Below are 115,343 nucleotides of genomic sequence, written 5' to 3'. Positions count from 1 at the left end.
GAGAGCTCGCTGCCCGAGGTCACGGACGCCACGAGGCGCTGACGACGGGCGGCCGCGAGGTCGGCCACGTGACCGAGCGTCGCGACGAAGCGGCGACCCCGGGGGGCCTGTGCCGCGCGCCGCGCCACCGCGAGGGTGGCGTCGGCGACCTTGCCCTCGAGGAAGCCGGACGCGAGGTCCGCGCGCTTGTCGCCCGGGACCCGGGGGTCGAAGAGCGCCTGGCGCACCTCGCGCTGGCCGACGAGCGACCGCGTGATGCGGAACAGCTCGTCCTCGACCCGCTCGAGCTCGCCCTTGGCCTGCGCCGACACGAGCAGGGCGTCGAAGCCCAGCTGCTCGATGGCATCGACCAGGTCCTCCGCCGACGACCAGTGCGCCTGCGCGAGGAAGGTCACCACGTCGACGACCCGCTTGTCGCACCGCGCGAGCACGCCCGCCACGAGACCGGCCTTGGCGCCCGGCTCGATGGACTGGTCCGACAGGGTCCGCCGCAGCGAGCCCGAGGAGTCCAGCGCGTCCACGACGGCGAACAGCTGCTCGCCGAGCGTGATCGCCTCCGCGCCCGCCGCGGCCAGGACCGGCTCGAACCGGACCTGTGCCGCGGACAGGGACGCCAGACTCGTGCCGCGCATCAGTTCTCCTTGCTCGCGCTCGTGGCGGCGGTGGACGCCTCGAGCTCGGCCAGGAAGCGGTCGACCACGCGCGACTGCCGCGCGGCGTCCTCGAGCGACTCGCCGACGATCTTGGAGGCGAGGTCGGTGGCGAGAGCGCCCACGTCGGCACGCAGCGAGACCGCCGCCTGCTGACGCTCGGCCTCGATCTGGCGCTGGGCCGTCTCGAGGGTGCGGGCGGCCTCGGACGCAGCCTTGGCCTTGAGCTCGGTGACGATGGCACCGCCCTCGGCGCGGGCGGCCTCCTTGATGCGGGCGGCCTCCGTGCGCGCGTCGGCGAGCTGCTGCTCGTACTCCGCGCGCAGGGCGGCGGCCTCGGCCTGAGCGGCCTCGGCGTGCTGGATCCCGCCCTCGATCTTCTCCGCGCGCTCGTCGAGGATCGCCTGGAACTTGGGCAAGGCGTACTTGATGAACACGAGGCCGATGATCACCACGATGACCAGGGACCAGACGATGTCGTAGGTCTCTGGCAGGAGGGGGTTGATGTCCTCCGTGTCGGTGGCCGCCACCACGCTCTGCGCGGCAGCGGCGAGCTGCGCGGCGATCACTTCAAGAAGAACGGCGTGGCGATGGCGAGCAGCGCGAGGATCTCGATGAACGCCAGACCGATGAACATGGTGGAGCGGAGCTGGCCGGACATCTCAGGCTGACGCGCCATGCCCTCGATCGTCTTGCCGAACAGGATGCCGAGGCCGATGCCGGGGCCGATGGCCGCGAGACCGTAGCCGACGAGGGCGAGACCGGTGATTTCCACTGGATCTGGTTCCTTTCATCTGCGCGCCGCTCGGCGCGTCCGTTGCGGGCGACGGACCCGGGATCAGGCCGTCGCGGGTCGATCAGTGCTCTTCGACGGTCGCCATCTGGAGGTAGACGGCCGTGAGGATGGCGAAGACGTACGCCTGCAGCGCCGCGACGAAGACCTCGAGCAGGAAGAACCCGAAGCCGGCGACGAAGGTCACGGCGCCGAACAGCTTGAGCCCGGCCGACGCCTCGAAGAGCAGGAAGGACGTCGCCGCGAAGCAGAGCGCCAGCAGCAGGTGGCCGGCGAGCATGTTGGCCAGGAGTCGGATGACCAGCGTGGCGGGCCGCAGGATGAAGACCTGCAGGGCCTCGACCGGGGTCAGCAGGATGTAGATCGGCCACGGGACGCCCGGCGGGAACAGGCTGTGCTTCAGGTAGCCGCCGACGCCGAACTTCTTGACGCCCTGGTACTGGTACATCACGTAGACCCACAGCGCGAAGATGATCGGCAGCCCGATCACCGAGGTGCCCGCGATGTTGAGGAACGGGATGACGCCGGTGATGTTGAAGGCGAAGACGGCGAAGAAGATCGTCGTGATCATCGGGACGTACTTCTTGCCCTCCTTCTCACCCAGGATCTCGTACGCGATCGAGTTCCGGCAGAAGTCGAGGCCCATCTCGAGGACGCTCTGGAACCGGCTGGGGATCAGCTTCGCGCGCTTGGCGCCGATGACGAAGAGCAGCAGGAGCGCGATGACGGCGATGAACCGGACCAGGATGATCCGGTTGATCTCGAACGGTGTGCCCTCGAACCAGATGGCCGGCGGGAAGAAGTCGATGAGCGAGGGGGCGTGGAAGCCCCCGCTGCCGTCTTCTTCCGCGGCGAGCGGCAGGATCGTCGCAAGGCTGAACAGGGCGGTCTCCTGTGGTCGTGGGCGCCGAGTGCCGCCTCAGTGCGGGCACGAGCACGGCGTCGGGCCGTCTTGGATGGGAGGAAGCCTAACCTATGAACGGGCTTGGTCCGGACCTGGTACAGCGCCCCCGGAGGGCCCCTGAGGGGGTGTCGGACCGGCCGCCGGCTCGAAGTAGCCGACCCGTCCGCGGGACACCGCGCGGGCGTCCAGGACGGCCGACCCGATGACGCCCGCGAGCATGACGACGGCCAGCACCTGCGGGTTGTAGAAGTCGAGCGGCTTGAGGGCCACGAGCAGCGCGATCACGACGACGATCTTGACCAGCCAGGCGCCCAGGATGACCGCCATCATCGTCGCCGGGGCGGAGCGCGTCGTGCGCTGCACGGAGATCACCGTGGTGCCCGAGAAGAGCAACGCGACGCCGACCCCGATGAGTGCTCCCCAGACCCCGGAGAGCCCGTCGACCAGGTAGCCGACGAGCACGCCGACGACCGTGAGGACGCCGAGCAGGACGAGCATGTCGCGCAGCGCCTGGCGGAAGACGAGGTCGGTGCTGGACGGTGTGGCGGTCATCGGGTTGCAGCCTCCAGAGGCGGTGTGGCGGCCCGGCCGCGCAGCGGCCCGAGCGTCAGCAGGGTGGCGGCGAGCACGGCCGCGCCGAAGGAGATGAGGACCACCGTGGTCGACCAGCGGACCAGCGCGGCGACCCCGAAGGCGAAGACCGCGGTCCACACGTACATGATCGCGACCGCGCGCCGGTGGGAGTGGCCCAGCTGCAGCATGCGGTGGTGCAGGTGCATGCGGTCCGGGTGGAACGGCGACCTGCCGGCGCCGACGCGCCGGACGATCGCGAGGCCCATGTCGAGCAGCGGGAGCAGCAGCACCGCGAACGGCAGGAGCATCGGCAGGAACGCGGGGAAGCGCTGGCGGACCAGCGCCTGCTCGGGGTCGATCTGGCCCGTGACGACGATCGCCGCGGCGCTGAAGACGAACCCCAGGACCATCGCGCCCGAGTCGCCCATGAAGATGCGGGCGGGATAGACGTTGTGCGGCAGGAAGCCGACGCACGCGCCGACCAGCACCGCGAGCACCAGGGCCGCGAGGTTGGCGTTGGCGTACGCGCCGGGGTTGGCGCCGGCCGTCAGCAGGTACGCGTACAGGAAGAACGCAGTGCCGCCGATGGCGAGGACCCCCGCCGCGAGGCCGTCGAGCCCGTCGACGAAGTTGACGGCGTTCATGGCGATCACCACGGTGAGCACGGTGAGGAACGCCCACATCCGGGTGGACCCGAGCAGCTGCCCGTTCCCCGTGGGCAGCTGGTAGAGCAGCACGCCCTGCCACGCCAGGAACACGCCGGCCAGCACCTGGCCGATCAGCTTGGTGAGCCAGTCGAGGTCCCAGATGTCGTCGGCGACCCCCAGCGCGCACACGATCGCCGCGCCCCCGACGATGCCGATGAGCGGTCGCGGGTTGGCGTACACGTTCTCGAGGAACGGCAGCCGGCTCGTCATGAGGATCGCCACGAGGATGCCCGCGAACATCGCCATGCCCCCCAGCCGGGGCGTCGGGATCGCGTGCACGTCCCGGTCCCGCACGGCCGTGATGGCCCCCCAGCGCAGCGCGCACCAGCGCGCCAGCGGCGTCATCAGGTACGCCACGGTGGCGGAGATGAGCAGGGCGAGCAGGTAGACCCTCACGCGGTGGGCCCCTCGACCGGGGTGACCTCGTTCAGCTGCTCGAGGGTCAGCGCTCCGGCGCGGACCAGCCGCAGCGTCTCCCCGGTGGCGTCGACGATGCTCGACGAGACCTTCCCCGGGGCGTCGCCGCCGTCGAGGTAGACGGCCACGGAGGCGCCGAGCTGGTCGTAGGCCTCCTGCGCCGTGACGGCGGCCGGCGAGCCGGTCGTGTTCGCGCTCGAGACCGCGAGCGGCCCCGTGCGACGCAGCAGGGCGAGGGCGGTCTCGTGGTCCGGCACGCGCAGCGCGACCGTGCCGCGGGTCTCCCCGAGGTCCCAGGCCAGCGACGGCTGCGCGCGGACGATGAGCGTGAGGCCGCCCGGCCAGAACGCCTCGGCCAGTGCGCGGGCACCGGCGGGCACGTCGGTGGCCAGGCCGTCGAGCGTGCGCACGTCCGGGATCAGCACGGGCGGCGGCATCTGCCGGCCTCGGCCCTTGGCGTCCAGGAGCGCCTGGACGGCCGGCGGCGTGAAGGCGTCGGCCGCGATCCCGTAGACGGTGTCCGTCGGCAGCACGACGAGCCCGCCGCGGGACAGGACGTTGACTGCCTCGTCGAGCGCCGGGCCCCAGGTCGTGGGGTCGCTCGCGGGGGTGATCCGGTCGTTCACGGCGCCGAGTCTGTCACGTGGAGGTGTGCGCCACGGCGCGCGACCAGCATCCGCGGCCGGCCCGTCAGGTCCGGGCGCGACTCGACGTCGACGAAGGCGCCGGTGGCGAGGGCGTCGGCGCGTGCGGCGGCGTCCTGCACCTCGGCGTGCTCCATGACGAGCAGCCCGCCCGGCACCAGCAGGCGCGCGGCCGCCCGCAGCACCGCGCGCGGCACGTCGAGGCCGTCGATCCCGCCGCCGTAGAGGGCCAGGTCGGGGTCGTGGTCGCGCACCTCGGGGTCCACCGGCTCCGCGTCCGGCGGGATGTACGGCGGGTTGGCCACGAGCACGTCGACCGTGCCGTCGAGCTCGCTCAGCAGCGTCGGGTCGGCGACGTCCCCGTGCTCGACGCGCAGGGTCGCCCCGTTGTGCGCGGCGTTCCGCCGCGTCAGGTCCACGGCCTCCGGCGACAGGTCCACCGCGACCACCCGGGCCGCGGGGACCTCGGTGGCGACCGCGACGGCGATGCCCCCGGCACCGCAGCAGAGGTCGACGACGAGCGGGTGGTCGAGCCGGGCCGCCTCGTCGATGGCGACCTGCGCGACCACCTCGGTCTCCGGCCGCGGGACGAAGACGCCGGGCTCGACCAGCAGCGTCAGGTACCGGAACCCGGTGGTGCCGACGATGTGCTGCAGCGGCTCGCGGTTCCGTCGCCGCTCGACGAGACCCGCGAACTGCTCCGCGAAGCCCTCGGGCACCGGAGGCGCGAGCACGAGCTCCAGGCGCTCCTGCCCGAGGACGTGCGCGGCGAGTGCGGTCGCGTCGTGCCGCGGCGAGGTCACGCCCGCCTCGGCGAGCAGGCGCGTCGCGCCCTCGACCAGCGCGCGCAGGTCGGGGGCGGTCACGCGTCCCCCGCCGCCGCCAGCCGCGCGGCCTCGTCGGCGTCGATCGCGGACTGCACGACGGGACCCAGCTCGCCGCCCAGGACGGTGTCGAGGTTGTACGCCTTGTAGCCCGTGCGGTGGTCGGCGATGCGGTTCTCCGGGAAGTTGTACGTCCGGATGCGCTCCGAGCGGTCGACCGTGCGGACCTGCGACCGGCGCGCCTCGCTCGCGGCGGCGGCGGCCTCCTCCTGGCGGGCGGCCAGGATCCGGGCACGCAGCACGCGCATGCCGGCCTCACGGTTCTGCAGCTGCGACTTCTCGTTCTGCATCGACACGACGATGCCCGTCGGCAGGTGCGTGATGCGAACGGCGGAGTCGGTGGTGTTCACCGACTGGCCGCCGGGACCGGACGACCGGTACACGTCGATGCGCAGGTCGTTGGCGTCGATGGCCACCTCGGCCTCGTCCTCGGCCTCCGGGAAGACGAGGACGCCGGCCGCGGACGTGTGGATCCGGCCCTGCGACTCGGTCACCGGCACGCGCTGGACGCGGTGCACGCCGCCCTCGTACTTCAGGTGCGCCCAGACGCCGTCCTCCGGCGCGACCGTGCCGCGTGCCTTGATGGCCAGCTGGGCGTCCTTGTAGCCCCCGAGGTCCGACTCGGTCGCACCGAGCAGCTGCGTGGCCCAGCCCATCTTCTCCGCGTACCGCGTGTACATCCGCAGCAGGTCGGCGGCGAACAGGGCGGACTCCTCGCCGCCCTCCCCCGCCTTGACCTCGAGGATCACGTCGCGTGCGTCGTCGGGGTCGCGCGGGATGAGCACCTCGCGCAGCCGGGCGGACGCGGCGTCGGCGGCCGCCTGCAGGCTGGGCAGCTCGGCGGCGAAGCTCTCGTCGGCCTCGGCCAGCTCGGCCGCGGCGTCGGCGTCGTCGGACGCGGCCTTCCAGGCGGTGTACGCCTGCGCGACGCGGCCGAGCTCGGCGTACCGCCGGCCCAGCTTCCGCGCGTTCGCGGCATCGGCGTGCACGGCGGGGTCGGCGAGCTGCGCCTCGATCTGCGCGTGCTCGGCGAGCAGCGGCTCGGCGGCGGCGAATGCCTCGCTCATGCGGGTGTCCTCAGGCTCGTGCTGCTGGGTCCGACAACGACACAGCGCCGGTGCCCTCGCGGACACCGCCATGGAGGGCGGTCGTCCGCGCCGGGCACCGGCGCTGCGGGAATGCTAGGCGTCGGCCTTCTTGCCGTAACGCGCCTCGAACCGGGCCACGCGGCCACCGGTGTCGAGGATCTTCTGCTTGCCCGTGTAGAACGGGTGGCAGGCGCTGCAGACGTCGGCGTGGATCTTGCCGGAGGTCACGGTCGAGCGCGTGACGAAGGTGCTGCCACAGGTGCAGGTGACCTCGGTMAGGACGTACTCGGGGTGGATGTCAGCCTTCACGAAACTTCTCCTTGGGTGGATGTCTCCGGGTCCGGACGCGCGAGACGGCGCCGGTGAACCGCAGACCAGCGAACCATTGTGCCAGAACAGCGCGGGCCGCCGAAATCATCCCCGTCCCGCGACTCAGAACGGCTGGGCGTCGAGGCGCGCGAGCTCCTCCTCCACGTCGAAGTCGGCCGGGGGCCAGCCGAGGTGCAGGCCCTCGAGCGCGTCGCGCAGCAGGCGTCCGACGGCCAGCCGCGCGTACCACTTGTTGTCGGCCGGCACGGCGTACCACGGCGCGTGGTCGGTGTTCGTGCGGTCGAGGACGGCCTGGTAGGCCTCCCGGTACGCCGGCCACTTCGCGCGCTCGTCGATGTCGCCCGGGTTGAACTTCCAGTACTTGTCCGGGCGCTCGAGGCGCTCCCGCAGCCGTGCCTTCTGCTCCTTGGGCGAGACGAGCAGGGCCACCTTGACGATGACCGTGCCCGAGTCGACGATCTCCTGCTCGAACGCGTTGATCTCGTCGTACCGCGGCTCCCACACCTCGCGCGGCGCCAGCTCGTTCACCCGCACCACCAGGACGTCCTCGTAGTGCGACCGGTCGAACACCCCGATGTGCCCCGGCGTCGGCAGCGCCTCCCGGATGCGCTGCAGGTAGTGCTGCGAGCGCTCCTTCTCCGTCGGGACGCCGAACGAGTGCAGCTGGACGCCCTGCGGGTCGACCAGGCCGAGCACGTGGCGCACGATCCCGCCCTTGCCGGCGGTGTCCATGCCCTGCAGCACCAGCAGCACGGAGCGGTTCCCGCCCGAGCGGCCCTGGGCGAACAGCCGCTCCTGCGCGTCGCTGAGGTGCTCGCCGTCCGCGACCAGCCGCTTGTCGGCCGCCTCCTCGCTGTGGTCCCAGCCGGGCGTCGCGGACAGGTCCGCGGCGGCCAGGTCGTACCCGGGCTCGACCCGCAGGACCTCCCGCGGGGGTGTGCTCCACGACTTCGCCATCGAATCGCCTCCAGGGTGCGCTGCGGACGAGTGCACGGTAGCGGGACGACGACGGCMCCGCTCCCCTGAGCGGGGAACGGGGCCGTGCGCGCGGGTCGGTCAGTCGCTGCCGGGGGTCGTCTTCTGCACCTGGAGCAGGAACTCGACGTTCGACTTGGTCTCGCGGAGCTTGCCGATGAGCAGCTCGATGGCCTGGGTCTGGTCGAGCGCACCCATGACGCGGCGCAGCTTGTAGATGATCTTCAGCTCGTCGTGCGGCATGAGGATCTCCTCGCGGCGCGTGCCCGACGCGTTGACGTCGACCGCCGGGAAGATCCGCTTGTCCGCCAGGCCGCGGGAGAGCCGGAGCTCCATGTTCCCCGTGCCCTTGAACTCCTCGAAGATGACCTCGTCCATCTTGGAGCCCGTCTCCACCAGCGCCGACGCGAGGATGGTGAGCGAGCCGCCGTGTTCGATGTTGCGGGCCGCGCCGAAGAACCGCTTGGGCGGGTACAGCGCCGAGGCGTCGACACCACCCGACAGGATGCGCCCGGACGCCGGGGCGGCCAGGTTGTAGGCCCGCGAGAGGCGGGTCAGCGAGTCGAGCAGCACGACGACGTCCTGGCCCAGCTCGACCAGGCGCTTGGCGCGCTCGATGGCGAGCTCGGCGACGATCGTGTGGTCCGAGGCGGGGCGGTCGAACGTCGAGGCGATGACCTCGCCCTTGACCGTCCGCTCCATGTCCGTGACCTCTTCGGGGCGCTCGTCGACGAGCACGACCATGAGGTGGACCTCGGGGTTGTTGGTCGTGATGGCGTTCGCGATCTGCTGCATGATGATCGTCTTGCCCGCCTTGGGGGGCGCGACGATGAGGCCGCGCTGGCCCTTGCCGATGGGCGCGACGATGTCGATCACGCGCGGCGACAGCTTGCCCGAGTCGCTCTCGAGGCGGAGGCGCTCCTGCGGGTACAGCGGCGTGAGCTTGTTGAACTCGGGGCGCACGCGGGCGCCGTCCGGCTCCAGGCCGTTGACCGAGTCCAGGCGGACCAGCGCGTTGAACTTGCTGGGCCGGTTGCCCTGCGGCGGCTGCTCGCCCTCGCGCGGCTGGCGGACGGCGCCGGTGACGGCGTCGCCGCGGCGCAGGCCGTAGCGCTTGACCTGGTTGAGCGAGACGTACACGTCGTTGGCGCTGGGCAGGTAGCCCGTGGTGCGGACGAACGCGTAGCTGTCCATGAGGTCGAGGATCCCGGCGACGGGGAGCAGGACGTCGTCGTCGTTGACCTCGATGTCGTCGAGCCCGGCGAGCTCGCCGGCCCCCGGGCGGCCGCGCGTGCCACGGCCCTTGCGGTCGCGGTCACGGTCGCGGTAGCGGTCACGCGAGCGACGGCGGCGACCGCCGCGCTCGTCGAGACCGTCCTCGTCCTGGTCCCGGCGCGGCTGGGTGCCCTGCTGCTGGGTCCCCTGCGGGGCGTTGCCGCCCTGCTGACGGGTGCCCTGCTGGCCGTCGCGCTGCGGGCGCTCCTGCTGCTGGGTGTCGCGCTGCTGGCCGTTGGTCTGCTGACGGTCCTGCTGACCGTTCGTCTGCTGGCCGTTGGACGGGGCGCGGTCGCCCTCGTCGGCCTGCGGGGCTCCGGCGCCGCGGCCGGCCCGGCGCGAGCGCCGCTCCCCGGTCACGCCACCGACGGCGTCCGCCGCACGTGCGGCGCGGTCGTCACGGTGCTCGACGGGCGCGAGCTTCGCGTCCAGCGCAGCTTCCAGGCCCGCCAGCGCGTCGCCGCGCGGAGCGCGCACCGGGCGCTCCTGCTGCGGCGCGGTCTCGCCGCCGAGATCGAGCTGCGGCGCCTCGGTGCGCGGCGCACGGGTGCGCCGCACGGGGGCGTCGGTGACCGCCACGGCCTCGGCGCGACGCGGCTCGAGCGCCTGCGGCCGGGAGCCGCCACGAGCGTCCGAGATGGCCTGGACGAGGTCGCCCTTGCGCATCTTGGACGTGCCCTTGACGCCCAGCTCGGACGCCATCGCCTGCAGCTCGGGCAGGCGGAGCGCTGAGATCCCGGCGCTGCGGGCGGACCCGCCGGAGCTGCTCACGGCGGGTTCGATGATGTCTGTCACGAAGGACCCTTCCCCTCGTCGGTGGCCGGGACCCGGGGCACGGGGATCGGCCGACGTCCGGTCGCGGTGACCGAGACGGTGCTGGAGCCACACACGCGCTGCGTACGACGACGTCTGCGCACGGTGGGCTGGATCGTTCTCGGGTCGTCTACTCACTCTGAGGCGGCCGGTCACTCACGACGCGGGCCACCGGAGGACGAGGTCCGGGGAACGCATCGATGTTATCACTGTCGGCTCCTGCACCCGGTCGGGTGAACGACCGGCGCGTTCTTCACCCGGTCAGATCACCTGGTGGACGGTCGCGCCTTCGCGGGCCACCGGGAGGGGCAGGATCTGCCAGCCGCCCATGGCGCCGCCGAACGCCGCGCGCACCGCCTCGTCCGCGTCGGTGGCCAGCACGCCGTCGGCACCTCCGACCCGCCGCGCGAGCACCAGCACGGTGGGGCCGGCACCCGACACCACGGCCGCGACCCCCTGGGCACGCAGGACGTCGACGAGCGCCAGCGAGCCCGGCATCACCGCCCGCCGGTACTCCTGGTGGAGCCGGTCCTGCGTGGCGGCGAGCAGCAGCTCGGGTCGTCGGCCGAGGGCCTCGACCAGCAGCGCCGACCGGCCCGCCTGGAACGCGGCGTCGGCGTGGGGGACCGTCGCGGGCAGGACGCCGCGGGCGGCCTCCGTCGAGAGGTGGTGCGGCGGGACGATCGCGAGCAGCGCCACGTCGTCGTGGACCTGGAGATCGACGGCTCGGAACCGGTCGTCGTGCCAGGCCAGCGTCGCGCCGCCGAGCACCGCGGGTGCGGCGTTGTCGGGGTGGCCCTCGATCCGTGCCGCGAGGTCGAGCGCGACGTCGTCGGAGAGCGCCTCCGGGTCGGCGATCAGCCCGCGCGCGGCGACGATGCCCGCCACGACGGCCCCGGCCGACGAGCCGAGCCCGCGCCCGTGGGGGATGCGGTTGCGGCACACGAGGTGCAGGCCCGTCTGCGACGCGCCCACCAGGTCGAGCGCCGCGCGCAACGAGCTGACGACCAGGTGCTGCTCGTCGTCGGGGACCTGCCCGGCCCCCTCCCCCGTGACCTCCACCTGGACGCCCGGCGAGGCGAGCGCGCGAACCTCGAGCTCGTCGTACAGCCCGAGGGCGATGCCGAACGCGTCGAACCCGGGGCCGAGGTTGGCGCTGGTGGCGGGGACGCGGACGCGGACGTGGTCCGCACCCAGGCGCATCGCGGGCCTCAGTCCAGGCCGAGGGCGGTGGCGATGGACACCACGTCCGACGAGATCCGCACCGGGACGACGTCGCCGCCGTCCGAGGTGCGCAGCGCCCACTGCGGGTCCTTGAGTCCGTGCCCGGTGACCGTCACGACGATGCGCGCGCCGGCCGGCACGCGGCCCTCGTCGCTCAGCCGCAGCAGGCCCGCGACGCCCGACGCGGACGCCGGCTCCACGAAGATGCCGACCTCGGCCGAGAGCACCCGGTGCGCGACGAGGATCTCCTCGTCGGTCACCGCCTCGATCAGGCCGCCCGACGAGTCGCGCGCCTCCTCGGCCTGCAGCCACGACGCGGGGTTGCCGATGCGGATCGCCGTGGCGATGGTCTCCGGCTGGTCGATCGGGTGGCCCTTCACGATGGGGGCGGCGCCGGCGGCCTGGAAGCCCCACATGATCGGCGTCCGCGTCGCGACGGCCTCGTGGGCCGCGCCGGCGTCGAGCCCGGCGTACTCGCGGAAGCCCTTCCAGTACGCGGTGATGTTGCCGGCGTTGCCGACGGGAAGCACGTGGATGTCCGGGGCGTCGCCGAGGGCGTCGACGATCTCGAACGCCGCCGTCTTCTGGCCCTCGATGCGGTCGGGGTTCACCGAGTTCACCAGCTCGACCGGGTACGCCTCGGCCAGCTTGCGGGCCGCGACCAGGCAGTCGTCGAAGTTGCCGTCGACCTGCAGCAGCGTGGCGCCGTGCGCGACGGCCTGGCTCAGCTTGCCCATCGCGATCTTGCCGTCCGGCACCAGCACCGCGCAGACCATCCCGGCGCGCGTCGCGTAGGCCGCGGCCGACGCGGACGTGTTGCCGGTCGACGCGCACACGACCGCCTGGGCGCCGCGCCCGGCCGCCGCCGACATCGCGGTCGTCATGCCGCGGTCCTTGAACGAGCCGGTCGGGTTCATGCCCTCGACCTTGACGAACACCTCGGCGCCGGTGCGCTGCGAGAGCGTCGGCGACGGGACGAGCGGCGTCCCGCCCTCGCCGAGCGTCACGATGCGCTCCTGCACGTGGGCGGGCAGGCGGTCGGCGTACTCGGCGATGACGCCGCGCCACTGGTGGGCCATCAGGCTCCCTCGACTCGCAGGACGGACACGACACGACGGACGACGTCGAGGCCGGCGATGGCGTCGACGGTGCTGCGCAGGGCCCGCTCCGGGGCGGCGTGCGTGGTGATCACCAGCCGCGCGAAGTCGGCGGACGGCGTCTCGGACGCGGGCGACTGGCGCACCGCCTCGATCGACACGTCGTGCGACGCCAGGACCGTGGCCACCTGGGCGAGGACGCCCGGGAGGTCGGCGACCTCGAGCCGGACCTGGTACCGGGTGCGCGCCGCGGCGGCGGGCAGCACGGGCAGCTCCGCGTACCGCGACTCGACGGGTCCCTTGCCGCCGAGCACGCGGTGCCGGGCCACGGAGACGACGTCGCCGAGCACGGCGGACGCCGTCGGCTCCCCGCCCGCGCCGCGGCCGTAGAACATGAGCTCGCCGGCGGCCTCGGCCTCGACGAACACCGCGTTGTAGGCGCCGCGGACCCCGGCCAGCGGGTGTCCGGCCGGCACGAGCGCGGGGTGCACGCGGACCTGCACGCCCTCGACGCCGTCGGCCTCGCCACGCTCCGCGATCGCGAGCAGCTTGAGCACGTGGCCCGTGCGCTGCGCCCACAGGACGTCGTCGGCGGTGAGCGACGTGATCCCCTCGCGGGAGACGTCGTCGAGGGACACGCGCGTGTGGAACGCGAGCGAGGCGAGGATGGCCGCCTTGGCGGCGGCGTCGTAGCCCTCGACGTCGGCCGTCGGGTCCGCCTCCGCGTACCCGAGCGCCTGGGCCTCCTTGACCGCCTGATCCAGGTCGAGGCCCTCCGACGCCATCTTGTCCAGCACGTAGTTGGTGGTGCCGTTGACGATGCCGAGCACGCGGGTCACGCGATCGCCCGCGAGCGACTCGCGCACCGGGCGCACGATCGGGATCGCGCCGGCGACGGCGGCCTCGAAGTACAGGTCCACGCCGGCCTCGTCGGCAGCCGCGTAGAGCGTGGGTCCGTCCTGCGCGAGCAACGCCTTGTTGGCGGTGACCACCGACGCACCGCCGGCGATCGCGCGCAGCAGCAGACTCCGCGCGGGCTCGATCCCGCCCATGACCTCCACGACGACGTCGGCGCGCTCGACCAGCGCCTCGGCGTCGGCGGTCAGCAGCGACCGGTGGACGACAGCGTCCCGGGGGGCGTCGACGTCGCGGACCGCGACCCCGACCAGCTCGAGCTTCGTCCCGACCCGGGAGGCGAGGTCCGACGCCTGCGTCGTCAGCAGCCGCACCACTTCCGTGCCGACGACGCCGCAGCCGAGGACGGCGACGCGCAGAGGCGGATGGGCGGGCACGGGCGAGGGCACGGACGGCCTCCTGGTCGGTCGGGCGGGAGCGCCCTCAGGATAGGGGGCGTCCCGCCTGGCGGGACGCGTGGTCCGACAGGTGGAGGGGGCCGCGGCGGTCAGCCCTGGTCGAGCGCCAGCAGGTCGTCCTCGGTCTCGCGGCGGACCAGGACCCGGGAGGCCCTGTCCACGACGGCGACCACGGGCGGGCGCGGGACGTGGTTGTAGTTGGACGCCATCGACCGCCCGTAGGCGCCCGTCGCGGCGACCGCCAGCAGGTCGCCCGCGCGGACGTCGGCCGGCAGCTGCACCTCGTGCACGACGATGTCGCCGCTCTCGCAGTGCTTGCCGACGACGCGCGCGAGCACGGTGTCGCCGCTCGCGAGCCGGCCGACGACCTCCGCGTGGTACTGCGCGCCGTACAGGGCGGGCCGGATGTTGTCGCTCATCCCGCCGTCGATCGACACGTAGGTGCGGGTGCGCCCGTCCTCGATCCGGACGGGCTTGACCGTGCCCACGGTGTACAGGGTCAGGCCGGCGGGACCGACGATCGCGCGGCCCGGCTCGATGGAGAAGCGCGGGAGGGGGGTGCCCAGCTCGGCGGCGGTCGCCGCGACGGAGGCCGCGACGTCCTTGGCGATCCGGTCCGGGTCGAGCGCGACCTCGCCCGGCAGGTACGCGATGCCGTAGCCGCCGCCCAGGTCGACCTCGTCGACCAGCACGCCGGTCCGCTCGGCGAGCTGCGCCCGCAGGGTGAGCACCGCGCGGGCGGCGACCTCGAAGCCCGACGGGTCGAGGATCTGCGAGCCGATGTGCGAGTGGATGCCGAGCAGCCGCAGCTCGGGCCGCGCGAGCGCGGCGAGCAGCGCGCGCATGGCCGGGCTGTCGCCGTCGGCCGACGCGATCGAGAGGCCGAACTTCTGGTCCTCGTGCGCGGTGGAGATGTACTCGTGGCCGCCCGCGTGCACGCCGGTGGTCACGCGGACCATCACGGGTGCGGGCCGGTCCACCGAGGCGGCGTCGGCGACCCGGTCGATCTCGACCAGCGAGTCGACGATGATCCGACCGACGTCGGCGTCGAGCGCGCGGGCGATCTCCGCGTCGGACTTGTTGTTGCCGTGCAGGCCGATGTGCGCGCCGGGCACGCCCGCGCGCAGCGCGACCGCGAGCTCGCCGCCCGTGGCGGTGTCGACGCGCAGGCCCTCCTCGTGCACCCAGCGGGCCACGGCGACCGACAGGAACGCCTTGCCCGCGTAGTACACGTCGACGCCCGCGCCGATCTCGGCGAACGCGGTCTCGAACGCACGTCGGTAGCCGCGGGCGCGGGCGCGCAGGTCGGCCTCGTCCAGCACGTAGGCGGGCGTGCCGTGCGTCGTCGCCAGGGTGCGGACGTCGACGCCCGCCACGCTCACGACGCCGTCAGCGGCGCGCGCGACACCCGTGGACCAGGGCTCCCCGGGGATCGAGGTGGTCACATGCGGTCCGGTGCGGTGACGCCGAGCAGGCCGAGGCCGTTGGCGAGGACCTGGCGGGTGGCGTCGTTGAGCCAGAGCCGGGTGCGGTGCGCGTCGGTCACGGGCTCGTCGCCCTCGGGGACCACGCGGCGCTTCTGGTCGTACCACTTGTGGTACGACCCGGCGAGCTCCTCGAGGTACCGCGCAACGCGGTGCGGCTCGCGCAGCTCGGCGGCCTGCGCCACGACCCGCGGGAGCTCGGCGAGCTGGCCGAGGAGCACCGACTCGCTCGGGTGGTCGAGCAGCGACGCGTCGAACCCGTCCTCGCGGCGCACCCCCGCGTCGGCGGCGTTGCGGGCCACGCTGGACGTGCGCGCGTGCGCGTACTGGACGTAGAACACCGGGTTCTCGTTGGTCGCCCGCGTCAGCAGGTCCAGGTCGAGGTCGATGCTCGAGTCCGCCGACGAGCGCGCGAGCGCGTACCGGGCGGCGTCCACGCCGACGGCGTCGACGAGGTCGTCGATGGTCACCACCGTGCCGGCGCGCTTGCTCATGCGGACCGGCGCGCCGTCCTTCACCAGGTTGACCAGCTGCCCGATGAGGATCTCGAGGTTGACGCCGGGGGTGTCGCCGAACGCCGCGCAGATCGCCATCATGCGGCCGATGTACCCGTGGTGGTCGGCGCCGAGCATGATCACGACGCGGTCGAACCCGCGCTCGCGCTTGTCGAGGTAGTAGGCGATGTCGCCCGCGATGTAGGCGGCCTCGCCGTTGGACCGGATGATCACGCGGTCGCGGTCGTCGCCGAACGTCGTCGTGCGCAGCCACACCGCGCCGTCCGCCTCGAAGATGTGGCCGAGCTCGCGCAGCCGGGCGATCGCCCGGTCCACGGCGCCGGACTCGTGCAGCGAGTCCTCGTGGAAGTAGACGTCGAAGTGGACGCCGAAGTCGTCCAGGGACTTGCGGATCTCCGCGAACATCAGCTCGACGCCCCGGGCGCGGAACGCCTCGTTCGCCTCGTCCTCCGGCAGGGTCCGCGGGTCCGGCTCGCCGGCGGCGAGGGCGTCGGCCACCACCTGCTCCGCGATCTCGCTGATGTACTGGCCGCCGTAGCCGTCCTCGGGCGCGTCCCGGCCCAGCGCGCGGGCGAGCAGCGACCGCGAGAAGCGGTCGATCTGCGCGCCGTGGTCGTTGAAGTAGTACTCGCGGGTGACCGACGCGCCGGACGCCTGCAGCACGCGCGCCAGGCTGTCGCCGACGGCCGCCCACCGCACGCCACCGATGTGCAGCGGGCCGGTCGGGTTGGCCGAGACGAACTCCAGGTTGAGCGAGACGCCGGCGAGCGTCTCGTTCCGGCCGTACTCGGCGCCCTGCTCCACGACGGAACGGGCGAGCTCGCCGGCCGCGGCGGCCTCGAGCCGGATGTTGAGGAAGCCGGGTCCCGCCACCTCGACCTCGGCGACGCCGGGGGTGTCGCCCAGGCGACGCGCGAGCTCCTCGGCGAAGACGCGCGGGTTGGTGCCGGCCTTTTTGGCCAGCTGCATGGCCACGTTGGTGGCCCAGTCGCCGTGCTCGCGCTGCCGGGGTCGCTCGAGGTGCACGGTCGCGGGGATCGCGGCGGGGTCGAGGGCGAACGTGCCGTCGTCGACGGCGTGCACGAGGGCGGCCTTGAGGGCCTCGGAGAGCTGGGCGGGAGTCACCGGAGAAGGGTACCGAGCGGATCAGGCCTCTCTTGCGGTCGGTTCAGGGCCGAGCATCGTCGGCCGGCAGGCGAACCAGCCGGCCACGAGCAGGAGCCCGACGAGGCCGAGCAGCACGAGGAACGGCTCGCGCCAGGAGCCCGTCGCCACGTGCAGGACACCGATGCCCACCGGTCCGACCACCGCGAGCCCGTACCCGAGGCCCTGCACCATGCCGGACAGGGCGACGGCGACCGCGGGCGTGCGCGACCGCAGGCCGATGAGCGCGAGCATGATCGGGAACGATCCCGGACCGATGCCGACGAGCACCATCCACACCGCGGTCCCGTGCGCCGGCGTCAGCATCAGCCCGAGGAGCCCGACCACCCAGCACGCGACGAAGCCGACCACCAACGGGTACGGGTTGCGCATCCGCGCGGTGAGCACCGGCGACGCGATGGAGGCCGGCAGGCCCAGGATCGCGAAGACGGCCAACCACCGCCCGCCCACGTCGGCACCGAGACCGGCGTCGGCCAGGATCTCGGGCAGCCACGCGAACAGCACGTAGGTACAGGTGGTATTCGCGAAGAACGTCAGCACGAGCGCCCAGGCCAGCCGCGAGCGCCACACGATCCGGCTCTCCGCCGCCCCCGCGCGTTCGAGTGCCGCCGGCCGATCCGTGCGGGGCGCCCGGCGGAGCAGGGTGCGCAGGTGCGAGCGCGCCGCGACGGACTGCGCGATCACGACCACCCACGGCACCACGGCCGCGAACCCGAGGATCGCCCACATGCCGACCGAGAAGCGCCAGCCCGCGGCCTGGGCCACCGGCAGCGCCACCAGGGGCGGCACCGCCGCGCTCACGGACATCGACACGGAGTACGCCGCGGTGACGGTCCCGATGCGGTCGGGGAAGTAGCGCTTGACCAGCGGCGGGAGCAGCACGTTGCCCATGCCCAGGCCGCCGAGCGCGATCACCGACCAGGCCAGGAAGGCCGGTGCGCCGTCGGCGAGCGCACGCAGGAGCTCGCCGGACATGGAGAGCAGCAGCGCGAGGATCATCGTCGGCTCGAGACCCAGCCGCCGGGCGACGGGGGTGGCCAACGAGCCGAAGACCGCGAACGACGCCACGGGGATGGTGCCGAGCAGACCCACCTGCGTCGCGCTGAGCGCGAAGTCCTCCCGGACCACGTCGACGATCGGCGAGACGGCCGCGACCGCGATGCGCAGGTTCAACCCGACCAGGACGATGCCCGCGAGGACGACGAGCCGGCCGCGCCAGGGCGCGGGCGTGGGCATCGACGGGGGCAACGTGGGACTCTCCGGTGGGCGACGGCGCGGTCCGCAGATCATCCGTACGGAGGTCTGGCGTCCGCCGACCCGCCGGTGTTGACTGCACCGCATGCCTGGACACGGAGCGTAACCGGATGGCGCGACGGACCGGACTGATCGACACCGCGGTGGACGAGCTCCGCGGACGGATCGAGTCGGAGCAGTGGCCGGTAGGGTCCCGGATCCCGCCCGAGCCTGCCCTGGTGGACCTGCTCGGCGTCGGCCGCAACACGGTGCGCGAGGCCGTGCAGTCGCTGGTCCACGCGGGCCTGCTCGAGCGCCGCCAGGGCTCGGGCACCTACGTGCTGTCCCGGTCCGAGCTGGCCGTCACCATGGGCCGGCAGATCGCCGACGCCCGCCAGCGCGACGTCGTCGAGGTCCGTCGGGCCCTCGAGGTCGAGGCCGGCCGCCTGGCCGCCCGCCGGCGCACCGCGGCCGACGCGGCGGGCCTGCTCACGCGTCGCGACGAGCGCGCCGCCGCCTATCGGGCGGGCGACCTCGACGCGATGGTGGCCACCGACCTCGACCTGCACCGCGCGATCGTCCGCGCGACCGCCAACCCCGTGCTGGTGACCCTCTACGAGAACCTCCTCGACGCGATCGGCGAGAACATCCGGTTCAACTTCGTCACCGACACCCACGGCCACGACGCGCACGACGTGCTGGTCGAGGCGATCGTCGCGGGCGACGACGGCCGCGCCGCCAGCGAGACCACGCGCTACCTGTCCGCGCTGCTGGGCGAGTGAGCGACGGCTGGTAGTGTCGTGCACCGCATCGACCCCCGGGTCGGTGAGCACGCCCGCGTAGCTCAGTGGATAGAGCGTCTGCCTCCGGAGCAGAAGGTCGAAGGTTCGAGTCCTTTCGCGGGCACAGAGAACGGCAGCTCGTCAGGCCTCGTCGAGCCGGGTGCGCAGCTCGCCATCGAGGACCAGATCGAGCGCACCCAACGACTCGTCGAGCTGCGCGACCGAGTGCGCGCCGACGATCGGGATGACGGGCGTCGGGCCGCCGAGGAGCCACGCGAGCGCGACCTGGTTCGCCGTGGCGCCCACCTCGCGTCCGACCTCGCGCAGCACCTCGACCCGACGCCGGCTGCTCGGGTGGTCGGCGCCGCCGAACAGCGGCTTGTCGGCGCGCGTGTACGCCCCCTGGTGCAGCGGCGAGTACACGGTCACGGCGAGCGGCGGGCGACCGTCGGCACCCGTGGACGCGGCGTAGTCGAGCAGGTCGCCCGACACCCAGCTCGACCGGAACGGCGTCGGGCTCGGGTACACGTAGCTGCCCTGCTGCTGGACGACGCCGTACGGCTCGACGCCCAGGCGTGCGGCGGTCTCGCGTGCCTCCACGACGCGCCACGTCGTGACGTTGGAGATGCCCGGCACGCCGACCACCCCGTCGGCCACGAGCTTGCCGAAGGCTCCGACGGTCTCCTCCAAGGCGGTGTCGCGGTCGTCCACGTGCCCGTACAGGACGTCGAGCCGGTCGACGCCCAGGTGGAGCAGGCTCGTGGCGGCCTCGCGGTGGATGGTGTCGGCGCCCAGGCCCTGGAAGTTCGTCGGCGGTGTGTTCGCCAGGGGCAGCGCCGGGTCCCTCTTGGCCGCGCCGCACTTGGTCGCGATGCGGACGCGGTCCCGCAGCCCGCGCGACGCCAGCCAGGCGCCGATCACGTCCTCGCTCTCGTGCCCGTGGCCGCCCGCGTCCCAGGCGTTGTAGTTGTTCGCCGTGTCGAGGAACGTGCCGCCGGCCTCCACGAAGCGGTCGAGGACCTCGAAGGCCGCCTCGCGCGGAGTGTGCGTGCCGAAGTGCATGGTGCCGAGGCACAGGACGCTGACGTCGGTGGAGGTGCGTCCGGAGCCGATGGTGCGCTGCTGCATGGTGTTCTCCTCGTGGTTCTGGTGACGGATCCGACGCTAGGCGGACAGCGGACCGGGAGTACGGTCCATTTCTGTGGCAGACGACCAGACCAAACACTGGGTCGGCGACGCGCTCGTCACCCTCGAGGGCGGCCAGCCGGTGCACGTCGCGCTCGAGCGGGCACTGCGTTCTGCGGTCCGCGAGGGACGCCTCCGCCCGGGCGATCCGGTGCCGCCGAGCAGAGCGCTGGCCCGCGACCTCGGCGTCTCGCGGTGGGTGGTGACGCAGGCGTACGGAGGCCTCGTCGCCGAGGGCGTGCTGGACGCGCGCACGGGTGCGGGCACCCGCGTCGCGTCCACGTCGTGGCCCACCCTTACGCCGACCCGGGCTCCCGACCGCACGGCCCGTCCCCGGCCTGCGTTCGACCTCGGCCCGGGCGTGCCGGACCTGCGCCACCTACCCCGTGCGGCCTGGGTCTCGGCGGTTCGCGCGGCCGTCACGTCCGCGACGCCTGACGACCTCGTCGCGCCGGACCCCCGCGGCGTGCCCTCGCTGCGCCAGGCGCTCGCCGACCGGTTGACGGTGACGCGCGCGGCGTTCGTCGATGCGGACGCCGTCGTCGTGACGCACGGCGCTGCGGACGGCATGACGCGCCTGGCGCGATCCCTGCGCGCCGCGGGCCATGACTCCGTGCTCGTCGAGGACCCGAGCTGGCCGCGGCTGCGCGATGTCGCCGCGGCCGCCGGACTGCATCCCGTGCCGGTGCCGGTCGACGAGGACGGGGTGGACACCGACGCGCTGGTGGAGGCGGCCGAGCGCACGGGCGCTCGCGCCGCGCTGGTGACGCCCTCGCACCAGTTCCCTGTCGGCGCCGCGCTCGTCCCGGCGCGGCGAGAGGCGCTCGTCCGATGGGCGCGCTCCGTCGACGGGGTGATCGTCGAGGACGACTATGACGCCGAGTTCCGCTACGACCGCCGCCCGGTGGCGGCCCTGCGTGCGCTCGCGCCCGACCGGGTCGCGCTGGTGGGGTCGTGGAGCAAGACGCTGGCCCCGGGGATCGGCATCGGGTGGCTGGTCCCTCCCGACGACGTCCCCGCCGCGCGCGCGGGGCTCGACGTCGACGCGAGCGCTCCCCCGTCGCTGCACCAGCTCGCCTGCGCCGCGCTGCTCACCGACGGGGCGTACGACCGGCACCTCCGTGCGGCCCGCGCTCGGTACCGGCGCCGACGGGCGGCTCTGCTCGCCGCGCTCGAGCGTGGGCTGCCGGGCCTGCCCGTGACGGGTCTCGCCGCAGGCTTGCACGTCGTGCTGGGGCTGCCGCCGGGGGTCGACGAGGACCGCGTGACCCGGCTGGCTGCGCGGCGCGACGTGCGCGTGGTGCCCTCAGGTCGCTATCGCGTCGGGACCACGGCCCGACCGCCTGCGCTCGTCGTCGGGTACGGCAACCTGGTCGACGCCAGGCTGGACGAGGCGGTGGCCCGCCTGGCCGCGGCCGTCGGCGAGGCGGCGTCGTCCGGTGCACGCGCGCGTGGCGGTTGAGGAGCTCCGACCGTCAGCCGCTCTCGCGTGCGCCGAACGAGCGGCGGCCGTACTCGAGCCAGGCGCCGAGATAGAGCAGCGCCGCGAGCGACCCGACGATCGCCGTCCCGGCGGCACCGGCCCCGGCCGCGCTCGCGACGAGCGCTCCGAGCGTCCCGGCGACGATCGCGTTGACGACGTTGACGAACATCGCGGTGCTGCCCAGGACGTGGCTGAGCGTCGAGCGCTGCAGGCCCATCGTGTAGGTCTGCATGAGGCCGGCGCGGCCGTCCTCCCACGAGCTGACGAGGTAGTCGGCGATGCCCGGGTCGAGGGCGATGTAGGCCGACCGGATCCGGTTCATCGCCAGGATGAGCGCGCTGTCGTCGTGGCTCGCGTTCATCACCCGCACGCCGGTCAGCGTGCCCAGGATCAGCACGACCGAGGCCAGCCCGATCGAGAGCACCCGGAACGGCGCACCGAACCGGGAGGCCTGCGCGACGAGCGCCAGGACGACCAGCGCGGCCGACGCGACGGTCAGGTGGATCGTGATCCGACTCATCACCTCGGCCCACAGGGTGCTGCGTGTCCCCAGCAGGCTCCAGTGCTCCGTCGCCAGGATCTGGGCGCGCACGGCCGGCGACGGCCCCTCGGCGGCGGGTTCGGACGAGGACATCGGCGGCTCCCTCCGGCGTCAGTGCTCACGCTAGGGCCCGCGTGCCTCGCGACGCGCCCCTACACCGGGGTCAGCTCGTCGGCGGGCGCCGCGCCCTCCAGCACGGCGGCCGCGTGCTCGGTCCGCTGGAGGTAGTCGCACAGCGTCCGCCGGCTCTTGGTCAGGCAGGCGATCCGCTCGTCGAGCCCGGTCAGCTCCTCGGCCAGCATCTCGGCCACCTGCCGGGTGCACGAGGGGGCGAGCGCCTCCGCCCGAGTGTCCTCGAGATCGAGCAGCACCCKGGCCAACCGGGTCGGCACGCCGGCGCGGACGAGGCCGACCACCTGCTCGACCCGGGCGACGTCCTGCTCGTCGTAGGTGCGGTACGTGTTCGTGGTGCGGGCCGGGGCGATGAGCCCCTGCTCCTCGTAGTACCGCAGCAGCCGGGTGGAGACACCGGTGCGGCGGGACAGCTCACCGATCTTCACGACGAACCTCCGAGGGAGCGCTTGACCTTCACACTGATGTCAAAGTTTAGCGTCGCTCGTATGGACCTCGCACAGACGTCGACCACCGCCTCCCCCAGCGACCGGCTGCCGTGGCCGAGCCTCGTCGTCCTCGGCAGCGCAACGTTCGTCATGGTCACCGGCGAGATGCTGCCCACGGCCGTCCTGCCGCAGATGAGCGCCGACCTCGGCGTCACGCAGGCGCGCACCGGCCTGCTCGTCTCGCTGTGGGCACTGACCGTCGTCGTCGCGACATTCCCCCTGGTCCGGCTCACCCGACGGTGGGACCGCCGCTCGGTGGCCGCCGGAGCGCTCGTCGTCTTCGCGGCCGCGTCCGCGCTCACCGCCGCCGCGCCCACCTACGAGGTGGCCGTCGCCAGCCGCGTGCTCGGCGCCGCCGTCTGCGGGCTGCTGTGGGCGACCGTCAACGCGCACCTCGCCGACATCGTGCCGGCGCGTCGCCTCGCCAACGGCGTCGCCGTGGTGCTCGGCGGGGCCACTCTCGGCACCGTCGTGGGCGTGCCGCTCGCGAGCCTCGTCGCCGTCGGCTGGAGCTGGCGGGCGGCCTTCGGGGTGCTCGCGGTGCTCGGTGTCGCTGCGGCGGCGCTCGTCCGAGCGGTGGTGGCGGGTGCGCTGCCTGCGGGGTCGTCCGGCGGTCCGGCTGCCGGGCCGGGGGCCGCTCGTGCCGGGCAGCTGCGCCCTGTGCTGGTCGTCGCGGCGCTCGTCGGGCTCGTGCTCGTCGGGCACTTCGCGGCGTACACGTTCATCACCCGGCTCGTGGCCGACTCCGCGGCGCGGCTGCCCGGCGGTGTCAGCGGGGCGCTCCTCGTGTTCGGGGCGTCGTCGGCCGTCGGCCTCGTGCTCGTGGGTCGGGTCCGGGACCGGTGGACCGCGACCGTGCTCGTCGTCGCCACGATGCTGCTGGCGGTGTCGATGCTCGCCCTGGTCGTCGTCGACGGCCGTCCGGTGACGGGTCTCGCGGTGCTCGTCGCCTGGGGACTGACGTCGGGCACGCTCCCGCCCCTCGCGCAGACGCTCATCATGCGGGTCGCCGGTCCCGAGCACCGGGGCACCGCCGGCGGTGTCATCCCGGTGGTGTTCAACCTCGGGATCGCCGTGGGCGCCGCGCTCGGCAGCGTCATCGTCGAGCGGTCGGCACCCCACGCCGTGCCGGTGCCGGCCGCTCTCGTCGTCGCCGTGGCGGCCGTCGGGCTCGTCGTCGCCACGCGTGCGCGGGCCGCGGCCCCGGCCGACGTCCCGCCTGCTCCCGCAGCCCGTGCCGAGGCGGCCCTCCTCGTCGAGCCCTCCGTGCGGGACTGCCCGGTCACGTGAAGCACGACACGTGCGCACGGCCGCGCGGCGCTGGGGGCGCGTGGTCGCCGCGGGCCATCGTGGTTACAGTCGCAAGCGGCACGCCACGGCAGGAGAAGACGATGGACTCCACGCTCGATCTCGACGGATACCGGCCCGACGCCGAGGACAACCTGCGCGAGTACATCGACCGTCTCGTCGCCGAGGGGTACAGCGTGGCGGGCGGCGAGGGGGCGGACCCCGTGCTCATCGACCCCGGCGGCAAGGCCGTCGAGACCTGGCGCGAGGACTACCCCTACGACGAGCTGATGGATCGCGACGAGTACGAGCACGCCAAGTACCTGCTGCAGATCGAGCTCCTCAAGCTGCAGTACTGGGCGGAGGACAACGGTGAGCGGCACATCATCGTCTTCGAGGGCCGGGACGCCGCCGGCAAGGGCGGCACGATCAAGCGGTTCATGGAGCACCTGAACCCGCGCGCGGCCCGCATCGTCGCACTGGGCAAGCCCACCACCACGGAGCAGGGCCAGTGGTACTTCCAGCGGTACGTCCAGCACTTCCCGACCGCCGGGGAGGTCGTGCTGTTCGACCGGTCCTGGTACAACCGGGCAGGCGTCGAGCGTGTGATGGGCTTCTGCTCCGACGACGAGTACACGGCGTTCATGCGCCAGGCGCCGGAGTTCGAGCGGTTGATCGTCGACGACGGCACGCACCTGACCAAGTTCTGGTTCTCCGTCACCCGGCGCGAGCAGCGCACCCGCTTCGCGATCCGTCAGATCGACCCCGTCCGGCGCTGGAAGCTCTCCCCGATGGACCTTGAGTCGCTCGACCGCTGGGAGCAGTACTCCGCGGCGAAGGAGGCGATGTTCGCCGGCACGGACTCGGACCACGCGCCGTGGATCTCGCTGCGCAGCAACGACAAGAAGCGGGCCCGACTCAACGCGATGCGCTACTTCCTGTGCCAGTTCTCCTACGAGGGCAAGGACGAGGACGTCATCGGCGAGGTCGACCCGCTGATCGTGCAGCGAGGACGCGACACGGTCGGCGACTGACCTGGCTGCGTGACGGCGCCGGTCCCCGTGCGGTAGAGGTTGGACCCACGAACGTCCCTCCTCTGAGCAGGTGAGCTGCATGGCTGCACCTCAGGGCCCCGCGAGGCGGCACTGGACCGACCGCGTGCCCCTCGTCGGCGCACTGCGCGGGTACCAGCGCCCGTGGTTGCGGACCGACATCGCGGCCGGGATCGCCGTCGCCGCCCTCATCGTGCCCAAGAACCTCGGGTACGCGGGGATCGCCGGCATCCCGCTGCAGAACGGCCTCTACGCCGCGGCGGCGGGCGCGATCCTCTACGCCATCTTCGGCACGAGCCGGCAGATCTCGACCGGGCCGAGCTCCGGCCTGGCCGCCGTCGCCGCGAGCGCCGTGCTCACGGCGGGCGTCGTCGGCGACCAGGTCGCGCCGTTCGTCGCGGGCATCACCCTGGTCTCCGGCCTGCTCTTCCTGCTGCTGTCCGTGCTGAAGATGGGGTGGATCGCGCAGTTCCTCTCCCGCGCCGTCGTGACGGGCTTCCTCTTCGGCGCCGCCATCGACGTCGTCATCGGCGAGCTGCCCAAGCTCACCGGGACGAGCGCCGACGGGGCGTCGGCGCCGCAGGAGCTGGTGTCGTGGCTCGGGACGCTCGGCGACACGAACCGTGCGACCGCGCTCGTCGGAGCGATCGCGCTGGTCACCGTGTTCGGCCTGCGCCGCGTCGCGCCGCGGGTGCCGGGCGCGCTCGTCCTCGTGGTCGGCGGCCTGCTCGCGACGTGGCTGCTGAACCTCGGMGACCGAGGGGTCGCGCTCGTCGGCGACGTCCCCCGGGGTCTGCCGTCGGTGGTCGTACCGTCCCCCACCCTGCTGCTCGACAACGCCGCGACCGTGGCGCTCGCCTCCGTCGCCCTCGTGATGATCGGGTTCTCCCAGACCGCGGGCGACGCGCGGATGTTCGCGGCGCGGCACCGGTACCGCGTGGACATCGACCAGGAGTCCCTCGCGCAGGGCGCGGCGAACGTCGGCGCCGGGCTGCTGCAGGGCATGCCCGTCTCCACGAGCCTCTCGGCCAGCTCCCTCAACGACCGCAGCGGCGCGAGGTCGCCGGTGGCGTCGCTCACGTCGGGGGTGATGGTGTTGCTCACCCTCATCCTGCTCGCGCCGCTCTTCTCGGGGCTGCCGACGGCCGTGCTCGCGGCGATCATCATCGAGGCCGTCGTCATGGGGATGATGGACGTCGCCGGGCTGCGCCGCCTCTTCCGGGTGCAGCGCTTCGACTTCTGGATCGCGATCGCCGCGCTGGTCAGCACGCTCGTCGTCGGGGTGCTGGCGGGCGTCCTCGTCGGCATCGGCCTGTCGCTCCTGTGGCTGGTCTCGGTCACCACGCGGCCGTCGCTGCCGCTCAYGGCCCGCGAAGAGGGCACCCAGGTGTTCCGGGAGCTCGACGAGTACCCGCAGGACCGGCCCGAGCCGGGCATCGCGGTCATCCGCATCGACGGCGGGCTCTTCTTCGCGACGGCCGACGCCGTCCAGGACCGGGTGCGCGAGGTGGCCGACGCCCAGCCCGACGCGCGCGTGATCGTCATCGACTGCGGGGCCGTCGCCGTGGTCGACGCCCAGGGTGCCGCGGCGCTGCACGAGATCCTCGACCTGGCCCGGGACACGGACGTCGTCGTCCGGCTGGCGCGCGTGAAGCCCGCGGTCCGGGCCACGCTGCAGCGCGACGGCGTGGTCGAGCGGCTCGGTGCGGAGCGGATCCACGGCAGCGTGCACCGCGCGGTCGAGGCGCACCGGTCCCAGACGCCGCCGGCCTGATATCCGGGTGAGGCTCGGCGCGCCCGTCCGCGACACTGGCCCGATGACGCAGGACCTTCGCGCCGTGCCCTGGCCCGTGCGGACCGCCCGCCTCGCGCTGCGCCCGGCGATCGCGGACGACCTCGACACCCTCTGGCGGATCCGTCGGCGCCCCGGCGTGGACGAGTGGCTCGCCCACGACGTCGGCGACCGCGACGCCTACGTCGCCCGCCTCAGCGACCCCGACCGGATGGCCACGCTGCTGGTGATCGAGCTCGGCGGCGAGGTGATCGGCGACCTGACGTTGCACCTCGAGGACGCCTGGGCGCAGAGCGACGTCGACGCGGACCGGGTGCGGCACCAGCAGGCGGTGCTCGGGTGGGTGCTCGACCCCGAGCACGGTGGGCAGGGGTACGCGACCGAGGCGGTCGAGGGCCTGCTGCGCGTCTGCTTCGAGGACCTCGGGCTGCGGCGGGTGCGGGCGTACTGCTTCGCCGACAACGAGCCGTCGTGGCGCCTGATGGAGCGGCTCGGCATGCGCCGCGAGGAGCACAGCCTGCGCGACTCGCTGCACCGCACGCGGGGCTGGCTCGACGGCATGGCGTACGCGATGCTCGCCGACGAGTGGCGCGACCGGCGAGCCGGTACGCCACTCGTGTGACGGCGGTCCGTCCCACCCAGGTCGCGTCCCTACACTTCGCCGGTGTCCCGCTCCCGTGCCTGGCCGTCCCTGGTCGCCGTGCTCGTCCTGCTCGCCCTCGGCGCTGCCGTCGCCGTCGGCGTCGGGCAGGCGCTCGGCCTGAGCTACGAGCCCGCGGACACGCCGTCGGTCGACGTGTCGGCGCAGCAGCCGACGCCCGTGGTCCCCGCGCCCGCCATCGCCAGGATCGACGTGCCCGCGGGCGAGCGGGTCGCGCTGGCGGCCTCCGCGGTGGGGGACGCGCTGACGGACCGCGGCCTTGCCGCGCCCACGGTCGGCGCGGGCGACGCTGACCTGACGGTGACCCTCGGGGCCGCGGTCGGTGACTCGCCCGAGGCGTTCCGGCTGAGCCAGGCCGGGGACGGTCGGTACACGCTGGAGGCGTCGGGACCTGACGGCGCGGCCGCCGGGCTGTACTCCGTGGCCGACCGGATCCGGTCGGGCGCCGCGCTCGTGGCGGACGGCTCGACGCAGGAGCCGCGGCTCGGCCTGCGCCTCACCGACTCCGGCTCGGTCGGTCGCGAGGCCGATCCCGCCGCGTTCGCCGCCGGGACCGACTACTCGCTGAACACCGACGTCGTCGCGGGAGCCGTGCTGCCCGAGGCGCCGTGGGTGGACCAGGACGTGGTCGACGACATCGACGGGCAGTTCCGCCAGCTGGTCCAGCACGCGCTGCGCGAGGGGTACAACGGCGTGGTCGTGCCCGGCTTCCTCGAGTACGTGACGTTCAGCGGCGTGGGCGACGGTCACCAGGTCTACCCCGAGGGCGACGCGCACGTGGACCGCGCGAAGGCGATGGTCGCGGCGTTCGGGCCGGTGTTCCAGTACGCCGCCGACATGGGCATGCACGTCTACCTGCTCACCGACATGCTCGCCGTCTCGCCCCCGCTCGAGGCCTACCTCGAGCGGACCGTGGGCGGCCTGGCCGTCGACGACCCCGCGCTGTGGTCGGTCTACCAGGCGGGGCTGTCCGAGCTGTTCGACAGCATGCCGTTCGTCGACGGGCTCATGGTGCGCATCGGCGAGGGCGGCTCCGTCTACCAGGCCGGCTGGGACTACTCCTCGAAGCTCGCGGTCACCTCGGAGACCTCCGTGCAGGCCATGCTGCACGCCCTGCTCGAGACGGCGGCCGACCACGACCGCGAGATCATCTTCCGCACCTGGACCGTCGGGGTGGGCGCGGTGGGCGACCTGCACACCAACCCGGAGTCGTACGACTCGGTGCTCGGCGGCATCGACGACCCGCACCTGATCGTGTCCACCAAGTACACGATGGGCGACTTCTACAGCCACCTGCCGTTCAACCCGACCCTCGAGACCGGCACGCAACGCCGCATCGTCGAGCTTCAGGCCCGTCGCGAGTTCGAGGGCTTCGGCGCGCTGCCCAACGACCTCGTCGCCGAGCAGGGCCAGGCGCTGCAGCAGTTCCTCGCCGCGAACCCGCACGTCGAGGGCATCTGGAACTGGACGCAGGACGGCGGACCGCTGCGGGCGGGTCCGATGACGCTGTACCTGCGGACCGGCTTCTGGCAGATGTACGACCTCAACACCTACGGGGCCGCGCGGCTGGCCTGGGACCCCACGGCGGCGCCGGCGCAGGTGACTGCCGACTGGGTGCGGCAGACGCTGTCGGCCGACCCGGCCACCGCGGCCGCCGTGACCGACGCCCTCTCGCGCTCCCGGGAGGCGATCACGCGCGGCCTGTACATCCGGCCGTTCGCCGAGCAGAGCGTCAAGGCGCTGGGCCTCGAGCCGCCGCCCATGATGTGGATCTTCGAGTGGGACATCGTCACGGGCGACTCCGCCGCGCTGGGCAGCATCTACGCCGTGAGCCGCGACGACCTCGAGTCCGCGATCGCCGACGGGCCCGCCGCGACCGACGTCGCCGCGGGCATGCGCGACCAGGTGGCGGCGACCGACCCCGGCGCGTGGCGCTCGCCCGAGCTCTACGAGTCCTTCGTCGGCGCCCTCGACTACGAGACCGACCTGCTGGGCACGCTGGCCGCCTACCGCGCGACGGTCCTGCGGCACACGCAGTGGCTCGACACGGGCAGCGCGACAGCGTACGACCAGTGGCGGCAGGCGGAGCGGGAGTACCGGTCGGCGCGCGAGGAGCACGTAGCGCGCTATGCCGGGGACGTGGCCCTGCCCGCCTACAGCTTCACGGCGGCCGACCTTGGGAGCGCCCGGGCCGACCGGGACCCGGCGATGGCCTGGCTCGCGCGCGGCCTGCTCGTCGGCGTCCTGGCCGTCCTCGTGCTCGGCTCCGGGTGGGGGCAGCGCGTGCTGCGCGTGCCGGGTGGGGCGGCCCTGCGGGCGCTCTTCGTGGCCGCGACGCGCCCGTGGCGCCTGGCCGAGGTGCCGGCGCCGGCCGCCCGCGCGGATCGCGTCGTGGTGTGGGCGCTGCCGGCGCTGGTTCTCGTTGCAAGCCGCTGCGTCTACACGTGGTTCGCCGCACCCGCTCACCTCGCCGTGGCCCTCGGCGCCTGGCTGGTGCTCGCCGCCCTGCTGCGCGCCGTCGTCGGCCGCCGCGACCCGTTCCACCTCTGGGCGGCCCTGGGCGGCGTGGTGCTGCTGCGCACGGTCGTCCTGCTGGTCGCGCTCGGGATCCGCGGACCCGGCCGCTACTGGTTCGGGTTCTGGACCGACCCCGGGTCGCGGACCGAGTACATCACCGTGGCGTTCGCGGCGTTCGCGTGGCTGTTCGTCGTGGTCGCCGTCGTGCTCCGCCGGGTCTACGGCTTGCGGTCCGGCCGAGCCGTCGGCGCGACCGCCGTGGCCGGCGGCCTCACGCTGGCCGTCGTCGCGGGGGTCGTCGCGGCCATCGGGCTCGAGCGCGCGCTGACCGTGTGGAACGACCAGATGGTCCTGCTGCCGTGGGGGCTCAGCCGGATCCTGGGCATCACGGTCTACCTCGGCATCCCGACCTGGCTGCCGGCGGCGCTCGCCGTCGTCGGGCTCGTGGTGGCGGCGGTCGGCGCCGTGCCCGCGCTGCTCGCACGGCGCCGCACGGCCTAGGCGGTCGTCGCACCCAGCTCGCGGTCCCGCTTGGCCACCTCGTCCTTGACGATCGGGATGACGTACCGCCCGAAGTCGATGGCGTCGTCGAGCAGGTCGTAGCCGCGCGCGGAGACGATCCGCACGCCGAGGTCGTAGTAGGCGAGCAGCGCCTGCGCCACGGTCTCGGGCGTGCCCACGAGGGCGTTGGAGTTGCCCGCGCCGCCGGTCGCCTTGGCCGTCGCGGTCCACAGCGCGGTGTCGAACCGCTCCCCCTGCTCGGCGATCTCGAGCAGTCGCTGCGAGCCGGCGTTCTCCGGAGCACCCTTCGGGCGCCAGCGAGCCAGGGCCTCGCCGGACGCCGCCTTGCGGGCCTCGATCCGGTCGAGGATGCGGTGCGCCTTCTCCCAGGCGAGCTCCTCGGTGGGCGCGATGATCGGGCGGAAGGCCGCGTGGATGCGCGGCGGCGTGGTCCGACCGGCGGCAGCGGCCTCGGCGTGGATCCGCGCGATCTGCTCGGCGGTGCTGGCCAGGGGCTCGCCCCAGACCGCGAAGATGTCCGCCTCGGCCGCGCCCACGCGGTAGGCCGCCTCGGACGACCCCCCGAAGGAGATGGTCGGGACGTGCCCCTCGAACGGCTTGGCGTCCAGCACGAAGTCGTCGAAGTCGTAGAACTCGCCGTGGTGGTCGAACGGCTCGGCGCTGGTCCAGGCCCGCTTGACGATCTGGATGTACTCCTGGGTGCGCGCGTAGCGCTGGTCCTTGGTCAGCCGGTCGCCCTCGCGGGCCTGCTCGTGGTCGCTGCCGCCGGTGATGAAGTGGACCGACAGGCGGCCCTGGGAGACCTGGTCGAGCGTTGCGAACGTCTTGGCGGCGAACGTCGGGTAGGAGACGTTGGGCCGGTGCGCGAGCAGCAGCTCGATGGTGTCGAGCCGGCCCGCGAGATAGCCGGCCAGCGCCGAGGGCTCGAGGCCGCCCGAGCCGTAGGCGAACAGCACGCGGGTCCAGCCGTTGTCCTGGTGCGCACGGACCAGGCGCTCCAGGTACCCGACGTCGACGGGTCGGGTGGTGGGGGCGGTGGTCTCGGAGGCGTCGCTCGTGGTCGCGATGCCGAGGAACTCGACGGGCATGGTGGGCCTTCCGGTCGGTGGTGACGGGAAGGTAGGAAGCGAGCCGACCAGGGTCAACGGTTCTCGGGGACTGCTCAGCATCCGGACCGGTGGGCCTCGGCGGGACTGGGTACGGTGGCCCCGACCGTCGCCGCCGGGATCTGAAGGGCCGCTCCGTGCACAACGTCGAGCTCTTCGTGCTGGTCACCGGGGCTGTCGCCGTCACCGCCGTGTGCCGGCGCCGCGGGTGGCCCGCGCCCCTCGTCCTGGTCGCGGTGGCGATCGTCGTCTCGTTCCTGCCGGGCGTGCCGCGGTACGAGATCGAGCCCGAGATCCTGCTCGAGTTCGTCCTGCCGCCGCTGCTCTACTCGGCCGCGCTGTCCAGCTCGTACCGCGACTTCCGGTCCTCGCTGAACTCGATCACGCGGCTCGGCGTGGGCCTCGTGCTGGTCAGCGCGACGGCCGTGGCGCTCGTGTTCTGGTGGTTCGAGCCGTCGGTCCCGCTGACGGCCGCCCTGGTGCTCGGCGCCGTGGTCGCGCCGCCCGACGCCGTGGCCGCCGCCGCCGTCGGCAAGCGCCTGGGCCTGCCGCGCCGCGTGATGACGTTGCTGTCCGGCGAGAGCCTCATCAACGACGCGACGTCGCTGACGCTCTACAAGGTGGCGCTCGCCGGCGTCGCCACGGGCGCCTGGGCCTTCGCCGAGGGATTCGGGATCTTCGCGCTCGCGGTCAGCGTGGGCGTGCTTGTCGGCCTCGTCATCGCCTGGGTGGTGCACACCGTCCGGCTGCGCCTCGACGACCCGGTGGTCGCGTCCGCGATCGGGCTGCTCACGCCGTTCGCGGCGTACTGGCTGGCCGAGGAGCTGCACGGCTCCGGGGTGCTCGCCGTCGTCGCCGCCGGGCTGTACCTGGGGCACACGTCGCCGCGCGCGGGGTACGCCACGCGGCTCTACGAGGAGCCGATCTGGTCCACGGTCGACCTGGTGCTCGAGTCGTTCACGTTCGCCCTCATCGGCATGCAGCTGCCGTGGGTGGTGCGCGACGTGATCGCGTCGGACCAGGGCCTGCGGCACGGCGTCGCGGTGTCGCTCGTGGTGCTGCTGGCGGCCATCCTGGTCCGGCCGGCGTACATCTTCCTCACCGCCCGCTTCGACCACCTGCGCCTGCGTGGCAGCCACCGGCCGGCGAGGGACTCGCTGTCGCCTCGGGAGTCAGCGGTGGTGTCCTGGGCCGGCATGCGGGGCGTCGTCACGCTGGCGGCGGCCGCGGCGATCCCGATCACCAGCAACGGCGCGCCGTTCCCCGAGCGGGCGACCATCCAGCTCGCGGCCTACACGGTCGCCATCGGGACGCTGCTGATCCAGGGCCTGACGCTGCCCTGGGTGATCATGCGGCTCGGGGTGGGCTCCGCCGACGAGAGCGCGCAGGACGCCGCCCAGGAGGCCGCGGTCCGGGTGGCGACCGCCGACGCCGTGCACGACGTGCTCGAGCGGCAGCGCGAGGACTGGAGCAAGAACCTCGGACCCGAGCGCGCGGGCGAGCTCATCGACCGGCTGTCCGGGGTGTGGCGCGCACGAGCGACGGCGGCCGCCGTGATGCTCGACCCGTCGTCGGCCGACGAGCTGGTGCCCGACGGCGAGGTCGAGGAGCCGCTGCCGGGCGTCGCGGGTGCGATCCGCGAGGTCAGCCCGGCCAAGATCCCCACCCCCGAGGAGGGCCTGCGGACCCAGCGGCTCCGCCGCGAGATCGTCGCCGCCCAGCGCGACGTCCTCATGGACCTGCGCGACTCGGGCGAGCTGGACGAGGCCGTGATGCGCCGCATGATGCGCGAGCTCGACCTGGAGGACGAGAGCCTGTCGTCGTCGTGGGTGACCCGGGTCCAGCAACGCTGAGACGCACGTGAGGGGACGTTCGACCCACCCGGGGCCGCTCCCGTGTCCGTAGCGTCGAGAGCGTCGGACCGCAGGGTCCGGCACAGCCTCGACAGGGAGAAGAACGGTGACCTCCACGGATCACGCCACATCCCGCACGACCACGAAGGGGCGCAGCGCCGCCCAGGAGACCGACCCCGCACCCGCGATCGACCAGCTGGTGGCGCAGGGCGCCAAGGCCCTGGCCGAGTACGCGCGCTTCACGCAGGAGGACGTCGACCACCTGGTGAAGAAGGCCTCGGTGGCCGCGCTCGACAAGCACGGCGAGCTCGCGCTCCTGGCGGTCAGGGAGACCGGCCGCGGAGTCTTCGAGGACAAGGCCGTGAAGAACATCTTCGCGTGCGAGCACGTGACCAACTCGATGGCGAACCTCAAGTCCGTCGGTGTCATCTCCCGTGACGATCTGACCGGCATCACCGAGATCGCCGAGCCCGTCGGCGTCATCTGCGGCGTCACCCCGGTGACCAACCCGACGTCGACCACGATCTTCAAGTCGCTCATCGCGCTCAAGACTCGCAACCCGATCGTGTTCGCGTTCCACCCGAGCGCGCAGGCGTCGTCGGTCGCCGCCGCGCGCGTGGTGCGCGACGCGGCGGTCGCCGCGGGCGCCCCCGAGCACTGCATCCAGTGGGTCGAGCAGCCGTCGATCGCCGCGACCACCGCGCTCATGAACCACCCGGGCATCGCACTCATCCTGGCCACGGGCGGCAACGCCATGGTCCGGGCCGCGTACTCCTGTGGGAAGCCGGCCCTCGGCGTCGGCGCGGGCAACGTGCCCGCCTACATCGAGAAGAGCGCCAAGCTGCAGCGCGCGGTCAACGACGTGGTGCTGTCCAAGGCGTTCGACAACGGCATGGTCTGCGCGTCCGAGCAGGCCGTGATCCTCGACGACGCGATCTACGACGCCGCCCTCGCCGAGTTCGCCGTGCTGCACGCCTACCGCGCGAACGCGGCCGAGAAGGCCTTGCTGGAGAGCTTCATCTTCGGCGTCGAGGCCGACGGCACGAACTGCGGCGAGGCGAAGCTCAACGCGGCTGTCGTCGGGCAGACCCCGCAGTGGATCGCCGCCCACGCGGGCTTCACGGTCCCCGACGACACGTCGATCATCCTGGTCGAGGTCAGCGGCGTCGGCCCGCACGAGCCGCTGACGCGCGAGAAGCTCGCGCCGGTGCTGGCCGTGCTGCGCGCCGAGTCCACCGAGCACGGCATCCGCCTGGCCGAGCAGATGGTCGAGTTCGACGGCCTGGGCCACTCCGCCGCCATCCACACCCAGGACGACGCGCTGACCGACGAGTTCGGCAGCCGGGTCAAGGCCGTCCGCATCATCGCGAACGCGCCCTCGTCGCTGGGCGGCATCGGCGACATCTACAACGCGTTCATCCCGTCGCTCACGCTCGGGTGCGGCTCGTACGGCCACAACTCCGTGTCCAACAACGTCTCGGCGGTGAACCTGGTGAACGTCAAGCGGATCGGCCGTCGCAACAACAACCTGCAGTGGTTCAAGGTGCCGGCCAAGACGTACTTCGAGCCGAACGCCATCCGCTACCTGGCGGATATGCCCGACGTCGAGCGCGTCACCATCGTCACGGACGCGACCATGACCACGCTGGGCTTCGTCGACAAGATCATCGACGTCCTGAACCGCCGGTCCTCCAAGGTCGCGCTGCAGATCATCGACCAGGTCGAGCCCGAGCCGTCGGTCAAGACCGTGCAGGCCGGGGCCGCGCAGATGCGCCACTTCCGGCCCGACACGATCATCGCGCTCGGCGGCGGCTCGCCCATGGACGCCGCGAAGGTCATGTGGCTGCTCTACGAGCACCCGGAGATCAACTTCTCCGACCTCAAGCAGAAGTTCTTCGACGTCCGCAAGCGCGCCTTCAAGTTCCCCGTGCTGGGCGAGCTCGCGCAGCTGGTGTGCATCCCGACCACGTCGGGGACCGGCGCCGAGGTGACGCCGTTCGCGGTGATCAGCGACCCCGACGCCGGCAAGAAGTACCCGCTGGCCGACTACGCGCTGACCCCGTCCGTCGCGATCATCGACCCCGTCCTGACCGCGAAGATGCCGGCCTCGCTGGCTGCCGACTCGGGCTTCGACGCCCTCACGCACGCCACCGAGGCGTACGTCAGCGTCTACGCCAACGACTTCACGGACGGCATGGCCCTGCACGCGGTGCGGCTCATCTTCGACAACCTCGCGCTGTCGGTGAACGGCGACCCGACGGACCCGGCCACGCAGGACGCGCGGGCGACCATGCACAACGCGGGGACCATCGCCGGCATGGCGTTCGGCAACTCGTTCCTCGGCATCGTGCACGCCATGGCGCACGTCGTCGGCTCCACGTACCACCTGGTGCACGGGCGGACGAACGCGACGCTGCTGCCCCACGTGATCCGCTACAACGGCACGGTGCCGACGAAGCTGACCAGCTGGCCCAAGTACGAGCACTACGTGGCCCCCGAGCGGTTCCAGCAGCTCGCCGCCGCGCTCGGGCTGCCGGCGTCGACCCCCGCGGAGGGCGTCGAGTCGTACGCGCTGGCGGTCGAGTCCCTGCGGGCCCGCGTCGGCATCCCGTCCTCGTTCCGGGCGCAGGGCGTCGACGAGCAGGAGTTCCTGGCCCGGCTCGACGAGGTCGCGATGGGCGCCTACGAGGACCAGTGCGCCCCCGCGAACCCGCGGATGCCGATGATCGACGACATGAAGGACCTCATGACCGCGGCGTACTACGGGACGTCCCTGGGAGACGTCCGTGCGCGTCGCAGCGAGCAGCTCGCGACCGACGGGGTCCCCTCCCCCGTGTCGTAGCCGCTCGCCCCGACGCCCCGCCCGCGCACGCGTGGGCGGGGCGTCGGCCTGCGTCGGTGGGCGTGTCGGCGCACGGACGGGCAGACTGTGGCACCGGCCGTGACCACCATCGGAAGCCCGGAGGACCGCATGCCCAGCCCGACCCGCCCCCGCCTCGCCCGCGCCGGAGCCCCCGTCGTCGCCGCTCTGCTCGCGCTCGGGCTCGCCGGCTGCTCCGACGCCGACATCGACGACGCCGCACAGAAGGCCAAGGACGCCGCCAGCCAGGCGCAGACCGCGGTCGACGACCTCAAGGCCCAGGTCGCGGACGCCAAGGCCGAGGCCGACGCGGCCGCGCAGAAGATCACGGACCTCAAGGAGAAGCTGGGCGACCTCGACGCCCAGGGCGACAAGGCCGTCACCGACGCGCAGTCGTCCGTCGCCGATGCTCAGGCGGCGCTCGACAAGGCCAAGGCCGACGGCTCCGCGGCGTCGCAGCAGGCGCTCGCTGACGCCCAGGCCCAGGTGGCCGACGCGCAGAGCGAGCTCGACGCCGCCAAGGCGAACGCCACCGGCGCCGCGGCCGACAGCCTCGACGCCATCTCGCAGCAGCTCGCCACCCTCAGCGACAAGCTGAAGGCCGCCGGCAGCTGAGCGGGGAACGGTCGCGAGCGACGCGAACGTGTCCCCGGACGGCGATCCGTTGCGTGCCGAAAGGGTGAATTCCGCACCCATCGGCGCGGGATGTTGTACCTGGCGCGCTCCGTGCCGATCTTCTACGTATGGCTGAACGACAGGCGCAGCGGGTTCTGCGGCGACACCACGTGGAGTGGTGGATCGTCGCGGCCTGGGCGTCCCTCGCACTGGTCGTGGTCGCGGGCCTCACCGCCGCGACCGGACTGGTGAGCTGAGCGGCGACGCTCCCGGACCCGTCACCCCGACGGGTCCCGCTCGAACCACGGCCTAGCCTGCACCCATGAGCACACCCCGCTGGCAGGACGTCGCCCGCGCGACCGGGCTGCTGGGCGACGACGGTGTCCCCCGCGCCACCGTGTTCGCCGAGATGTCCGCGCTCGCCACCCGGACGGGCGCCGTGAACCTGGGCCAGGGCTTCCCGGACGTGGACGGCCCGGCCTCCGTCGCCGGGGCGGCGGCCGACGCGATCGCGGCCGGCGCCAACCAGTACCCGCCTGGCCCGGGCATCCCCGCGCTGCGCGAGGCGGTCGCCGAGCACCAGGCGGCGCGGTACGGCCTGCGCTGGGACCCGGACAGCCAGGTGCTGGTGACGGCGGGGGCGACCGAGGCCATCGCCGCGACGGTGCTGGCGCTCGCCGGGCCGGGCGACGAGGTGCTCACCCTCGAGCCCTTCTACGACTCGTACGCCGCGGTGATCGCCATGGCCGGCGCCACCCACACGACGGCCCCGCTGCGCGCGACGCCCGGAGGCTTCCGGCTCGACCTCGACGCCCTCGCCGCCGCGTTCAGCCCACGGACGCGGCTCGTGCTCGTCAACACGCCGCACAACCCGACGGGCACGGTGCTGACGCGCGACGAGCTCGCGGCGATCGCCCGGCTGGCCGTCGACCACGACGCCGTCGTGGTCACCGACGAGGTCTACGAGCACCTGGTGCTGGACGACTCATCCGTGCACGTGCCGATCGCGACGCTGCCCGGCATGGCCGAGCGGACGCTGACCATCTCGTCGGCGGGCAAGACGTTCTCGTTCACCGGCTGGAAGATCGGCTGGGTCACCGGCCCGGAACCGCTGGTCACGGCGGTGCGCACCGTCAAGCAGTTCCTCACCTACGTGAACGGCGCGCCGTTCCAACCGGCCGTGGCGTTCGCGCTGCGCGACCCGGGCGTCGCCGCCTGGGTGGTCGAGCTCGCCGCGTCCCTCGCCCGCCGGCGCGACCTGCTGTGCGGGGGACTCGAGGACGCCGGCTTCACGGTGGTGCGGCCGCAGGGCACCTACTTCGTGCTCGCCGACGCGACACCCCTCGGCTACGACGACGGTGCGGCGCTGTGCCGCGACCTGCCGGCGCTGGCCGGCGTCGTGGGCGTGCCCGTCACCGCGTTCACGCACGCGGGCTCCGACGTCGACACGGCGTTGCGCTCCTGGGTCCGGTTCACCTTCGTCAAGCGCGAGGAGGTGCTGGCGCAGGCCGTCACCGGCCTGCACCGGCTGCACCGGGCCTGAGCCGACTCAGCGTCGCGCCAGGATCCGGCGTCGGGCGACCGTCAGCGCCAGACCCCCACCCACCAGGGAGAACGCCACCAGGAGCCCGACCACCGGGTCGGCGCCCGTCGTCGCGAGCGACTCCGTGGGCATGTGCACCGTCACGGTCAGGGCGGTCGCCTTCGTGACCGTCGGCGTCGTGGGCGGCGTCGTGACGGTCACCGTGAGCACGGGCGCGGCGAGCGTGGAGACCGGCGGCGCCGGGTAGGTGACCGTCACGGTCGCCGTCACGGTCTGCCCGCGCGTGTTGGTCACCTGGTAGTCCAGGTCCGCGTCGCCGTGGAAGGCCGGCACGGGCGTGAAGACGACGTGCCCGGCGTCGATGGTCCACGTGCCCTCGCCGGGCACCGTCACGGTGGTCACGGGCAGGGCGGTGGTCGGGTCGACGAGCCGGACGGTCGGGACGACCCACGCGAGGTTGTCGCCCGGCGAGTCGTTGGTCAGCTCCACGACGGTCGTCGGCTGGCCGGGGAGCCCGGTGACGGCGTCGTCGAACGCGTGCGCGAGCTGCACCGGCGTGGAGACGCGGACCGTGACCGTGGCGGTCGTGCTCTGGTGCGCCGTGTCGGTCGCCGTGTACGTGAACGTGTCCGTGCCGCCCCAGCCGACCGGCGGCGTGTACGTGTAGCTGCCGTCGGGCGCGACGGTGACCGTGCCGTGCGCCGGGGTGCCGACGCCGGTCACGGTGAGGCCGGAGCCCGCGTCGTTGCCCAGGAGCCCGGTGCCCGTGACGACCGCGTTGGCCGGGATCGTGCCCAGGTCGTCGTCGACGGCCTGCGGGGTCACGGTGATGGTCACGGTGGCGCCGGCCGACGGTCCACCGGCCGAGGCGGCGTAGGTGAACGTGTCGGTGCCCGAGAAGCCGGGGGCCGGCCGGTAGACCAGGGCGCCCGTCGGGTCGAGCACGACCGTGCCGTGCGACGGCAGCGACGCCGAGCCTGCCGTGAGCCCGAGCCCGGTGTCGTTGGCGAGGACACCCGCGGCCGGGACGGTGAGCGGCGTGTTCACCGCGGTGGTCCAGGCGTCGTCGGCGGCCACGGGCGTCACGGTGAGGGTGACGACGGCGGAGACGGTCCGGTCGTACCGGTCGATCGCCGTGTAGCGGAAGGTGTCCGTCCCCACGTAGCCGGCGTCCGGGACGTACGTGAAGGACCCGTCCGTCTGGGCGGTCACCGACCCGTGCGCCGGCGACGTCGTCGACGAGGGGACCACCGTGAGCCGGGCTCCCGTGTCGTTCTTCAGCATGCCGTCGGGTGCGGGGACCGTCAGGGTGGTGTTGACCCGCGTCGTGCCCGTGTCGGGCAGGGCGGACGGAGCGGTGGGCGCCACCTGCGCGAGCACGTCGAGCGAGGTCGCCGTGCTGGTCGAGGGGAAGAAGGTCCACAGGTCGAGCCCCTTGGCGTCCCCCAGCGTGCCGCCGGTCGCAGGGCAGTACTGGTTGGCGTTCAGCCCGGTGTCGTCACCGAAGGCCCGCAGGCCGCCGGTGCTGTCGATCCCGGTCTCGGGCGCGGCGAACAGCGGCGGAAGGCCGGGCGAGAACGTCGTGCACAGCGTGCCCGAGTCGACGTCGCCCACCCGGGCGCCGGTGCTCGAGAGATAGGTGCGGTCGTCGAAGAACACCGTCGTGCAGCTTCCGGTGAACGGGCACACGCCCTGCGGCGGGTTGAGCAGCCTGATCGACGGACCGCCCTGCGTCGAGCTCTCCACATCGAGCATCGGCGCGTGGTACTCGCCCGCCCGGATGACCGCACGCACGCTGTACGCGTCGTCCCTGGCCGGCAGCGGCTGGCGGCTGTTGTCGTTCCCGTCCCACACCACGGTGGTGTTCCCCGGCGGGACGACGCCGCGCAACGCCCGGTTGCCGGGCCAGCCCGGGTCGAAGTTGACACCGTCGCGGGAGATCACGATCTCGTAGGTGCCACCGGAGGCCGCCTGGAGCCGGAACGTCCCGCCCTGGCCCTCGTAGCTTCCGTGGCTCGTGGCCCGGCCGGCGAAGTCGACGGCGCCGAGCGTGGGCGGCACCGGTGCCGTGGGGATGCCGAGCGCGGCGAGCGTCTCTGCGGCCAGCGGTTCGAACGACAGCGGGTACTCCGGCGCGGCAAGGTGCACGCCGCCGACGAGTCCGGGGAGCGTCTGCGGGTTGGCGCCCGTGCCGATGACGTCGTGGTTCAGCGGCGTCGTGCCGTCGGCGTCGAGGAACCCCTGGCGGTTGCCGTAGAACACGAAGCCGTTGGGGTCGAAGCCGTGGCTGTCCACCGCGTAGCGGTAGCCGTCCAGCGTGTTGAGGAACAGCTTCATGGTCACCGGCCGCGGGTTGCCGCCGGTGAAGCCCGCGAGCACGTAGGTGAAGGCCCGCCCGGGGATGTCGGCGACGGAGGCGTTGTCCGTCCCCGCGCGGACGGTGAGGTCCCAGGCGTTGATGGAGGAGCCTGCGGCGGCCCGGAACCCAGCGCTCGGGTCGAGGTCCGGGTCGGGTGTGCCGTCGGCGGCGTTGTTGGTGCCGGCCGCGCCGAAGAAGGCCACGTGGTAAAGACCGGTCGTCGGCGCGGTGTAGACGCAGGGCACGTAGCCGGCGGTGTTCTGCGTCCCGTCGACGGACCGTGCGCGGGCCAGCTCCTGCGCGCGCGTGGTCAGCTTGCCGACAAGGCTCGCCGCGTCCGGCCGATGGGCCGCGCAGCTGAACCCGTTGGTGCCGTCGACGAGCGTCGGCAGCGCCGCCTCGGTGTCGGTGACCACGCCCGGGTTCCAGATCGCGATGTCCGCGCTGCCCGTCCCCATCGACGACGATCCCGTGAGGATCTGCTCGTCCTTCTTCGCGAAGACCGTGAACAGCGTCCGGCGCTGGATCTGCGTGTCGCCGGCCGGACCGTAGGCGTTGGTCCGCCACTCGAGCGCGGCACGGCAGGGGTGGGTCGCGTCGCACCCCGGGTCGGAGGTACCCGCCACCCGGGGGAAGAGGTCGGCGCTCCCCGAGGCGACCGCCGGCACCGCGGCACCGCCCAGCGCGAGCACGGCGACGAGGAGGCTGAGCGCGAGACGACGCAGCATGTGGTTCGGTCCTTCCGGCGGCCTCACGCGTCCCGAGGTCTTCAGGACGTGCGGTCGTCGAGGCGGGGGTCGACGGGCACGCTAGAGAGATCGGCACAGCTGCGGCAGGGCCGGACGTGTCACGGCACCCGAGAGGCGCAGTTCACCCGACCGACTTGTCCGGCGACGGGCGAAACGCCTGGTCAGCGGGCCATCGGCCGGTCACCCGAACGGGTGTGGGTCGGACCGGGCTCAGACCGCCCAGGCGCCGTCGCGGTGGTACGCGGGGGTCGCGAGGCTCAGCACGAGAAGGGCGGCGAACGAGGCACCGACCATGACCGCGGCCATGGCCACGGCGTCGCCGCCGAGCAGCCCCGACAGCGGGCTCACGATGCCGGAGACGCCCGCCTGGGTCGCCCCGATGACGGCGGCGGCGGTCCCGGCCACCTCGCCGTGCCGGCTCAGCGCGAGCGCGGAGGCGTTGGGCGGGACGAAGTTGACCATCGCGAGGATGAGCCAGAGCACCACGAGCAGCGCGGTCAGTCCGCCCCAGCCCGTGATCGCGATCGCGAGCAGGACGAGCGTGAGCGCGAGCGAGATCGGCAGGACGACCCGCACGATCCGGATCGGCGCCACGCGCCGCACCAGCGCGGCGTTGACCTGCGCGCCGGCGACGAGGCCCAGCCCGTTGACGGCGAACAGCAACGAGAACTGGTGCGCGGACAGCCCGTACCCCTCGCGCAGCACGAACGGCGACGCGACCACGTAGCTCATCAGCACGGCGACGCCGAGTCCCGGCAGGATGGCCAGCGCGACGAAGTGCCGGTCGCGCAGCAGCTTCCGGTAGCCCGACAGCGCGGGCCGCAGCCCGCCCTCTCGGCGCCGCTCGGGAGGCAGGGTCTCGGGCAGCCGCCGCCAGACCACGAGCCACAGCACGACGCCGAAGATCGCGAGGGCCAGGAACACCGCCCGCCAGCCCCACTCGCCGGCGATCAGCCCGCCGACCGACGGCGCGAACAGCGGCGCGACGCCGATGACCAGCATGAGCCGGGACATCAGGCGCGAGGCGTCCGCACCGACGAACCGGTCGCGGATCACCGCCATGGCGACCACGCTCGCGGAGGCGTTGAAGAAGCCCTGCATGGTCCGCAGCGCGATGAGCGGCACGATCGCCGGGGCGACCGCGCAGAGCAGCGACGTGACCACGTGCAGCGAGACGCCCACGAGCACGGGCTTGCGGCGCCCGAACCGGTCCGACAGCGGACCGATCACCAGCTGGCCCACAGCACCGCCGATGAGCATCGCCGTCATGGTCAGCTGCGCCGCCGTGGCGGACGTATGCAGGTCGCGCGCGACGTCGGGCAGCGAGGGGAGGTAGATGTCCGTCGAGATCGCGGGCAGCGCGCACATCAGGCCCAGCAGCAGCACGTACTTCGCGTTGGGGCGGTACTGCGGTGCGGGCGCGGCTCCCGTCGCGGGCACGGCTCCTGGGGATACGACGCCGGCGGCCGGCGCGCGGTCGGTCGGTGCGGGAGGGGTGGTGCGAGAACTCATCGGGACCCATCCTCCCACAAGAAACGAATCGATTCGATACGAACGTGGGTGACGCCTGGCACGCTGGACCCATGTGTGGTCGCTATGCCTCCTTCCGCGAGGACCAGGCCCTGGCCGACGAGTTCGCCATCGCCACGGTCGCCGACGACGTCCGGCTGCTCGGCCCGTCGTGGAACGTCGCCCCCACCGACGGCGTCCGCATGGTCGTCGAGCGCGCGGACAAGGAGACGGGCGAGATCACGCGGCAGCTCCGCGTGGCGCGGTGGGGCCTGGTGCCGTCGTGGGCCAAGGACATCTCGGTGGGCAACCGGATGATCAACGCCCGCGCGGAGTCGCTCGAGGAGAAGTCGGCGTTCGCCCGGCCCTTCGCGGTCCGCCGCGCCCTGCTCCCCGCGGACGGGTACTACGAGTGGAAGAAGCCGGAGCCCGGGTCGCCCACCAAGCGCAAGCAACCGTTCTACCTGCACCCCGCCGACGGCGACGTCGTGGCGCTCGCCGGTCTCTACGAGTTCTGGAAGGACCCGAGCAGGGCCGACGACGACCCGGAGAGGTGGGTGGTCAGCGCGACCGTCATCACGCGGCCGGCCTCCGAGGAGCTCGCGCACATCCACGACCGCCAGCCGCTCATGCTGCGCCCGGAGGCGTGGTCGGCGTGGCTGGACCCGGCGGTCGGCGCCGAGGGCGCGCGCGAGCTCCTCGAGGCGCCCGCGCCGGACATCGTCGCCACGCCCGTCTCGACGGCGGTCAACACCGTCGCCAACAACGGGCCGTCCCTGGTGGACGAGGTCGAGCCGGACGAGGCTGCCGGCTAGGGCCGAGCCCTCACGCCCCGGCGGCCCGGAGCCGCACGGGGTGCACCGTCCCGATCCCCGCCAGCCGGCGGGCGGGCCGCGGCTCGAGCACGAACCGCGCATCGGTGGCCAGGACCTCGGCGGTCGAGGCGTCGACCAGCACCGTGCTGGGCTCGGCGATGTCGGTCAGGCGTGCGGCCAGGTTCACGTCGGGCCCGAAGACATCACCGAACCGCGACAGCACACGTCCCCAGACGAGGCCGACGCGCACCGGGGTCACGCCGCGGGCACCCTCGAACAGCCCGCCGGTGGTGGTCTCGCGGTCGACGTCGAGCTCCTTGCCGAGGGCCTCGGCCAGGCCGAGCGCGATGACGGCGCCGRTGCCGGGGGTGTCGGCGACGAAGAGGATCGCGTCGCCGATGGTCTTGACCACGCGCCCGCCGGCCGCGGAGACGACGTCGCGCGCGGCGGCCTCGAAGCGCTGCACGAACTGCGACAGGTCGGTGGACCCGAGCCCGGCGGTGCGGCGCGTGAACGACACCATGTCCGCGAACCCGACGGCGCGCGCCAGCGGCAGGGCGGAGCTCTCCGGACCGGGCGCGCGGAGCTGGCCGAACTCCCCCGCGTACCGACCGGCGATCGCCGCGAGCTGGCGACGGTAGGAGTGCACCAGCTGCGCCTCGAGCACCGGGGCGAGCGAGGCCAGCCTGTCGAGCACGAGCAGGCGCGCGGAGGTGTCGTCGAGCTCGTACCGCCCGGCCATGTCCTCCACCAGCGCCTCGACCTGCCACAGCGCGAGGCGGTCGGAGGTGTGCCCGAGGGCGCGCGTCACGGTCATGACGGTCCGCAGGTCGAGGCCGTGCTCGCGGACCAGGGCCGCGGCGCGATCGATGGCCTCCGCGTCGCGCTCGGTGTAGATCGGGTCGTCCGGGTCGGCGTGCGGCAGGCCCATGGTGGTCCAGAAGCCGCGGACCACGTCGATCTCGATGCCGGCGCGCGCCGCGAGATCGCGGGCGCTCAGGGTGCGGGTGCCGCCCAGCAGCTCGGCGTCCAGCTCACCCACCGTCGACTCCACGAAGTCGAGGTCCTGCGATCGTTCGTCCGGCACGGGTCGAGGGTAGTTCACCCAGCAGAGCGGACGTGGCGCACGTCACCCGCCAGCACGCGGTGCGACTCACCCCGGTCGTCGACCACCACCAGCGCGCCGTCGTCGTCGAGCCGCGCCGCGAGGCCGCTGACCGACCCACCCCCGGGCAGCTCCACCGTGACCACGGTCCCGAGCGTGCTGCACACGGCGGCGACCTCGTCGGCCAGCCCCGACCCGCGGGCGTCGCCGCCCGAGTCCCGCCAGCGCTGCGCCACCTCGAGCTGCGCGTCGACGAGCGCGACGAGCATGCCCTCCCGGTCGACGTGCTGGGCGCCCGCGAGCGCCAACGAGGTCGCGCTCGGCACGGGAAGCTGCTCGGCGGACTGGCTGACGTTGATCCCGATCCCGATGACGACCGCCGGGGGCTGCCCGGCGGGCAGCGTGACGACCTCGGTGAGGATGCCGCCGATCTTGCGCGCGGCACCCCACCCGTCGATCTCGGTCTCCGCCGGCACGAGCAGGTCGTTGGGCCACTTGAGCGTCGCCGGCACCCCGCCGGTCGCCCGCAGGGCGTTGACCGCCCCGAGGCCCGCGAGCAGCGCGATCCAGCCGAACGACGTCGCCGGGACGGGTGGGTGCGTGACGAAGCTGCAGGTCAGCGCCGTCCCCGCGGGCGTCTCCCACGATCGCCCCGCCCGGCCGCGGCCGCCGGCCTGGTGCTCCGCGACGAGCACGCTGGCGTCGGGCCACGAGGCGGGGTCCGCGCGCAGGTCCGCGGCGAGGTCGCTGTTGGTCGACTCGGTGCGCTCGACGATCTCGACCCGCGACAGAGGGCCGGCGGGCGCGAGCAGGAGGTCGCGGAGCTCGGCGACGCGAAGGGCGGGCATCGGGGGCACAGCGCCCATGATGTCCTGCGTTGTGGGAACCCGACACCCCGACGGGGTCAACACCGTGATCCGCCTGCACGTGCATGGTGGTCATCGACAACTAGCCTCGGTCGGGTGACTGACACCCAGCAGCCCGTCGACACGGCCCCGCGCACCACGGCCGCCAAGCYGGCCGACCTCGCGGACCGGTACAGCGCCGCGCAGGCCGCCGAGCAGGCCGCCGTCGACAAGCAGCACGCGCGGGGCAAGCGGAGCGCCCGCGAGCGCATCGAGCAGCTCCTCGACGAGGGCTCGTTCACCGAGGTCGACGCGTTCGTCCGGCACCGGTCCACCAACTTCGGCCTGGACAAGAAGCGGATCGAGGGCGACGGCGTCGTCGTCGGGCACGGCACTGTCGACGGCCGCCCGGTCTGCATCTACTCCCAGGACTTCACGGTGTTCGGCGGCAGCCTGGGCGAGGTGCACGGCGAGAAGATCACCAAGGTGATGGACCTCGCGCTGCGCACCGGCGTCCCGCTCATCGGGATCAGCGACGGTGGCGGCGCGCGCATCCAGGAGGGCGTCGCGGCCCTCACGCAGTTCGCCGAGATCTTCCGGCGCAACGTCGCCGCGTCCGGGGTGATCCCGCAGATCAGCCTCATCCTCGGCCCGTCGGCGGGCGGTGCCGTGTACTCCCCCGCCCTGACCGACTTCATCGTCATGGCCGACGGCACGTCGAACATGTTCATCACCGGCCCGGACGTCATCCGCGCCGTCACGGGCGAGGACGTGGGCTTCGAGGAGCTGGGCGGCGCGACCACGCACAACACCCGCTCGGGCGTCGCGCACTACATGGCCTCCGACGAGGACGACGCGTTCGACTACGTGCGGGCGCTGCTCACCTACCTGCCGCAGAACAACCTCACCGACCCCGTGACGTTCGACCACGAGACCGACCTGTCGGTGAACGAGACGGACGAGGAGCTGGACGCGCTCCTGCCCGACTCGGACAGCCAGCCGTACGACATGCGGACGGTCATCGAGCACGTGCTGGACGACGGCGTCCTGCTCGAGGTGCAGCCGCTGTACGCCCAGAACGTGCTCATCGGGTTCGGCCACGTCGAGGGCCACCCCGTGGGGATCGTGGCCAACCAGCCGATGTCGATGGCCGGCACGCTCGACATCAACGCCGCCGAGAAGGCCGCCCGCTTCGTGCGCACCTGCGACGCGTTCAACATCCCGGTGCTCACGTTCGTCGACGTCCCGGGCTTCCTGCCGGGCACGGACCAGGAGTGGAACGGCATCATCCGGCGCGGCGCCAAGCTGATCTACGCCTACGCCGAGGCCACCGTCCCGCTCGTCACGGTCATCACCCGCAAGGCGTACGGTGGCGCGTACATCGTCATGGGCTCCAAGCAGCTGGGTGCCGACGTGAACCTGGCCTGGCCCACCGCGCAGATCGCGGTCATGGGCGCCGGGGGCGCGGTGAACATCCTGCAGCGCGGCGCGCTCAAGTCCGTCGCCGACGCCGGCGGGGACGTCGAGGCCGAGCGCCGGCGCCTGACGGCCGAGTACGAGGAGGCCATCGTGAACCCGTGGGACGCCGCCGACCGGGGTTACGTGGACGCGGTCATCGCGCCCGCGCAGACGCGCGTGCAGATCACCAAGGCCCTGCGGCTGCTGCGTACCAAGCGTGCCAGCCTGCCCCCCAAGAAGCACGGGAACATCCCGCTGTGAGCGAGCACCAGCACGACGAGCACGACGAGCACGGCGGGCACGACGACCCGGCCCACGGCCCCGAGCCCCTCGTCGGCGTCGTCGCGACCGACCTGCACGGCTGCGTCGACGCGCTGGCCGCGGCGTTGCACCGCTACGTCGACGCGGCGGTCGGAGTCCGCGCGGAGTTCGGCTCCACCGAGGCCGACGAGGACCCGCGGATCCTCGTGCTCGAGTCGGAGATCGGCGGCCTGAACGCGCAGCTGTACGACCTGCTGCACGAGCGGCTGGGCATCCACGCCGACCTCACCGGCATGTCCTGGGGCGACGACGAGCACGGCGACGCGGACGCCCCGCGCAGCGACGCGGAGATCGACACGTTCCACCTCGGGTTCGTCGTCGGGCCGCCGCCCAACACGTCCGACCTCTCGCTCGACTCCGTGCTGGACCTGGTCGAGCAGGGCGGCGCCGAGCTGGCGCAGCACCTGGTCGACGCCGGGTTCGAGGTGGGCGAGTGGGGCGTCTCGCGCGGCGCGGCCGTGGCGTTCGAGGAGGACGAGGACGAGGACGACGATGACTGACGCCCACGTCCAGGTCGTCCGGGGCACCCCCGACGACATGGAGCTCGCCGCCCTCGTCGCCGGGCTGATGGCCGCCGCCTCCGAGCGCGCCCGCCTGGCGGAGGTCTCCGACCGGGCCGTCGCGGCACCCTGGGCCGACCGCCGGCGCACCATGCGTGGCGCCCGGGTCGGCCTGCGACCGGGACCGGACGCGTGGCGCTGGAGCCTGCGCGGCTGACTCGGGAAAACGCGTGCTACCGCTCGGTAGCCGCCGAGTAAGGTCGGGCGGGTGACTTCGACGACGACTTCCTCCCCCGCGCGCGAAGCCTCCCCGATCGACGCGATCGCCGAGGCCTACATCGCCCAGTACGCGACCCTCGACCCCCTCGGCGCCACCGCCATGGGCATCGCCGGTCACGACCACGAGATGACCGACCTGTCGCCCGCCGGCCTGGACGCGCGGGCGGCGCTGGCCCGCACCACGCTGCAGGCCCTCGACGGCGTCGCCCCGACCGACGACATCGACCAGATCACGCTGGCCGCCATGCAGGAGCGCCTCGGCCTGGAGCTCGAGCTGCACGCCGCGGGCGAGTTCCTGCGCGACCTCAACAACATCGCCTCGCCGGTGCAGGGCCTGCGCGACGTCTTCGACATCATGCCGACGGGCACCGTCGAGGGCTGGTCGAACATCGCCGCCCGGCTCAACGCCCTCCCGACCGCGATCGACGGGTACATCGAGTCCCTCCGGCTCGCCGCGAGCACCGGCGCCGTCGCCGCGAAGCGCCAGGTGGAGGAGTGCGCCCGCCAGGCCGCCGAGCAGGCCGATCCGGAGACCTCGTTCTTCACCTCGTTCATCACGGGCGAGGCCGTCGACTCGGTGCTCGACGAGTCCGCGGCCTGCTCCCTGGTCCGCGCCGAGCTCGAGCACGGCGCCACGGCGGCGCGCGCCGCCTACGCCACGCTCGCGACCTTCCTGGCCGACGAGCTCGCCCCGCAGGCCCCGGAGTCGGACGCGGCCGGACGCGACCGGTACGCCCTGTGGTCGCGGGCGTTCCTCGGCGCCACCGTGGACCTCGAGGAGACGTACCGGTGGGGGCTCGAGGAGCTCGCACGGGTGGTCGCCGAGCAGGAGGCCGTCGCCGCCCAGATCGCCGGCCCCGGCGCCACGGTCGAGCAGGCCGTCGCGGCGCTGGACGAGGACCCCTCGCGCACGCTGCACGGCACGGACGCCCTCCAGGCCTGGATGCAGGAGACGTCCGACGCGGCGATCGAGGCGCTCAACGGCGTCCACTTCGACATCCCCGTCCCGGTCCTCACCCTCGAGTGTAAGATCGCCCCGACGCAGAGCGGCGGCATCTACTACACGGGACCGAGCGACGACTTCACCCGGCCGGGCCGCATGTGGTGGTCCGTGCCGCCGGAGGTCACCACGTTCAACACGTGGCGCGAGAAGACGACCGTCTACCACGAGGGCGTCCCGGGCCACCACCTGCAGGTCGGTCAGGCGGTGTTCGAGCGCGCGACGCTCAACACGTGGCGCCGGCTGGCGTGCTGGACGTCGGGCCACGGCGAAGGCTGGGCGCTGTACGCCGAGCGCCTCATGGCCGACCTCGGCTTCCTGGACGACCCGGGCGACCGGCTCGGCATGCTCGACGGGCAGCGGATGCGCGCGGCGCGCGTCGTCTTCGACCTCGGCGTGCACCTCGGGCTGGAGGCGCCCGCCGAGTGGGGTGGCGGCACCTGGGACGCCGACAAGGGCTGGGAGTTCCTCAGGGCCAACATCAACATGCCCGAGGCGTTCATCCGCTTCGAGTGGAACCGGTACCTGGGCTGGCCCGGCCAGGCCCCCTCGTACAAGATCGGTCAGCGCCTCTGGGAGCAGACCCGCGACGAAGCGAGGGCGAAGGCCGAGGCGGCCGGCGAGGAGTTCGACATCCGTGCGTTCCACGCCCGCGCGCTGTCGCTGGGCTCCCTCCCGCTCGACGTGCTGAAGTCCGCGTTCGCGAGCTGACGACGCACGACGAGGGGCCGGTGGCACATGGCCACCGGCCCCTCGTCGTCGATCGCGGTCAGAGGAAGGACGAGCCGTACTTGAGGACGATCGCGGCCGCCAGCAGCACGATGAGCGCGACGGTGACGAACCAGTCGTTGCCGTGCGCGACGAACCGGCGCGCGGACGGACCCCACCGCCCCGGGAAGTTGATCACGTGGTCGCGCACGTTCAGGCGCGTCAGGCCCGCCCACACCAGCGTCGTCGTCACCGTGATGAGCAGGCACCACGGGCACAGCGCCTTGATGACGAAGTACGCCTCGAAGAACAGCCACCACGCGAACAGGAAGCCGACGGTGTAGATCGCCTGCGCCGAGAGCATGAACCAGCGCGGGAAGCGCACCCCGCCGAGGATCGCCACGGCCACCGTGATGACGACGGCCTCGGCGGCGATGCCGAGGAACGCGTTGGGGAAGTACTCGCCGAGGATGTGCGCCTGGGGGCTCTTGGCCACGGTGCTGCAGCTGATCACCGAGTTGAGGTCGCAGCCGAAGTTGGTGCCCCCCGCCGCGAGCTTGAGCGCGTCGATCGAGAGCACGAACGACGCCAGCAGGCCGAGCGCGCCGGAGATGACCATCTCGATCGCGGTCCGCGTCCGCCACGCCTGCGTCGGCGGCTGCAGCAGGTCGGGGTCCGGATCGATCTCCAGGTCGTCGTCGAGCTCGTCCTGCGGGTCGGCGATGCCGTCGTGCACGTCGTTCCTCGACGACCTCGTCGCGTCTCCCACGGTGTCTCCTCGCGTCCCTCGTGACCTCGGACCGGCGGTACCGCCCGCGCGCACCCGACCACAGCGCGCCCATTGTGCCCCGGCAACCCGTGCGCCGGGCCGGGACCTTCGGTCGCGCGACGAACTAGGCTCGCCACCCGTGACCCGCCTGCTGCTCGCCTCCGCCTCGCCCGCCCGCCGCGCCACCCTGCAGGCCGCAGGGATCGACCCGCTCGTCGCGGTCTCAGGGGTCGACGAGGAGGCCGTCCTGGCCGCCGCACGCGAGCGGTTCGGGGCGCTGGACCCGGCGGACGCGGTGCTGCTGCTGGCGCAGGCGAAGGTCGAGGACGTGTCGCGGAACCTGCCGGCGGAGCTCGAGGACGCCGACGACCTGCTGCTGCTGGGCTGCGACTCGATGCTCGAGCTCGACGGCGAGATCTACGGCAAGCCCACCGACGCCGCCGACGCGGCCGGCCGCTGGCGGGCGATGCGCGGCCGGACCGGGGTCCTGCACACCGGGCACTGGCTCATGGACGAGCGGGCCGTGCCCACGATGCTGGGCGCGACGTCTTCGACGAGCGTCACGTGGGCGAAGGTGTCCGACGACGAGATCGACGCCTACGTCGCCACGGGCGAGCCGCTGGCCGTGGCCGGCGCGTTCACCATCGACGGCCTCGGCGGCCCGTTCGTCGAGCGCATCGAGGGCGACCACCACGGCGTGGTCGGGCTGAGCCTGCCGCTGCTGCGCGAGCTGCTCGGCGAGGTCGGCGTGCGCATCCCCGACCTGTGGCGGAAGTCCTGACCTAGGTCCCAGGGAGGCGCGTTCCCGCAGGTGAACGATGTTCACGTGGGCCAGCCCGAGAGGCCCATCGGGGCCGGGTAGGCCGGACCCGCGAGGGGCGTCCAAGGACATGACATGTCGACCAGTGCCGTATCACCCAACACCCGCTTCGTCCGCATCGCCGGCCTCGTGACGATCATCGTCGGTGGCGTGATGCTGATCGCGGGAGCCGTGACCTGGGGGGCCGTCTCCTCCCACCTGACCGCCGAGAACATCACCGTCAGCGAAGACGCGGCGGCGTTCGGCGGCCAGACGGTGAACACGCCGTGGGAGGCGTACGCACAGGCCGAGATCATCAACCACCACGCCCTCGAGGCCACCGGTGGCAAGACGTACGCCGAGCTGGACAAGGAGGACCCGCTGCGCGCCGTCGCGATGAACGGCTCCTTCCTGCGGGCCTCGCTCTTCACGTCGGTCGTCGCCTTCGGCGTCGCGGCCCTGGTGATGGGCCTCGGCCTGGTCTTCGGCCTCATCGGCTACACCCTGCGTCGCCTGGCGCCGACGGCTCCCGAGACCGTCGTGAAGGCGGACGAGAACCTCCTCGCCCGCGCCTGAGCAGCACCCGCACGAGCCCGGTCCTCCAGGAGGCCGGGCTCGTTCGTGCGTCCGACGTTGTGGCGTTCTGACAACTCGCCCACCGCAAACCGCCCACCACGAGCACCGCACCTGAGGATCCCTACAAACACGTCCCCTGGACGGTTGGTCGGATCGACAATCTTGCCCAGGCGCACGGCCAGCGCGGGGGTCCGGCACGCGGCGGGCGTTACGGTGAGCCGTGCCCGCCATCTCCAAGGTCCTCATCGCCAACCGCGGTGAGATCGCCGTCCGCATCGCCCGTGCCTGTCGCGACGCCGCGATCGGCTCCGTCGCCGTCTACGCCGACACCGACCGCGAGGCCCTGCACGTCCGGATCGCCGACGAGGCGTTCGCCCTGGGCGGCGCGCGTGCCGCCGAGACATACCTCGACATCGCCAAGCTGCTCGACGTCGCCCGCCGGTCCGGCGCCGACGCCGTGCACCCCGGCTACGGCTTCCTCGCCGAGAACGCCGGGTTCGCGCAGGCGGTCCTCGACGCCGGCCTGGTCTGGATCGGCCCGCCGCCGTCGGCGATCGAGTCGCTGGGCGACAAGGTGAGCGCGCGGCACATCGCGCACAAGGCCGGCGCACCCCTGGTCGCCGGGACCGCCGACCCCGTGCAGGGCGTCGCCGAGATCCACGCGTTCGTGGCCGAGCACGGCCTGCCGGTCGCCATCAAGGCGGCGTTCGGGGGCGGCGGACGCGGCCTGAAGGTGGCCCGCGAGTCGGCCGAGATCGACGAGATGTTCGAGTCCGCCACGCGCGAGGCCGTCGCCGCGTTCGGGCGGGGCGAGTGCTTCGTCGAGCGGTACCTCGACCGCCCGCGGCACGTCGAGACCCAGTGCCTCGCCGACGCCCACGGCACCGTGGTCGTGGTCTCCACACGCGACTGCTCGCTGCAGCGCCGCCACCAGAAGCTGGTCGAGGAGGCTCCCGCGCCGTTCCTCACCGACGCGCAGCGCACCCAGCTGGTCGAGTCCTCGAAGGCGATCCTGCGCGAGGCCGGCTACGTCGGCGCCGGGACCTGCGAGTTCCTGGTCGCCGCGGACGGCACCATCTCGTTCCTCGAGGTCAACACGCGCCTGCAGGTCGAGCACCCGGTCACCGAGGAGATCAGCGGCATCGACCTGGTCCGCGAGCAGCTGCGCATCGCGGCCGGCGAGCCGCTCGGGTACGACCACGTCGAGACCCGCGGCCACTCGTTCGAGTTCCGGATCAACGGCGAGGACCCGGGCGCCGGCTTCCTCCCCGCCCCGGGCCGCATCACCACCCTGCGGTTCCCCTCCGGCCCCGGCGTGCGCGTCGACTCCGGCGTGGTCGAGGGCGACAGCGTGTCGGGACTCTTCGACTCGATGATCGCCAAGGTCATCGTCACGGGCGCGGACCGCACCCAGGCGCTCGCCCGGGCCCGTCGCGCGCTCGCGGAGCTCGAGGTCGTCGGCATCCCGACGGTCGTCCCGTTCCACCGCGCGGTGCTCGACGCCGAGGCGTTCGCGCCGGCCGACCCCGCGCAGCCCTTCTCCGTGCACACCCGCTGGATCGAGACGGAGTTCGCCGACGCCGTCGCAGCCCTCGCGCCGGCCGCGCCGCAGGAAGAGGACGAGGACGAGGAGCCGACGGTCCTCGAGCGCGTGGTCGTCGAGGTGGGTGGCAAGCGGCTCGAGGTCGTCCTGCCGGCCGCGCTCGCGCTCGGCCGCGGGCCGGGCGGCGCCGGTCGGGGTCCCGGCGGTCCGGGCGCGCGCCGGCCCGTGCGCCGCGCCGCCCGCGCGAACGGCAGCAGCAACGGCACCACGTTGTCGTCCCCGATGCAGGGCACGATCGTCAAGGTGGCCGTCGCGGAGGGTGCGCAGGTGGCCGAGGGCGACCTCGTCGTCGTGCTCGAGGCGATGAAGATGGAGCAGCCGCTGCTCGCGCACCGGGCCGGCACCGTCACGGCGCTGTCCGCGGGCGTGGGGTCGAGCGTGAGCGCCGGCACCGCCATCTGCGAGATCGTCGGCTGACCCGGGCGTGCCGGACGGACCACCGCCCCACCGCCAGCGCCAGCCGGGCGACGGCTGGGTCGAGTGCGCGTGCGGCAGGCGGCACTGGGGCCTGTACGGCGCGGCGGGTCTCCTGCTCGCCCGGCGCGACGCTGACGGGACCCCGACGGCGGTCGTGCTGCAGCACCGGGCCGTGTGGAGCGACCAGGGCGGCACGTGGGGGGTGCCCGGCGGGGCGCGGATGCCCGACGAGTCCGCGCAGGACGCGGCGCTGCGGGAGGCCGAGGAGGAGGCCGGCATCGACCGTCGCGCGGTCCGGCCGCGGGAGTCGTGGGTGCTGGAGCACCCGAGCTGGTCCTACACCACGGTGCTCGCCGACGAGATCGTCCCGGTGCACCCGGCGGTGACCGACGCCGAGAGCGTGGAGCTGCGCTGGGTGCCCATCGACGAGGTCACGGACCTCCCGCTGCTGCCCGCGTTCGCAGACGCGTGGCCCGCCCTGCGCGCGCGGCTGGTGGCCCTCGGCGCCCGGTGACGGGCCTCACAGCACCGCCTGGTGGACCCGTCTCGCGTCCGGGCGCCCCGCGGGAGTAGTGTCCGGGCAGTGAGGTAAGCCTGTCCTCATACGATGCCCGCTCCGGGTGTTCGTCCCCTGCACTCGGAAGCCGTCCATGGTCGCCAACTACCTCATCGGTCTGCGCGAAGGTCTCGAGGCCGCGCTGGTCGTCAGCATCCTCGTCGCGTACCTGGTCAAGACCGGGCGCCGCGACCAGCTGGCTGCCCTGTGGGCCGGGGTCGGCGTCGCGGTGGCCGCGTCGCTCGCGTTCGGCGCGCTGCTCACGTTCGGGCCGTCGGGCCTGTCGTTCGAGGCGCAGGAGGCGATCGGCGGCACGCTCTCGATCATCGCCGTCGGCCTGGTGACGTGGATGATCTTCTGGATGGCCCGCACGGCGCGGCACATGAAGTCCGACCTGCACCACAAGCTCGACGACGCGCTCGGCGCGGGCAAGCAGGCGGTCCTCGTGGTCGCCATGCTGGCGGTCGGCCGCGAGGGGCTGGAGACCGCCCTGTTCCTGTGGGCCAGCGCGCAGGCGACCACCGGCTCCGCCGCCGGCACCGGCCCCAGCTACGGCCCGCTCGTCGGCGCCGCGCTCGGCCTGGGCACCGCGGTGCTCTTCGGCTGGCTGATCTACCGCGGCGCGCTCCGGCTCAACCTCCGCGTGTTCTTCGCGTGGACCGGGCTCTTCCTGGTGGTCGTCGCCGCGGGCGTGCTCGCCTACGGGGTGCACGACCTGCAGGAGGCCGGGATCCTGCCCGGCCTGAACAACCTGGCGTTCGACGTGTCGTCGACCATCCCGCCCAGCAGCTGGTACGGGTCGCTGCTCAAGGGCGTCTTCAACTTCTCCCCCGCCACGACGTGGCTGCAGCTGGTCGCCTGGGTGGCCTACCTCGTGCCGACCCTGTACTTCTTCATCCGCATCACGTGGGGCTCCGCGCCCGCCCGCCCGTCGGCTCCCGCCGTCGCGCCGGCCGTCCGCGCGACCGCCGCCTGACCGTCGTCGCACCCGTTCTCCGAGGAGACCCATGTCCCGCCGCTCCACCGTCGTCGCCGCTGCCCTGGCGGCGCTCGTCCTGCCGCTCGCGGCCGCCTGCGTCCCCAACGAGACGGCCGACCCGTCGGCGTCGGGCTCGTCGGGCGCCCTGACGGTCACGTCGACGGACACCGCGTGCGACGTGTCCGCCACGGAGGCCGACTCGGGCACGGTGCGGTTCTCGGTCACCAACGCGGGCGACGACGTCACCGAGTTCTACCTCCTGGGCGAGGACGGCCTGCGGGTCGTCGCCGAGGTCGAGAACGTCGGCCCCGGGCTCTCGCGCGACCTCATCGCCCAGGTCGAGCCCGGGAAGTACTTCACCGCCTGCAAGCCGGGCATGGTGGGCGACGGGATCCGCGCCGCGTTCACCGTCCGCGACAGCGGCGCGCAGGTGGGCCCGACCGGCGACACGGCGGACCAGCTCGCGGCCGCCGAGGCGTCGTACGTCGCGTACGTCAAGGACCAGGTGGGCGCGCTCGTCGCGGGCACGCAGAAGTTCGCCGACGCCTACACCGCGGGCGACGACGCGACGGCGAAGTCGCTCTACGCCGACACGCGCGCGCACTGGGAGCGGATCGAGCCCGTCGCCGAGTCGTTCGGCGACCTCGACCCCAAGCTCGACCTGCGCGAGGCGGACGTCGAGGAGGGTGACACCTGGACGGGCTGGCACCTGGTGGAGAAGGACCTGTGGCAGCCGAGCGCCGACGCCAACGGCGGCGTGGCCTACGTGCCGCTGACGCCGGAGCAGCGCGCGGCCGCGGCGGCGGACATCGTCGCCAACACCCAGCAGCTGTCCGACGAGGTCAACACCCCCGACTTCACGTTCCAGGCCTTCCAGATCGCCAACGGCGCCAAGGAGCTGCTCGACGAGGTGGCCACCGGCAAGGTCACGGGCGAGGAGGAGATCTGGTCGCACACCGACCTCTGGGACTTCCAGGCCAACGTCGACGGCGCGCGCGTGGGCTACGAGGTGCTCGCGGACGTCGTCGAGGCCGAGAACCCGGACCTCGCGGCTACGCTGGCCACCCGGTTCGAGGAGCTCGACGCGCTGCTCGCGGCGCAGGGCTCGCTCGACACCGGCTTCACGTACTACGACCAGCTCACGGACGCCCAGGTCAAGCAGCTCGCCGCTGCGGTCGACGCGCTCTCGGAGCCCCTCTCCCAGCTCACCGCCACGGTGACGGGCGCCTAGATCGAAGGAGTGCTCGTGTCCGCCCCCACGGACCCGCACGACGAGCCCACCGGCCTGTCCCGACGCGCGCTGCTCGGGCTCGGCGGTGGGCTCGCCGTCGCCGGTGTCGCCGCCGGCTTCGGCGTCGGCCGGACGACTGCGCCTGCACCGGCGCCCGCGGCGACCGCCGCGGGCACCTACCCCTTCACCGGCGTGCACCAGGCGGGCATCGTGACCCCCGCGCAGGACCGTCTCTACCTCGCTGCGTTCGACCTCACGACGACCTCGCGCGACGAGCTGGTCGCGCTGCTGCGCCGCTGGACCACGATCGCGGCGCGGCTCACGCAGGGGCTGCCGGCCGGCGAGTTCGGGCCGGCGTCCGGCCCGTACGACGCCCCGCCGGACGACACCGGCGAGGCCGCCGACCTGCCGCCCGCGGGTCTGACGATCACCTTCGGGTTCGGCCGGTCGCTGTTCGTCGGCACCCCGACGCCCGACGGCACGCCCGGCGAGGACCGCTTCGGGCTGGCGGATCGCCTCCCCGGCGGCCTGGTGGAGCTGCCGCACTTCGCGGCCGACGACCTCGACCCGGCCCGCAGCGACGGCGACCTCGTCGTGCAGGCCTGCGCGGACGACCCGCAGATCGCCGTGCACGCCATCCGGAACCTCTCGCGCGCCGCGTTCGGCAGCGCGACGATCCGCTGGACGCAGCTCGGGTACGGCCGGACGTCGTCGACGAGCACGTCGCAGCGCACGCCCCGCAACTTGTTCGGGTTCAAGGACGGCACGGCCAACGTGAAGGCCGAGGAGACGAAGGCGCTCGACGAGCACGTCTGGGTCCCGGCGGACGCGGCGGACGCCGACGGCACCGACTCGGCGTGGCTCACCGGGGGCTCGTACCTGGTCGCGCGGCGGATCCGCATGCGGATCGAGACGTGGGACCGGACGTCGCTGGGCGAGCAGGAGGCGCTCGTCGGCCGCACCAAGGGCGAGGGCGCTCCGCTGTCAGGCGGCACCGAGTTCACGGAGCCCGACTTCAGCCGTGAGGGCAAGGGCGGGGCGCCGCTCATCGCGGTCGACTCGCACGTCCGGCTGGCCCACCCGGACTTCAACGACGGCGTCCGCCTGCTGCGCCGCGGGTACAACTTCACCGACGGCAACGACGCCCTGGGGCGGCTCGACGCGGGGCTGTTCTTCCTCGCGTTCGTCCGCGACCCCCGCACGCACTTCATCCCCATGCAGACGGCGCTGTCCAGCAACGACGCTCTCATGGAGTACCTCACGCACACCGCCTCGGGCCTGTACGCCGTCCCGCCGGGGATCCCCGACGGTGCGCTGGTCACGGGCCCGGACGGCACGCCGACGACCACGGACGACAGCCCGTTCGTGGGGCAGCAGCTGTTCGCCTGACGGCCGGGGTAATCTGCCGCGCGTGACGACGACGCCCGACGAGACCCCCGCCCGGACGCCGCCCGACGCCGGCACACCGACGCGCGTGTGGCTCGTCGCGCTGCTCACGGTCATGTGCCTCGAGATGGTGCGCGCCAGCGGTCCGCTGCTCGACCGCGCGTTCGCCGCCGGCACCGTGAACGCCGCCGCGGCGGCATTGGGCACCTACGCGGGAGCGGGGCTCGTCGCCGCCGTGATCCTCCTGGTCGTCGGGCGCACGTCCGGCACCCCCGACGCCCGCACGCTGCTGCTGGGTGCCACCGTGCTGGCCGTGCTCCGCGTCGTGGTCCAGGCGCTGTCCGGGTTGCCGCTCGACGTCGTCGGGCTGGTCACCGTCGCGGTGGCCGTCGGCGTGCTCACTCTGGCGGTGGCGTTCGTCGCGGGGCGCCCGGCGGGCGGTCGGCAGGCGGCGACGGGGCTCGTGATCGGCTGCGGCCTGTCGGTCGGCCTGCAGCTGGTGCTCGGCACCTGGGACGCCGTGTGGCGCGACAGCTGGACCGGCTGGGTGGTGGCGGTGGTGCTCGCGCTCGCCGTCGTCGGCACGGCGCGCGGCCTGGTCGCGTTCACCACCCCCGACGAGCAGGCCACCGGTCGTCCGCGCCGGCTCTGGGCCCTCGGGCTGTTCCTCGCACTGGCGGCCATGATCGTCGCCAACCCCGCGTTCGTCGCGTCGCAGTCGGGCGTCGCCCTCGGGTGGGCCGGCCTCGTGGTCGTCGTCGCGAACGCGCTGGGCGCCTGGTCCCTGCTCCGGGCCGACCCCTGGTCCGCGGGCGTGCGCGTGGGCGCCGCCGTGCTGCTCGTCGCCGGCGTCGCGTGCGCCCTGTGGCTGACGGGGATCGCCGCGCTGGTCGCCGTGGTCGTGCTGCAGCTCTGCGTCGGCATCGTCCTGTCGGCCGCGCTGAGCGCCCACCGACCCGCGCCGCGCGGGATCCCCCGGACGGGCGCCGCCACGGTCGTGGTCGGCCTCGGCACCATCGGCCCGCTCCTGCTCTACATGCTCGACTACGACGTCCCGCTGCCCGTCGACAACGTCTGGGTCGTCGTGCTGGCCGCGGTCGGCCTGGCGCTGTCGGGCCTGCGTCGACGCACCCCGGGCGCTGTCCCCGCCCTCACGAGCCCGGACCGGATGCCCGCCCGTTTGAGCTCGGTGCGGCTGCTGATCCTGCCCGCGATCGTGCTGGCGCTCCTGGGTCTCGTGCCGTCCACCACCAGCACGACCGGTGCGGACGTGCCCGCGCGGGCCGCCGACGACGAGATCACGCTCGTCGACTGGAACCTGCACTACGGCGTCTCCCCGCTCACCGCGGTGGACCTGGAGGGCATCGCGGCGACCATCGAGCAGCAGGATCCCGACGTCGTCACGCTGCAGGAGGTCGAGCGCGGCTGGGTGTTCGGCGGTGGCGCCGACATGGCGACGTGGCTGGCCCACCGGCTCGGCATGACCATCCACTTCGCGCCCGCGGCCGACCACCAGTTCGGCAACGCCGTGCTCGCCCGCTCCGCGCTGACCGATGCGGTCGTGCACCCGCTGCCGTACGGCGACGGGCCGCAGAGCCGGTCGGCGCTGAGCACCACGCTGACCACCGCGTCCGGCGCGGACGTGCGCGTGATCTCGATCCACACGCAGCACCGCGAGTCCAACACCCCCACCCGCCTCGAGCAGCTCGAGGCGCTGGCCGCGGCCGAGCCGCCGGCGCCGCCCGCGGTCCTGGCCGGTGACCTCAACTCCGAGCCGGGCTCGCCCGAGATCCAGCTGCTCGAGGCGGCGGGCTGGGTCCCTGCTGAGTCGGACCTGCTCACCTCGCCGTCCCTCGATCCCACGGTCAAGATCGACTGGGTGTTCGGCCAGGGCGTCACGTTCGGCCGCACGACCGCGCTGGTCGACGCCCCGCAGTCGGACCACGTCCCCCTGGTCACGCGGTTCGCCGTCGCCCCCTAGGCCGGGCCGGTCGACTCCCGGACCACGAGCTCGACCCCGAGGTGCACCGTGCCGTCCGGCATGCTCGCGCGCAGGTCCGCGCCGTCGATGAGCTCCAGCAGCAGGTCGGCGGCCGCCCGCCCTTTGCCCGCCGTGTCCTGCCGGATCGTCGACAGGCTCGGGCTGACGTAGCGCGCGATGTCGGCGTCGTCGAATCCCAGCACCGACACGTCCTGCGGGACCCGTCTGCCGGCCCGCGCGAGGCCCGCCTGGATCCCGGCGGCGAGCACGTCGGCGGTCGCGAACACGGCCGTCGCCGTCGGCTGGTCGCGTGCGATCCGCTCCCCCGCCGCGAGCCCGTCCTCGTAGGTGGTGTTGGCCGCGAGGAGCGTGACGTCCCCGTCGCGCAGCCCGCTCCGCAGGCCCTCCAGGCGTCCGGCGACCACCTGGCTCGCCGTGCCCACCGGCCCGCAGAACACGACCCGTCGGTGGCCCAGGGAGCGCAGGTGCTCGCCGGCGAGCCGGCCGCCGTCGACGTCGTCGGCCCGGACCGCGCCCGCGTGCCCGTCGCCCACGGAGGCGTCGACCACGATGGTCGGCACGTCGTCGGGCAGGGTGAGCGCCTGCAGCTCGTCGTCGGTGAAGCCCATGACCACGACCCCGTCGAGGTTCCAGCGCTGGATCGAGTCCTGCACCTCCCGCGCGCTCCGGACGCCGCGGATCATCAGGTGGTGGTCGCGCTCGCGCAGGGCGCCCTCGAGGGCACCGGCGACGCTGACGTCGTGCGGACCGCCGAGCAGGCTGCTGCCGTCGGCGCGCGCGGGCAGCAGGAGCCCGACGAGCCGGGTGCGCCGGGCGGCCAGGCTCTGGGCGGCCCCGCTGGGCACGTAGCCGCGCTCCTCGACGATCTTCTCGACGGCCGCGGCGGTGGCCGGCGACACGCGCCCGAGGTTCCCGTTGACCACGTTGGACACCGTCATGACCGAGACCCCGGCCTCGGCGGCGATGTCCTTGAGCGTGATGCGCGGCACCTGTGGGCCTCCCTCTCTTGACGCCGGATCCTATCCGCGTTTAGCGTTAAACGTATAGCGCTAAACCTCCGCGGACCACGACGTCCGCCCCACGACCCAGGAGCGACGATGACGTCTTTCCGCACGACCGCCGCGCTCGGCCTCGCCGTCGCGCTCGGTCTCGGCACGCTGGCCGCCTGCAGCACCGGCGACGAGCCCTCCGACCAGACGACCGACGGCACGGTGGCCATCCAGGTGGCCATGGACACCGGCCTGGACGCCGACGCGATCGCGGCGTTCGACGCCCGCATCGCGCAGTTCGAGGGCGCCAACCCCGACATCAGCGTCGAGCACGTGGAGTACACGTGGGACGCCACGACGTTCTCGGCCGGCCTCGCCGGCGGCACGCTGCCCGACGTGTTCCCGGTGCCGTTCACGGACGGTCGCGGCCTGATCGCCAACGGCCAGATCGCGGACGTCAGCGACCTCGTCGCCGAGCTGCCCTACGCCGACAAGTTCAACCCGAACGTCGCCCAGGCCGGCGAGGACGCCGACGGCAACATCTGGGCGGTGCCCATCGCGGCGTACAGCCAGGGCCTGCACTACAACCGCGACCTGTTCACGCAGGCCGGGCTCGACCCCGACGATCCGCCGACCACGTGGGCCGAGGTCCGCGCCGACGCCAAGAAGATCGCCGACGCCACCGGCCAGGCGGGTACGCGACCATGACGCAGAGCAACACCGGCGGCTGGATCCTCACCACGCTGGTGGACGCGATGGGCGGGTCGGTCGAGGACTTCGACGGCACGACGGCCACCGCGACCATCGACACCCCGGAGGTCCGCAAGGTCCTCGACTACCTGACGACGCTGCGCTGGACCGACAACTCGATGGGCGCGAACTTCCTCTACGACTGGGGCGGCATCAACCAGGCGTTCGCGTCGGGCCAGATCGGGATGTACGTCTCGGGCGGCGGCAACTACGGCAACCTGTTCACGCAGAACGCGCTCGACCCGTCGGTGTACAGCCTCACCGTCCTCCCGCTCGAGGGCACCGACGCCGGCGTGCTCGGCGGCGGGACGCTCGCGGCGGTCAACGCCAAGGCGTCCCCGGCCGAGCAGGCGGCGGCCGTGAAGTGGATCGACTTCTACTACATGCAGAAGCTCTTCGACCAGGACGCCGCGGTGCTCGACGCCACGACGTCCGCGGCCGCCGGCCAGCCCGTGGGCGCGCCGCAGCTGCCCGTCTTCGACCAGGCGACCTACGAGGAGCAGCAGTCCTGGATCAAGGACTACGTCAACGTGCCGCTCGACCAGATGACCGGGTACACCGACCACGTCTTCGAGCAGCCGCTGCTGGCCGAGCCCGCCCGCTCGACGCAGGACCTGTACGCCGCCCTCGACCCGGTGGTGCAGGCCGTGCTCACCGACCAGGACGCCGACGTCGACGCGCTGCTCGAGGCCGCGCAGACGCAGGTGCAGAGCCTGCTCGACCAGGGCTGACGCCCTCCAGACCGGTCCGGCCGTCCGGCGGGAATCACTCCCTCGCCGGACGGCCGGACCACTTCGTGTTGAACCGCGCACCACCCGAGAGGACCCTCGACCACATGACGCCCCGGCAGCCCCTGCCCTCCCGCCCCGTCGCCGACCCCGGCGCGACCGTGGTCGGACCGCACTTCCGGATCACGGTGCTGACCGACGGGCTCGTGCGGCTCGAGCACTCCCCCGACGGCGGGTTCGAGGACCGGGCGTCGACGTTCGCGCTGAACCGGGACCTGCCCGTGCCGTCCTTCCGGGTGGTCGGGACCGAGACCCACGTCGAGGTGCTCACCGAGCGGCTGCACCTCGTCTATGACCGCCGCCCGTTCAGCACCAGCGGCCTCAGCGTCTCGGTGCTCGGCGGGATCAGCTCGTACCACTCGGTGTGGCGCTACGGGTCCGACGAACCGGGGCTGGGCGGCACCGCGCGCACGCTCGACCTGGCGGACGGCGCCATCCCGCTGGAGCCCGGCGTCGTGTCGCGACAGGGGTTCGCGGTCCTGGACGACTCACGCTCGATGGTGTTCGACGACGAGGGCTGGGTGTCGCCGCGCGACGGCTCGCGGACCGACCTCTACGTGTTCGCGTACGGCCACGACTACCGCGCGGCCCTCGACGCCTTCTACGCCGTCTCGGGCCCCACGCCCCTGCTCCCCCGCTTCGCGCTGGGCAACTGGTGGAGCCGGTTCCACCGGTACACCGCCGACAGCTACTCGGCCCTGCTCGACCGGTTCGACGACGAGGGCCTGCCGTTCAGCGTCGCGGTCATCGACATGGACTGGCACGTCACCGACGTCGACCCCGCGCTCGGCAGCGGCTGGACCGGCTACACGTGGAACCGGTCGCTGTTCCCCGACCCCGCCAAGTTCCTCGCGTCCCTGCACGAGCGCGGCCTGCGCGTCACGCTCAACGTGCACCCGGCCGACGGCGTCCGCACCCACGAGGAGGCGTACCCGGCCATGGCCCGGGCGCTCGGCGTCACGTCCGGCGACCCGATCCCGTTCGACGTGACCGACCGCGCGTTCCTCGACGCCTACTTCGACGTGCTGCACCGCGGGCTCGAGGACGACGGCGTCGACTTCTGGTGGCTCGACTGGCAGTCCGGCCCGCACTCCCGCGTCGCGGGCATCGACCCCCTGTGGATGCTCAACCACTTCCACTTCCTGGACAGCGCGCGCGACGGCCGCCGGCCCCTGACGTTCTCGCGCTACGCCGGTCCCGGCAGCCACCGGTATCCGGTCGGGTTCAGCGGCGACACCGTGATCTCGTGGGCGTCCCTGGCGTTCCAGCCGTACTTCACCGCTACCGCGTCGAACATCGGCTACGGCTGGTGGAGCCACGACATCGGCGGCCACATGTTCGGCGGCAAGGACGACGAGCTGGCCACCCGCTGGCTGCAGCTCGGCGTCTTCTCGCCGATCCTGCGGCTGCACTCGGGCGCCAACCCGTTCACCGCGAAGGAGCCGTGGACGTTCTCCGCGGAAGCCCGCGAGGTGATGACGTCGCACCTGCGTCTGCGCCACCGGCTCGTGCCGTACCTGCACACCATGAACCACCGCGCCGCCGCGGGCCGGCCCCTGGTCGAGCCGCTCTACCACCGGTGGCCGGCCGCGCCCGAGGCCTACGACCAGCCGAACCAGTTCCTGTTCGGCACGTCCCTGGTCGTCGCGCCGCTGACCTCGCCGAGCGATCCCCGCACCCGGCTCGCCGCGGTCCGCGCCTGGCTTCCGGCCGGCATCTGGGTCGACGTGTTCACCGGCCTGGTCTACGACGGCGGCCGCGAGCTCCTGCTGCACCGCGACCTGTCGACCATCCCGGTCCTCGCGCCCGCCGGTGCGATCGTGCCGCTCGACGCGGCCGCCGTCCCCGGCAACGACCCCGTCAACCCCGTCGCGCTCGAGGTCCTCGTGGTCCCCGGCGCCGACGGCTCCTTCACGCTGGTCGAGGACGACGGGACCGCGTCCGGGGTGGCGACGACCCCGCTCGCGTTCTCGCAGGCCACGGGCAGCTTCACCGCGGGTCCGGCCGTCGGTGCGGTCGACTGTCTCCCCGCCGCCCGCACCTGGACGGTGACCTTCCTCGCCAGCGACGGCTCCCCCGCCGCCGCGGTCGACGGGCGGGCGGTGGCCGGTTCGCTGCGGCGCGCCGACGACCGCGTCTCCCTCACGGTCGAGGAGGTGCCGGTGGGCGCGACGCTCTCGGTCACGCTCGGCGAGGACCCTCAGCTCACGACGAACGACGTCGCCGGCCGCCTGTTCACCCTGCTGGACCGCGCGCAGATCAGCTACGACCTCAAGACGCGCATCCAGACGATCGCGACGTCCGACCATCCGCTGTCGGTCCGCATCAGCCACCTGCAGGCCCTCCAGCTGGACGAGGCGCTGTCGGCCGCCGTGAACGAGCTGCTCCTGGCCCGCCCCTGAGCGACGCCTCGGCAGCCTCCGACGTCCCCCACGGCGTGCTCGTCGCGCGAACCCGACATCAGTGCCGCGCGAACGGGTCCAGACGGCAGCCATGTCGGGTTCGGTCGGCGACGGCTCAGTTCGGTCGGCGACCCGGGTCTCGTCGCGAACCCGACATGAGTGCCGCGCGGACCGGTCCGCACGGCAGCCATGTCGGGTTCGGCGCGACGGATCCCCTCTGCGTCCAGGCCATGAGCGTCGCCATCCGACCGGATGACGCGGCTCATTGCCTGCACGTGCGCCTCAGATGAGGTGCTGCGCGAGGGTGCCGGCATCGTCGTCGAGCGTGGCCTCCGCCAGGGCACCGTTCACCAGGGCCAGCTGCGGCGGGACGTGGCCGATATCCAGGTCGTAGAGCACCGGGAGGCTCAGCGGGCCGAGGGTGTCGCGCAGGGCATCGAGCTGGGAGAAGCCGGGCGACCCCGGCGCCGACGTGCGGCCGACGAGCACGCCGTTCGCCCGGTCGAACCAGCCCGCGAGGCGCAGGTGGTGGAGCATGCGCGCGGCGGTGAACGCATCGACCTCCGCGACCTCCAGATAGACCAGCAGCCCCTCGGGCGCGTGCCGGTCCGCGAACCCCGCGACGTCGCCGAACGGCGAGCCGGGCAGCATCGAGATCGTCTCCAGGCAGCCGCCGATCAGCCGGCCGCGCAGGGTGCCGACCGCGTCGCCCAAGGTCCGCCATCGCGCCGGGACCGTGAGGCGCTGCTCCGTCGCGTCCGGCTGCGTCCGGAAGTCCGGCCACGACTCCTGCGCCCAGCGCGCAGCCCCCTGCGCGACCGTGCCACCCGGCGGCGCCGAGGCCAGGTCGAGCCAGTGCCGCAGCGGGTCGGGCACGACGAAGGGGGTGTCCATGAGCGCCGGACCGTGCAGCGTCGCCGTCCCGGTCACCAGCGTGATCGGGAGCAGCAGGGTGCTGATGTCCGAGTAGCCGACCATCCAGGTCGGGGCGGACCGGCCGATCGCGTCGAAGTCCAGCAGCGGCAGCAGGTCGATGGCGAGCTCCCCGCCCCATGGCGGCACGACCGCGCGGATCCGCGCGTCGGTGAGCATCCCCATCAGCTCGGCCGCCCGCTCTGCCGCCGGCGCGCTCGTCGGGCCCGTCCCGTCCATGCAGCGCCCGACCTCCACCTCGAACCCGCGCCGGCGCAGGTCCTCGACGCAGAAGTCGAGCCGCGGGCGCAGGTCGTCGGACACGCCCGCGGACGGCGACGTCACTCCGATGACGTCGCCGGGCTGCAGCGGAGCGGGGTAGCGCATCGATGGGGTCCTCTCCGAAATCGCCGACCAAGCCATCGGCGTCGTGAACCGACCGTATGGCGACGCTCATGGCTTGGTCGACGGGAACCGCCGCGACTCCGACGTGCGCTCCGCTCCGGATCAGTTCCTGTTCTGGTAGTCGGACCGACCCTGCGCTCCACTGCGGGCGGGGGCTGCTTCGCGCGCCCCCACCCTCCGCGGCGCTCCGGGTCAGTCCTCGGAGCGGTGGTGGAGGATGCGGGCCACCTCGGCGATCGTGCCCGACATCGACGGGTACACCGTCGCGGTCTCGGCGAGCTGGTCCGTGGTGAGGCGGTGGGTCACGGCGAGGGTCAGCGGGTAGATCGACTCGCTCGCGCGGGGGCCGACGACGACCGCGCCGAGCACGGTGCCGCTGCCCGCGTGCGCGAAGATCTTGATGAACCCGTCGCGGACGCCGAGCATCTTGGCCCGGGGGTTGCGGGCGAGCGGCAGCATGCTGACGGAGTACTTCACGCTCTGCGCGTGCAGCTGCGCCTCGGACCACCCGACGGTCGCGATCTCGGGCGACGTGAAGATGTTCGCCGAGACGCCGCGCAGCGACAGGGGCTTCACGGCGTCGCCGAGCGCGTGCGCCATGGCGAGCCGGCCCTGCATGGCGGCGACCGACGCGAGCGGCAGCACGCCCGTCACGTCACCGGCCGCGTAGACGCCGCGGACGTTGGTCCGAGACACCTTGTCCACCTCGATGTGCCCGGACGGCGCGAGCCGGACGCCGGCCTCCTCGAGCCCCAGGCCCGCCGTGGTCGGGATCGAGCCGACCGCGAAGAGCACGTGCGACCCCTCGAGCACGCGGCCGTCGGACAGGGTCACCTCGACGCCGTCGGCGGTCCGCCGGGCGCCGGACGCGCGCGACTGCGACAGGACGGTCATGCCGCGGGTCTTGAACACGTCCTCGAGCAGCTGGGCGGCGTCGGCGTCCTCGCCGGGCAGCACCCGGTCGCGGCTGGACACGAGCGTGACGTCGGCGCCGAGCGACGTGTACGCGCCGGCGAACTCGGCGCCGGTGACGCCCGACCCGACGACGATGAGCTTGGTGGGCAGCGCGGGCAGGTCGTACAGCTGCGTCCAGGTCAGGATGCGCTCGCCGTCGGGCCGCGCCTCCGGGAGCTTGCGGGGGGTCGCGCCGGTCGCGACGAGGACGACGTCCGCGTCGAGCGTGAGGTCGTCGGCGCCCTCGGGCGTGGTCACGACGACCGTCGAGGGTCCCTCGAGGTGGCCGTGGCCGAGCACGATCCGGACGCCCTCGCGCTCGAGACGGGCGCGGATGTCGGCGGACTGCGCGGCCGCGAGCGCCTTGACGCGCGTGTTGACCGCCGCGAGGTCGATCCGGTGCCGCAGCTCCTCGAGGGTGCCCCCGACCGCGGCGGACAGCGGCGTGCCGTCGAGCCGGATGCCCAGCTCGGGGGCGCGGTCGGCGATGGTCATCCACTCCGCCGTGGCGATGAGGGTCTTCGACGGAACGACGTCGGTCAGCACCGCGGCGCCGCCCATGCCGGCGGACTCCACCACCGTGACGTCGGCGCCGAGCCGGCGGCCGACTAGTGCGGCCTCGTACCCGCCCGGCCCACCGCCGACGATGACGACGCGGGGGGCGGGCGATGACGGCGCGGGTGTGCTCACGAGCACCCATTCTGCCGGTCCGGGGCCGCGCGGCGAGGGGGACGGCGGGCATTAGCCTCGGACCATGAGCGACGTCACACCAGCCCTGGACCTCGACGACCCCGCGACCGACCCGTTCGACGTCGCGCGCGAGGCCGCCGCCTTCCTCGCGCAGGCCACCGGCGTGGCCCACCACGACGTGCTGCTGGTGCTCGGTTCCGGCTGGGGCGGCGCCGCCGATCTGCTGGGCGAGACGGTCGCGGAGGTGCCCAGCCACGAGATCCCCGGCTTCTCGGCCCCCGCGGTGGCCGGCCACGGCGCGACCACCCGGTCCATCCGGATCGAGGGCACCGACCGGCACGCGCTCGTGCTGGGCTCGCGGACCCACCTGTACGAGGGCCGCGGCGTCCGCCGGGTCGTGCACGGCGTCCGCACCGCGGCCGCGGCCGGCGCGTCGACGGTCGTCCTCACCAACGGCTGCGGCGGCCTCAACCCCGCGTGGAAGCCGGGGACGCCGGTCCTCATCCGCGACCACATCAACCTCACGGCCACGTCCCCGCTCGAGGGTGCGACGTTCGTCGACCTCACCGACCTCTACTCGTCGCGCCTGCGTGCGGTGGCCCGCGAGATCGACCCGACCCTCGACGACGGCGTCTACGTGCAGTTCCCCGGACCGCACTACGAGACGCCCGCCGAGGTGAAGATGGCCGGCGTCCTGGGCGGCGACCTGGTCGGCATGTCGACCACGCTCGAGGCCATCGCCGCCCGGCACGCCGGGCTGGAGGTGCTGGGCATCTCGCTGATGACGAACCTCGGCGCGGGGATCTCGCCCGTGCCGCTCTCCCACGCCGAGGTGCTCGAGGCGGGCGTCGCCGCGGGGCCCCGGATCAGCGCGCTCCTGGCACAGATCGTCCGCCGGCTCTAGAGGAGCGCCCGAGCTTGTTGCTGAGTACGTTGGCCCCATGACCGGCGACGACGCGTGGGCAGGCCTCGAGGCGCGGGTGCAGACCTGGATCGACGACGACCCCGATCCCCAGACGGCCGACGAGCTGCGGCAGCTGCTCGACCTCGCGCGGGCCGAACCGCCGCGGATCGCGCAGGGCCGCGAGCCCGACCCGACCCAGCAGCAGGAGCTCGACGCCCGCTCCGCCGCGCAGGCGGAGCTCGCCGACCGCTTCAGCGGGCTGCTCCAGTTCGGCACCGCGGGTCTGCGCGGGCGGCTGGGCGGCGGCCCGCACCGGATGAACCGCGCGGTCGTCATCCGCGCCGCCTCCGGGCTGGCCGACTACCTGCTGGGCGAGCTCGACGGCGTGCACCCCGCGCCCCGCGTGGTCATCGGGTACGACGCCCGGCACAAGTCCGTGGACTTCGCGCGCGACTCCGCGGCGGTGCTCACGGCGGTCGGCATCGAGGTGCTGGTCCTGCCGTCGGCGCTCCCCACGCCCGTGCTGGCCTTCGCGGTCCGGCACCTGGACGCGGACGCCGGGATCATGGTGACGGCGTCGCACAACCCGCCGCAGGACAACGGCTACAAGGTCTACCTCGGCGGACGGGTGGTCACCGACTCCGGCCAGGGCGCGCAGATCGTGCCGCCGGCCGACGCGGCCATCGCCGCCGAGATCGCGCACGTCCCCTCGGTCGCCTCCGTCCCGCGTGCGGCGAGCGGCTGGACGGTCCTCGGGCCGGAGGTGCTCGACGCCTACGTCCGCAGCGTCGTGGCCCTCGCGCCGACCGACGACGCGACGCGCGCGGCCGCCAAGCGCCTGCGCATCGTGCTCACCCCGCTGCACGGCGTGGGCGGCGACGTCGCGCTGCGGGTGCTCAACGAGGCCGGGTTCACCGACGTGCTGGTGGTGCCGGAGCAGGCGGAGCCGGACGGCGACTTCCCGAGCATCGCGTTCCCCAACCCCGAGGAGCCGGGCGCGATCGACCTGGCCATCGGCCTGGCCAGCGACGAGCGCGCCGACCTGGTGATCGCGCTCGACCCCGACGCCGACCGCTGCGGCGTCGGCGCGCAGGACCTGCGGCACCGGTCCTTCCGCGGGCCGGACACCGCCGAGGCCGAGGGCTGGCGGATCCTGCACGGCGACGAGACCGGGGCGCTGCTGGGCGCCACCCTCGCGTCCTCCGGCGGCAACCCGAACGGGTCGTACTTCGCGAGCTCGATCGTCTCGTCGCGCCTGCTGGGCAAGATCGCGAGCGCCGCGGGCTACGGCTACGCGCAGACGCTCACCGGGTTCAAGTGGATCTCGCGGGTCGACGGCCTGGTGTTCGGCTACGAGGAGGCGCTCGGCTACTGCGTCGACCCGGCGCACGTGCGCGACAAGGACGGCATCTCGGCCGCGCTGCTCGTCGCGGGCCTGGCCGCCCGGCTCAAGGCGGAGGGCCGCACGGTGGTCGACGCCCTCGACGACCTGGCGCGCGCGCACGGCCTGCACCTGACCGACCAGGTCTCGGCCCGGTTCGTGGACCTCGCGCAGATCGGCGAGACGGTGCACCGCGTGCGCAACCGCCCGCCGTCGACCCTCGGCGGGTCCCGCGTGACGGAGGTGGTCGACCTCGCCTCCGGCACCGATGCCGACCGCGGCGGCCTGCCCCCCACCGAGGGCCTGCGTCTGCTGACGGACGACGGTACCCGCGTGATCGTGCGGCCGAGCGGCACGGAGCCCAAGGTCAAGTGCTACCTGGAGGTCGTGGTGCCCGTGGCTGCCACGGCTGACCACAAGGCGGTCGGCCGCGCCCGGTCGCAGGCGCGCGCGCGGCTCGACGCGGTCGCGGGCGACGTGCGCGCGGCCCTGGGGATCTAGCGCGTCCGCGAGCAGGTCACGGCCGGCACCTGCTGCCCGGCGTCGCCAGGCGCCGTCCCCTGGAACCCGAAGGTCGCGGTGTCGCGCTCCTTCAGGCTGCCGTTGTAGGTCATGTTCTCGGCGGTGACCTGCGCGCCGCTGGTGCCCAGGCGCGCGTTCCACACGTTCGCGATCTGCTCGCCCGGGGGCATCGTCCACGTGACGGCCCAGCCCTCCACCCCGGTGCTGCCCGCGGTGACGACGACCTGGCCCTGGAACCAGTTCTGCCCGTCCGACGTCCAGTGGTTGGTGACCGTGTAGACGGCCGTGCAGGCGCTCGCGGGCATCGGCTCGGGGGGCGCGACGCCGCCCTCGGTGGGGCTCGGGCTCGACGGCGCGGGAGCGGGCGTCGACTGCGGTCGCGGCGTCCTCGTCGGCGAGGGCGTCGGCACGGGAGCCACCGGCGGCGTCGACGGTGCGGGTTCCGCGGTCGGCGCCGGAGCGGGGACCCCGCTGAGCGCGAGCTCGTCGGGTCCGAAGGGCGTCGGGGCGACGTTGACGTCGGGTGTCGCCGGCCGGCCGTCGCAGGTGCGTGCCGGGTCGAAGGTGGCGTACCCGCCCGAGAGGCAGGTGAAGCCGACGACCGCGTCCCCGCCGACGACGACGGTCCCGCCCAGCCGGGCGCCGGAGCGGACGAGCGCGACGTCGCGCACGACCGCGTCGCCCTCGACGACCGCTCCGGCCTCGACCCAGGCCCGTCCCTCGATGCGCGCGCGGTCGCGCACCTGCGCGTCGCCGCGCACGACGGCGTCCGGGCCGACGAACGCCGTCGCGTCGACGGTCGCGTCGTCGTCCACCCAGCCGCCCCCGTTCGGGTGCCGGTGGCCGCCCGTCGCGGGCGGCTGGGACGTGTCGTCCGCGACGGTCGCACCCGACAGCCGGAACTCGTAGGGGTACCGGGTCACGTCGCCGTACCCGTCGGCCGCGGCGTGCGGCTGGTTCTCGGTGGGCGTCCCCGCGACGACGAGGTACAGCTCCTGCTCCCCCGCCCGCAGGGGGAGCTGGACCTCCTGGTCGAGGCTCTCGGTCACCGGGCTGTACCGGGGCGTCCCGCCGCGCAGCGCGACGAACCCGAAGCTCAGGCCCGCGCCGGCGGCGGCGTCGCCGTGCCCGCGCAGGCGCAGGTGGATCTCCGTGGCTCCCGGGTCGGGGGTCAGCCGCACGAGGGTGTAGCCGTAGTCGGCGGGCGCGAACGCGCCGAGCACGCGGTAGTGCCCGGGGTCGCCCTCCACGCTCTCGACGGGCGTGGTCCGGTCCGCCAGCAGCACCGGGTCCAGCTTCCCGACCGCCGCGGCGATCGCGCTGCGGTCGCTGAAGTCCCACGTGACCGTGCGCAGGGCGTACTCCGCGACCCGGCGGTTGAGGTCCGCCTGCGACAGCCCGGTGAGCCGCTTGTACGCGCCGAGGGGGTCCTCGCCGGCGCGCGCGTCCCGCCAGAGCTCGCCGAGCAGCTGCTCGCCGTCGCGCTCGGCCAGGTACTGCAGCAGGAGCCAGCTGCCGTCGCCCAGCCGCGGGCTCGACCAGTGCAGCTGGGGGCTGCGCACGAGGTCGGCGGTGTCGCCGATCCCACCGGGGGCCGCCACGGTGGCGAGGTAGGCGGCGCTGGCGGACCAGAACGTGCCGGCGTCGTCGGCCGCGAAACCGCGGCCCGGTGCGTCGAGCGCCGCGAAGCCCTGCACGACCTCGGCGAACCCGCGTGCCAGCTCCCACGACGGGTCGAACTCGGAGCCGCCAACCGGTGCCGCACCCGTGGTCGCGGTCGCGGACTCGTGCCCACGGGCGGTCAGCGCGGAGACCTCCACGCGCAGGAGACCCACGCCGTCGACCACGCTGCCGGTCGCGCCGCGCGCCTGCGCGGACAGGCCGCCCACCGCGGGGACCACGACCTCGCTCGTCGACGAGCCCGGGCCGTCCGACCAGGTCCCGTCGACCACGACGACGACCTTGTGGCGGGCGACGGACCCGTCCGGCTCGGCGACCCCGAGGTCGTGCACGTCGAGGGCGTACAGGGCGTCGAGCTGCGCGACGGCGCGGTCCGCGTCGAACCGGAGCGCGACGGGGGCGGCGGACGGGTGCGCGCCGGCGAGGTCGCCCCAGGCAAGCACGACGTCGCGGCCCTCGCGCACGTGAGCACGCTTCCACGACTCCGTCCACGCCGCCGGCACCACGAGCGACTTGGTCGGGCGCAGGTGGATCACCCCCGCGAGCCCCAGGACGACGGCCAGGGCGATCACGAGCGCGACGGCGAGCGTCGCGCCGCGTCCCCATCGACCCATGCCGTGCCTGTCCCCTCGCCGTGACCACGAACGGCCGCCCCACTGTCTCCGACGGCCTGCGGCGAGTCAATCGGGGGCACAACCACCGAACGGGTGATTCTCCGTCGTGCTCATATGAGCAGAGATCGCTACGAGTGTTGCCGATGCCGGATCGGGTGCCTACTGTGGAGGGGTGATCGAGTCGGACGAGCTGCTGTCCATCCGCGCAGCCGAGCTGTACTACGAGGACGACAAGACGCAGGACGAGATCGGGTCGATCCTGCGGCTCACGCGCTGGAAGGTCGGACGCCTGCTCGCGCAGGCCAAGGCCGACGGCTTCATCCGGATCGAGATCGTCCACCCGCGCGCGCGGCGGCTGCCGATCGAGCGTCGGCTGCGCGAGACGTGGGGGCTGACCGACGCGATCGTCGTCTCGACGGCGGGTGTCGACGACCAGGACGACGTCCAGTCGCGCGTCGCGCAGGCCGCCGCGGACTACCTCACCACCCTGCGGCCCGTCCCCCGCACGCTGGGCATCAGCTGGGGCCGGACGCTGCACGAGATCTCGATGCACCTCGACGACGGCTGGGCGCACGGCGTCGACGTCGTGCAGATCAACGGCGGCGTGAGCCTCACCCGGCGGGCCGGCACGGCGGCGACCACCGCCGTCACCATCGCGCAGAAGGGGCGGGGACAGGCGGCGCTGCTGCCCAGCCCGGCCATCCTCGAGCGCCTCGAGACCAAGCGGGCCATCGAGTCGGACCGCGCGGTCGCGGCCGTTCTCGGTCTCGCCTCGACCGCCGACGCCTACCTGTTCAGCGCGGGACCGGCGGACGCCACCTCGGTGCTGGTCGACAGCGGCTACCTCACGGCCGACGAGGTGGCCGCGCTCGTGCGCCGGGGGGCCGTCGGCGACGTCGTCGGCAGGTACATCGACGCCGCCGGTGGCATCGTCGATCCCGAGCTCGACCAGCGGACCGTCGGCCTGCCGCTCGAGCGCCTGCGCGCGGCGAGCCCGAGCATCGCCGTCATCTCCGGACCGACCAAGCACGCCGTCGCCCGGGCCGTGGTCTCCAGCGGCCTCTGCACGGTCCTCGTCACCGACGAGGAGACCGCCACGACTCTCATCGACACGCACGCGGACCACGAAGGACAGCGAGGCACAGCATGACAGGCACCCAGATCGCCCACGCCGACCGCGCGCTCGCGCTGCTCGGCGGCGAGGCGAACGACGCCAACCTGCGGCGCTACCTGCACGGCATCCCGGGGGTCGACGCCGTCGGGCTCGAGCAGCGGGCCGCCGGGCTGGGCACGCGCTCCATCAAGACCACGTCGAAGGCGTGGGCGCTGGACCGGACCATCGGCCTCATCGACCTCACCACCCTCGAGGGCGCGGACACGCCCGGGAAGGTGCGCTCCCTCGTCGCGAAGGCCGTGACCCCCGACCCCGCGGACCCGACCTGCCCGCGCGTCGCCGCGGTCTGCGTGTACGGCGACATGGTCCCGCACGCGGTGCAGGCGCTCGGCGCCTCGCACGGCGACCCGGACCAGGGCGGCATCGCCGTGGCTGCGGTCGCGACGGCGTTCCCCAGCGGCCGCGCCTCGCGGTCGATCAAGCTCGAGGACACGGCCGACGCCGTCGCCGCGGGTGCCGACGAGATCGACATGGTCATCGACCGCGGCGCGTTCCTCGCGGGTCGGTACGGCCAGGTGTACGACGAGATCGTCGCGGTGAAGGAGGCCTGCCGCCGCACCGACGGCACGTTCGCCCACCTCAAGGTCATCCTCGAGACCGGCGAGCTCACCACCTACGACAACGTGCGCCGGGCGTCCTGGCTCGCGATCCTCGCCGGCGGCGACTTCATCAAGACGTCGACGGGCAAGGTCGCGCCGGCCGCGACGCTGCCGGTCACGCTTCTCATGCTCGAGGTCGTCCGCGACTGGTACCGGCTCAGCGGCGACAAGGTGGGCGTGAAGCCGGCCGGCGGCATCCGGGCGTCGAAGGACGCGATCAAGTACCTGGTGACGGTCGCCGAGACGGTCGGCGAGGAGTGGCTGACGCCGCACCTGTTCCGGTTCGGAGCCTCGAGCCTGCTCAACGACGTGCTGCTGCAGCGCCAGAAGATGACGACGGGCCACTACTCCGGTCCCGACTACGTGACGATCGACTGAGGGGCCCTTCCATGTCATTCCTCGAGTACGCCCCGGCGCCCGAGTCGCAGGCGATCCTGAACCTGCGCAGCGAGTACGGCCTGTTCATCGGCGGCGAGTTCCGGTCGGGGGGCGGACAGCCGTTCTCCTCGATCTCCCCCGCCACCGAGAAGCACCTCGCGACGATCGCGACCGCCGACGAGGCCGACGTGGACGCCGCGGTGGCGGCCGCCCGGCGCGCCTACGACAAGGTCTGGTCGCGGATGTCCGGCGCCGACCGCGGCAAGTACCTCTTCCGGATCGCCCGCCTGCTGCAGGAGCGCGCCCGCGAGCTGGCCGTGGCCGAGAGCCTCGACAACGGCAAGCCGATCAAGGAGTCCCGCGACGTCGACGTCCCGCTGGTCGCCGCGTGGTTCTTCTACTACGCCGGCTGGGCGGACAAGCTCGACCACGTGGGCCTCGGCTCCTCCCCCGCGCCGCTCGGCGTCGCCGCGCAGGTCATCCCGTGGAACTTCCCGCTGCTCATGCTGGCGTGGAAGATCGCGCCGGCCCTCGCTGCGGGCAACACGGTCGTGCTCAAGCCTGCCGAGACGACGTCGCTGACCGCCCTCCTGTTCGCGGAGATCGTGCAGCAGGCCGACCTGCCGCCCGGCGTCGTCAACATCGTCACCGGCGCGGGCGAGACCGGCGCGGCGCTCGTGGGCCACGGCGACGTCGACAAGGTGGCGTTCACCGGGTCGACGTCCGTGGGCCGGGCGATCGCCAAGCAGGTGGCCGGGACGCGCAAGAAGCTCACCCTCGAGCTGGGCGGCAAGGCGGCGAACATCGTGTTCGACGACGCCCCCATCGACCAGGCCATCGAGGGCATCGTCAACGGGATCTTCTTCAACCAGGGGCACGTCTGCTGCGCCGGCAGCCGCCTGCTGGTGCAGGAGTCGATCCACGACGAGGTGGTCGACCGGCTCAAGAACCGGCTGTCGACCCTGCGCCTGGGCGACCCGCTCGACAAGAACACCGACATCGGCGCCATCAACAGCGCCGAGCAGCTGCAGCGGATCCGGGAGCTCAGCGACATCGGCGAGGCCGAGGGCGCCGACCGCTGGACCGCGGCGTGCACCATCCCGGAGAACGGGTTCTGGTACGCGCCGACCATCTTCACCAACGTGTCCACCAGCCACCGGATCGCCCGCGAGGAGATCTTCGGGCCCGTGCTGAGCGTGCTCACGTTCCGCACGCCGGCCGAGGCGATCGCCAAGGCCAACAACACGCCGTACGGCCTGTCCGCCGGCATCTGGACCGACAAGGGCAGCCGCATCCTCGCGGTCGCGGACAAGCTCCGGGCCGGCGTGGTGTGGGCCAACACGTTCAACCGGTTCGACCCGTCCAGCCCCTTCGGCGGCTACAAGGAGTCCGGGTACGGCCGCGAGGGCGGCCGGCACGGCATCGCCGCGTACCTCAAGAACGGAGCCGCCAAGTGAGCCGCCTGGCCGTGCCCAAGACGTACAAGCTCTACATCGGCGGGGCCTTCCCCCGCAGCGAGTCGGGCCGCACGTACGAGATCGTCGGCGCCAAGGGCGCCTTCCTGGCCAACGCCGCGAAGGCGTCCCGCAAGGACGCGCGCGACGCGGTCGTCGCCGCGCGCGCTGCCGTCGGCGGCTGGTCCGGCGCCACCGCGTACAACCGCGGCCAGGTGCTCTACCGGGTCGCGGAGATCCTCGAGGGGCGCCGGGCGCAGTTCGTCGCCGAGATCGTCGACGCCGAGGGCGTGTCCACGTCCGCCGCCACCGCGCAGGTCGACGCGGCCATCGACCGCTGGGTCTGGTACGCGGGCTGGTGCGACAAGTACGCGCAGGTGGCCGGCAACGCCAACCCCGTGGCGGGTCCGTACTTCAACATCTCGGTGCCGGAGCCCACGGGCGTCGTGGCGATCGTCGCCCCGCAGGACTCGTCGCTGCTCGGCCTGGTGTCAGCGGTCGCCCCGGCGCTCGTCGGCGGCAACACGGTCGTCGTCGTGGCCAGCGAGCGCCTGCCGCTGTCGGCGATCAGCCTGGCCGAGGTGCTGGCGACGAGCGACGTGCCCAAGGGCGTCGTCAACGTGCTCACCGGCTCGGCCGCGGAGATCGCGCCGTGGCTGGCCAGCCACGCCGACGTCAACGCGCTCGACCTGGTGGGCGCCGGCGACCTCGAGTGGATCGACCTGCAGATCGCGGCCGCGGACACGCTCAAGCGCGTGCTCCCGCCGGAGAACGGGCCGGACGCCGCGGCGCCGTCGCTGGACCGGATCATCGCCTTCTCCGAGACGAAGACGGTGTGGCACACGAAGGGCCTGATCTAGCGGCTCAGGCGCGGTGCCGGCTGCCCCGCGCGCTCGCATAGGCGGGCAGCAGCACCTGCTCGATGAGCGCCAGCCGCTCGTCGTGGTGCAGGAACGTGTGCTGGGCGGCGGTCACGGCGACGTCGCGCAGGTCGTCGAGCGTCCAGCCGGCCTCCTGGACCAGCAGCGTCAGCTCGCGGGTCAGCGACGTGCCGGACTGCAGCCGGTTGTCGGTGTTCACCGTCACCGCGAAGCCGAGCTCCTTGAGCTTGGTGATCGGGTGCGCGGCGACCGACTCGGCGGCGCCGGTCTGCACGTTGGAGGACGGGCAGAGCTCGAGCGGGATGCGGCGGTCGCGGACCCAGTGGGCGAGCCGGCCGAGCTTGTCGCCCAGCTCGTCGGCCGTCACGTCGTCGATGAGGCGGACACCGTGCCCGATGCGGCTCGCGTGGGCCACGTGCAGGGCCTCGGCGATCGACTCCAGGCCGGCCGCCTCGCCGGCGTGCACGGTGGCCGGGAAGTCGGCGGTCTCCAGCGTGGCGAACGCGGTGGCCTGACGCGACGGCGGGAACCCGATCTCCGCGCCGGCGATGTCGAAGCCGACCACCCCGTTGTCCCGGTTCTCGAGGGCCAGGGCGGCGATCTCGTCGCCACGGTCGGCGTGCCGCATCGCCGTGATGAGGGTGCCGATCCGGATGCTCCGGCCCTGGGCCGCGGCCTCGGCGATGCCCTCCGCGAAGCCGGCCTGCACGGCGTCGACCACCTGCTGCAGGCTCAGCCCCTTGCTGAGGTGCTGCTCGGGCGCGTAGCGCTGCTCGGCGTAGACGACGCCGTCGGCCGCGAGGTCGAGCACCGACTCGCGCGCCACCCGCCGCAGGCCGTCCTCCGTCTGCATGACGGCGACCGTGTGGTCGAAGGTCTCCAGGTAGCGCACCAGCGTCCCGGAGCTCGCGGCCTCGACGAACCAGCGACCCAGCTCGTCGGCGTCCGTGGACGGCAGCTCGTAGCCGATCTCGGCGGCCAGCTCGATGATCGTCGCCGGGCGCAGGCCACCGTCGAGGTGGTCGTGCAGGACGACCTTGGGCAGACCGGGGATCAGGGCGACGAGCGACGCGACCGCGTCGGTGACCTCGGGCGCGTCGGGGGTCACGGGCGTGTCGGGGAGGGACGTCATGCGCTCACCGTAGCGGGACGAACCGCCCGGGGCCCGCGTCAGCCGTCTGCCCCGTCGTCCTCCTCCGGCACCTCGGAGTCCTGCTCGACCACGTCGGCCTCGTCCGCGCGGCCGTCCTGGTCAGCGCGCGGGAAGTCCGGTTCGTACTCCTCGGGGTCCACGCCGGAGTCGTCGGCGTCGCCGAGCCGCCGAGGCTGGTGCGGGTCGACCGGAGCCAGCCCGGAGTCCCGCCACGCGTCGTTACCGGGCACGGTGCTCATCGCTCCATCGTGCCCCCGCCGACGCGCGGCCGCGAGGGGTCAGGCGTCGATGCGGTCGATCACCAGGGGGCGGTGCGGCACGGCCGTGCCGGCGGGCGCGACGACGACCGCGCCGTCGAGCGCCTCGCGCGCGCGACCGAACCGCTCCGGCGTGTCGGTGTGCAGCGTCATGAGCGGCTGACCGGCACGCACCGTGTCGCCGGGCTTCGCGTGCAGCTCGACGCCGGCGCCGGCCTGCACCGGGTCCTCCTTGCGTGCACGGCCGGCCCCGAGCCGCCACGCGGCGATGCCGACCGCGTACGCGTCCAGCTCGGTGAGCACGCCGTCGGCGTCGGCGAGGACCTGCTCCGTCTCGCGGGCGACCGGCAGCGTCGCGTCGGGGTCCCCGCCCTGGGCAGCGATCATCCGCTTCCACGCGTCCATGGCCCGCCCGTCCCGCAGGGCCGCCTCGACGTCGTCGGCCGGCCGACCGGCCGCCGCCAGCATCTCGCGCGCCAGCGCCACCGTGAGCTCCACGACGTCGGCCGGTCCGCCGCCGGCGAGCACCTCGACCGACTCGCGGACCTCCAGCGCATTGCCCGCGGTGAGACCGAGCGGCGTGGACATGTCCGTGAGCAGCGCGACCGTCCGCACGCCCGCGTCGGTGCCCAGCGCGACCATCGTGCGAGCCAGCTCACGCGCGCGGTCCACGTCCTTCATGAACGCGCCGGACCCCACCTTGACGTCGAGCACCAGCGCGCCCGTGCCCTCGGCGATCTTCTTGCTCATGATCGAGCTGGCGATCAGCGGGATGGCCTCGACGGTGCCGGTGACGTCGCGCAGGGCGTAGAGCTTGCGGTCGGCGGGGGCCAGCCCCGAGCCCGCCTGGCAGATGACCGCGCCGACGTCGTCGAGCTGGGCCATCATCTCGTCGTTGCTCAGCGCGGCCCGCCAGCCGGGGATCGACTCGAGCTTGTCCAGGGTGCCGCCCGTGTGGCCCAGGCCGCGCCCGGACAGCTGCGGCACCGCGACGCCGAACACGGCGACCAGCGGGGCGAGGGGCAGCGTGATCTTGTCGCCCACGCCGCCGGTCGAGTGCTTGTCGGCGGTCGGCCGGGAGAGGCCGGAGAAGTCCATCCGCTCGCCGCTGGCGATCATCGCGGCGGTCCACCGGGCGATCTCCGCGCGGTCCATGCCGTTGAGCAGGATCGCCATGTTGAGCGCCGACATCTGCTCCTCGGCCACGACCCCGCGCGTGTACGCGTCGATGACCCAGTCGATCTGCGCGTCGGACAGCCGGTGCCCGTCGCGCTTGGTGACGATGACGTCGACGGCGTCGAAGGCCTCGGTGCTCACGCGCGCTCCTCCAGGTCGGACGGTCCGAACGCGTCGGGCAGCACCTCGGTCATGGGCTTGACGCCGTGCGTCGTCTCGACGAGCAGCCGGGCTCCCCCGTGCTCCCAGAGCAGCTGCCGGCAGCGCCCGCACGGCATGAGCACGTTGCCGTGCTTGTCCACGCAGGTGAACGCGACCAGCCGGCCGCCGCCCGAGACGTGCAGCCCCGAGACCAGCGCGCACTCGGCGCACAGCGTCACGCCGTACGACGCGTTCTCGACGTTGCAGCCGACGACCACCCGCCCGTCGTCGGTCAGCGCGGCGGCGCCGACCGGGAAGTCGGAGTAGGGCGCGTACGCCCTGTGCATGACCTCGGTGGCCGCGGCACGCAGGGCGTCCCAATCGATATCGTTCGACACGCGATCGCTCACTTCGAGTAGGGGATGCCCTCGGCCGCCGGCGGCCGCACCCGGCCGACCAGCCCCGCGACGGCGAAGATCGTCACGATGTAGGGCGTCATCAGCATGATCTGGCTGGGGATCGGCGTCTGGATGATGCTCAGCTGCAGCTGCAGGTTGTTGGCGAAGCCGAACAGCAGCGCCGCAGCCAGGGCCCCCTTCGGGCTCCAGCGGCCCAGGATCATGGCGGCGAGCGCGATGTACCCCTTGCCGTTGGTCATCTCCTTGCCGAACGCGAGGCCGGCCGCGACGGTGAAGAACGCGCCACCCAGGCCGGCGACCGCGCCGCCGAGCACCGTCGCGCGCAGCCGGGTCCGGTTGACCTTGATGCCCACGGTGTCGGCGGCCTTCGGGTGCTCGCCCACTGACCGCAGCCGCAGGCCCCAGCGGGACCGGAACACCATGATCTGCAGCAGGATGACGACGACGTACATGATGTAGACGAGCACCGTCTGGCGGAACAGCACCGGCCCGATGATCGGGATCTGCGAGAGCACCGGAATGCTGATCACGGGCAGCCCGGGCGGGTTGTTCCAGGTGTCCGGGTTCTGCTTGAGCACGGTGGAGAACAGGTAGCTGGTCACGCCGATCACGAGCACGTTGAGCACCACGCCGACGATGATCTGGTTGACCACGTACTTGATGGCGAACAGCACCAGCAGCAGGCCGACGAGCGCGCCGGCGATCGGCGCGGCGATGAGCCCGGCGTAGGCGCTGCCGGTCAGGGTCGCGACGACGGCCGCGAGGAACGCGCCGCCCAGCAGCTGGCCCTCGATGGCGATGTTGATGATGCCGGACCGCTCGCACAGCAGGCCGGCGAGGGCGCCGAAGACGAGCGGGATCGCGAGGAACAGGGAGCCCTGCAGCAGGCCCGTCAGGGGCAGCCCGCTGGTCTTGCCGGCGACGGCCCACACCAGGAACGCGAACACCATGAGCACGCCGTACACGATGGGCAGCCACGGCCCGACCTTCCGGCGCTGCCGGGTGGCGTTGAACGAGATGCCCGCGAGCACGAGGGCCGCGACGCACAGGACGATCGCGGTCGCCTTCGACGGCACCGAGAACGGGTCGAACTTCACGAAGTCCTTCGACGTCGAGACCGAGAACGTGCTGACGTCACCGCTCTGGCCCAGCAGGCCGAACACGACGAGGCCGATCAGGGCGACGGCCCCGTAGGCGATCGGCGCGTGCCACTTGATCGGGGGCAGGACGGGCTGGGCCGCGGACCTCGCCGGGGCCGGGGCCGGGGAGTCGATCGTGGGGGCGCTCACGCGCTGACCTCCTTCGCGGCGACGGGGACGACGGGCTTCGGTGCGCGGGGCGTGTCCGGGGACGGGAGCCGGAACACCGCCCGCACCAGCGGCGGGGCCGCGATGAACAGCACGATGAGCGACTGCACGACGAGCACGATGTCGATCGGGGTGCCGGTGCGCGCCTGCATGACGACGCCGCCGGCGCGCAGGGCGCCGAACAGGATGCCGGCGAACACGGTGCCCAGCGGCTTGGACCGGCCGAGCAGCGCGACGGTGATGGCGTCGAACCCGTAGCTCGCCGCGACGCCGGCCGTGAGCACCCGCTCCGTGCCGAGCACCTGTGCCGAGCCGGCCAGACCCGCGAAGGCACCGGCCGTGAGCATGACCCAGATGTACGTCGAGTTGACCGAGATGCCGGCGGTCCGCGCGGCGTGGGGGTTGGACCCGACCGCGCGCCAGCGGAAGCCGATGGTCGAGCGCTCCATCAGCCACCACGTGAACACGGCGGCCGCGATGGCGACGAGGAAGCCCGCGTGCAGGCGGTACCCGCTGCCCATCAGCAGCGGGTACGCGGCGCTGTCGGGGATGGGCGGGCTGACCGGGTTGTTGCTGCCCGGGCGCTGGAACGCGTCGAGGCTGAGCAGGTACGCCACCAGGTAGACGGCGATGTTGTTGAGCATGATCGTGACGATCACCTCGTGCGCCCCGGTGCGCGCCTTGAGCACACCCGCGATGCCCGCCCACAGGGCACCGCCGAGGGCCGCGCCGATCACGCAGAGCAGCAGGTGCAGCACCGGAGGCAGGTCGAACGTGAACCCGATGAACCCGGCGAAGATGCCACCGAGGATGATCTGGCCCTGCGCACCGATGTTGAACAGGCCGGCCCGGAAGCCGATGCCCAGCCCGAGGCCCGCCAGGATGAGCGGGGTCGCGACCGTGAGCGTCTCGGTCAGCGGCCGGATCGCTCGCGCGAACGTCGCGGCGCGCGGGTCGTAGATCGCCCCCGCGAACAGGGCCGCGTACGCCTGCGACACGGCCGTCCACGCGGCGGAGATCAGGTCGCCCGGCTTGGCGAAGAAGTAGGTGGCCGCCTGCTGCACGGCGGGGTCCGCGGCCGCGATCAGGAGGCCGCCGAGGATGAGCGCGAGGACCACGGCGAGCACGGAGACGAGCCAGCTGCTGGAGAGCATCTCGTGCAGGATCCGACGGCCGCCGTCGGGCTCCTCGGTGGCCTCGGGCTCGACGACGCCCGTCTGGCCCGGGGGCGGCACCTGCGCGTCGGGCAGCCGGTCCGGCGTCTGGCTGGTCACAGCTCCTCCTGGGGGAACGTCGCGGTGGACGTAGGTGCGTCGTGGACGTCGACCTCGAGGTCCAGCTCGCCGAGGGTCGTGTGGTGCTCCGCGGCCTGTCGCACGGCGTCGTCCAGCGGGACGCCCGCCATCATCAGGCCGAGGACGTCGCGGTCGGTCCCGCCCGGCACGTCGCCGACGATGCGGCCGCGGTACATCACGAGGATGCGGTCGGCCAGCGCCAGCACCTCGTCGAGCTCGGTCGACACGATGATCACCGGGGTGCCGCTGTCGCGCTCCTGGACGATCCGCGAGTGCACGAACTCGATCGAGCCGACGTCGAGCCCGCGCGTGGGCTGCGAGGCGATCAGCAGGCGCAGCGGGCGCGACATCTCGCGCGCGAGGACGACCTTCTGCTGGTTGCCGCCGGACAGGGTGCTCGCGTGCGCGTCGATCGAGCCGGTGCGCACGTCGAACTCCGCGATCCGGCGCTCGGCGTTCTCGCGGACGGCCGACGGCTTGAGCGCGACGCCCCGCGAGAACGGCTCGTGGCGGTGCAGGTCGAGGATCAGGTTCTCGGCGATGGAGAAGTCGGCGATGACGCCGTCGGTCGAGCGGTCCTCCGGGACGAACCCGAGGCCCGCGTCGAGGACGTCGCGGACCGAGCGTCCGACCAGCTCGACGCCGTCCAGCTGCACCGAGCCGGCCACCGGCTGCTGCAGCCCGAGCATGACCTCGGTGAGCTCGGTCTGGCCGTTGCCCTGCACGCCCGCGATCGCGACGATCTCGCCGCGCGCGACGTCGAACGACACGTCGTCGATCTGCCGCACGCCGGCCTCGTCGATGACCGTGAGGTTGCGGACCTGCACGGTCGCCTCGCCCGGCACGGCCGTCGCGCGCGCCACGCCCAGCTCGACCGAGCGGCCGACCATGAGCGACGCCAGCTCGGTCTCCGAGCTGGAGGGCTCGGCGGTCCCGACGACCTTGCCGCGGCGGATGACCGTGATGCGGTCCGCGACCGCGCGGACCTCGCGCAGCTTGTGGGTGATGAAGACGATCGAGGTGCCCGACTCCTTGAGCTGGCGCATGATCGCGATCAGCTCGTCGGTCTCCTGCGGCGTGAGCACGGCCGTCGGCTCGTCGAGGATGAGCACCTTCGCCTGGCGGGAGAGCGCCTTGATGATCTCGACGCGCTGCTGGACGCCGACCGGCAGGTCCTCGATGTAGGCATCGGGGTCGACGTGGAAGCCGAACCGGTCGGAGATCTCCTTGACCCGGCGGCGCGCCTCCGGCAGGTCGATCAGGCCGCCGCCGCGCACGGGCTCGTGGCCGAGCACGACGTTCTCCGCGACGGTGAAGACGGGGACCAGCATGAAGTGCTGGTGGACCATGCCGATGCCGGCGCCCATGGCGTCGCCCGGGCCGGCGAAGGCGACGGGGACGTCGTCGACCAGGATCCGACCGTCGTCCGGGTCGTACAGCCCGTAGAGCACGTTCATCAGCGTGCTCTTGCCGGCACCGTTCTCCCCGAGCAGCGCGTGGATCTCACCGGGCTCCACCACGAGGTCGATGTGGTCGTTGGCGACCAAGGACCCGAAGGTCTTGGTGATGCCCTGCAGCTCCAGCTTCACCGGTGGGCTCCTTCGACGTCGCGCGTTCTCAGACACTATCCATCTGTCCGGCACGTCCGCGCCGAACAGGCCGACGGCCCGGGCACGTGGCCCGGGCCGTCGTCCTTGCGTCGTGCATCAGATCACTTCGGCGAGGCGTCCGACTCCACGACGATGTCGCCCGAGATGATGCCCTTCTTGAGCTCCTCGACCTTCGCCTTGACGTCGTCCGAGACCTTCGAGTCGAAGTCGTGGAACGGCGCCAGGCCGAGGCCCTCGTTCTCCAGCGTGCCGACGTACGGGTCGGAGCTGAACTTGCCGTCCACGGCCTCGCTGATCGTGTCGAAGACGGCCGGGCCGATCTCCTTCATGACCGAGGTGAGCACGATGGGGCCGTACTCCGTCGTCTCGAACCAGTCGGCGTCGACGCCGACGATCGCGACGTTGCCGGCCGCCTGCGCGACGGACGCCGTGCCCAGACCGACCGGACCGGCGACGGGCATGATGATGTCCGCGCCCTGGTCGATGAAGGACTGGCCGATGTTCTTGCCGTCGTCCTGGCTGTCGAAGTTGCCGGCGAAGACGCCGGTCTGCGCGGCCTTGTCCCAGCCGAGCAGCTGGACGGACTTGCCGCTGTCCTCGTTGTACTTGGCGACGCCGTCCGCGAAGCCGTCCATGAAGATCGTGACGGACGGGATCTGGATGCCACCGAACGTCGCCACCTTGCCGGTGGTCGACTGCGCCGCGGCGACGTAGCCCGCGAGGTAGGCCGACTGCGCCGTGTCGAAGAGGATCGGCTTGGCGTTGTCGATGGTGACCGGGTTGAAGTCAGCGTCCGAGAAGGCGCTGTCGACGAGCGCGAACTTGATGTCCGGGTTCGCCTCGGCGGCCGTCTGGATCGGGTCCTCGAGCAGGAAGCCGACGCCGATGATCAGGTTGCAGTTCTCGGCGACGAGGCTGTCGATGTTCGGCGTGTAGTCGGTGTCGGCGCTGGACTCGACGTGCGCCTCCGTGATGCCGAGCTCGTCCTTGGCCTTCATCAGGCCCTCGAAGCCGGCCTGGTTGAACGACTTGTCGTCGAAGCCACCGGCGTCCGAGACCATGCAGGCCTTGAAGTCGACGGAGCTCGCGCTGCCGCTGGCACCGGGGGTGGCCTCGTCCTCGGGGGCACTGCCACACGCCGCAAGCGCGAGGGCGACCGCCCCGCCGAGCGCGGCCACTCGAATGATCTTCTTCACGCGACTCTCCTGAATCTCGTCAGCAGCCGGTCCGGCTGGGCCGACCGTGCGGATGGCACGACGGTGTACCACCACAAGGTCTGGGGCTGCCCGGCATTGATGTGTCGGACCTTAACGAGCGCAACGTGTCGGGCAGGTTACCGGTGGGTATACGTGCAGGTTCCGTTATCGACTTGGTATGTCGGCCCAGGTGACGGACGTGGCGTCTCAACCCGCGAGAAGAGCTGCCCGCGCCAGGAACAGCGCGCCGACCTCGACCGCGCGCTCGTCGACCCGCAGGTCGCCCTGGTGGATGTCGTACGTGCGCCCGCCCGGCGTGCGCGTGCCGAGCCTGGCCATCGCGCCGGGAACCTTGGTGAGGTACCACGCGAAGTCCTCCCCGCCGAGCGACTGCTCCGTGAGGAGCACCGAGCCGGGCCCCAGGACGTCGCGCGCGGCCGCCTCGAGCACGCCGGTCGCGTGCTCGCCGTTCTCGACCGGCGGGACGCCGCGGTGGTGACGCACGTCCACCGTCACCCCGAGCGGCGCGACCACCTGCTCCACCGCGGCGTGGAAGACCTCCGACGCCTTCTCCCAGGCGCGGACGTCGAGGCACCGCAGCGTGCCCTTGACGACGCCGGTCGGCGGGATCGCGTTGTGCGCGGACCCGGCCTGCACGGCACCCCACGTGAGATTGACGCCGGAGCGTGGGTCCAGCCGGCGGCCGAGGATGGTCGGCACCTGCGTGATGATCTGGCCGAGCGCGAACACCACGTCGCCGGTGAGGTGCGGCCGCGAGGTGTGCCCGCCCGGGCCCGAGACCGTGACGGTGACCTCGTCGCTGGCGGACGTGATGGGCCCGATGCGGGTGCCCACCTGGCCCACGTCGACCTTCGGGTCGCAGTGGAACGCGTAGACCTGGCCGACGCCGTCCAGGCCGCCCGCGGCGAGCACGTCGAGCGCTCCGCCGGGCTGCACCTCCTCGGCGGGCTGGAAGATCAGCCGGACCCCGGTGGTGAGCTCGTCGGCCACCTGCGCGAGGGCGAGCCCCGCGCCGAGCACGGCCGCGGTGTGCACGTCGTGCCCGCACGCGTGCGCGACGCCCCGGACCGTCGAGGCCCACGGCACCCCGCTCGTGTCCTGCACCGGCAGCGCGTCGAGGTCCGCCCGCAGGGCCACCCGCTTGCGGCCGGACGCCGTCGGGCTGGGCCCGAGGTCGCAGACGAGGCCGCTGCCCGGCAGCAGGTGCGGCTCGAGGCCGGCCGCCCGCAGCCGCTCGGCGACGAGCTTGGTGGTCCGGATCTCCGTGCGCCCGAGCTCGGGGTGGGCGTGGATGTCGCGCCGCACCGCGACCAGCTCGTCGCGCAGGTCCGCCACCAGGGCGGCGAGACGCGCCGACACGGGCTCCACGGGGTCGGGCCGGAGGGTGGTCAGCGGGGCGACGACGGGCAGGAGGGAGGCGGACGACACGCCTTCGACCTTAACCGCGCCGACGAGGGCGAGCGGGTGGTGTCCGCGTCAGAGCAGGTCCTCGCGCTCGACGGCCCGCCACCCGTCGACGGCCGACTTCACCGCCTGGGCGTGGGCGCGCGTGGTCACCAGCACCGCGTCCGGCGTGTCCACGACGACAGCGCCGGGCAGCCCGAGCACGGTCACCGTGCGGCCGGTGCCGGCGACGACGAACGCTCCCGGGGCGTCGAGACGCAGCACCGCCGACTCGTCGCCGAGCGTGCCGCCGGGCAGCAGCTCGGCGAGCGAGTCGAAGTCACCGACGTCGTCCCACCGGAAGTCGCCCGGCACGACGGCGACGCCACCGGCGGCCGCGACGGGCTCGGCGATCGCGTGGTCGATCGCGATCTTGGTCAGGCCGGGCCACACCCGGTCGAGCACCTCCGCGCGCGCGGGCGTGTCCCAGGCGGCGGCGATCTCCCGCAGCCCGGCGGCGAGCGCCGGCAGCTGCGTCGCCAGGTGGTCCAGGAGGACGCGCGCCCGCACCAGGAACATCCCGGCGTTCCACCGGTACTCGCCGGTCGCCAGGTACGCGGCCGCCGTCTCGGCGTCGGGCTTCTCGGTGAAGCCGGCGACGTGCGCGACCGTGGGGGCGTCGTCGAGACCCAGCAGCGCGCCGGCCCGGACATAGCCGAAGGCCGTCGACGGGCCGGTCGCGGCGATCCCGAGCGTCACGACGTAGCCGGCGCGGGCGGCGACGACCCCCTCGCGGACCGCCTGCTCGAACGCCGCGGTGCCGTCGATGACGTGGTCGGCCGCGAACGACCCGAGCACCACGTCCTCGCCGTGGCGCTCGAGCAGGACAGCGGCCGCCAGCCCGATCGCCGCCATGGAGTCGCGCGCGGACGGCTCGGCCAGCACGTCGCCCTCGCCCAGCTCGGGGAGCTGGTCCGCGACCGCCGCCGCGTGCCGGGTGCCGGTGACCACGAGCACCCCGCCCGGGCCGGTCAGCGGGAGCAGCCGGTCGACGGTCGCCTGCAGGAGCGTGCGGCCCGAACCGGTCAGGTCGAGCAGGAACTTGGGGTGCCCGGCGCGCGACAACGGCCACAGGCGCGTGCCCGCTCCGCCTGCGGGGACGACGGCGTGGAACCCGGGAATCGTGGTGGACATGCGGGCCAGGGTACCGAGCCCGGAACCCGTGTCCCGGCTGTGCAATACCTCACAGCGGGGGCCCGAGGGCCCTTGCCGAGCGGTTGGTTACTGATCGGTTCACTACAGTTGACGCGACAAGGACGCCGTCGTCCGAACCTCTTCTTCGCCAGGAGGCCCTCCAGTGCCTGCAGCGACCTCCGAACGCGGAGCGCCGTCCGAACGCAAGGTGCCCGCCGGAACGCTCTACCGCGGGCGAGAAGGTATGTGGTCGTGGGTCGCGCATCGCGTGACCGGCGTCGCGATCTTCTTCTTCCTGCTCGTCCACGTGCTCGACACGTCGCTCGTGCGCATCTCGCCCGAGGCGTACAACGACGTCATCGGCACGTACAAGAACCCGGTCATGGGACTCGGCGAGGCCGGCCTCGTCGCCGCCATCGTGTTCCACGCGTTCAACGGCATCCGGATCATCCTGGTCGACTTCTGGGCCAAGGGCCCCAAGTACCAGCGCGTCATGCTCTGGGTGGTCCTGGGCCTGTTCGTCGTGACGATGGCCGGCTTCCTGCCGCGCCACCTCATGCACGTGTTCGGGGGCGAGTGATGACCACGATCGCCGACCCGAAGGCTCCCCGTCCCCCGAAGCCGCGCCCCGCGCGCCTGACCACCCGCGGCAACACCGAGCTGTACGGCTGGGTGTTCATGCGCGCGTCCGGCGTGCTGCTGCTGGTGCTGATCTTCGGGCACCTGTTCGTCAACCTCGTCGCCGGCGAGGGCGTCAAGGCGATCGACTTCGGCTTCGTCGCGGGCAAGTGGGCGTCGCCGTTCTGGCAGGTCTGGGACCTGCTGATGCTCTGGCTCGCGATGATCCACGGCACCAACGGCGTGCGCACGATCATCAACGACTACGCCGAGCGCGACGGTCTGCGCCTCGTCCTCAAGGGCCTGCTGTACCTCGCGTTCGCCGTCGTCGTCGTGCTCGGCACGCTCGTCATCTTCACGTTCGACCCGTGCCCGTCGGCCTCCCCGGCGGACTTGTTGCCCTCGTTCTGCACGGCGTCCTAGAGCTCCCCAAAGACAGGAAGGCATCGACCCCGATGCAGACCCACCAGTACGACGTCGTGATCGTCGGCGCGGGCGGCGCCGGCATGCGCGCGGCCCTCGAGTCCTCGACGCGCGTGCGCACGGCCGTCATCTCCAAGCTCTACCCGACGCGCTCCCACACGGGCGCGGCGCAGGGCGGCATGTGCGCCGCGCTCGCCAACGTCGAGGAGGACAACTGGGAGTGGCACACGTTCGACACCGTCAAGGGCGGTGACTACCTGGTCGACCAGGACGCCGCCGAGGTCATGGCCAAGGAGGCCATCGACGCGGTGCTGGACCTGGAGAAGATGGGCCTGCCGTTCAACCGCACGCCCGAGGGCAAGATCGACCAGCGCCGGTTCGGCGGGCACACCCGCAACCACGGCGAGGCCGCCGTGCGCCGCTCCTGCTACGCCGCGGACCGCACCGGCCACATGATCCTGCAGACGCTCTACCAGCAGTGCGTGAAGAACGACGTCGAGTTCTACAACGAGTTCTACGTGCTCGACCTGCTGGTCGACCACGACCTCGCCGCCGGCCACGTGCCCGACGGAGAGGAGGTCAACGTCTCCGGCGTCGTCGCGTACGAGCTGGCCACGGGCGAGATCCACGTCTTCCAGGCCAAGTCCGTCGTGCTGGCCACGGGCGGCGCGGGGAAGATCTACAAGACGACCTCCAACGCGCACACGCTCACGGGCGACGGCATGGCGCTGGCGTACCGCCGCGGCATCCCGCTGGAGGACATGGAGTTCTTCCAGTTCCACCCGACCGGCCTGGCGGGCCTCGGCATCCTGCTGTCGGAGGCCGCGCGCGGCGAGGGCGGCATCCTGCGCAACTCCGAGGGCGAGCGCTTCATGGAGCGCTACGCCCCGACCATCAAGGACCTGGCGCCCCGCGACATCGTCGCCCGGTCCATGGCCAACGAGGTGCGCGAGGGCCGCGGCGCCGGCCCCAACAAGGACTACGTGCTGCTCGACCTCACGCACCTCGAGCCGGCGCACATCGACGCGAAGCTGCCGGACATCACCGAGTTCGCGCGCACCTACCTCGGCATCGAGCCCTACACCGAGCCGGTGCCCGTGTACCCGACGGCCCACTACGCGATGGGGGGCATCCCCACCAACATCGAGGCCGAGGTCCTGCGCAACCAGACCGACGTCATCCGCGGCCTCTACGCCGCCGGCGAGGTGGCCTGCGTCAGCGTGCACGGCTCCAACCGCCTGGGCACCAACTCGCTGCTCGACATCAACGTCTTCGGCAAGCGCGCCGGCATCTCGGCCGCCGCGTACGCGCTGACGGCGTCGTTCGTGGAGCTGCCCGAGGACCCGGCGGCCACCGTCGTCGCGGGGCTCGAGGAGATCCGCACGCGGCCTGACGGCGAGCGCGTCGCGGACATCCGCAAGGCGCTGCAGGAGTCGATGGACCTCAACGCGCAGGTGTTCCGCACCGCCGAGTCCCTCACGCAGGCGCTCGACGACATCAGGGCGCTGCAGAAGCGGTTCCGCCGGGTGTCGGTGCAGGACAAGAGCACGATGTTCAACACCGACCTGCTGGAGGCCGTCGAGCTGGGCTTCCTGCTCGACATCGCGGAGACGGTCGTCGTCGGCGCCCTGAACCGCGACGAGTCGCGCGGCGGTCACTTCCGCGAGGACTTCCCCGACCGCGACGACAAGAACTACATGCGCCACACCATGGCCTACCGGCGCCCGCTGCCCGTCAAGGGCCACCGCCTCTGGGGCTCGGAGGGCGACGGCGACCACAAGGGCTCGTTCGCCCACACCACGCTGTTCGAGGACTACCAGCTCGTCCTGGGCTCCAAGCCCGTGACGATGACCCGCTACCAGCCGATGGAGCGTAAGTACTGATGACTGCGACCCTTGACGCTCCCGCACCCGAGGTCGGCGCGATCCCGTCCTTCGACGTGACCCTCAAGGTCCGCCGCTACCTCCCCGGCGAGGACGGCGCGGCCGCCGAGCCGTACTGGGACGAGTTCACCGTGCGCGCGCACGGCACCGACCGCGTGCTCGACGCGCTGCACAAGGTGAAGTGGGAGGAGGACGGCTCGCTGACGTTCCGCCGCTCCTGCGCCCACGGCGTGTGCGGCTCGGACGCCATGCGGATCAACGGCCGCAACCGGCTCGCCTGCAAGACGCTGCTCAAGGACCTCGACCTCAAGAAGCCGATCGTCGTCGAGCCCATCAAGGGCCTGCCGGTGATCAAGGACCTCGTCGTCGACATGGAGCCGTTCTTCGCCTCCTACCGCGAGATCATGCCGTTCCTCATCACCACCGGGAACGAGCCGACGAAGGAGCGCCTGCAGAGCGCCGAGCAGCGCGCGCGGTTCGACGACACCACCAAGTGCATCCTCTGCGCCGCGTGCACCTCGTCGTGCCCCGTGTTCTGGACCGACGGGCAGTACTTCGGCCCCGCCGCGATCGTCAACGCGCACCGGTTCATCTTCGACAGCCGCGACGAGGGTGCCACCCAGCGCCTCGAGATCCTCAACGACAAGGAGGGCGTGTGGCGCTGCCGCACGACCTTCAACTGCACCGAGGCGTGCCCGCGTGGCATCGAGGTGACGAAGGCGATCCAGGAGGTCAAGCGCGCGATGATCACGCGCGCCTTCTGACGCTCCCCCAGCGGGGCCCGACGTCACCTAGGTGACTTTGTCCTGCCTGACGGGACGAAGTCACCTGGGTGAACGGCAGGGAGCACCGAAACAGGTCGCGAGGCCGGCGTCCGCGCGGGATCATCGCCCGTGATCCCGGACTCCCCCGCCACCCCGGACAGCCCCGACGAGGTCCCGCTCCCCGGCGGGAACGTCGGCGGCGCCGTCCGCGTCGGCGACACCGTGCGCCGCCCCACGGGCCCGTGGACGCCCGCGGTGCACGAGCTGCTCGAGTTCCTCGCCACCGCGGGGCTCCCCCGGATCCCGCGCGTGCTGGGCGTCGACGACCGGGGCCGCGAGATCCTCACGTTCCTGCCGGGCCGCGTGCTCGACATCGGCCGTGAGCCGCTGAGCGACGGCCAGGTCCGGTCGGCGATGCGGTGGCTGCGGTCGTACCACGCGGCCGTCGCGGGCTTCCCGCGGGACAGCCGGCGGTGGCGGTTCGCCGAGCGCGCCCTGCGTCCCGGCGAGATCGTCTGCCACCACGACAGCGCGATGTACAACATGGCGTTCGACGGCGACGAGCTGGTGGGCGTGTTCGACTGGGACGTCGCCGGCCCGGGGATCCCGATGGACGACGTCGGGATCTTCGCGTGGAACTCGGCGGTCCTCTTCCCCGACGCCGACGCCGACGAGGTCGCCCACGTGCTCCGCACGATCGCGGACGGCTACGGCGGCCTCGACCCGCACGAGGTGCTCGACCACGTCGTCACGCGCATGACCGACGCCGCCGACCGCATCGCGGCGGCGCAGGAGGCGGGCGACCCGGGCATGCTCCGGCTCGGCGAGATGGGCGAGCCCGCAAGCACCCGAGCGCGGCTGGTGGTGCTGGCCGGTCGCCTGCCGGAACTGCACCGAGCGCTGGACGACGCGGGCTGATCCCGTCCCTCAGGCGGCGCCCACCCTCGCGGCCGTGCCCGGGGGCTCGACGTACGGCGGGTCCGCGGTCCAGGCGGCGGCGAGCAGCATGATCCGGGCGATCAGGTTGACCCACACCAGCAGGGTGACGAGGACCGCGACCGAGGTGAACAGCGGGTTCTTGCTGACGCTCCCGGCGACGACGCTCGTGCCGAGCGTCCGCACGATCCCGAGGCCGACGGCCGCGATCACCGCACCCCGGCGCAGGTCGCGCCACGGCGGGTTCTCGGCGGCCAGCACCTTGACGACGAGGACGAAGAGCGCGGCGTCGACGACGAGCGCGACGAGGACGCCGAGCGTCCGCAGCACGACCGTCGTCAGGCCGGTCCAGCCGAGGGCGTCGAGGAGCCACGAGGCCACCGTGCCGACGCCCGTGGTGAGCAGCGCGGAGAGCAGCACCGCGACCACCATCCCGACGAACCCGCCGAGGTCGCGCGCCTTGCCGATCATCGGGTTGCCGCCGAACTCGGTGGCGAACATCGCGCGCACGGACCGGCGCAGGGCCGTCATCGCGGCGATCGCACTGAGCAGCAGGACGACGACGGCGACGATGCCCGCCACCGTCAGGTTCGTGGACAGCTCGAGGGCGCTCGGATCGATCGCGCCCTGGCCGTCGCCGGTGTCGAGCAGGTGCGGATACGTGGCGTCGAACGCGTCCAGCACCCTGGCCCGCAGCTCGTCGTTGTCGCCGAGGACCGCGACGAACGCCGTGTAGCTGATGGTCAGCGCGGCGAACACGGAGAACAGGGCCGCGTACGCGATGCCGCCCGACAGCACGCCGCCGCTGCGGGCGCGGAACCGCGCGTTGGCCCGGCCGGGTCGGGTGTGCTTCCACCAGGCGACCAGGGCGGCGGCGCGGGCGCCGAGCGACGCCCGGTCGGCGGGCCGCGCCCGGTCCACCGACGCCGCGACGCCGCGCCCTCCGCCCGCGGCCACCGCGGCGCTCGTCTCGTCGGCTGCCATGCGCTGACCCTAGGTCCGCGTGCGAGCCCGGTACAGGCGCTCGTCCGAGGGGCGTCTGTGCCCGCGACGGGTGCGGGGCGTCAGGCCGTCGGGGCCACGGGTTGGGCCTCGCCGGCCGCGGGGTCGACGTACGGCGGGTCCGCGGTCCACGCCGCCGCGAGGAGCACGATCCGTGCGATGAGGTTGATCCAGACCAGCAGCGTCACGATCACGGCGACCGACGCGAACAGCGGGTTCTTGCTCACGCTGCCGGCGACCACGGCCGTGCCCAGGATGCGCACCACACCGATACCGACACCCGCGATCACGGCTCCCCGCCAGAGGTCCCGCCACGGGGGGTTCTCCCCGGCGAGAACCTTGACGACGAGCAGGAAGATCGCCGCGTCGATCACGAACGCGACGACGATGCCCAGCGCCCGCAGCACGAAGGTGGCGGCGCTGCCCCAGCCGAGGGCGTCGAGGACCCACGACGCCGCGCTGGCGACACTCGTGGTCAGGACGGCCGAGAGCAGCACCGCGATCGCCATGCCGACGAACCCGCCGAGCTCGCGCGCCTTGCCGAGCACCGCGTTCCCGCCCGGACCGTCGGACGCGAACATCGCCCGGACCGCCGTGCGCAGGGCGGCCATCGCGGCGATGGCGCTGAGCAGCAGCACGATCACGGCGATGATGCCGGCGAGGGTGAGGCTGCCACTGAGCACGAGGTCGCCGGGCTTGATCATCCCGCCGGACCCGTCGCCGGTGTCGATCAGCCCGGGCAGGTAGGCGTCCAGCGCGTCGAGCACCTTCTGGCGGAGCTCGTCGTTGTTGCCGAGCACCGCCATGAACACCGTGTAGCCGATGGTCAGGGCGGCGAACACCGAGAAGAGCGCGGCGTACGCGATCCCCCCGGTGAGCACGCCTCCGCTGCGCGCGCCGAAGCGGGCGTTCGCCCGGGCCGGCCGCGTGTGCTTCCACCACTCGAGCAGCGCCTTCGCCTTCTCGACCAGCGAGCGACTCGGCGCGGCCTCCGTCCGGTCCGGTGCGATCGCCGCGGCGCGCGCGTGGGCCGCCCCCCCACCCGCGGCAGGACCGGTCTGGTCCGCGCGCGCGGTGCTCTCGTCGGCCGTCATGAGCCGACCCTAGGTCGCGGCGATGACCCCGGCATCTGCGGGCGAACCGGTGAGGCCGAAGTCACGCGCCGGCCGCCACACGCCGTCGTCGCCGTGCGCGTAGCTGTGGAAGCTGTCCACGACGAACGACGCATCGAAGTCCGCCAGTCCCGCGGACGCCGCGTCGAGCTGGGGTTCGGGCACCTCGTGCGCCACAGTCACGTGCGGGTGGTACCGGAACCGGAGCTCCTGGGCGAGCACGCCCGACCGGACGCTGCGCTCGAGCCCCGCGCACGCGTCCGCCCCGGCGGCCACCTGGACGAACACCACCGGCGACACCGGTCGGAAGGTCGCCGTGCCGCGCAGCCTGACGACGAACGGGGCGTGCCGCCCGGCCACGGCGGCCAGGTGCTCGTCGACGGACGTGATCTCGTCGTGCTCGATCACCGTGGGGCCCAGCAGCGTGATGTGCGGGGGGATGAACTCCGCCCACGGGTCGCCGAACCGGGCCCGCGCGGCCTGCAGCACCGAGCCGTACGGCTCGGGCACGGTGATCGCGACGCCGATCCGGACCTGGTCGCCGGATCGCTCCGGCAGCCTCACGCGCCGACTCGCGCGCGGGACCGGCGCGGGAGCAGACCGCTCCTGTCGTAGAGCCGCTCGAGCGTGGCGCCCGCCAGCTCGCGCGCGCGGTCGGCACCGTCGGCCAGCACGTCGTCGAGCGACGCCGGGTCGGACAGGTACCCGTGCACGCGCGCCTGGAAGGGCGTCAGGAAGTCGACCACGACGGCGGCCAGGTCGACCTTGAGATCGCCGTAGCCCTTGCCCGCGTACTCGGCCTCGAGCGCGGGGATCTCGCGGCCAGTGAGGGCGGAGTAGATGGTGAGCAGGTTGGAGACGCCCGGCTTCCCCTCGGGGTCGAACCGGATCTCCCGGCCCGCGTCCGTCACCGCGGACCGGATGCGCTTGGCGACGACCTTGGGGTCGTCCAGCAGCTCGATCAGCCCGTTCGGGCTCTCCGCCGACTTGCTCATCTTGGCCGTCGGGTCCTGCAGGTCGTAGATCTTGGCCGTCGCCTTGACGATGTGCGGCTCCGGCACCACGACCGTGTCCGGCCCGAACCGGGAGTTCAGGCGCTGCGCCAGGTCCCGCGTGAGCTCGAGGTGCTGACGCTGGTCCTCGCCCACGGGCACGAGGTTCGTGTCGTACAGCAGGATGTCGGCCGCCATGAGCACCGGGTACGTGAAGAGCCCGACGGTGGTCCCCTCGCTGCCGTGCTTCCCCGACTTGTCCTTGAACTGCGTCATCCGGTTGGCCTCGCCGAACCCGGTGTGGCACGACAGCAGCCACGCGAGCTCCGCGTGCTCCGGCACCTGCGACTGCACGAACAGGATCGACCGCGCGGGGTCGACGCCCGCGGCCAGGTACTGCGCTGCGGTCCGTCGGGTGCGATCACGCAGCACCGACGGGTCGGGGCTCACGGTCAGCGCGTGCAGGTCGACCACGCAGTAGAGCGCGTCGTGGTCCTCCTGGAGGGCGACCCACTGGGTCAGCGCGCCGAGGTAGTTGCCCAGCTGGAGGGAGTCGGACGTGGGCTGCATCCCGGAGAAGATGCGCGACTGCTGCGGCGCCAAGACCATCGGACCATTCTGTCAGGGTGGGAAGGCCCGGCTGTGCGGGTTCCGTCCCGGCGGGAGGGGGCGGGCAGGACGACCGGCGTCAGGTCGCCTCGTCGTCGTACGGCGTCGGTCTCGGGGGGCTCGTCGCGGCGGCCGCCGTTGCGCCCGTCGCCGCGCGCGCTGCGGCGGCTCCCGTCACCGGCCGGGTCGCCGGCGTGCTCACGGGTCGGATCGGGTCGTCCTCCAGGAGGGCGTCACGCACGATGCGCCGCGGGTCGTACTTGCGCGGGTCGAGCGCCGACCAGTCGACGTCGCCGACCTCGGGGCCCAGCTCCTCGTCGACGCGCGCCTTGGCCTCGCGGATGAACGTGCGCCCCTTGCGGACCCACAGGCCCAGCTGCTCGGCGTAGCCCGGGAGCCGCTCGGGGCCGATGACCAACGCGGCGACGACGAGCAGCACGAGCAGCTCTCCGCCGTTGATCCCGAACACCGGTTCAGAGTACCTCTCGCCCCTGAGCACGGGGTCCCGGGGTCAGTTCGTCGGCGACTCGTCGAGCTTCACGCGGACGTCGCGCTCGTTGGAGCCGCTGCGCACGTGCAGCACGATCGTGTCGCCGGGGGTGCGCGCGCGGATGGCCACGATGAGTTCGTCGGGGTCGGTCACGGGCCGGCCGTCGATCGCCAGGATGATGTCGCCGGGGTGGATGCCGGCCCGTTCGGCGGGGCCGTCGGCGGTGATCGGCTGCTGGCCGGCCTGCGAGTCGTCCGACACCTGCACACCCTCGCCGGAGTACCGGTCGTCGAGGAGCACGCCGATGATCGGGTAGGTGGCGTGGCCGGTCTCGATGAGCTGGTCGGCGGTGCGCCGCACCTGGTTGGACGGGATGGCGAAGCCGAGGCCGATGCTGCCGCCGACGAGGGCGGTGGACCCCGGCGGCTGGGCGATCGCGGAGTTGATGCCGATGACCTCGCCGGCGGCGTTCACCAGGGGGCCGCCGGAGTTGCCGGGGTTGATCGCGGCGTCGGTCTGGATGGCGTTGATGAATGCCTGGCGGTCCGTCTCGGTCGCCTCGCCGGCCGACACCGGCCGGTTGAGCGCGCTGACGATGCCCGTGGTCACGGTGCCGGCGAGCCCGAGGGGCGCACCCACGGCCACGACGGCGTCCCCGACCACGACGGCGTCGGAGTCGCCGAGCAGGAGGGGGGTGAGGCCGTCGACGTCGACCTTGAGGACGGCCAGGTCGTAGTCGGACGTGCTGCCGACGATCGACGCGGCCTGCTCGCTGCCGTCGACGAACGTGACGGTGATCGTCGTCGACGCCGCCTCCTTCGCCTGGGCGATCACGTGGTTGTTGGTGATGAGGTACCCGTCGCCGCGGAGCACGAAGCCCGATCCGGTGGCGCTGCCCTGCGGCCCGTCGACCTGGATGGAGACGACGCTCGGCAGCACCCCCGCGGCGATGCCGGCGACGGAGTCCGGCGCTCGCTCGACGGTCCCGGCACCCTCCGCGGCCACCGGCAGACCGGCGTCGGCGAGGTGGTCGTCCTTGGTCACCCGGGCGCCGACGATGCCGCCGATCGCGCCCGCGACCAGGGCGAGGATGACCAGGGGCACCACCCACGCCATCGAGAGCGTGCGCCGACGCTTGCGGTGCAGCACGACGGTGTGCGGGACGCCCGTCGCGGCGTGGGGCTGCGCGGGCTCGGCCGGCCCGGTGGCATACGGGACGCCCTGCCAGTGCGCGGCACCCGCCGGCTGCTGCGCGCCGGGTCCGGTCGGGTTCGGCGGTGCGTACGGCGACTGCTCGGCGCCCGCGGCGGGCGTCGGGTAGACCGGCGGGGGTGTGTAGGCGGGCACGGATCCGTGCGGGACGGACCAGTGCGCGCCGGGCGCGTGGACGGCGCCGACCCGGGGATCGGCGGGCGCGGGCGGCGTGGGCGCATCCGAAGCGGGTGCGAGAGGTGCGACCGGGGACGGCTCCGGCGACGGGGGAAGCTCCCGCCGGCCCGACGGCGAGACGAACGGGCTGGGCGGCGGCGCGTCCGTCGGGCGGTCCGCGTCGGGTCCCGCAGCCGGCTGCGCGTCGTCGTCGGGGGTCGTCATGGCCGCTCGAGCGCTCCTGTCACGGTGTCCCAGCCCCGCGTGATCCGCGCGGGCACGCCGTCGTCGAAGGCGCCGCCCGGAAAGGCTCCCACAAGTGTCGCGGCGTCGTCGGACGACTGCGAGCCGACCACCTGGACGACGGTCGCGTCGGCCTGCCAGACCACGTGCCACGGTTCGTACGACAGCACGTACACCTCGCGGCCGCCGACCACGCCCGTGGGGGCGCCGGCCAGCGCCGTCGTGTCGAGCCGGCCCTGCTGCTCGGTGACCACCAGCGAGGCGCCGTCGGGTCCGAGCACGTCCACCTCGAGGACGCTCGCGTCGTCCCCGGACCACCGGACGGCGGTGACGGACCAGCCGTCGGGCAGCTCCTGCGGGAACGACCACTCGTGCGCACGGAGCCACGAGGCGGTCTCGGCGTCCGGCTGCTGGTCGGCGACCACGGGCCACGCGGCGGTGCCGATCGAGCCGCTGCGCGTGGCCGGGTCGACGGTCACCGCCTGGCCCAGGAGGCTGAGGTCGGAGCCCGGGTGCACGGTGGGGACGACGTCGGGCCGCTCCCCCAGCACGAAGAGCATCGCGGCGACGGCGCCGAGGCCCGCCATGGAGCCGGCCGCGAGCCGCACGGAGGACCGGCGCTGGGCGACGTCTCCGCGCAGGTTCGCGCCGGACCGCCAGCCGCGGGCTCCGAGGCCACCGCTGGCGACGCCGTAGGACGCGAGCTCGTCGCGCGACTGCCGGACCGGCGGCGCGAAGGGATCGCCGACGAACGGCTCGGTGCTGCCCGCGAGCGAGAGGAGTCGCGCGGTGAGGTCCGGGGCGGGCGCGACCTCGTCGGCCGACGCCAGCGCACGGCGCGCAGCGCGCGACGCGGCCAGCTCGGCGGAGCACTCGGGGCAGACGGCGACGTGGGCGAGGGCCCGCTCGGTGTCCGCCACGGAGAGCTGCCCGTCGACCAGCGCGCTGATCCGCGACCCGAGGTGGCTCATCCGAGCACCGTCAGCGGGGTGTCGGCGTCGGCGGCGAGGAGGGCCCCCGGGGCCCGGTGCTCGAGCGAGACGCGCAGGCGCGCGCGGGCGCGATGGATGCGGGAGCGGACGGTGCCCAGCTTGATGCCGAGCGTGACCGCGATCTCCTCGTAGGACAGCCCCTCGATGTCGCAGAGCACCACGGCGGCGCGGTACTCGGGCGGCAGGTCGTCGAGAGCCTTCTGGATGTCGAGGTCCAGGTTGCCGTGCTCGAACGCGCGCTCCGGCGCGCCCAGCTGGTCACCCGAGGCGTAGCGCTCGGCGTCCTCGCCCATCGCGTCCATGCGGATGCGCTGGCGGCGGCGGGCCTGGTCGAGGAACAGGTTGGTGGTGATGCGGTGCAGCCAGCCCTCGAACGTGCCGGGCGTGTAGGAGTGCAGCGAGCGGAAGACCCGGACGAACGTCTCCTGCGTGAGGTCCTCGGCGTCGTGCTTGTTGCCGGTCAGCCGGTAGGCGAGCCGGTAGACCCGCGCCGAGTGGTCGCGCACGATGTCCTCCCATGACGGTGCCTGCCAGGCGGCGGGCTGGGTGCTCATGGGGTCGGTCTCCTCGGTGCGTGCCATCGTGCTCCAGTGTCCCAGGTGGAACTGTGAGGCTCGAACCGTAGGAACGCCGCCGGGGCCCGAGAAGTTCCGCCCTCAGCGGAGCCGACCGCCTCCCGCGTCCACCGGGGACCCGCGACTACGCTGGCGGGCGACCGTTGCAGCACCCCGTCGTCCCGCCCCAGGAGGCAGCCATCTCCACCGACAAGGCCCAGAGCTGGGTCTACTGCGAGGAGTTCCTGCAGGAGGACGACATCGTGCTGCGGGCCCGGGAGCGCGCCGCCCAGCTCGGGTGCACGCCGGTCCTGCCCGGCTCGGGTGCGGCGCTCAGCGTGCTGGCGGCGGCCGTCGCGGCCCGCGCGGTCGTGGAGATCGGCACCGGCGCCGGCGTCGGCTCCCTCTACCTGCTGCGCGGCATGCCCGCCGACGGCGTGCTCACCACCATCGACCTCGAGGTCGAGCACCAGCGCGCCGCCAAGGAGGCGTTCGTGGAAGAGGGTGTGAAGCCCACCCGCACGCGCACCATCTCCGGCCGCGCCCTGGACGTCGTGCCCCGCCTCACCGACGGCGGCTACGACCTCGTGTTCGTCGACGCCGACAAGGAGAATTACCCGGGCTACGTCGAGCAGGCCGTCCGCCTGCTCCGCCCGGGCGGCGTCCTCGCGGTCGACAACGCCCTCTGGCACGACCGGGTGGCCGACCCGGCGCGTCGCGACGAGACCACGACCACCATCCGCGAGGTCGGCCGGGTCGTCCGCGCCGACGACCGCCTGCTCCCCGCGCTCCTGCCCACCGGCGACGGCCTGCTGGTCGCGGTCAAGCGCTGAGCCGGTACGGCCGGAAGAAGTCGCGCAGCTCCTGGGCGTAGAGCTCCGGCTCCTCGAACGGCGCGAAGTGCCCGCCGCGCGGCGGTTCGGTCACACGCACGGTGTTCGCGACGCGCTCCAGCCACGCGCGCGGGGGGCGCACCACGTCGCCGGCGAAGATCGAGAAGCCGGACGGCACCTCGACCCGGCGCGTGAGCTGCTCGCGCGGGATCGCGGCGTTGGCGCGGTACATCCGCATCGACGAGCCGATGCTCCCCGTGAGCCAGTAGATCGTCAGGTTCGTGCAGATCTCGTCCCGGGTGAAGCTGCGTCCGAGGTCGCCCTCGCACCCGCTCCAGTCCCGGAGCTTCTCGACGATCCACGACGCCAGCCCGGCCGGCGAGTCGGTCAGCCCGACGGCGGCGGTCTGCGGCTTGGTGCGGTGGATCGCGGCGTAGGCGCCCTCAGTCGCGCCCCACGCGACGGCGTCGTCGAGGAACCGCTGCTCCTCGTCCGAGAGCTCGGACCGGTCGCCGTCGAAGACGGGCACTCCCGCGTCGGTGCGGTGCACGGCGACGACACGGTCGGGGTGGTCGAGGGCGAGGTAGCGGCTCACGTGGCTGCCGATGTCCCCGCCCGCCGCACCGAACCGCGGGTAGCCGAGGGTGCTCATGAGCTCCGCCCACAGCCCCGCGACGGCGATGGAGTCGAGCGACGCACCGGTCGGGCGGTCCGAGTACCCGTAGCCGGGCACGTCGGGGACCACCACGTCGAACGCGTCGGCGGGGTCGGCGCCGTGCGCGCCGGGATCGGTGAGGAGCGGGACCACCTTGGTGTACCGCCAGAACGAGTCCGGCCAGCCGTGGGTCAGGACCAGCGGGAGGACCGGGCCGGTCGGCGCTACGGCCCGCGCGTGCACGTAGTGGATCCCCAGACCGCCGAGCGTGACGCGGAAGTGCGCCAGCCGGTTGAGCGCGGCCTCCTGCGCCGGCCAGTCGAACTCGTCGGCCCAGGAGGAGACCAGGTCGCGGAGGTGGTCGACGTCCGTCCCGAGCGTCCACCCGGCGCCCTCCGGGGCGTCCGGCCAGCGCGTCGCCCGCAGCCGCGCCCGGAGGTCCTCGAGCGCGCCAGGGGCGGTGCGCAGGGTGAACGGCTCGGGGCGGGGCGGCACGTCCGGCATGCGACTCACCCTAGGCGCGCGCGCCGTTCGAGGGCCTCAGCGCAGGTCGTCGAGGTAGCGCAGCAGCAGGCGGGCGCCGAAGCCGGTCGCGCCCTCGGTGACCTCGTGCTTGTCCGCGGTCGCGCGCGCGGGACCGGCGATGTCGAGGTGGGCCCAACGACGCTTCCCGACGAAGTGCCGCAGGAACAGCGCCGCGGTGATGGACCCGCCGCCGATGTGCTTGTCGAGAGGCACGTGCCGCAGGTCGGCGACGTCGGAGCGCACGGCCTCCTCGTACTCCTCGACCAGGGGCATGTGCCACGCGAGCTCGCCGGACGCGTCGGCCGCCGCGACCAGGGCGGTCACCAGGTCGTCGTCGGCGGAGTAGAGCGCCGCGTGCTGCTTGCCGAGCCCGAGCGTCGCGGCGCCGGTGAGCGTGGCGACGTCGATGAGCACGTCGGGGTCGAGGGTGGCGTCCGCCCAGGCCAGCGCGTCGGCCAGGACGAGGCGGCCCTCCGCGTCGGTGTTGGCGATCTCGACGGTGGTGCCACCCCACAGCGTGAGGACGTCGCCCGGCCGGTACGAGGCGCCGCCGAAGTGGTTCTCGGCGAGCGGCAGCACCGCGGTGACGCGGTGGGCGACGCCGGCGGCGGCGGCGCCGAGCACGGTCGCCAGGGCGACGGCCGCGCCGGTCATGTCCGTCTTCATCGGGACCATGGCCTCGCGCGGCTTGATCGACAGCCCACCGGTGTCGAACGTGATGCCCTTGCCGACGACGACGACGTGCTGACCGCCCGCAGTCGTCGGCGTGTACGAGACGGTGACGAGCCGGGGTGTCGACGCCGAGCCGGCGCCGACGGCGAGGATGCCGCCGAACCCCTCCGCGGCGAGCTCCCGGGTGCCGCGGACGGTCACCTCGAGCCCGGCCTTCGTTCCCAGCCGCTTCGCCTGGTCGGCGAGCCATGCCGGCGTCTTGGTGCTGGACGGCGTCGTGGCGAGGTCGCGCACGAGCCACGTCGCGGTGGCGGCGGTGCGACCCTCCGCGACGGCGGCGGTCGCGCGCGTGCCGTCACGCCCGAGCAGCACCAGCTCGGCGGCGTCCGTCGAGCCGGTCGGAGGCGTCGCGACGCTGGGCGGGACGTAGGCCGCCAGCAGGTAGCCCTCCGCGACCGAGCGGGCGGCGCTCGCGGCGGCCGAGTCGTCCTGGTGCGCCTCGGCGCCGAGCGTGGTGACCACGCGGCGCAGCCCGCGGGACGAGCGCGCGAGAGCGGCACCCGCGCGACGCAGGTCCGCCGGGCGCCCCGCGCCGACGCCGACGAGCACGAGCCGCGGCGGYAGGTCGGCCCACGGCAGGGTGACGGACGAGCCGACCGGCCGGGGCAGCTGGAGGACGTAGACCTCCCCCGCCGCGCCGGTCAGCCGGGCGCGCTCGCCGATCTCGGCCAGGTCGACGCCGTAGCGCGCCGCGGCCTCCGCCGTGCCCTCGAGCGGGCGCAGCGCGTCGTCCCCCGCTCGCGCGGGGGCCACGGGGACCGCGACGGCGTCCGTCGACCCGTCGGTGAGCAGCGTCGTGGTGGCGATGCTGCCGCCGGAGACGGTCACCGCGGGCGGTGTGCGCCCGACCTGTGACCGTCCCGATGCCGTACCTGCCCGTGCCATCGTCAGCTGACGACGGACGTCAGGGCCTCACCCAGCTCCGCGGCCTCGGTCGCGTTGAGCTCGACCACCAGCCGTCCACCGCCCTCGAGCGGCACGCGCATCACGATGCCGCGCCCCTCCTTCGTGACCTCGAGCGGGCCGTCACCGGTCCTCGGCTTCATCGCGGCCATGCGGGGCCTCTCCTTCGCTCGTGCGTCCGGTGCGCGGCTCGTGAGGGCGTTTTTGCGCGCTCCACGTGGGCCTCGTCTACCGGTTGTCCGGGGACCATCCTAGTTCACCCCAGCGCCCTCACCTGTCCGGATGCCGGTCAGGCCACCGATCGGACGTACGTCCAGTCCGACCGGCGCCGCGCGGGAGCCGATCACGGCGGCCAGTCGGCCACCGGGTTCGCGTGCCACATCTGCCGGACCCAGAGCACCTGGAGGCCGAGCATGAGCACGATGACCGCGCCGAGCCACCACCGGCGCGCGGCGGGCGGCCGCGCCACGACGCCCGCGGTGACCGCGCCGAGGGGGAACGCGAGGAGCAGGAACCGCGCGAGGCTGCTGCCCGGCTCGACCACCGCGGCGATGTAGACGACGTACGCGGCGGCCCAGGTGTGCAGCTCGTTGCCCAGGCGCCACGCGGCCGGCACCACGAGGACCGCGATCACCAGCGCGAAGCCCAGCACGACGACGAGCCACGCCCACGGCCCGAACCAGAACTGCGGCACGTAGGTCCAGCCGCCGAACGGCGCGACCTCCCGGACGCCGCGCCACGCCTCCTGGGTCTGCAGGTAGCCGTCGGGCACGCCGGTGACCCAGCCGCAGATCGCCGGCCACAGCAGCCCCGACGCGGCGGCCAGGAGCGCGAGCGCGGCCAGGCCGACGCCCGTGAGCCAGGTGAAGGTGTCCGTCCCGCGGCGCGATCCCCACCAGCGCACGGCGGCGTGCACGACGACGACGGCGGCCATCGGCAGGGCGACGGCGCGCGTGAACCCCAGGGCGACGACGACGAGCGCCATCCACCAGTAGTCGCGCCGCAGGAGCAGCAGCAGCGCGCCCGCGATGAGCAGCAGCGCCAGCGCCTCGGTGTACGCGGTCTGCAGCACCGCGGCGGTCGGGAAGACGCTCACCAGCGCGACGGTGGCCAGCGGCAGGCCCGGGCGCGCGGCGACCGCGCGCGGCGCGCCGCGGACCACGGTCCGGTGGATGACCAGCACGGCCCCGGCGCCGAGCACCGTGGCGAGCAGCGGGGCGACGACCTCCCACGGTCCCCCCGTGAGCTGCATCAGGCCGCGCGCGAGCATCGGGAAGAGCGGGAAGAACGCCCACGCGTTCTGCTGCACCAGGCCCTGGGCGTCGCGCGGCAGCTCGGCCGGGTACCCGTTCTCCGCGACGGTCCGGTACCAGGAGCCGTCGAACATGAACCCGACGTAGGGGAAGTAGTGCGGGTGCGGACCGGTCCACGCGTTCTGGCCCTGCACGCTCGCCACCCACAGGAACACGACCGTGGTGAACAGCCGCGCGGCGGCGTAGACGGCGAGGACCTGGACCCACCAGGGCCGGCTCGCTGCCCAGGCCCAGGCGCCGGCCGCGACGGGTTCCGCCGTCGGCCCGTCGACCTGCTGCACCTCGCTCACGCCAGCCCCCTGACCGCCCGGGCCGGGGGTCGGTCCCCGCGGATGCTGGCGACCATATCGAGGGTGCGTCGCGTGGCGCGCACGTCGTGCGCCCGGAAGACCCGGGCGCCGAGCCACGCGGCGACGGCCGTCGCCGCCAGCGTGCCCTCCAGCCGCTCCTCGGCGGGCAGGTCGAGGGTCTCGCCGACGAAGTCCTTGCGCGAGAACGCCATGAGCACGGGGAAGCCGAGCGCGACCAGCGCTTCCGTCCGCCGGACCAGGTGCAGCGAGTGCCAGGTGTTCTTGCCGAAGTCGTGCGTGGGGTCGACGAGCACGCTCGCGGGGTCGATGCCGAGGGAGACGGCCCGCTGGGCTGCCGCCGAGACCGTGCGGAGGACGTCGTCGAGCACGCCGTCGATCGGCTCGGGACCCGGGTACTCCACGCGGAAGGGGTCGGTGCGCGGGCGCACGCCGCCGGTGTGCGAGCAGACGATGCCGAGCCCGCGCTCGGCGGCGACCTCCATGAGCGTGGGGTCGTGGCCGGCCCACGTGTCGTTGACCAGGTCCGCGCCCTCGTCGGCAGCCGCTCGGGCCACCTCCGCGCGCCACGTGTCGACGCTGATCGGCAGGTCCGGGAACCGCGCACGCACGCGCCGGACCAGCGGGATCACGCGGGCGATCTCCTCGTCGGCCTCGACGCGAGGGCCGCGGCCCGCGCGGACCCCGCCCAGGTCGACCAGGTCCGCACCCTCCTCGACCGCGCGCGCCACCGCATCGTCCGCCGCGGCGTCGTCGAACCGCGCCGGAGCGTAGAAGGAGTCCGGCGTCCGGTTGATCACCGCCATGACCACGGGCCTGTCGGCACCGATCCAGCGGCCGCGGAGCCGCAGCCGGGCGCCCGGCGCGGGTGTGGTCACCGGGAGGATTCCTCGGCGGCCTGCTGCGCCCGAGCCGTCTCGGCCGCGGCCGCCTCCTCCTCGGCCCGCAGCTGCGCGCCCCGCTCGAGGACGATGTCGACGGCCTCCTGCGCGGTGTCGACGACCTTGAGCAGCTCCAGGTCGGCGGCGGAGATCATGCCGCGGTCCAGCACGGACGAGCTCACCCAGTCGACGAGCCCCTGCCAGTAGGCGCGTCCCACGAGCACGATCGGGAAGCTGATCACCTTGTGCGTCTGCACCAGGGTGAGCGCCTCGAAGAGCTCGTCGAACGTGCCGAACCCGCCGGGCATCACGACGAAGCCCTCGGAGTACTTCACGAACATCGTCTTGCGCGCGAAGAAGTACCGGAAGTTCACGCCCAGCTCGACGTAGTCGTTCATGCCCTGCTCGAACGGCAGCTCGATGCCCAGCCCGACCGACAGGCCGCCCGCCTCGAGCGCGCCCCGGTTGGCGGCCTCCATGATCCCGGGACCGCCGCCCGTGATGACCGCGTACCCCGCCCCGACGAGCAGCCGCGCGACCTCCATGCCGGTGGCGTAGTCGGGGTGGTCGACGGGCACCCGCGCGGAACCGAAGACGCTGACCGCGGGGCCGACCTCCGCGAGCGCACCGAAGCCCTCGACGAACTCGCTCTGGATCCGCATCACGCGCCACGGGTCGCCGTGCACCCAGTCGGCGCCGCCCGCGCCGCTGAGCAGCCGCTGGTCGGAGGTGGTCTTGGGGATCTGCTCGCCGCGCAGCAGGACCGGCCCCTTGCGGTAGCCGTGCCCCGGTGCGGACAGACCGTCGTCGCTCATGGGCCGACTCTAGGTCGCGCGGGCCTCCACGACCCGCGGGTCCCCCGTTCGTCGCGTTGCGTTCACCTCCGGCTCCACCGTGACCATGCCGGGGTCCGCCTTTGACCTAGGGTTGTCGCCATGACTGCACGGACGGCCTGGGGATTCGGCCTGGCCACGGTGACCGACGACGGCACCACCCTCGACGTCTGGTACCCGTCACCCGCGCTGGGTTCGCCCGCGGACGACGCCGCCGCGCCGGACGTGCTCGAGGCGGCCGCGCGCGTCGACGAGGCACGGGGCGTCCGCGTCGAGGTGGTGCTCACCGTCACCGACCTCGACGCCCCGCTGACCGACACCGCCGACGCCTACCTGCGGCTCCACCTGCTCTCCCACCGCCTGGTCCAGCCGCACGGGCAGAACCTCGAGGGCCTGTTCAACGTCCTGCCCAACGTGGTGTGGACCGACCGCGGGCCCTGCGCCGTCGACGGCTTCGACGAGACGCGCGGCCGCATCCGCGCGGCGACGGGCGTCGCCCCCACGGTGCTCGGCGTCGACAAGTTCCCGCGCATGGTCGACTACGTGCTGCCGTCCGGGGTCCGGATCGCCGACGCCGACCGCGTCCGGCTCGGCGCGCACCTCGCTGCCGGCACCACCGTCATGCACGAGGGGTTCGTCAACTTCAACGCGGGCACGCTGGGCACGTCGATGATCGAGGGCCGGGTCTCCGCGGGCGTCGTGGTCGGTGACGGGTCGGACATCGGTGGCGGTGCCTCGATCATGGGCACGCTGTCCGGCGGCGGGCGCGAGGTGGTCTCCATCGGTCGGCGGACGCTGCTCGGGGCCAACGCGGGCGTGGGCATCCCCCTCGGCGACGACTGCGTGGTCGAGGCAGGCCTCTACGTGACGGCCGGCACCAAGGTGGCGCTGATCGGGTTCGAGGACTCCCCGCGCGTGGTCAAGGCGCGCGAGCTGGCCGGCCGCGACGGTGTGCTGTTCCGCCGCAACTCCCTGACCGGCGGCGTCGAGGCCGTCGCGCGCGCGGGCTCGGGCGTCCAGCTCAACGCCACGCTGCACGCCAACGAGTGAGCGCTCGCCGGCGTCGGAGGGCGCGGCGCGCGGGCTGCGCGGTCGTGCTGGTGCTGGCGGTGCTCGTGGCCGGGGTGGCGGCCGTCGTCGTCGCCCTCTCGCGGTCCCACCCCGCGCCGCCCGCCGCGGAGCTGTGCTTCGCCGAGGTCGACGGCACCCGGTGGTCGCTCAACCCTGACCAGGCCCAGAACGCCGCCCTCATCGCCGCCGTCGGCATCCAGCGCGGGCTGCCGGCCCGGGCGGTGACCATCGCGCTGGCCACCGCCCTGCAGGAGTCGAAGCTGGTGAACATCGCGCACGGCGACCGGGACTCTTTGGGCCTGTTCCAGCAGCGGCCGTCGCAGGGCTGGGGCACCGAGGAGCAGGTGCAGGACCCCGTGTACGCGACCGGACGCTTCTACGACGGCCTGGTCAAGATCGACGGCTACGAGAACCTGCCGATCACCGAGGCCGCGCAGGCCGTGCAGCGCTCCGGCTTTCCCGAGGCGTACGCCCAGCACGAGACCCGGGCCCGCGCCTGGGCGTCGGCGCTCACCGGCTGGTCACCCGCCATCCTCACGTGCCGCCTGCACGCCCCTGACCCGGCGGCGGCCTCCGCCGACGCGGTCGTCGCCCGGGTGCAGCGGGACCTCGGCACCGTCCCCGTGACGGCCACGCCGCTGCCCGAGGGCGGCACCGCGCTGGTGCTCGACACCTCCGCCGTCGGCGCCGCCGCAGACCGCGCGCGCCTCGACTGGGCGGTGGCGCAGTGGGCCGTGTCGGTGGCGCAACCCCTCCAGCTCACCGCGGTCGACGTCGCCGACCAGACCTGGGACCGCGAGCAGAACACCTGGGCGCCCAGCGCCGGCCCGCTCCCCGCGGGGAGCGTCCGGCTGCAGCTGGCGGGCTAGCGGGCGTCGACCTCGACGTAGTCCCGCGCCGTGGCACCGGTGTAGATCTGCCGCGGACGGCCGATCTTCGTCTGCGGGTCGGTCATCATCTCGCGCCACTGCGCGATCCAGCCCGGCATGCGACCGAGCGCGAACAGCGGCGTGAACATCTCGTCGGAGAAGCCCATCGCGCGGTAGATCAGGCCGGTGTAGAAGTCGACGTTCGGGTACAGCTTGCGCGAGATGAAGTAGTCGTCGGAGAGGGCGATCTCCTCGAGGCCCATCGCGAGGTCGAGCAGCTGGTCGTTGCCGCCCAGTGCCTCGAGGACCGAGTCCGCGCTCTTCTTCACGATCGCCGCGCGCGGGTCGTAGTTCTTGTAGACGCGGTGCCCGAAGCCCATGAGCCGGACGCCGGGCTCCTTGTTCTTCACGCGCTTCATGAACTCGGTGGCGTCGCCGCCGTTGGCCTGGATCTCCGTCAGCATCTTCAGCACGGCCTCGTTGGCGCCACCGTGCAGCGGGCCGGACAGCGCGTTGATGCCGGCGGCCACGGACGCGTAGAGGTTCGCGTGGCTGGAGCCGACGATGCGCACCGTCGAGGTGGAGCAGTTCTGCTCGTGGTCGGCGTGCAGGATGAGCAGCTGGTCGAGCGCGGCGACCACCTTCGGGTCGGCCTCGTACTGCTGGTACGGCACGGCGAACGTCATCCGCAGGAAGTCCTCGACGTACCCGCGCGAGTAGTCGGGGTACAGCAGCGGCTCGCCCTTGGACGCCCGGTGCACGTACGACGTGATGGTGCGCGTCTTGGCCAGGATCAGCACCGTGGCCAGCTCGACGGTCTCCGGGTCGAACGGGTCCAGCGACTCCGGGTAGAACGTCGACAGCGCGTTGATCGCGGACGACATCACGGCCATCGGGTGCGCGTTGCGCGGGAACGTCCCCATGAACGTGCGGAAGTCCTCGTGCACCAGCGTGTGGCGGTTGACCCGCTCCTCGAACGCCTCGAGCTCGGCCGTCGTCGGCAGCGCCCCGTGGATGAGCAGGTACGCGACCTCGAGGAACGTGGAGTGCTCGGCAAGCTGCTCGATGGGGTAGCCGCGGTAGCGCAGGATGCCCTCGTCGCCGTCGATGTAGGTGATCTTCGACTCGCACGACGCGGTGTTCATGAACCCCGGGTCCACCGTCACCTTGCCCGTGTCACGCAGGAGCGAGGAGACGACGATCCCGTCGTTGCCCTCGGTCGCGGTCACGATCGGCAGGTCCTTCGACTGGCCGTCGACGATCAGCTGGACCGGTGAGGTGACGACGTCCGACATGGTGTTCCTCTCCTGCGACTCCCGGCCACGGCGGGGTTGTCCCGCGCGTCCGGTGCGTCGGCGTCTGTGCGTGCTAGGCCGCCGGGACCTGCGCGTGCGAGCCCCCGTTGGCGTGGATCGACGGTACCTGCGCGGAACGTTCCGTGACCAATCCTCGACGAGACGTTGGTACCGGTGTGACCACGATCACAGGCGAGGCGTCATGCCCCGGAAAGTCTCGCGGCAGCCTCGGCGATCCGCTCGTCGGAGGCGGTCAACGCCACCCGCACGTGCTCGGCGTCGCCGTAGAACGCGCCGGGGGCGACGAGGATGCCGAGCCCGGCCAGGTCCGCGACGGTCGCCCAGCTGTCCTGCCCGCCGGACTCCGGGCGTACCCAGAGGTACAGCCCGGCGTGCGAGCGGTCGACGGCGTAGCCCGCGCTCTCGAACGCCGCGCGCAGCACCCGGCGCCGGCGACCGTAGACGGCCCGCTGCGCGGCGACGTGCTCGTCGTCGGCGAGAGCGGCGGCGGTCGCGGCCTGCACCGGGCCGGGCACGATCATCCCGGCGTGCTTGCGGATCTCGAGCAGGCGGGCCACCAGCGCGGGGTCGCCGGCGACGAAGGCCGCGCGGTAGCCCGCGAGGTTCGACTGCTTGGACAGCGAGTAGACCGCGAGCAGGCCGGTGAGGTCGCCGCCCGTGACCCGCGGGTCGAGGATGCTCGGCACCCCGCTCGACGCCCACGGCTCGTCCCACGCCAGCTCGGCGTAGCACTCGTCGGAGGCCACGACCACGGGCTGGGCCGACGACCGCGCCGCGTCGACGACCGCGCGCAGCTGGTCGACACCGAGCACCGAGCCGTCCGGGTTGCCGGGCGAGTTGAGCCAGACGAGTCGCACGTCCGGGCTGCCGGCGAGCCGGCCGGCGGGGTCGTCGGTCGGTTCGGGCGTCGCGCCGGCGAGCCGCGCGCCGACGTCGTACGTCGGGTAGGCCGCGGACGGGTGCAGCACGACGTCGCCCGCACCGAGGCCCAGCAGCGACGGCAGGAAGGCGACCAGCTCTTTCGAGCCGACCGTCGGCAGCACCGCCGCCGGGTCGAGGCCGCGGACCCCGCGCCGACGGGCGAACCAGTCGACGACGGCCCGCCGCAGGGCGGGCGTGCCGTGCGTCGTCGGGTAGCCGGGTGCGTCCGCCGCGTCGGTCAGGGCCTCGCGGACCACCTCGGGCGTCGGGTCCACCGGGGTGCCGACGGAGAGGTCGACGATGCCGCCCGGGTACGCCCGAGCCCGCTCGGCGAACGGGGTCAGGGTGTCCCAGGGAAAGTCCGGCAGGTCCGAGGTCAGCAGGCCCATCGGGCGGGCGTCACTCGCCGTGCACGCGCAGCGGCAGGGTGGCGATGATCGGGTGGTCCTTGTCGATCTCACCCATCTTCGCCGCACCGCCCGGCGAGCCGAGGTCGTCGAAGAACTCGACGTTCGCCTTGTAGTACTCGGTCCACTGCTCGGGGACGTCGTCCTCGTAGTAGATGGCCTCGACCGGGCAGACCGGCTCGCACGCACCGCAGTCGACGCACTCGTCCGGGTGGATGTACAGCGATCGCTTGCCCTCGTAGATGCAGTCCACGGGACATTCCTCGATGCACGCCTTGTCCTTGACGTCCACGCAAGGCTCGGCGATCACATACGTCACGGTCAGTCCTCCACAGGCCAGGGGTCCTCCTAGTATCGCCTACATGCACAGGCCCGCGACGCGCTGTCCACGAGCGGGACACCGATGACCGCCGACGGGTGGCGGACCTGGTCGCCGGGCGACCGCGTCGTGGTCCGACGCCTCCGCGACGACCTGCCCGAGCCGCACCCCGAGCACCCTGACCTGCACGTCCCCCGGCACACCGACGTGCTCGGCGAGGTGCTCGCGGTCGACGACGACGGCGTCCTGGTGCGCACCCGACGCGGGGACGTGCGCGTGCCGGCGTCCGACATCGTGCTCAGCAAGCTGGTGCCCGCCGCGCCCGCCGACCGGCGTCACCGGCCGTCGGGCGCGTAGCTACGGCGTCGCGGCGGGCGTGGGCGCCGGCCCGCAGATGATCTTGTTCTGCGGCTTGTAGCGCCACGAGTTGGACTCGGTCTTCTTCAGCTCGCCGTTCAGCGACGTCTTGCGCGTCACGGTCACCGAGAAGCCGGGGTTGCCGGCAGCCGACGCCTCGCACGTGGGCGACTGGGAGTACACGGTCGTGGGGTTGACGACGCCCGAGCGCGGGCTGGTGATCGACTCGACCGTCCAGTACTTGGTGCCCCACACCCGGACGTACACCCGGCCGCCGGAGACCCACGCCTGCACCAGCGCGCCGTACGGCGTGTTGTTCTTCCAGCGCATGTCGAGCGTGCCGGTGAAGATCGTCGCCTCGCGACCCTCGGGGTACCGCGCGAACCACTCGCTGTGCGGGCGGTGCTCGATGTCCTCGAAACCAGCCAGGAACGCGGCGTTGTACGTGGTCGTCGAGATCTGGCTCAGGCCGCCGCCCCACGCGTCGGTGTGCTCGCCGCTGACGATCGCGCCGGCCTCGACGAAGCCGTGCGCGGCGTCGATCGGGCCGAGGGCGTTCGTCAGGCTGAACGTCTCACCGGGACGGATCAGCGTGCCGCTGATCTTGCTCGCCCCGTTCGTGATGTTCACCGTGCGGCGCGGCTCGCTGGTCAGCGGGGTGGAGAACTCGGAGACGATCTCCTTGACCCCCAGCGCCTCGAGCTCCGCGGTCGACTGCGACGGGTCGGCCTGGACCAGCTCGACCTGCGCCGTCCGGTCGCCCGAGGTGGCCGCGGCGGCGACCGAGGTGGCCAGCGCGGCGGGGTCGAGCGACGTGCCCGGCGTCCCCGGCACGATGACCGGGGCGTCGTTGACGAACTCGAAGTGCGCGTCCGCGGACGCCGTGAGCAGACCCGGCAGCTGCGCGAGGACGGCGTCCGACAGGCCCTGCCCGTTCATCTGGAGCACCAGGTTGCCGTCGGTCGGCACGTAGGAGGCGTTCGCCGCCAGCGTCGCCGTGTCGAGCAGCGCGAGCTGGTCCGCCACCTCGACCGAGACCGGCGCCGACGTCACCTTCTGCGCCTCGACCAGGGCCGCGTCCGTCTCGGCCTGCGTGATGTCCGGCTCGACCGCCACGGTGGGCAGCTCGATCGGGCGGGCGGCGACGAGCCAGTCGTCGCTGAGCACGTCCGCGGCGCCGGCCTGGTCCAGGTTCCAGCCGTCCACCGCGTCGGTGGACTGCGCCGAGGCGTCGACGAACACGATCGTGCCGTCCACGGGCGCGAGGGCGAGCGAGGTGCTGAGGTCACTGAGCGCGGCGGCCAGGGCGTCCTCGTCGACGGACGTCACCGGCTCGTGCTCGCCGACGCCCACGAGGTGCTGCCAGAGCCGCACGGGCTCACCCAGGTCGACGCCCGTCAGCTGGTCGACCGTCGCCTGCGCGTCGAACGTCAGCCCGGCCGCAGCCGGGTCGATCGTCGCCTGCACGTCGTTGGCGACGACCTCGATCGGCTGCGTCGTCGCGTCCGCCAGCTCCTCGTCCAACCGCGCGACCGCCTCGTCCGACGGCAGGCCACCGATGTCGACGCCCGCCACGGTCGCGCCGCGCGGCACGCGGTCGGCCAGCGCGTACGACGCCCCGACGTACGCCGCGGCGAGCACGACAACGACGCCCAGCGCGATGAGCAGGCGCTTCGGCCAGCGGCGCTTTCCGTCCTCCTCCTCGAAGACGTCCAGCGGCGAGTCCTTGCGCGCCGACGGCGGCACCGGTCCCGAGGGGATGGGCGCCTGCCGCGGTGCCGTGGGCGCCGAGCCCACCGGCCCGGCGGAGATCCGCGCGGGAACGGTCGGCGCTGCGGCCGTAGGTGCGGGCGCACTCGGCGCTGCGGCAGTGGAGGCGGCCGCAGCCACCGCGGGCGCGGTCACCGCGGGCGCAGCCTTCGTGGGCGCAGCCTTCGTGGGCGCGGCGGAGGCGGGCGCGGCCGAGGCCGCGCGAGGCGGTGCCGACGGTGCCGCAGGACCCGCTGCAGCCCCTGCG

General features: G+C 73.2%; 101 protein-coding genes, 1 tRNA gene and 1 pseudogene (1 of these 103 running past the window's edge). 44 read left to right on the top strand and 59 right to left on the bottom strand.

What is annotated here, in order from left to right:
- The 18 genes from AC1DQC_RS06465 to AC1DQC_RS06380 all read right to left on the bottom strand — a co-directional run.
- Positions 1-632: the 5' portion of a F0F1 ATP synthase subunit delta gene (locus AC1DQC_RS06465; protein ID WP_477050393.1), read on the bottom strand. Its footprint begins 181 nt before the window's first position; 632 of the gene's 813 nt are visible here — the first part of the coding sequence; its start codon is at positions 630-632; its stop codon lies off the left edge, out of view.
- Positions 632-1,219, bottom strand: a complete 588-nt coding sequence (locus AC1DQC_RS06460; protein WP_477050392.1) for a F0F1 ATP synthase subunit B — start codon at positions 1,217-1,219, stop codon at positions 632-634. Before AC1DQC_RS06460 ends, AC1DQC_RS06465 begins: the two co-directional genes overlap by 1 nt.
- Positions 1,216-1,425, bottom strand: a complete 210-nt coding sequence (gene atpE, locus AC1DQC_RS06455; protein WP_370504580.1) for an ATP synthase F0 subunit C — start codon at positions 1,423-1,425, stop codon at positions 1,216-1,218. Before atpE ends, AC1DQC_RS06460 begins: the two co-directional genes overlap by 4 nt.
- 82 nt (positions 1,426-1,507) lie before the next feature.
- Positions 1,508-2,230 carry a F0F1 ATP synthase subunit A gene (gene atpB, locus AC1DQC_RS06450; RefSeq protein ID WP_477050408.1) on the bottom strand — a complete coding sequence of 241 codons (723 nt, stop codon included), beginning with the start codon at positions 2,228-2,230 and terminating at the stop codon, positions 1,508-1,510.
- 186 nt (positions 2,231-2,416) lie between these two features.
- Positions 2,417-2,899: a hypothetical protein gene (locus AC1DQC_RS06445; RefSeq protein WP_477050391.1), complete on the bottom strand. Its 483-nt coding sequence runs from the start codon at positions 2,897-2,899 to the stop codon at positions 2,417-2,419.
- Positions 2,896-4,023, bottom strand: a complete 1,128-nt coding sequence (locus tag AC1DQC_RS06440; RefSeq protein WP_477050390.1) for a glycosyltransferase family 4 protein — start codon at positions 4,021-4,023, stop codon at positions 2,896-2,898. Before AC1DQC_RS06440 ends, AC1DQC_RS06445 begins: the two co-directional genes overlap by 4 nt.
- Entirely contained in the window at positions 4,020-4,670 is a 651-nt protein-coding gene (locus tag AC1DQC_RS06435) for an L-threonylcarbamoyladenylate synthase (RefSeq protein ID WP_477050389.1), read from the bottom strand. The genes AC1DQC_RS06440 and AC1DQC_RS06435 overlap by 4 nt, the downstream gene beginning before the upstream one ends.
- Positions 4,667-5,554, bottom strand: a complete 888-nt coding sequence (gene prmC, locus AC1DQC_RS06430) for a peptide chain release factor N(5)-glutamine methyltransferase (protein WP_477050388.1) — start codon at positions 5,552-5,554, stop codon at positions 4,667-4,669. Before prmC ends, AC1DQC_RS06435 begins: the two co-directional genes overlap by 4 nt.
- Complete coding sequence (gene prfA / locus AC1DQC_RS06425; protein ID WP_477050387.1) at positions 5,551-6,639, bottom strand: peptide chain release factor 1; 1,089 nt, start codon at positions 6,637-6,639, stop codon at positions 5,551-5,553. The genes prmC and prfA overlap by 4 nt, the downstream gene beginning before the upstream one ends.
- A gap of 114 nt (positions 6,640-6,753) precedes the next feature.
- Positions 6,754-6,969 (bottom strand): 50S ribosomal protein L31, encoded by a 216-nt coding sequence (gene rpmE / locus AC1DQC_RS06420; RefSeq protein ID WP_315097269.1) that lies wholly within the window; start codon positions 6,967-6,969, stop codon positions 6,754-6,756.
- Positions 6,970-7,092: 123 nt separating this feature from the next.
- Positions 7,093-7,947, bottom strand: a complete 855-nt coding sequence (locus AC1DQC_RS06415) for a PPK2 family polyphosphate kinase (RefSeq protein ID WP_477050386.1) — start codon at positions 7,945-7,947, stop codon at positions 7,093-7,095.
- 99 nt (positions 7,948-8,046) lie between these two features.
- Positions 8,047-10,035, bottom strand: a complete 1,989-nt coding sequence (rho, locus tag AC1DQC_RS06410; RefSeq protein WP_477050385.1) for a transcription termination factor Rho — start codon at positions 10,033-10,035, stop codon at positions 8,047-8,049.
- A 279-nt stretch (positions 10,036-10,314) separates the two neighbouring features.
- A complete protein-coding gene (gene thrB / locus AC1DQC_RS06405) occupies positions 10,315-11,256 on the bottom strand; it encodes a homoserine kinase (RefSeq protein WP_477050384.1) in 942 nt (313 codons plus the stop codon).
- Positions 11,257-11,264: 8 nt separating this feature from the next.
- Complete coding sequence (gene thrC, locus AC1DQC_RS06400; RefSeq protein ID WP_477050383.1) at positions 11,265-12,356, bottom strand: threonine synthase; 1,092 nt, start codon at positions 12,354-12,356, stop codon at positions 11,265-11,267.
- Positions 12,356-13,678, bottom strand: coding sequence for a homoserine dehydrogenase (locus tag AC1DQC_RS06395; protein ID WP_477050382.1), 1,323 nt, complete (start codon positions 13,676-13,678; stop codon positions 12,356-12,358). The genes thrC and AC1DQC_RS06395 overlap by 1 nt, the downstream gene beginning before the upstream one ends.
- Positions 13,679-13,776: 98 nt before the next feature.
- The gene (gene lysA, locus AC1DQC_RS06390; protein ID WP_477050381.1) at positions 13,777-15,132 is read right to left on the bottom strand and encodes a diaminopimelate decarboxylase; all 1,356 of its coding nucleotides are present in this window, start codon (positions 15,130-15,132) and stop codon (positions 13,777-13,779) included.
- Positions 15,129-16,811: an arginine--tRNA ligase gene (gene argS / locus AC1DQC_RS06385; RefSeq protein WP_477050380.1), complete on the bottom strand. Its 1,683-nt coding sequence runs from the start codon at positions 16,809-16,811 to the stop codon at positions 15,129-15,131. Before argS ends, lysA begins: the two co-directional genes overlap by 4 nt.
- A gap of 21 nt (positions 16,812-16,832) precedes the next feature.
- The gene (locus AC1DQC_RS06380) at positions 16,833-18,086 is read right to left on the bottom strand and encodes an MFS transporter (protein ID WP_477050379.1); all 1,254 of its coding nucleotides are present in this window, start codon (positions 18,084-18,086) and stop codon (positions 16,833-16,835) included.
- 128 nt (positions 18,087-18,214) lie between these two features.
- Here AC1DQC_RS06380 and AC1DQC_RS06375 point away from each other — a divergent pair, with 128 nt between their 5' ends.
- Both AC1DQC_RS06375 and AC1DQC_RS06370 read left to right on the top strand, forming a co-directional pair.
- Positions 18,215-18,865 carry a FadR/GntR family transcriptional regulator gene (locus AC1DQC_RS06375; protein WP_477050378.1) on the top strand — a complete coding sequence of 217 codons (651 nt, stop codon included), beginning with the start codon at positions 18,215-18,217 and terminating at the stop codon, positions 18,863-18,865.
- 51 nt (positions 18,866-18,916) lie between these two features.
- Positions 18,917-18,989: transfer RNA gene (locus AC1DQC_RS06370), tRNA-Arg, on the top strand.
- A gap of 17 nt (positions 18,990-19,006) precedes the next feature.
- Here AC1DQC_RS06370 and AC1DQC_RS06365 read toward each other — a convergent pair.
- Positions 19,007-19,993, bottom strand: coding sequence for an aldo/keto reductase (locus AC1DQC_RS06365; protein ID WP_477050377.1), 987 nt, complete (start codon positions 19,991-19,993; stop codon positions 19,007-19,009).
- A 73-nt stretch (positions 19,994-20,066) separates the two neighbouring features.
- On the opposite strand from AC1DQC_RS06365, the gene pdxR reads away from it, so the two are divergent.
- A complete protein-coding gene (gene pdxR / locus AC1DQC_RS06360) occupies positions 20,067-21,512 on the top strand; it encodes a MocR-like pyridoxine biosynthesis transcription factor PdxR (RefSeq protein WP_477050376.1) in 1,446 nt (481 codons plus the stop codon).
- A 13-nt stretch (positions 21,513-21,525) separates the two neighbouring features.
- Here pdxR and AC1DQC_RS06355 read toward each other — a convergent pair whose 3' ends face one another.
- The gene (locus AC1DQC_RS06355; RefSeq protein ID WP_477050375.1) at positions 21,526-22,167 is read right to left on the bottom strand and encodes a hypothetical protein; all 642 of its coding nucleotides are present in this window, start codon (positions 22,165-22,167) and stop codon (positions 21,526-21,528) included.
- Positions 22,168-22,226: 59 nt separating this feature from the next.
- Positions 22,227-22,634, bottom strand: a complete 408-nt coding sequence (locus AC1DQC_RS06350; protein ID WP_477050374.1) for a MerR family transcriptional regulator — start codon at positions 22,632-22,634, stop codon at positions 22,227-22,229.
- Positions 22,635-22,694: 60 nt separating this feature from the next.
- Here AC1DQC_RS06350 and AC1DQC_RS06345 point away from each other — a divergent pair, with 60 nt between their 5' ends.
- The 5 genes from AC1DQC_RS06345 (at position 22,695) to AC1DQC_RS06325 (ending at position 30,504) form a co-directional block, all read left to right on the top strand.
- A complete protein-coding gene (locus AC1DQC_RS06345; RefSeq protein WP_477050373.1) occupies positions 22,695-23,984 on the top strand; it encodes an MFS transporter in 1,290 nt (429 codons plus the stop codon).
- Positions 23,985-24,085: 101 nt separating this feature from the next.
- Positions 24,086-25,015, top strand: coding sequence for a polyphosphate kinase 2 (ppk2, locus tag AC1DQC_RS06340; RefSeq protein WP_477050372.1), 930 nt, complete (start codon positions 24,086-24,088; stop codon positions 25,013-25,015).
- Positions 25,016-25,094: 79 nt separating this feature from the next.
- Positions 25,095-26,807, top strand: a complete 1,713-nt coding sequence (locus AC1DQC_RS06335; protein ID WP_477050371.1) for a SulP family inorganic anion transporter — start codon at positions 25,095-25,097, stop codon at positions 26,805-26,807.
- Between the two features lie 43 nt (positions 26,808-26,850).
- Positions 26,851-27,447 (top strand): GNAT family N-acetyltransferase, encoded by a 597-nt coding sequence (locus tag AC1DQC_RS06330; protein WP_477050370.1) that lies wholly within the window; start codon positions 26,851-26,853, stop codon positions 27,445-27,447.
- A gap of 42 nt (positions 27,448-27,489) precedes the next feature.
- Entirely contained in the window at positions 27,490-30,504 is a 3,015-nt protein-coding gene (locus tag AC1DQC_RS06325) for a hypothetical protein (RefSeq protein ID WP_477050369.1), read from the top strand.
- On the opposite strand, the gene AC1DQC_RS06320 is transcribed toward AC1DQC_RS06325, so the two are convergent.
- Complete coding sequence (locus AC1DQC_RS06320) at positions 30,501-31,613, bottom strand: LLM class flavin-dependent oxidoreductase (RefSeq protein ID WP_477050368.1); 1,113 nt, start codon at positions 31,611-31,613, stop codon at positions 30,501-30,503. The two genes, AC1DQC_RS06325 and AC1DQC_RS06320, sit on opposite strands and share 4 nt — an antisense overlap.
- A gap of 155 nt (positions 31,614-31,768) precedes the next feature.
- On the opposite strand from AC1DQC_RS06320, the gene AC1DQC_RS06315 reads away from it, so the two are divergent.
- The 5 genes from AC1DQC_RS06315 to AC1DQC_RS06295 all read left to right on the top strand — a co-directional run bounded on the left by AC1DQC_RS06315 (position 31,769) and on the right by AC1DQC_RS06295 (position 38,502).
- Complete coding sequence (locus AC1DQC_RS06315) at positions 31,769-33,484, top strand: cation:proton antiporter (protein ID WP_477050367.1); 1,716 nt, start codon at positions 31,769-31,771, stop codon at positions 33,482-33,484.
- Between the two features lie 106 nt (positions 33,485-33,590).
- Positions 33,591-36,326: a bifunctional acetaldehyde-CoA/alcohol dehydrogenase gene (gene adhE, locus AC1DQC_RS06310; RefSeq protein WP_477050366.1), complete on the top strand. Its 2,736-nt coding sequence runs from the start codon at positions 33,591-33,593 to the stop codon at positions 36,324-36,326.
- Between the two features lie 99 nt (positions 36,327-36,425).
- A complete protein-coding gene (locus tag AC1DQC_RS06305; RefSeq protein WP_477050365.1) occupies positions 36,426-36,959 on the top strand; it encodes a hypothetical protein in 534 nt (177 codons plus the stop codon).
- Between the two features lie 128 nt (positions 36,960-37,087).
- The gene (locus tag AC1DQC_RS06300) at positions 37,088-37,216 is read left to right on the top strand and encodes a molybdopterin oxidoreductase (RefSeq protein WP_175346467.1); all 129 of its coding nucleotides are present in this window, start codon (positions 37,088-37,090) and stop codon (positions 37,214-37,216) included.
- Between the two features lie 65 nt (positions 37,217-37,281).
- On the top strand, positions 37,282-38,502 hold the full coding sequence (locus AC1DQC_RS06295) for a pyridoxal phosphate-dependent aminotransferase (protein WP_477050364.1): 1,221 nt from the start codon (positions 37,282-37,284) through the stop codon (positions 38,500-38,502).
- Positions 38,503-38,508: 6 nt separating this feature from the next.
- Here AC1DQC_RS06295 and AC1DQC_RS06290 read toward each other — a convergent pair whose 3' ends face one another.
- Both AC1DQC_RS06290 and AC1DQC_RS06285 read right to left on the bottom strand, forming a co-directional pair.
- Positions 38,509-41,589, bottom strand: a complete 3,081-nt coding sequence (locus tag AC1DQC_RS06290; RefSeq protein WP_477050363.1) for an Ig-like domain-containing protein — start codon at positions 41,587-41,589, stop codon at positions 38,509-38,511.
- 231 nt (positions 41,590-41,820) lie between these two features.
- Positions 41,821-43,122: a multidrug effflux MFS transporter gene (locus AC1DQC_RS06285; RefSeq protein ID WP_477050362.1), complete on the bottom strand. Its 1,302-nt coding sequence runs from the start codon at positions 43,120-43,122 to the stop codon at positions 41,821-41,823.
- Between the two features lie 71 nt (positions 43,123-43,193).
- Here AC1DQC_RS06285 and AC1DQC_RS06280 point away from each other — a divergent pair, with 71 nt between their 5' ends.
- Entirely contained in the window at positions 43,194-43,934 is a 741-nt protein-coding gene (locus tag AC1DQC_RS06280; RefSeq protein WP_477050361.1) for an SOS response-associated peptidase, read from the top strand.
- A gap of 10 nt (positions 43,935-43,944) precedes the next feature.
- Here the strand turns inward: AC1DQC_RS06280 and AC1DQC_RS06275 are convergent, their stop codons facing one another.
- Together AC1DQC_RS06275 and AC1DQC_RS06270 are read right to left on the bottom strand one after the other, a co-directional pair.
- Positions 43,945-45,021 (bottom strand): adenylate/guanylate cyclase domain-containing protein, encoded by a 1,077-nt coding sequence (locus AC1DQC_RS06275; RefSeq protein ID WP_477050360.1) that lies wholly within the window; start codon positions 45,019-45,021, stop codon positions 43,945-43,947.
- A 14-nt stretch (positions 45,022-45,035) separates the two neighbouring features.
- A complete protein-coding gene (locus tag AC1DQC_RS06270; protein WP_477050359.1) occupies positions 45,036-45,905 on the bottom strand; it encodes a biotin--[acetyl-CoA-carboxylase] ligase in 870 nt (289 codons plus the stop codon).
- A gap of 96 nt (positions 45,906-46,001) precedes the next feature.
- Here AC1DQC_RS06270 and AC1DQC_RS06265 point away from each other — a divergent pair, with 96 nt between their 5' ends.
- Genes AC1DQC_RS06265 through AC1DQC_RS06250 form a run of 4 tightly spaced genes read left to right on the top strand, consistent with a single transcriptional unit; the run spans position 46,002 to position 50,153 of the window.
- Positions 46,002-47,603, top strand: coding sequence for an acyl-CoA carboxylase subunit beta (locus tag AC1DQC_RS06265; RefSeq protein WP_477050358.1), 1,602 nt, complete (start codon positions 46,002-46,004; stop codon positions 47,601-47,603).
- A complete protein-coding gene (locus AC1DQC_RS06260) occupies positions 47,600-48,163 on the top strand; it encodes a hypothetical protein (protein WP_477050357.1) in 564 nt (187 codons plus the stop codon). The genes AC1DQC_RS06265 and AC1DQC_RS06260 overlap by 4 nt, the downstream gene beginning before the upstream one ends.
- The gene (locus AC1DQC_RS06255; protein WP_477050356.1) at positions 48,156-48,380 is read left to right on the top strand and encodes an acyl-CoA carboxylase subunit epsilon; all 225 of its coding nucleotides are present in this window, start codon (positions 48,156-48,158) and stop codon (positions 48,378-48,380) included. The genes AC1DQC_RS06260 and AC1DQC_RS06255 overlap by 8 nt, the downstream gene beginning before the upstream one ends.
- A 51-nt stretch (positions 48,381-48,431) precedes the next feature.
- Positions 48,432-50,153: a DUF885 domain-containing protein gene (locus AC1DQC_RS06250; RefSeq protein ID WP_477050355.1), complete on the top strand. Its 1,722-nt coding sequence runs from the start codon at positions 48,432-48,434 to the stop codon at positions 50,151-50,153.
- A 58-nt stretch (positions 50,154-50,211) separates the two neighbouring features.
- On the opposite strand, the gene AC1DQC_RS06245 is transcribed toward AC1DQC_RS06250, so the two are convergent.
- On the bottom strand, positions 50,212-50,919 hold the full coding sequence (locus AC1DQC_RS06245; RefSeq protein WP_477050354.1) for a vitamin K epoxide reductase family protein: 708 nt from the start codon (positions 50,917-50,919) through the stop codon (positions 50,212-50,214).
- Positions 50,920-51,058: 139 nt separating this feature from the next.
- Between AC1DQC_RS06245 and AC1DQC_RS06240 the strand changes: the two genes are divergently transcribed.
- From AC1DQC_RS06240 to AC1DQC_RS06205, 8 genes are all read left to right on the top strand, one after another.
- A complete protein-coding gene (locus AC1DQC_RS06240) occupies positions 51,059-51,700 on the top strand; it encodes a Maf family protein (RefSeq protein WP_477050353.1) in 642 nt (213 codons plus the stop codon).
- A 114-nt stretch (positions 51,701-51,814) separates the two neighbouring features.
- Positions 51,815-52,294: an aromatic ring-opening dioxygenase LigA gene (locus tag AC1DQC_RS06235; RefSeq protein WP_477050352.1), complete on the top strand. Its 480-nt coding sequence runs from the start codon at positions 51,815-51,817 to the stop codon at positions 52,292-52,294.
- 220 nt (positions 52,295-52,514) lie between these two features.
- A complete protein-coding gene (locus AC1DQC_RS06230; protein WP_477050351.1) occupies positions 52,515-54,314 on the top strand; it encodes an acetyl/propionyl/methylcrotonyl-CoA carboxylase subunit alpha in 1,800 nt (599 codons plus the stop codon).
- A 7-nt stretch (positions 54,315-54,321) separates the two neighbouring features.
- Positions 54,322-54,828: an NUDIX domain-containing protein gene (locus AC1DQC_RS06225; protein ID WP_477050350.1), complete on the top strand. Its 507-nt coding sequence runs from the start codon at positions 54,322-54,324 to the stop codon at positions 54,826-54,828.
- A gap of 136 nt (positions 54,829-54,964) precedes the next feature.
- Positions 54,965-55,846 (top strand): iron uptake transporter permease EfeU, encoded by an 882-nt coding sequence (gene efeU / locus AC1DQC_RS06220; protein ID WP_477050349.1) that lies wholly within the window; start codon positions 54,965-54,967, stop codon positions 55,844-55,846.
- Positions 55,847-55,877: 31 nt separating this feature from the next.
- Positions 55,878-57,080, top strand: coding sequence for an iron uptake system protein EfeO (gene efeO, locus AC1DQC_RS06215; RefSeq protein ID WP_477050348.1), 1,203 nt, complete (start codon positions 55,878-55,880; stop codon positions 57,078-57,080).
- Positions 57,081-57,095: 15 nt separating this feature from the next.
- Complete coding sequence (efeB, locus tag AC1DQC_RS06210; RefSeq protein WP_477050347.1) at positions 57,096-58,469, top strand: iron uptake transporter deferrochelatase/peroxidase subunit; 1,374 nt, start codon at positions 57,096-57,098, stop codon at positions 58,467-58,469.
- 22 nt (positions 58,470-58,491) lie between these two features.
- On the top strand, positions 58,492-60,447 hold the full coding sequence (locus tag AC1DQC_RS06205; RefSeq protein ID WP_477050346.1) for an endonuclease/exonuclease/phosphatase family protein: 1,956 nt from the start codon (positions 58,492-58,494) through the stop codon (positions 60,445-60,447).
- On the opposite strand, the gene AC1DQC_RS06200 is transcribed toward AC1DQC_RS06205, so the two are convergent.
- Positions 60,444-61,457, bottom strand: coding sequence for a LacI family DNA-binding transcriptional regulator (locus AC1DQC_RS06200; RefSeq protein ID WP_477050345.1), 1,014 nt, complete (start codon positions 61,455-61,457; stop codon positions 60,444-60,446). The two genes, AC1DQC_RS06205 and AC1DQC_RS06200, sit on opposite strands and share 4 nt — an antisense overlap.
- A 108-nt stretch (positions 61,458-61,565) precedes the next feature.
- On the opposite strand from AC1DQC_RS06200, the pseudogene AC1DQC_RS06195 reads away from it, so the two are divergent.
- Both AC1DQC_RS06195 and AC1DQC_RS06190 read left to right on the top strand, forming a co-directional pair.
- Positions 61,566-62,938, top strand: a pseudogene (locus AC1DQC_RS06195) (extracellular solute-binding protein).
- Between the two features lie 104 nt (positions 62,939-63,042).
- A complete protein-coding gene (locus AC1DQC_RS06190; RefSeq protein ID WP_477050344.1) occupies positions 63,043-65,397 on the top strand; it encodes a glycoside hydrolase family 31 protein in 2,355 nt (784 codons plus the stop codon).
- Between the two features lie 282 nt (positions 65,398-65,679).
- Here AC1DQC_RS06190 and AC1DQC_RS06185 read toward each other — a convergent pair whose 3' ends face one another.
- Together AC1DQC_RS06185 and AC1DQC_RS06180 are read right to left on the bottom strand one after the other, a co-directional pair.
- The gene (locus AC1DQC_RS06185) at positions 65,680-66,696 is read right to left on the bottom strand and encodes a S66 family peptidase (protein WP_477050343.1); all 1,017 of its coding nucleotides are present in this window, start codon (positions 66,694-66,696) and stop codon (positions 65,680-65,682) included.
- Between the two features lie 210 nt (positions 66,697-66,906).
- A complete protein-coding gene (locus AC1DQC_RS06180) occupies positions 66,907-68,358 on the bottom strand; it encodes an NAD(P)H-quinone dehydrogenase (RefSeq protein WP_477050342.1) in 1,452 nt (483 codons plus the stop codon).
- 64 nt (positions 68,359-68,422) lie between these two features.
- Here AC1DQC_RS06180 and AC1DQC_RS06175 point away from each other — a divergent pair, with 64 nt between their 5' ends.
- Both AC1DQC_RS06175 and AC1DQC_RS06170 read left to right on the top strand, forming a co-directional pair.
- A complete protein-coding gene (locus tag AC1DQC_RS06175; RefSeq protein WP_477050341.1) occupies positions 68,423-69,262 on the top strand; it encodes a purine-nucleoside phosphorylase in 840 nt (279 codons plus the stop codon).
- Positions 69,263-69,299: 37 nt separating this feature from the next.
- Positions 69,300-71,144, top strand: a complete 1,845-nt coding sequence (locus AC1DQC_RS06170) for a phospho-sugar mutase (protein ID WP_477050340.1) — start codon at positions 69,300-69,302, stop codon at positions 71,142-71,144.
- Here the strand turns inward: AC1DQC_RS06170 and AC1DQC_RS06165 are convergent.
- Entirely contained in the window at positions 71,141-73,459 is a 2,319-nt protein-coding gene (locus AC1DQC_RS06165) for a DUF6055 domain-containing protein (RefSeq protein ID WP_477050339.1), read from the bottom strand. The genes AC1DQC_RS06170 and AC1DQC_RS06165 overlap by 4 nt on opposite strands.
- A gap of 172 nt (positions 73,460-73,631) precedes the next feature.
- Here AC1DQC_RS06165 and AC1DQC_RS06160 point away from each other — a divergent pair, with 172 nt between their 5' ends.
- The 4 genes from AC1DQC_RS06160 to AC1DQC_RS06145 are packed head-to-tail and all read left to right on the top strand — an operon-like array spanning position 73,632 to position 77,924.
- The gene (locus AC1DQC_RS06160) at positions 73,632-74,609 is read left to right on the top strand and encodes a sugar-binding transcriptional regulator (RefSeq protein ID WP_477050338.1); all 978 of its coding nucleotides are present in this window, start codon (positions 73,632-73,634) and stop codon (positions 74,607-74,609) included.
- Complete coding sequence (gene deoC / locus AC1DQC_RS06155) at positions 74,606-75,610, top strand: deoxyribose-phosphate aldolase (RefSeq protein ID WP_477050337.1); 1,005 nt, start codon at positions 74,606-74,608, stop codon at positions 75,608-75,610. The genes AC1DQC_RS06160 and deoC overlap by 4 nt, the downstream gene beginning before the upstream one ends.
- Positions 75,611-75,621: 11 nt before the next feature.
- Entirely contained in the window at positions 75,622-77,067 is a 1,446-nt protein-coding gene (locus tag AC1DQC_RS06150; protein ID WP_477050336.1) for an aldehyde dehydrogenase family protein, read from the top strand.
- Positions 77,064-77,924 carry an aldehyde dehydrogenase family protein gene (locus AC1DQC_RS06145; protein ID WP_477050335.1) on the top strand — a complete coding sequence of 287 codons (861 nt, stop codon included), beginning with the start codon at positions 77,064-77,066 and terminating at the stop codon, positions 77,922-77,924. Before AC1DQC_RS06150 ends, AC1DQC_RS06145 begins: the two co-directional genes overlap by 4 nt.
- 4 nt (positions 77,925-77,928) lie before the next feature.
- On the opposite strand, the gene AC1DQC_RS06140 is transcribed toward AC1DQC_RS06145, so the two are convergent.
- The 10 genes from AC1DQC_RS06140 to AC1DQC_RS06095 all read right to left on the bottom strand — a co-directional run bounded on the left by AC1DQC_RS06140 (position 77,929) and on the right by AC1DQC_RS06095 (position 89,097).
- Complete coding sequence (locus tag AC1DQC_RS06140; RefSeq protein WP_477050334.1) at positions 77,929-79,077, bottom strand: adenosine deaminase; 1,149 nt, start codon at positions 79,075-79,077, stop codon at positions 77,929-77,931.
- Positions 79,078-79,115: 38 nt separating this feature from the next.
- Positions 79,116-79,337 carry a hypothetical protein gene (locus tag AC1DQC_RS06135; RefSeq protein WP_477050333.1) on the bottom strand — a complete coding sequence of 74 codons (222 nt, stop codon included), beginning with the start codon at positions 79,335-79,337 and terminating at the stop codon, positions 79,116-79,118.
- Between the two features lie 39 nt (positions 79,338-79,376).
- A complete protein-coding gene (locus AC1DQC_RS06130) occupies positions 79,377-80,672 on the bottom strand; it encodes a thymidine phosphorylase (protein WP_477050332.1) in 1,296 nt (431 codons plus the stop codon).
- Entirely contained in the window at positions 80,669-81,070 is a 402-nt protein-coding gene (locus tag AC1DQC_RS06125; protein WP_477050331.1) for a cytidine deaminase, read from the bottom strand. Before AC1DQC_RS06125 ends, AC1DQC_RS06130 begins: the two co-directional genes overlap by 4 nt.
- Before the next feature lie 8 nt (positions 81,071-81,078).
- Positions 81,079-82,380: an ABC transporter permease gene (locus tag AC1DQC_RS06120; protein ID WP_477050330.1), complete on the bottom strand. Its 1,302-nt coding sequence runs from the start codon at positions 82,378-82,380 to the stop codon at positions 81,079-81,081.
- Positions 82,377-83,672, bottom strand: a complete 1,296-nt coding sequence (locus tag AC1DQC_RS06115) for an ABC transporter permease (RefSeq protein WP_477050329.1) — start codon at positions 83,670-83,672, stop codon at positions 82,377-82,379. The genes AC1DQC_RS06120 and AC1DQC_RS06115 overlap by 4 nt, the downstream gene beginning before the upstream one ends.
- A complete protein-coding gene (locus AC1DQC_RS06110) occupies positions 83,669-85,282 on the bottom strand; it encodes an ABC transporter ATP-binding protein (protein ID WP_477050328.1) in 1,614 nt (537 codons plus the stop codon). The genes AC1DQC_RS06115 and AC1DQC_RS06110 overlap by 4 nt, the downstream gene beginning before the upstream one ends.
- A gap of 122 nt (positions 85,283-85,404) precedes the next feature.
- Complete coding sequence (locus tag AC1DQC_RS06105; RefSeq protein ID WP_477050327.1) at positions 85,405-86,499, bottom strand: BMP family lipoprotein; 1,095 nt, start codon at positions 86,497-86,499, stop codon at positions 85,405-85,407.
- Between the two features lie 207 nt (positions 86,500-86,706).
- Positions 86,707-87,912: an amidohydrolase gene (locus AC1DQC_RS06100; protein ID WP_477050407.1), complete on the bottom strand. Its 1,206-nt coding sequence runs from the start codon at positions 87,910-87,912 to the stop codon at positions 86,707-86,709.
- A gap of 84 nt (positions 87,913-87,996) precedes the next feature.
- The gene (locus AC1DQC_RS06095; protein WP_477050326.1) at positions 87,997-89,097 is read right to left on the bottom strand and encodes a mannose-1-phosphate guanylyltransferase; all 1,101 of its coding nucleotides are present in this window, start codon (positions 89,095-89,097) and stop codon (positions 87,997-87,999) included.
- A gap of 208 nt (positions 89,098-89,305) precedes the next feature.
- Here AC1DQC_RS06095 and sdhC point away from each other — a divergent pair, with 208 nt between their 5' ends.
- From sdhC to AC1DQC_RS06070, 5 genes are all read left to right on the top strand, one after another.
- Positions 89,306-89,677, top strand: coding sequence for a succinate dehydrogenase, cytochrome b556 subunit (gene sdhC / locus AC1DQC_RS06090; RefSeq protein ID WP_477050325.1), 372 nt, complete (start codon positions 89,306-89,308; stop codon positions 89,675-89,677).
- Entirely contained in the window at positions 89,677-90,138 is a 462-nt protein-coding gene (sdhD, locus tag AC1DQC_RS06085; protein ID WP_477050324.1) for a succinate dehydrogenase, hydrophobic membrane anchor protein, read from the top strand. Before sdhC ends, sdhD begins: the two co-directional genes overlap by 1 nt.
- 32 nt (positions 90,139-90,170) lie before the next feature.
- Complete coding sequence (gene sdhA, locus AC1DQC_RS06080) at positions 90,171-92,021, top strand: succinate dehydrogenase flavoprotein subunit (protein ID WP_477050323.1); 1,851 nt, start codon at positions 90,171-90,173, stop codon at positions 92,019-92,021.
- Positions 92,021-92,785: a succinate dehydrogenase iron-sulfur subunit gene (locus tag AC1DQC_RS06075; RefSeq protein ID WP_477050322.1), complete on the top strand. Its 765-nt coding sequence runs from the start codon at positions 92,021-92,023 to the stop codon at positions 92,783-92,785. Before sdhA ends, AC1DQC_RS06075 begins: the two co-directional genes overlap by 1 nt.
- Positions 92,786-92,914: 129 nt before the next feature.
- Positions 92,915-93,703 (top strand): phosphotransferase, encoded by a 789-nt coding sequence (locus tag AC1DQC_RS06070; RefSeq protein ID WP_477050321.1) that lies wholly within the window; start codon positions 92,915-92,917, stop codon positions 93,701-93,703.
- 9 nt (positions 93,704-93,712) lie between these two features.
- On the opposite strand, the gene AC1DQC_RS06065 is transcribed toward AC1DQC_RS06070, so the two are convergent.
- The 8 genes from AC1DQC_RS06065 to sigE all read right to left on the bottom strand — a co-directional run bounded on the left by AC1DQC_RS06065 (position 93,713) and on the right by sigE (position 101,083).
- Positions 93,713-94,705 carry a YihY/virulence factor BrkB family protein gene (locus tag AC1DQC_RS06065; protein WP_477050320.1) on the bottom strand — a complete coding sequence of 331 codons (993 nt, stop codon included), beginning with the start codon at positions 94,703-94,705 and terminating at the stop codon, positions 93,713-93,715.
- Between the two features lie 80 nt (positions 94,706-94,785).
- Positions 94,786-95,817, bottom strand: coding sequence for a YihY/virulence factor BrkB family protein (locus AC1DQC_RS06060; protein ID WP_477050319.1), 1,032 nt, complete (start codon positions 95,815-95,817; stop codon positions 94,786-94,788).
- Between the two features lie 9 nt (positions 95,818-95,826).
- Positions 95,827-96,399 carry a 2'-5' RNA ligase family protein gene (locus tag AC1DQC_RS06055; RefSeq protein WP_477050318.1) on the bottom strand — a complete coding sequence of 191 codons (573 nt, stop codon included), beginning with the start codon at positions 96,397-96,399 and terminating at the stop codon, positions 95,827-95,829.
- Positions 96,396-97,436, bottom strand: a complete 1,041-nt coding sequence (gene trpS / locus AC1DQC_RS06050; protein WP_477050317.1) for a tryptophan--tRNA ligase — start codon at positions 97,434-97,436, stop codon at positions 96,396-96,398. The genes AC1DQC_RS06055 and trpS overlap by 4 nt, the downstream gene beginning before the upstream one ends.
- A gap of 79 nt (positions 97,437-97,515) precedes the next feature.
- A complete protein-coding gene (locus AC1DQC_RS06045) occupies positions 97,516-97,905 on the bottom strand; it encodes a twin-arginine translocase TatA/TatE family subunit (RefSeq protein WP_477050316.1) in 390 nt (129 codons plus the stop codon).
- A gap of 42 nt (positions 97,906-97,947) precedes the next feature.
- A complete protein-coding gene (locus tag AC1DQC_RS06040; protein ID WP_477050315.1) occupies positions 97,948-99,519 on the bottom strand; it encodes a S1C family serine protease in 1,572 nt (523 codons plus the stop codon).
- Positions 99,516-100,508 (bottom strand): zf-HC2 domain-containing protein, encoded by a 993-nt coding sequence (locus AC1DQC_RS06035; RefSeq protein ID WP_477050314.1) that lies wholly within the window; start codon positions 100,506-100,508, stop codon positions 99,516-99,518. The genes AC1DQC_RS06040 and AC1DQC_RS06035 overlap by 4 nt, the downstream gene beginning before the upstream one ends.
- Complete coding sequence (gene sigE, locus AC1DQC_RS06030; protein ID WP_477050313.1) at positions 100,505-101,083, bottom strand: RNA polymerase sigma factor SigE; 579 nt, start codon at positions 101,081-101,083, stop codon at positions 100,505-100,507. The genes AC1DQC_RS06035 and sigE overlap by 4 nt, the downstream gene beginning before the upstream one ends.
- Before the next feature lie 200 nt (positions 101,084-101,283).
- Here sigE and AC1DQC_RS06025 point away from each other — a divergent pair, with 200 nt between their 5' ends.
- Positions 101,284-101,916 (top strand): O-methyltransferase, encoded by a 633-nt coding sequence (locus AC1DQC_RS06025; RefSeq protein ID WP_477050406.1) that lies wholly within the window; start codon positions 101,284-101,286, stop codon positions 101,914-101,916.
- On the opposite strand, the gene AC1DQC_RS06020 is transcribed toward AC1DQC_RS06025, so the two are convergent.
- From AC1DQC_RS06020 to AC1DQC_RS05995, 6 genes are all read right to left on the bottom strand, one after another.
- The gene (locus AC1DQC_RS06020) at positions 101,906-103,075 is read right to left on the bottom strand and encodes an epoxide hydrolase family protein (RefSeq protein WP_477050312.1); all 1,170 of its coding nucleotides are present in this window, start codon (positions 103,073-103,075) and stop codon (positions 101,906-101,908) included. The two genes, AC1DQC_RS06025 and AC1DQC_RS06020, sit on opposite strands and share 11 nt — an antisense overlap.
- A gap of 36 nt (positions 103,076-103,111) precedes the next feature.
- Positions 103,112-104,713 (bottom strand): leucyl aminopeptidase family protein, encoded by a 1,602-nt coding sequence (locus AC1DQC_RS06015; protein WP_477050311.1) that lies wholly within the window; start codon positions 104,711-104,713, stop codon positions 103,112-103,114.
- A gap of 2 nt (positions 104,714-104,715) precedes the next feature.
- Positions 104,716-104,883: a DUF3117 domain-containing protein gene (locus AC1DQC_RS06010; protein WP_013772033.1), complete on the bottom strand. Its 168-nt coding sequence runs from the start codon at positions 104,881-104,883 to the stop codon at positions 104,716-104,718.
- A 191-nt stretch (positions 104,884-105,074) separates the two neighbouring features.
- Positions 105,075-106,334 (bottom strand): hypothetical protein, encoded by a 1,260-nt coding sequence (locus tag AC1DQC_RS06005; protein WP_477050310.1) that lies wholly within the window; start codon positions 106,332-106,334, stop codon positions 105,075-105,077.
- Positions 106,331-107,230 carry a dihydropteroate synthase gene (gene folP, locus AC1DQC_RS06000; protein ID WP_477050309.1) on the bottom strand — a complete coding sequence of 300 codons (900 nt, stop codon included), beginning with the start codon at positions 107,228-107,230 and terminating at the stop codon, positions 106,331-106,333. Before folP ends, AC1DQC_RS06005 begins: the two co-directional genes overlap by 4 nt.
- A complete protein-coding gene (locus AC1DQC_RS05995) occupies positions 107,227-108,048 on the bottom strand; it encodes an LOG family protein (protein WP_477050308.1) in 822 nt (273 codons plus the stop codon). The genes folP and AC1DQC_RS05995 overlap by 4 nt, the downstream gene beginning before the upstream one ends.
- Before the next feature lie 120 nt (positions 108,049-108,168).
- Between AC1DQC_RS05995 and dapD the strand changes: the two genes are divergently transcribed.
- Together dapD and AC1DQC_RS05985 are read left to right on the top strand one after the other, a co-directional pair.
- Complete coding sequence (dapD, locus tag AC1DQC_RS05990; RefSeq protein ID WP_477050307.1) at positions 108,169-109,116, top strand: 2,3,4,5-tetrahydropyridine-2,6-dicarboxylate N-succinyltransferase; 948 nt, start codon at positions 108,169-108,171, stop codon at positions 109,114-109,116.
- Complete coding sequence (locus AC1DQC_RS05985; RefSeq protein ID WP_477050306.1) at positions 109,113-110,006, top strand: hypothetical protein; 894 nt, start codon at positions 109,113-109,115, stop codon at positions 110,004-110,006. Before dapD ends, AC1DQC_RS05985 begins: the two co-directional genes overlap by 4 nt.
- Here the strand turns inward: AC1DQC_RS05985 and AC1DQC_RS05980 are convergent.
- The 3 genes from AC1DQC_RS05980 to fdxA form a co-directional block, all read right to left on the bottom strand.
- Entirely contained in the window at positions 110,003-111,301 is a 1,299-nt protein-coding gene (locus AC1DQC_RS05980; RefSeq protein WP_477050305.1) for a citrate synthase, read from the bottom strand. The genes AC1DQC_RS05985 and AC1DQC_RS05980 overlap by 4 nt on opposite strands.
- 200 nt (positions 111,302-111,501) lie before the next feature.
- Positions 111,502-112,632 (bottom strand): succinyldiaminopimelate transaminase, encoded by a 1,131-nt coding sequence (dapC, locus tag AC1DQC_RS05975; protein ID WP_477050304.1) that lies wholly within the window; start codon positions 112,630-112,632, stop codon positions 111,502-111,504.
- A 10-nt stretch (positions 112,633-112,642) separates the two neighbouring features.
- A complete protein-coding gene (gene fdxA / locus AC1DQC_RS05970) occupies positions 112,643-112,969 on the bottom strand; it encodes a ferredoxin (RefSeq protein WP_426594590.1) in 327 nt (108 codons plus the stop codon).
- Positions 112,970-113,053: 84 nt separating this feature from the next.
- Between fdxA and AC1DQC_RS05965 the strand changes: the two genes are divergently transcribed.
- Positions 113,054-113,326, top strand: a complete 273-nt coding sequence (locus tag AC1DQC_RS05965; protein ID WP_477050303.1) for a hypothetical protein — start codon at positions 113,054-113,056, stop codon at positions 113,324-113,326.
- On the opposite strand, the gene AC1DQC_RS05960 is transcribed toward AC1DQC_RS05965, so the two are convergent.
- A complete protein-coding gene (locus AC1DQC_RS05960; protein ID WP_477050302.1) occupies positions 113,327-115,072 on the bottom strand; it encodes a VanW family protein in 1,746 nt (581 codons plus the stop codon). It abuts the gene before it with no gap.
- A gap of 34 nt (positions 115,073-115,106) precedes the next feature.
- Here AC1DQC_RS05960 and AC1DQC_RS05955 point away from each other — a divergent pair.
- On the top strand, positions 115,107-115,343 hold a 237-nt coding region (locus tag AC1DQC_RS05955; RefSeq protein WP_477050301.1), incomplete at its 3' end, for a hypothetical protein.

This window comes from Cellulomonas sp. P4_H12, assembly GCF_056400905.1.
This window is presented reverse-complemented; position numbering and strand designations above follow the sequence as displayed.

Coding starts and splice junctions, on each gene's coding strand:
- AC1DQC_RS06445 (WP_477050391.1), bottom strand. CDS start 2,899: ATGACCGCCACACCGTCCAGCACCGACCTCGTCTTCCGCCAGGCGCTG.
- prfA (WP_477050387.1), bottom strand. CDS start 6,639: ATGAGCGAGGCATTCGCCGCCGCCGAGCCGCTGCTCGCCGAGCACGCG.
- AC1DQC_RS06415 (WP_477050386.1), bottom strand. CDS start 7,947: ATGGCGAAGTCGTGGAGCACACCCCCGCGGGAGGTCCTGCGGGTCGAG.
- thrB (WP_477050384.1), bottom strand. CDS start 11,256: ATGCGCCTGGGTGCGGACCACGTCCGCGTCCGCGTCCCCGCCACCAGC.
- thrC (WP_477050383.1), bottom strand. CDS start 12,356: ATGGCCCACCAGTGGCGCGGCGTCATCGCCGAGTACGCCGACCGCCTG.
- AC1DQC_RS06380 (WP_477050379.1), bottom strand. CDS start 18,086: ATGCCCACGCCCGCGCCCTGGCGCGGCCGGCTCGTCGTCCTCGCGGGC.
- AC1DQC_RS06375 (WP_477050378.1), top strand. CDS start 18,215: ATGGCGCGACGGACCGGACTGATCGACACCGCGGTGGACGAGCTCCGC.
- AC1DQC_RS06365 (WP_477050377.1), bottom strand. CDS start 19,993: ATGCAGCAGCGCACCATCGGCTCCGGACGCACCTCCACCGACGTCAGC.
- AC1DQC_RS06355 (WP_477050375.1), bottom strand. CDS start 22,167: ATGTCCTCGTCCGAACCCGCCGCCGAGGGGCCGTCGCCGGCCGTGCGC.
- AC1DQC_RS06345 (WP_477050373.1), top strand. CDS start 22,695: ATGGACCTCGCACAGACGTCGACCACCGCCTCCCCCAGCGACCGGCTG.
- ppk2 (WP_477050372.1), top strand. CDS start 24,086: ATGGACTCCACGCTCGATCTCGACGGATACCGGCCCGACGCCGAGGAC.
- AC1DQC_RS06330 (WP_477050370.1), top strand. CDS start 26,851: ATGACGCAGGACCTTCGCGCCGTGCCCTGGCCCGTGCGGACCGCCCGC.
- AC1DQC_RS06320 (WP_477050368.1), bottom strand. CDS start 31,613: ATGCCCGTCGAGTTCCTCGGCATCGCGACCACGAGCGACGCCTCCGAG.
- AC1DQC_RS06300 (WP_175346467.1), top strand. CDS start 37,088: ATGGCTGAACGACAGGCGCAGCGGGTTCTGCGGCGACACCACGTGGAG.
- AC1DQC_RS06295 (WP_477050364.1), top strand. CDS start 37,282: ATGAGCACACCCCGCTGGCAGGACGTCGCCCGCGCGACCGGGCTGCTG.
- AC1DQC_RS06290 (WP_477050363.1), bottom strand. CDS start 41,589: ATGCTGCGTCGTCTCGCGCTCAGCCTCCTCGTCGCCGTGCTCGCGCTG.
- AC1DQC_RS06285 (WP_477050362.1), bottom strand. CDS start 43,122: ATGAGTTCTCGCACCACCCCTCCCGCACCGACCGACCGCGCGCCGGCC.
- AC1DQC_RS06280 (WP_477050361.1), top strand. CDS start 43,194: ATGTGTGGTCGCTATGCCTCCTTCCGCGAGGACCAGGCCCTGGCCGAC.
- AC1DQC_RS06270 (WP_477050359.1), bottom strand. CDS start 45,905: ATGGGCGCTGTGCCCCCGATGCCCGCCCTTCGCGTCGCCGAGCTCCGC.
- AC1DQC_RS06255 (WP_477050356.1), top strand. CDS start 48,156: ATGACTGACGCCCACGTCCAGGTCGTCCGGGGCACCCCCGACGACATG.
- AC1DQC_RS06235 (WP_477050352.1), top strand. CDS start 51,815: ATGTCGACCAGTGCCGTATCACCCAACACCCGCTTCGTCCGCATCGCC.
- efeU (WP_477050349.1), top strand. CDS start 54,965: ATGGTCGCCAACTACCTCATCGGTCTGCGCGAAGGTCTCGAGGCCGCG.
- efeO (WP_477050348.1), top strand. CDS start 55,878: ATGTCCCGCCGCTCCACCGTCGTCGCCGCTGCCCTGGCGGCGCTCGTC.
- AC1DQC_RS06190 (WP_477050344.1), top strand. CDS start 63,043: ATGACGCCCCGGCAGCCCCTGCCCTCCCGCCCCGTCGCCGACCCCGGC.
- AC1DQC_RS06185 (WP_477050343.1), bottom strand. CDS start 66,696: ATGCGCTACCCCGCTCCGCTGCAGCCCGGCGACGTCATCGGAGTGACG.
- AC1DQC_RS06175 (WP_477050341.1), top strand. CDS start 68,423: ATGAGCGACGTCACACCAGCCCTGGACCTCGACGACCCCGCGACCGAC.
- AC1DQC_RS06170 (WP_477050340.1), top strand. CDS start 69,300: ATGACCGGCGACGACGCGTGGGCAGGCCTCGAGGCGCGGGTGCAGACC.
- AC1DQC_RS06165 (WP_477050339.1), bottom strand. CDS start 73,459: ATGGGTCGATGGGGACGCGGCGCGACGCTCGCCGTCGCGCTCGTGATC.
- deoC (WP_477050337.1), top strand. CDS start 74,606: ATGACAGGCACCCAGATCGCCCACGCCGACCGCGCGCTCGCGCTGCTC.
- AC1DQC_RS06150 (WP_477050336.1), top strand. CDS start 75,622: ATGTCATTCCTCGAGTACGCCCCGGCGCCCGAGTCGCAGGCGATCCTG.
- AC1DQC_RS06140 (WP_477050334.1), bottom strand. CDS start 79,077: ATGACGTCCCTCCCCGACACGCCCGTGACCCCCGACGCGCCCGAGGTC.
- AC1DQC_RS06135 (WP_477050333.1), bottom strand. CDS start 79,337: ATGAGCACCGTGCCCGGTAACGACGCGTGGCGGGACTCCGGGCTGGCT.
- AC1DQC_RS06095 (WP_477050326.1), bottom strand. CDS start 89,097: ATGTCCACCACGATTCCCGGGTTCCACGCCGTCGTCCCCGCAGGCGGA.
- sdhD (WP_477050324.1), top strand. CDS start 89,677: ATGACCACGATCGCCGACCCGAAGGCTCCCCGTCCCCCGAAGCCGCGC.
- sdhA (WP_477050323.1), top strand. CDS start 90,171: ATGCAGACCCACCAGTACGACGTCGTGATCGTCGGCGCGGGCGGCGCC.
- AC1DQC_RS06075 (WP_477050322.1), top strand. CDS start 92,021: ATGACTGCGACCCTTGACGCTCCCGCACCCGAGGTCGGCGCGATCCCG.
- AC1DQC_RS06065 (WP_477050320.1), bottom strand. CDS start 94,705: ATGGCAGCCGACGAGACGAGCGCCGCGGTGGCCGCGGGCGGAGGGCGC.
- AC1DQC_RS06060 (WP_477050319.1), bottom strand. CDS start 95,817: ATGACGGCCGACGAGAGCACCGCGCGCGCGGACCAGACCGGTCCTGCC.
- trpS (WP_477050317.1), bottom strand. CDS start 97,436: ATGGTCTTGGCGCCGCAGCAGTCGCGCATCTTCTCCGGGATGCAGCCC.
- AC1DQC_RS06040 (WP_477050315.1), bottom strand. CDS start 99,519: ATGACGACCCCCGACGACGACGCGCAGCCGGCTGCGGGACCCGACGCG.
- AC1DQC_RS06035 (WP_477050314.1), bottom strand. CDS start 100,508: ATGAGCCACCTCGGGTCGCGGATCAGCGCGCTGGTCGACGGGCAGCTC.
- sigE (WP_477050313.1), bottom strand. CDS start 101,083: ATGAGCACCCAGCCCGCCGCCTGGCAGGCACCGTCATGGGAGGACATC.
- AC1DQC_RS06020 (WP_477050312.1), bottom strand. CDS start 103,075: ATGCCGGACGTGCCGCCCCGCCCCGAGCCGTTCACCCTGCGCACCGCC.
- AC1DQC_RS06010 (WP_013772033.1), bottom strand. CDS start 104,883: ATGGCCGCGATGAAGCCGAGGACCGGTGACGGCCCGCTCGAGGTCACG.
- AC1DQC_RS05995 (WP_477050308.1), bottom strand. CDS start 108,048: ATGAGCGACGACGGTCTGTCCGCACCGGGGCACGGCTACCGCAAGGGG.
- dapD (WP_477050307.1), top strand. CDS start 108,169: ATGACTGCACGGACGGCCTGGGGATTCGGCCTGGCCACGGTGACCGAC.
- AC1DQC_RS05980 (WP_477050305.1), bottom strand. CDS start 111,301: ATGTCGGACGTCGTCACCTCACCGGTCCAGCTGATCGTCGACGGCCAG.
- dapC (WP_477050304.1), bottom strand. CDS start 112,632: ATGGGCCTGCTGACCTCGGACCTGCCGGACTTTCCCTGGGACACCCTG.
- AC1DQC_RS05965 (WP_477050303.1), top strand. CDS start 113,054: ATGACCGCCGACGGGTGGCGGACCTGGTCGCCGGGCGACCGCGTCGTG.